Origin of the sequence: Solitalea lacus (assembly GCF_022014595.1) — a bacterium.
GTDB lineage: Bacteria > Bacteroidota > Bacteroidia > Sphingobacteriales > Sphingobacteriaceae > Solitalea > Solitalea lacus.
The window spans coordinates 2537543-2652885 of the sequence record NZ_CP091740.1 but is presented as its reverse complement, the minus strand read 5'-3'; the positions used below and the strand labels follow the sequence as shown (position 1 = coordinate 2652885).

Annotated in this window: 113 protein-coding genes and 5 tRNA genes (1 of these 118 cut by a window edge); 56 read left to right on the top strand and 62 right to left on the bottom strand. The window is 36.7% G+C overall.

Annotated elements, in window-relative coordinates:
* Positions 1-27: 27 nt before the first annotated feature.
* The 6 genes from L2B55_RS11335 to L2B55_RS11310 all read left to right on the top strand — a co-directional run bounded on the left by L2B55_RS11335 (position 28) and on the right by L2B55_RS11310 (position 1171).
* Positions 28-519: a regulatory protein RecX gene (locus tag L2B55_RS11335; RefSeq protein ID WP_237845607.1), complete on the top strand. Its 492-nt coding sequence runs from the start codon at positions 28-30 to the stop codon at positions 517-519.
* Positions 520-676: 157 nt separating this feature from the next.
* Positions 677-749, top strand: a tRNA-Gly gene (locus L2B55_RS11330).
* A 35-nt stretch (positions 750-784) separates the two neighbouring features.
* Positions 785-857: transfer RNA gene (locus L2B55_RS11325), tRNA-Gly, on the top strand.
* Between the two features lie 14 nt (positions 858-871).
* Positions 872-956, top strand: a tRNA-Leu gene (locus tag L2B55_RS11320).
* 41 nt (positions 957-997) lie between these two features.
* Positions 998-1070 (top strand) — tRNA-Gly (locus tag L2B55_RS11315).
* A 16-nt stretch (positions 1071-1086) separates the two neighbouring features.
* Positions 1087-1171: transfer RNA gene (locus tag L2B55_RS11310), tRNA-Leu, on the top strand.
* A 558-nt stretch (positions 1172-1729) separates the two neighbouring features.
* On the opposite strand, the gene L2B55_RS11305 is transcribed toward L2B55_RS11310, so the two are convergent.
* The 3 genes from L2B55_RS11305 to L2B55_RS18865 form a co-directional block, all read right to left on the bottom strand.
* Positions 1730-4711 carry a DEAD/DEAH box helicase gene (locus tag L2B55_RS11305; protein ID WP_237845606.1) on the bottom strand — a complete coding sequence of 994 codons (2982 nt, stop codon included), beginning with the start codon at positions 4709-4711 and terminating at the stop codon, positions 1730-1732.
* Positions 4712-4716: 5 nt separating this feature from the next.
* Positions 4717-5040 (bottom strand): HipA domain-containing protein, encoded by a 324-nt coding sequence (locus L2B55_RS18870; protein WP_255696577.1) that lies wholly within the window; start codon positions 5038-5040, stop codon positions 4717-4719.
* 121 nt (positions 5041-5161) lie between these two features.
* The gene (locus tag L2B55_RS18865) at positions 5162-5476 is read right to left on the bottom strand and encodes a HipA domain-containing protein (protein WP_255696415.1); all 315 of its coding nucleotides are present in this window, start codon (positions 5474-5476) and stop codon (positions 5162-5164) included.
* 145 nt (positions 5477-5621) lie between these two features.
* On the opposite strand from L2B55_RS18865, the gene L2B55_RS11295 reads away from it, so the two are divergent.
* The 10 genes from L2B55_RS11295 to L2B55_RS11250 all read left to right on the top strand — a co-directional run bounded on the left by L2B55_RS11295 (position 5622) and on the right by L2B55_RS11250 (position 13319).
* On the top strand, positions 5622-6953 hold the full coding sequence (locus L2B55_RS11295) for an AAA family ATPase (RefSeq protein WP_237845605.1): 1332 nt from the start codon (positions 5622-5624) through the stop codon (positions 6951-6953).
* Positions 6940-7272, top strand: coding sequence for a hypothetical protein (locus tag L2B55_RS11290; RefSeq protein ID WP_237850322.1), 333 nt, complete (start codon positions 6940-6942; stop codon positions 7270-7272). The genes L2B55_RS11295 and L2B55_RS11290 overlap by 14 nt, the downstream gene beginning before the upstream one ends.
* Positions 7194-7550, top strand: a complete 357-nt coding sequence (locus tag L2B55_RS11285; RefSeq protein WP_237850288.1) for an RloB domain-containing protein — start codon at positions 7194-7196, stop codon at positions 7548-7550. Before L2B55_RS11290 ends, L2B55_RS11285 begins: the two co-directional genes overlap by 79 nt.
* Before the next feature lie 94 nt (positions 7551-7644).
* On the top strand, positions 7645-8016 hold the full coding sequence (locus L2B55_RS11280; protein WP_237845604.1) for a hypothetical protein: 372 nt from the start codon (positions 7645-7647) through the stop codon (positions 8014-8016).
* Entirely contained in the window at positions 7961-8686 is a 726-nt protein-coding gene (locus L2B55_RS11275) for a hypothetical protein (protein ID WP_237845603.1), read from the top strand. Before L2B55_RS11280 ends, L2B55_RS11275 begins: the two co-directional genes overlap by 56 nt.
* A 473-nt stretch (positions 8687-9159) precedes the next feature.
* Entirely contained in the window at positions 9160-9786 is a 627-nt protein-coding gene (locus tag L2B55_RS11270; protein WP_237845600.1) for a reverse transcriptase domain-containing protein, read from the top strand.
* 58 nt (positions 9787-9844) lie between these two features.
* Positions 9845-10192 carry a ribbon-helix-helix protein, CopG family gene (locus tag L2B55_RS11265; RefSeq protein ID WP_237845599.1) on the top strand — a complete coding sequence of 116 codons (348 nt, stop codon included), beginning with the start codon at positions 9845-9847 and terminating at the stop codon, positions 10190-10192.
* 128 nt (positions 10193-10320) lie between these two features.
* Entirely contained in the window at positions 10321-11973 is a 1653-nt protein-coding gene (locus tag L2B55_RS11260) for a recombinase family protein (RefSeq protein WP_237845597.1), read from the top strand.
* Positions 11906-12640 (top strand): group II intron maturase-specific domain-containing protein, encoded by a 735-nt coding sequence (locus tag L2B55_RS11255; RefSeq protein WP_237845596.1) that lies wholly within the window; start codon positions 11906-11908, stop codon positions 12638-12640. Before L2B55_RS11260 ends, L2B55_RS11255 begins: the two co-directional genes overlap by 68 nt.
* Positions 12641-13049: 409 nt before the next feature.
* Positions 13050-13319: a hypothetical protein gene (locus L2B55_RS11250; protein ID WP_237845595.1), complete on the top strand. Its 270-nt coding sequence runs from the start codon at positions 13050-13052 to the stop codon at positions 13317-13319.
* On the opposite strand, the gene L2B55_RS11245 is transcribed toward L2B55_RS11250, so the two are convergent.
* Positions 13298-14557 carry an NRAMP family divalent metal transporter gene (locus L2B55_RS11245; RefSeq protein WP_237845594.1) on the bottom strand — a complete coding sequence of 420 codons (1260 nt, stop codon included), beginning with the start codon at positions 14555-14557 and terminating at the stop codon, positions 13298-13300. The two genes, L2B55_RS11250 and L2B55_RS11245, sit on opposite strands and share 22 nt — an antisense overlap.
* Positions 14558-14741: 184 nt before the next feature.
* Here L2B55_RS11245 and L2B55_RS11240 point away from each other — a divergent pair, with 184 nt between their 5' ends.
* Positions 14742-15488: an acyl-CoA desaturase gene (locus tag L2B55_RS11240; protein WP_237845592.1), complete on the top strand. Its 747-nt coding sequence runs from the start codon at positions 14742-14744 to the stop codon at positions 15486-15488.
* A 197-nt stretch (positions 15489-15685) separates the two neighbouring features.
* Here L2B55_RS11240 and L2B55_RS11235 read toward each other — a convergent pair whose 3' ends face one another.
* Entirely contained in the window at positions 15686-16588 is a 903-nt protein-coding gene (locus tag L2B55_RS11235) for a hypothetical protein (RefSeq protein ID WP_237845591.1), read from the bottom strand.
* Positions 16589-17632: 1044 nt separating this feature from the next.
* Between L2B55_RS11235 and L2B55_RS11230 the strand changes: the two genes are divergently transcribed.
* Genes L2B55_RS11230 through L2B55_RS11195 form a run of 8 tightly spaced genes read left to right on the top strand, consistent with a single transcriptional unit; the run spans position 17633 to position 23466 of the window.
* Entirely contained in the window at positions 17633-18334 is a 702-nt protein-coding gene (locus L2B55_RS11230; protein ID WP_237845590.1) for a YceI family protein, read from the top strand.
* Positions 18335-18345: 11 nt separating this feature from the next.
* Entirely contained in the window at positions 18346-18729 is a 384-nt protein-coding gene (locus tag L2B55_RS11225; RefSeq protein WP_237845589.1) for a hypothetical protein, read from the top strand.
* A 20-nt stretch (positions 18730-18749) separates the two neighbouring features.
* Entirely contained in the window at positions 18750-19676 is a 927-nt protein-coding gene (locus L2B55_RS11220; RefSeq protein WP_237845588.1) for a DUF5777 family beta-barrel protein, read from the top strand.
* A gap of 14 nt (positions 19677-19690) precedes the next feature.
* The gene (locus L2B55_RS11215) at positions 19691-19909 is read left to right on the top strand and encodes a hypothetical protein (RefSeq protein ID WP_237845587.1); all 219 of its coding nucleotides are present in this window, start codon (positions 19691-19693) and stop codon (positions 19907-19909) included.
* Between the two features lie 12 nt (positions 19910-19921).
* Positions 19922-20848 carry a 4Fe-4S dicluster domain-containing protein gene (locus L2B55_RS11210; protein WP_237845586.1) on the top strand — a complete coding sequence of 309 codons (927 nt, stop codon included), beginning with the start codon at positions 19922-19924 and terminating at the stop codon, positions 20846-20848.
* On the top strand, positions 20845-22146 hold the full coding sequence (gene nrfD / locus L2B55_RS11205) for an NrfD/PsrC family molybdoenzyme membrane anchor subunit (protein ID WP_237845584.1): 1302 nt from the start codon (positions 20845-20847) through the stop codon (positions 22144-22146). Before L2B55_RS11210 ends, nrfD begins: the two co-directional genes overlap by 4 nt.
* Entirely contained in the window at positions 22143-23036 is an 894-nt protein-coding gene (locus L2B55_RS11200; RefSeq protein ID WP_237845582.1) for a hypothetical protein, read from the top strand. Before nrfD ends, L2B55_RS11200 begins: the two co-directional genes overlap by 4 nt.
* Positions 23037-23070: 34 nt before the next feature.
* Complete coding sequence (locus L2B55_RS11195; RefSeq protein WP_237845580.1) at positions 23071-23466, top strand: c-type cytochrome; 396 nt, start codon at positions 23071-23073, stop codon at positions 23464-23466.
* Between the two features lie 98 nt (positions 23467-23564).
* Here the strand turns inward: L2B55_RS11195 and L2B55_RS11190 are convergent, their stop codons facing one another.
* From L2B55_RS11190 to L2B55_RS11180, 3 genes are all read right to left on the bottom strand, one after another.
* Positions 23565-24050: a VOC family protein gene (locus L2B55_RS11190; protein ID WP_237845578.1), complete on the bottom strand. Its 486-nt coding sequence runs from the start codon at positions 24048-24050 to the stop codon at positions 23565-23567.
* 96 nt (positions 24051-24146) lie between these two features.
* Positions 24147-24851 (bottom strand): CPBP family intramembrane glutamic endopeptidase, encoded by a 705-nt coding sequence (locus L2B55_RS11185; RefSeq protein WP_237845576.1) that lies wholly within the window; start codon positions 24849-24851, stop codon positions 24147-24149.
* Between the two features lie 27 nt (positions 24852-24878).
* Positions 24879-25340, bottom strand: a complete 462-nt coding sequence (locus L2B55_RS11180) for a NanQ anomerase/TabA/YiaL family protein (RefSeq protein WP_237845574.1) — start codon at positions 25338-25340, stop codon at positions 24879-24881.
* A 98-nt stretch (positions 25341-25438) separates the two neighbouring features.
* On the opposite strand from L2B55_RS11180, the gene L2B55_RS11175 reads away from it, so the two are divergent.
* Positions 25439-25933, top strand: coding sequence for a heme-binding domain-containing protein (locus L2B55_RS11175; RefSeq protein WP_237845573.1), 495 nt, complete (start codon positions 25439-25441; stop codon positions 25931-25933).
* 55 nt (positions 25934-25988) lie between these two features.
* Here L2B55_RS11175 and L2B55_RS11170 read toward each other — a convergent pair whose 3' ends face one another.
* From L2B55_RS11170 to L2B55_RS11150, 5 genes are all read right to left on the bottom strand, one after another.
* Positions 25989-26597, bottom strand: a complete 609-nt coding sequence (locus L2B55_RS11170) for a hypothetical protein (protein ID WP_237845570.1) — start codon at positions 26595-26597, stop codon at positions 25989-25991.
* A gap of 129 nt (positions 26598-26726) precedes the next feature.
* Positions 26727-27992 carry an adenosylmethionine--8-amino-7-oxononanoate transaminase gene (bioA, locus tag L2B55_RS11165; protein WP_237845568.1) on the bottom strand — a complete coding sequence of 422 codons (1266 nt, stop codon included), beginning with the start codon at positions 27990-27992 and terminating at the stop codon, positions 26727-26729.
* A 46-nt stretch (positions 27993-28038) separates the two neighbouring features.
* Positions 28039-29457 (bottom strand): D-alanyl-D-alanine carboxypeptidase/D-alanyl-D-alanine endopeptidase, encoded by a 1419-nt coding sequence (gene dacB, locus L2B55_RS11160; RefSeq protein WP_237845567.1) that lies wholly within the window; start codon positions 29455-29457, stop codon positions 28039-28041.
* A 9-nt stretch (positions 29458-29466) separates the two neighbouring features.
* On the bottom strand, positions 29467-29925 hold the full coding sequence (locus L2B55_RS11155) for an NUDIX domain-containing protein (RefSeq protein ID WP_237845563.1): 459 nt from the start codon (positions 29923-29925) through the stop codon (positions 29467-29469).
* Positions 29926-29991: 66 nt separating this feature from the next.
* Positions 29992-30966 (bottom strand): cation diffusion facilitator family transporter, encoded by a 975-nt coding sequence (locus L2B55_RS11150; protein ID WP_237845562.1) that lies wholly within the window; start codon positions 30964-30966, stop codon positions 29992-29994.
* 225 nt (positions 30967-31191) lie between these two features.
* Between L2B55_RS11150 and L2B55_RS11145 the strand changes: the two genes are divergently transcribed.
* Positions 31192-32388: a pyridoxal phosphate-dependent aminotransferase gene (locus L2B55_RS11145; protein WP_237845560.1), complete on the top strand. Its 1197-nt coding sequence runs from the start codon at positions 31192-31194 to the stop codon at positions 32386-32388.
* 111 nt (positions 32389-32499) lie between these two features.
* Complete coding sequence (locus L2B55_RS11140; RefSeq protein ID WP_237845558.1) at positions 32500-33480, top strand: bifunctional heptose 7-phosphate kinase/heptose 1-phosphate adenyltransferase; 981 nt, start codon at positions 32500-32502, stop codon at positions 33478-33480.
* A 75-nt stretch (positions 33481-33555) separates the two neighbouring features.
* Here the strand turns inward: L2B55_RS11140 and L2B55_RS11135 are convergent, their stop codons facing one another.
* Complete coding sequence (locus tag L2B55_RS11135) at positions 33556-34806, bottom strand: ABC transporter permease (RefSeq protein ID WP_237845556.1); 1251 nt, start codon at positions 34804-34806, stop codon at positions 33556-33558.
* 166 nt (positions 34807-34972) lie between these two features.
* On the opposite strand from L2B55_RS11135, the gene queA reads away from it, so the two are divergent.
* The 4 genes from queA (at position 34973) to L2B55_RS11115 (ending at position 38341) form a co-directional block, all read left to right on the top strand.
* Positions 34973-36022 (top strand): tRNA preQ1(34) S-adenosylmethionine ribosyltransferase-isomerase QueA, encoded by a 1050-nt coding sequence (queA, locus tag L2B55_RS11130; RefSeq protein WP_237845554.1) that lies wholly within the window; start codon positions 34973-34975, stop codon positions 36020-36022.
* Positions 36023-36114: 92 nt separating this feature from the next.
* On the top strand, positions 36115-36783 hold the full coding sequence (locus L2B55_RS11125; RefSeq protein WP_237845553.1) for a 2-C-methyl-D-erythritol 4-phosphate cytidylyltransferase: 669 nt from the start codon (positions 36115-36117) through the stop codon (positions 36781-36783).
* 80 nt (positions 36784-36863) lie between these two features.
* The gene (locus L2B55_RS11120; protein WP_237845551.1) at positions 36864-37640 is read left to right on the top strand and encodes a sensor histidine kinase; all 777 of its coding nucleotides are present in this window, start codon (positions 36864-36866) and stop codon (positions 37638-37640) included.
* A gap of 32 nt (positions 37641-37672) precedes the next feature.
* Positions 37673-38341: a response regulator transcription factor gene (locus L2B55_RS11115; RefSeq protein WP_237845550.1), complete on the top strand. Its 669-nt coding sequence runs from the start codon at positions 37673-37675 to the stop codon at positions 38339-38341.
* A gap of 8 nt (positions 38342-38349) precedes the next feature.
* Here L2B55_RS11115 and miaA read toward each other — a convergent pair whose 3' ends face one another.
* The 14 genes from miaA to L2B55_RS11045 form a co-directional block, all read right to left on the bottom strand.
* A complete protein-coding gene (miaA, locus tag L2B55_RS11110; protein WP_237845549.1) occupies positions 38350-39264 on the bottom strand; it encodes a tRNA (adenosine(37)-N6)-dimethylallyltransferase MiaA in 915 nt (304 codons plus the stop codon).
* The gene (locus tag L2B55_RS11105; protein ID WP_237845548.1) at positions 39261-40103 is read right to left on the bottom strand and encodes a hypothetical protein; all 843 of its coding nucleotides are present in this window, start codon (positions 40101-40103) and stop codon (positions 39261-39263) included. Before L2B55_RS11105 ends, miaA begins: the two co-directional genes overlap by 4 nt.
* 47 nt (positions 40104-40150) lie before the next feature.
* The gene (locus L2B55_RS11100) at positions 40151-40663 is read right to left on the bottom strand and encodes a DinB family protein (protein WP_237845547.1); all 513 of its coding nucleotides are present in this window, start codon (positions 40661-40663) and stop codon (positions 40151-40153) included.
* Positions 40664-40727: 64 nt separating this feature from the next.
* Complete coding sequence (locus L2B55_RS11095) at positions 40728-41345, bottom strand: HPP family protein (protein ID WP_237845545.1); 618 nt, start codon at positions 41343-41345, stop codon at positions 40728-40730.
* Between the two features lie 96 nt (positions 41346-41441).
* On the bottom strand, positions 41442-41798 hold the full coding sequence (locus tag L2B55_RS11090; RefSeq protein WP_237845544.1) for an iron chaperone: 357 nt from the start codon (positions 41796-41798) through the stop codon (positions 41442-41444).
* 89 nt (positions 41799-41887) lie between these two features.
* Positions 41888-42265 (bottom strand): hypothetical protein, encoded by a 378-nt coding sequence (locus L2B55_RS11085; protein ID WP_237845543.1) that lies wholly within the window; start codon positions 42263-42265, stop codon positions 41888-41890.
* A 143-nt stretch (positions 42266-42408) separates the two neighbouring features.
* Entirely contained in the window at positions 42409-42636 is a 228-nt protein-coding gene (locus L2B55_RS11080; protein ID WP_237850287.1) for a GNAT family N-acetyltransferase, read from the bottom strand.
* A 326-nt stretch (positions 42637-42962) separates the two neighbouring features.
* Complete coding sequence (locus tag L2B55_RS11075) at positions 42963-44120, bottom strand: BamA/TamA family outer membrane protein (RefSeq protein WP_237845542.1); 1158 nt, start codon at positions 44118-44120, stop codon at positions 42963-42965.
* Positions 44121-44146: 26 nt separating this feature from the next.
* On the bottom strand, positions 44147-45202 hold the full coding sequence (locus L2B55_RS11070) for a hypothetical protein (RefSeq protein ID WP_237845538.1): 1056 nt from the start codon (positions 45200-45202) through the stop codon (positions 44147-44149).
* A gap of 305 nt (positions 45203-45507) precedes the next feature.
* On the bottom strand, positions 45508-46284 hold the full coding sequence (locus L2B55_RS11065; RefSeq protein ID WP_237845536.1) for a DUF3050 domain-containing protein: 777 nt from the start codon (positions 46282-46284) through the stop codon (positions 45508-45510).
* Between the two features lie 9 nt (positions 46285-46293).
* On the bottom strand, positions 46294-47055 hold the full coding sequence (locus L2B55_RS11060) for a menaquinone biosynthetic enzyme MqnA/MqnD family protein (protein WP_237845533.1): 762 nt from the start codon (positions 47053-47055) through the stop codon (positions 46294-46296).
* A 10-nt stretch (positions 47056-47065) separates the two neighbouring features.
* The gene (locus L2B55_RS11055) at positions 47066-47755 is read right to left on the bottom strand and encodes a histidine phosphatase family protein (RefSeq protein WP_237845532.1); all 690 of its coding nucleotides are present in this window, start codon (positions 47753-47755) and stop codon (positions 47066-47068) included.
* 101 nt (positions 47756-47856) lie between these two features.
* On the bottom strand, positions 47857-49065 hold the full coding sequence (gene mqnE, locus L2B55_RS11050) for an aminofutalosine synthase MqnE (RefSeq protein ID WP_237845531.1): 1209 nt from the start codon (positions 49063-49065) through the stop codon (positions 47857-47859).
* 141 nt (positions 49066-49206) lie between these two features.
* On the bottom strand, positions 49207-50022 hold the full coding sequence (locus tag L2B55_RS11045; RefSeq protein WP_237845530.1) for a CHAD domain-containing protein: 816 nt from the start codon (positions 50020-50022) through the stop codon (positions 49207-49209).
* Positions 50023-50091: 69 nt separating this feature from the next.
* Between L2B55_RS11045 and L2B55_RS11040 the strand changes: the two genes are divergently transcribed.
* Positions 50092-51207 (top strand): trans-sulfuration enzyme family protein, encoded by a 1116-nt coding sequence (locus L2B55_RS11040; protein WP_237845528.1) that lies wholly within the window; start codon positions 50092-50094, stop codon positions 51205-51207.
* 67 nt (positions 51208-51274) lie between these two features.
* On the opposite strand, the gene can is transcribed toward L2B55_RS11040, so the two are convergent.
* The 4 genes from can to L2B55_RS11020 all read right to left on the bottom strand — a co-directional run bounded on the left by can (position 51275) and on the right by L2B55_RS11020 (position 54600).
* The gene (gene can / locus L2B55_RS11035; RefSeq protein WP_237845526.1) at positions 51275-51910 is read right to left on the bottom strand and encodes a carbonate dehydratase; all 636 of its coding nucleotides are present in this window, start codon (positions 51908-51910) and stop codon (positions 51275-51277) included.
* A gap of 76 nt (positions 51911-51986) precedes the next feature.
* Positions 51987-53369, bottom strand: coding sequence for a dihydrolipoamide acetyltransferase family protein (locus L2B55_RS11030; RefSeq protein WP_237845524.1), 1383 nt, complete (start codon positions 53367-53369; stop codon positions 51987-51989).
* A 137-nt stretch (positions 53370-53506) separates the two neighbouring features.
* A complete protein-coding gene (locus tag L2B55_RS11025) occupies positions 53507-54001 on the bottom strand; it encodes a YdeI/OmpD-associated family protein (RefSeq protein ID WP_237845523.1) in 495 nt (164 codons plus the stop codon).
* Positions 54002-54030: 29 nt separating this feature from the next.
* Positions 54031-54600: a C40 family peptidase gene (locus tag L2B55_RS11020; RefSeq protein ID WP_237845521.1), complete on the bottom strand. Its 570-nt coding sequence runs from the start codon at positions 54598-54600 to the stop codon at positions 54031-54033.
* 27 nt (positions 54601-54627) lie between these two features.
* Here L2B55_RS11020 and L2B55_RS11015 point away from each other — a divergent pair, with 27 nt between their 5' ends.
* The 6 genes from L2B55_RS11015 to L2B55_RS10990 all read left to right on the top strand — a co-directional run bounded on the left by L2B55_RS11015 (position 54628) and on the right by L2B55_RS10990 (position 62433).
* Complete coding sequence (locus L2B55_RS11015) at positions 54628-55662, top strand: TolB family protein (protein WP_237845519.1); 1035 nt, start codon at positions 54628-54630, stop codon at positions 55660-55662.
* A gap of 122 nt (positions 55663-55784) precedes the next feature.
* Positions 55785-57329: a M20/M25/M40 family metallo-hydrolase gene (locus tag L2B55_RS11010; protein ID WP_237845517.1), complete on the top strand. Its 1545-nt coding sequence runs from the start codon at positions 55785-55787 to the stop codon at positions 57327-57329.
* 250 nt (positions 57330-57579) lie between these two features.
* Positions 57580-58659: an IS110 family RNA-guided transposase gene (locus tag L2B55_RS11005; protein WP_237845150.1), complete on the top strand. Its 1080-nt coding sequence runs from the start codon at positions 57580-57582 to the stop codon at positions 58657-58659.
* Between the two features lie 723 nt (positions 58660-59382).
* Entirely contained in the window at positions 59383-60789 is a 1407-nt protein-coding gene (ltrA, locus tag L2B55_RS11000; RefSeq protein WP_237845515.1) for a group II intron reverse transcriptase/maturase, read from the top strand.
* Between the two features lie 275 nt (positions 60790-61064).
* Entirely contained in the window at positions 61065-61628 is a 564-nt protein-coding gene (locus L2B55_RS10995) for a DUF3575 domain-containing protein (protein ID WP_237845513.1), read from the top strand.
* 181 nt (positions 61629-61809) lie between these two features.
* Positions 61810-62433, top strand: a complete 624-nt coding sequence (locus L2B55_RS10990) for an outer membrane beta-barrel protein (protein ID WP_237845512.1) — start codon at positions 61810-61812, stop codon at positions 62431-62433.
* A 104-nt stretch (positions 62434-62537) separates the two neighbouring features.
* Here L2B55_RS10990 and mutS read toward each other — a convergent pair whose 3' ends face one another.
* Positions 62538-65159: a DNA mismatch repair protein MutS gene (mutS, locus tag L2B55_RS10985; protein ID WP_237845511.1), complete on the bottom strand. Its 2622-nt coding sequence runs from the start codon at positions 65157-65159 to the stop codon at positions 62538-62540.
* A gap of 255 nt (positions 65160-65414) precedes the next feature.
* Between mutS and L2B55_RS10980 the strand changes: the two genes are divergently transcribed.
* Both L2B55_RS10980 and L2B55_RS10975 read left to right on the top strand, forming a co-directional pair.
* Entirely contained in the window at positions 65415-66308 is an 894-nt protein-coding gene (locus L2B55_RS10980; RefSeq protein ID WP_237845509.1) for a hypothetical protein, read from the top strand.
* Positions 66309-66405: 97 nt separating this feature from the next.
* Positions 66406-67266: a hypothetical protein gene (locus tag L2B55_RS10975; RefSeq protein ID WP_237845508.1), complete on the top strand. Its 861-nt coding sequence runs from the start codon at positions 66406-66408 to the stop codon at positions 67264-67266.
* Positions 67267-67308: 42 nt separating this feature from the next.
* On the opposite strand, the gene map is transcribed toward L2B55_RS10975, so the two are convergent.
* Positions 67309-68073, bottom strand: coding sequence for a type I methionyl aminopeptidase (map, locus tag L2B55_RS10970; RefSeq protein ID WP_237845507.1), 765 nt, complete (start codon positions 68071-68073; stop codon positions 67309-67311).
* A gap of 94 nt (positions 68074-68167) precedes the next feature.
* Here map and L2B55_RS10965 point away from each other — a divergent pair, with 94 nt between their 5' ends.
* On the top strand, positions 68168-70096 hold the full coding sequence (locus tag L2B55_RS10965; protein ID WP_237845505.1) for an AAA domain-containing protein: 1929 nt from the start codon (positions 68168-68170) through the stop codon (positions 70094-70096).
* A gap of 54 nt (positions 70097-70150) precedes the next feature.
* Here L2B55_RS10965 and L2B55_RS10960 read toward each other — a convergent pair whose 3' ends face one another.
* From L2B55_RS10960 to L2B55_RS10905, 12 genes are all read right to left on the bottom strand, one after another.
* On the bottom strand, positions 70151-71023 hold the full coding sequence (locus tag L2B55_RS10960) for a C1 family peptidase (protein WP_237845504.1): 873 nt from the start codon (positions 71021-71023) through the stop codon (positions 70151-70153).
* Between the two features lie 557 nt (positions 71024-71580).
* Complete coding sequence (locus L2B55_RS10955; RefSeq protein ID WP_237845502.1) at positions 71581-72453, bottom strand: C1 family peptidase; 873 nt, start codon at positions 72451-72453, stop codon at positions 71581-71583.
* Positions 72454-72839: 386 nt separating this feature from the next.
* Positions 72840-73790: a D-2-hydroxyacid dehydrogenase gene (locus tag L2B55_RS10950; protein ID WP_237845500.1), complete on the bottom strand. Its 951-nt coding sequence runs from the start codon at positions 73788-73790 to the stop codon at positions 72840-72842.
* Positions 73791-73819: 29 nt separating this feature from the next.
* Positions 73820-74887 (bottom strand): 3-phosphoserine/phosphohydroxythreonine transaminase, encoded by a 1068-nt coding sequence (gene serC, locus L2B55_RS10945; protein WP_237845499.1) that lies wholly within the window; start codon positions 74885-74887, stop codon positions 73820-73822.
* A 410-nt stretch (positions 74888-75297) separates the two neighbouring features.
* Positions 75298-75969 (bottom strand): ribulose-phosphate 3-epimerase, encoded by a 672-nt coding sequence (gene rpe / locus L2B55_RS10940; protein WP_237845498.1) that lies wholly within the window; start codon positions 75967-75969, stop codon positions 75298-75300.
* Between the two features lie 161 nt (positions 75970-76130).
* Positions 76131-76523: a class I SAM-dependent methyltransferase gene (locus L2B55_RS10935; protein WP_237845496.1), complete on the bottom strand. Its 393-nt coding sequence runs from the start codon at positions 76521-76523 to the stop codon at positions 76131-76133.
* Positions 76510-76836 (bottom strand): hypothetical protein, encoded by a 327-nt coding sequence (locus tag L2B55_RS10930; RefSeq protein WP_237845495.1) that lies wholly within the window; start codon positions 76834-76836, stop codon positions 76510-76512. Before L2B55_RS10930 ends, L2B55_RS10935 begins: the two co-directional genes overlap by 14 nt.
* Before the next feature lie 36 nt (positions 76837-76872).
* On the bottom strand, positions 76873-77322 hold the full coding sequence (locus L2B55_RS10925) for a DUF1569 domain-containing protein (protein WP_237845493.1): 450 nt from the start codon (positions 77320-77322) through the stop codon (positions 76873-76875).
* 192 nt (positions 77323-77514) lie between these two features.
* Positions 77515-78306, bottom strand: a complete 792-nt coding sequence (locus tag L2B55_RS10920) for an inositol monophosphatase family protein (RefSeq protein ID WP_237845491.1) — start codon at positions 78304-78306, stop codon at positions 77515-77517.
* A gap of 1 nt (position 78307) precedes the next feature.
* On the bottom strand, positions 78308-78778 hold the full coding sequence (locus tag L2B55_RS10915; protein WP_237845490.1) for a GtrA family protein: 471 nt from the start codon (positions 78776-78778) through the stop codon (positions 78308-78310).
* Between the two features lie 75 nt (positions 78779-78853).
* Positions 78854-80188 (bottom strand): tRNA (N(6)-L-threonylcarbamoyladenosine(37)-C(2))-methylthiotransferase MtaB, encoded by a 1335-nt coding sequence (gene mtaB / locus L2B55_RS10910; protein WP_237845489.1) that lies wholly within the window; start codon positions 80186-80188, stop codon positions 78854-78856.
* Positions 80189-80286: 98 nt separating this feature from the next.
* Complete coding sequence (locus L2B55_RS10905; RefSeq protein WP_237845487.1) at positions 80287-80850, bottom strand: UbiX family flavin prenyltransferase; 564 nt, start codon at positions 80848-80850, stop codon at positions 80287-80289.
* Positions 80851-81108: 258 nt separating this feature from the next.
* Between L2B55_RS10905 and L2B55_RS10900 the strand changes: the two genes are divergently transcribed.
* The gene (locus L2B55_RS10900) at positions 81109-81651 is read left to right on the top strand and encodes a thioredoxin family protein (RefSeq protein ID WP_237845486.1); all 543 of its coding nucleotides are present in this window, start codon (positions 81109-81111) and stop codon (positions 81649-81651) included.
* Positions 81652-81665: 14 nt separating this feature from the next.
* Here the strand turns inward: L2B55_RS10900 and L2B55_RS10895 are convergent, their stop codons facing one another.
* From L2B55_RS10895 to L2B55_RS10875, 5 genes are all read right to left on the bottom strand, one after another.
* Complete coding sequence (locus L2B55_RS10895; RefSeq protein ID WP_237845485.1) at positions 81666-82433, bottom strand: hypothetical protein; 768 nt, start codon at positions 82431-82433, stop codon at positions 81666-81668.
* Positions 82434-82548: 115 nt separating this feature from the next.
* Positions 82549-83409 carry an SdiA-regulated domain-containing protein gene (locus L2B55_RS10890; protein WP_237845479.1) on the bottom strand — a complete coding sequence of 287 codons (861 nt, stop codon included), beginning with the start codon at positions 83407-83409 and terminating at the stop codon, positions 82549-82551.
* Between the two features lie 10 nt (positions 83410-83419).
* Positions 83420-84634 carry a Pycsar system effector family protein gene (locus L2B55_RS10885; protein WP_237845474.1) on the bottom strand — a complete coding sequence of 405 codons (1215 nt, stop codon included), beginning with the start codon at positions 84632-84634 and terminating at the stop codon, positions 83420-83422.
* Between the two features lie 27 nt (positions 84635-84661).
* Positions 84662-88297: a BamA/TamA family outer membrane protein gene (locus tag L2B55_RS10880; protein WP_237845471.1), complete on the bottom strand. Its 3636-nt coding sequence runs from the start codon at positions 88295-88297 to the stop codon at positions 84662-84664.
* A gap of 21 nt (positions 88298-88318) precedes the next feature.
* Positions 88319-88849 (bottom strand): YceI family protein, encoded by a 531-nt coding sequence (locus L2B55_RS10875; protein WP_237845467.1) that lies wholly within the window; start codon positions 88847-88849, stop codon positions 88319-88321.
* 189 nt (positions 88850-89038) lie between these two features.
* Here L2B55_RS10875 and L2B55_RS10870 point away from each other — a divergent pair, with 189 nt between their 5' ends.
* Complete coding sequence (locus L2B55_RS10870; RefSeq protein WP_237845466.1) at positions 89039-89347, top strand: hypothetical protein; 309 nt, start codon at positions 89039-89041, stop codon at positions 89345-89347.
* Positions 89348-89398: 51 nt separating this feature from the next.
* Here L2B55_RS10870 and L2B55_RS10865 read toward each other — a convergent pair whose 3' ends face one another.
* The 3 genes from L2B55_RS10865 to L2B55_RS10855 form a co-directional block, all read right to left on the bottom strand.
* Positions 89399-90316 carry a Ppx/GppA phosphatase family protein gene (locus tag L2B55_RS10865; protein WP_237845465.1) on the bottom strand — a complete coding sequence of 306 codons (918 nt, stop codon included), beginning with the start codon at positions 90314-90316 and terminating at the stop codon, positions 89399-89401.
* Positions 90317-90328: 12 nt separating this feature from the next.
* Entirely contained in the window at positions 90329-92434 is a 2106-nt protein-coding gene (gene ppk1 / locus L2B55_RS10860; RefSeq protein WP_338092181.1) for a polyphosphate kinase 1, read from the bottom strand.
* Between the two features lie 208 nt (positions 92435-92642).
* Positions 92643-93149, bottom strand: coding sequence for a hypothetical protein (locus L2B55_RS10855; protein WP_237845461.1), 507 nt, complete (start codon positions 93147-93149; stop codon positions 92643-92645).
* A gap of 98 nt (positions 93150-93247) precedes the next feature.
* Here L2B55_RS10855 and L2B55_RS10850 point away from each other — a divergent pair, with 98 nt between their 5' ends.
* Together L2B55_RS10850 and L2B55_RS10845 are read left to right on the top strand one after the other, a co-directional pair.
* The gene (locus L2B55_RS10850) at positions 93248-93739 is read left to right on the top strand and encodes a YajQ family cyclic di-GMP-binding protein (RefSeq protein ID WP_237845460.1); all 492 of its coding nucleotides are present in this window, start codon (positions 93248-93250) and stop codon (positions 93737-93739) included.
* Between the two features lie 215 nt (positions 93740-93954).
* Positions 93955-94347, top strand: coding sequence for a VOC family protein (locus L2B55_RS10845; RefSeq protein ID WP_237845459.1), 393 nt, complete (start codon positions 93955-93957; stop codon positions 94345-94347).
* Between the two features lie 116 nt (positions 94348-94463).
* On the opposite strand, the gene L2B55_RS10840 is transcribed toward L2B55_RS10845, so the two are convergent.
* The 4 genes from L2B55_RS10840 to L2B55_RS10825 form a co-directional block, all read right to left on the bottom strand.
* A complete protein-coding gene (locus L2B55_RS10840; protein WP_237845458.1) occupies positions 94464-95114 on the bottom strand; it encodes an outer membrane beta-barrel protein in 651 nt (216 codons plus the stop codon).
* 160 nt (positions 95115-95274) lie between these two features.
* Positions 95275-97413 carry a S46 family peptidase gene (locus L2B55_RS10835; protein ID WP_237845456.1) on the bottom strand — a complete coding sequence of 713 codons (2139 nt, stop codon included), beginning with the start codon at positions 97411-97413 and terminating at the stop codon, positions 95275-95277.
* A 167-nt stretch (positions 97414-97580) separates the two neighbouring features.
* Positions 97581-98027 (bottom strand): DoxX family protein, encoded by a 447-nt coding sequence (locus tag L2B55_RS10830; protein ID WP_237845454.1) that lies wholly within the window; start codon positions 98025-98027, stop codon positions 97581-97583.
* 150 nt (positions 98028-98177) lie between these two features.
* Positions 98178-101483: a TonB-dependent receptor gene (locus L2B55_RS10825; protein ID WP_237845453.1), complete on the bottom strand. Its 3306-nt coding sequence runs from the start codon at positions 101481-101483 to the stop codon at positions 98178-98180.
* A 297-nt stretch (positions 101484-101780) separates the two neighbouring features.
* Here L2B55_RS10825 and lpdA point away from each other — a divergent pair, with 297 nt between their 5' ends.
* From lpdA to L2B55_RS10790, 7 genes are all read left to right on the top strand, one after another.
* The gene (gene lpdA, locus L2B55_RS10820) at positions 101781-103169 is read left to right on the top strand and encodes a dihydrolipoyl dehydrogenase (RefSeq protein WP_237845452.1); all 1389 of its coding nucleotides are present in this window, start codon (positions 101781-101783) and stop codon (positions 103167-103169) included.
* Positions 103170-103277: 108 nt separating this feature from the next.
* Positions 103278-103790, top strand: coding sequence for a hypothetical protein (locus L2B55_RS10815; protein ID WP_237845451.1), 513 nt, complete (start codon positions 103278-103280; stop codon positions 103788-103790).
* Positions 103791-103904: 114 nt separating this feature from the next.
* The gene (locus L2B55_RS10810) at positions 103905-104744 is read left to right on the top strand and encodes an MBL fold metallo-hydrolase (RefSeq protein ID WP_237845450.1); all 840 of its coding nucleotides are present in this window, start codon (positions 103905-103907) and stop codon (positions 104742-104744) included.
* Positions 104745-104753: 9 nt separating this feature from the next.
* Positions 104754-105128 carry a co-chaperone GroES gene (locus L2B55_RS10805; RefSeq protein WP_237845448.1) on the top strand — a complete coding sequence of 125 codons (375 nt, stop codon included), beginning with the start codon at positions 104754-104756 and terminating at the stop codon, positions 105126-105128.
* A gap of 286 nt (positions 105129-105414) precedes the next feature.
* Entirely contained in the window at positions 105415-106278 is an 864-nt protein-coding gene (locus L2B55_RS10800; RefSeq protein WP_237845445.1) for a sigma-70 family RNA polymerase sigma factor, read from the top strand.
* 92 nt (positions 106279-106370) lie between these two features.
* Complete coding sequence (locus L2B55_RS10795; RefSeq protein WP_237845443.1) at positions 106371-107816, top strand: glyceraldehyde-3-phosphate dehydrogenase; 1446 nt, start codon at positions 106371-106373, stop codon at positions 107814-107816.
* A gap of 379 nt (positions 107817-108195) precedes the next feature.
* Complete coding sequence (locus tag L2B55_RS10790; protein ID WP_237845442.1) at positions 108196-108840, top strand: ATP-binding cassette domain-containing protein; 645 nt, start codon at positions 108196-108198, stop codon at positions 108838-108840.
* Between the two features lie 16 nt (positions 108841-108856).
* On the opposite strand, the gene L2B55_RS10785 is transcribed toward L2B55_RS10790, so the two are convergent.
* The 4 genes from L2B55_RS10785 to L2B55_RS10770 form a co-directional block, all read right to left on the bottom strand.
* Positions 108857-109780, bottom strand: a complete 924-nt coding sequence (locus L2B55_RS10785) for a ribonuclease Z (protein WP_237845441.1) — start codon at positions 109778-109780, stop codon at positions 108857-108859.
* 13 nt (positions 109781-109793) lie between these two features.
* Positions 109794-110180: an STAS domain-containing protein gene (locus L2B55_RS10780; RefSeq protein WP_237845440.1), complete on the bottom strand. Its 387-nt coding sequence runs from the start codon at positions 110178-110180 to the stop codon at positions 109794-109796.
* 78 nt (positions 110181-110258) lie between these two features.
* A complete protein-coding gene (locus L2B55_RS10775; protein WP_237845437.1) occupies positions 110259-111209 on the bottom strand; it encodes a phosphoribosylaminoimidazolesuccinocarboxamide synthase in 951 nt (316 codons plus the stop codon).
* A gap of 88 nt (positions 111210-111297) precedes the next feature.
* On the bottom strand, positions 111298-112266 hold the full coding sequence (locus L2B55_RS10770; protein WP_237845436.1) for a PhoH family protein: 969 nt from the start codon (positions 112264-112266) through the stop codon (positions 111298-111300).
* A gap of 170 nt (positions 112267-112436) precedes the next feature.
* Between L2B55_RS10770 and L2B55_RS10765 the strand changes: the two genes are divergently transcribed.
* The 3 genes from L2B55_RS10765 to L2B55_RS10755 form a co-directional block, all read left to right on the top strand.
* Positions 112437-113213, top strand: coding sequence for an SAM hydrolase/SAM-dependent halogenase family protein (locus tag L2B55_RS10765; RefSeq protein WP_237845434.1), 777 nt, complete (start codon positions 112437-112439; stop codon positions 113211-113213).
* Between the two features lie 14 nt (positions 113214-113227).
* Positions 113228-113524, top strand: a complete 297-nt coding sequence (locus L2B55_RS10760; RefSeq protein WP_237845433.1) for a putative quinol monooxygenase — start codon at positions 113228-113230, stop codon at positions 113522-113524.
* Between the two features lie 277 nt (positions 113525-113801).
* Positions 113802-115343: the 5' portion of an ABC transporter ATP-binding protein gene (locus L2B55_RS10755; RefSeq protein WP_237845432.1), read on the top strand. The gene runs 282 nt beyond the window's last position; the window shows 1542 of its 1824 coding nt (coding positions 1-1542); the start codon lies at positions 113802-113804; the stop codon falls past the right edge of the window.

The following is a 115343-nucleotide window of genomic DNA, read 5'->3' as shown; positions in this document are numbered from 1 at the left end:
ATCGAGCATAAATCATAATTTCGCCATATGTTATACGATGAACAATCACCTAAAAAACGAATCACCGATAGTAAGCTAGCCTTAGAAAAAGCTGCAAAGTTTTGTGCCTATCAAGAACGCAGCCAGCAAGAGGTACGTAATAAATTATATGAATGGTGTGTACCTACTAATGCTGTTGAAGAAATTATCACCGATTTAATTTTGAATAATTTTATTAACGAAGAGCGTTTTTCCCAAGCTTATGCCCTTGGGAAATTCCGAATGAAACAATGGGGTAAAAATAAAATCAGGCAGGGGCTAAAGTTGAAGGGTGTTTCTGATAATTTAATTAAAAAGGCTTTATTGGTTATTGATGGTAACGACTATGAGCAAACGTTAGTTTTGGAATATGAAAAAAGAAGCCAGGTTGAAAAAGAAAAGGATTCTTTTAAGCGAAACTTTAAAATTGCGCAATACCTGATTTCGCGTGGATTTGAATCGGACTTAGTGTGGAACCTCATCAAAGAGCAATCAAATTAATGCAAAGTGAAAAAAAATATGAGATTTTCATCCCCTGATTTTAAAATATTTAGCTACTGGAAGGTCGAAAAATAAATAAAAATTGCGTTTTCGGTATTGACAGAACTTATTTAATCTCTATATTTGCAGTCCCAAACAAATAAGGGGATACACAAAAGCGAAAGTAGCTCAGTTGGTAGAGCACAACCTTGCCAAGGTTGGGGTCGCGAGTTCGAATCTCGTCTTTCGCTCTAAAGAAAATTGTTCTTTAAAGTTGAAAATTAATGCGAAAGTAGCTCAGTTGGTAGAGCACAACCTTGCCAAGGTTGGGGTCGCGAGTTCGAATCTCGTCTTTCGCTCTCTTTAACAGGTTGCCTTGGTGGTGGAACTGGTAGACACGCAGGACTTAAAATCCTGTGGCCGTTAAGGCCGTGCGGGTTCGATTCCCGCCTGAGGTACAAAACAACAGACGTTGTATTAATATTGTTCTTTACAAAAAGCGAAAGTAGCTCAGTTGGTAGAGCACAACCTTGCCAAGGTTGGGGTCGCGAGTTCGAATCTCGTCTTTCGCTCTCTTTTAACACCGCTGCCCTGGTGGTGGAACTGGTAGACACGCAGGACTTAAAATCCTGTGGCCGTTAAGGCCGTGCGGGTTCGATTCCCGCCTGGGGTACTAGCCTCGACATTCTTGTCGGGGCTTTTTAGTTTATAACAATTTACTAAAGTTCTCTCCTTCCCTAGGGTTATATCAGGGATCAGATCAAGTTACAAAAGTTGTGCAATAAAAGTTCATTTTTGTGTATCCTAAAAAATCCAATGCACGAGTCCTATAAAGCTCTGCTCCCACTGATTCTTCTTGAATCCATTGGAAATATTTTGAATTAATCTACTTGGAGAAAAAGGCTAATCATATCTATTTAAAGGAAGTAAACGAGGCCCCTGAAGAGTATTCCGGAAATAAAGCGCCATTACCCGGATCCTAAACTACTTTAAGCACCAACGCTTCTGCCGAATCGTTCAATGCCAAAATCAAAGCCTTCCGAAGTCAATTCAGGGGGGAGATTATTGGCAGTCGTTAGTCTCGCTTTCACTAAGACTTAAGAAAACGATTGTTAAACACTTAAGACAACAAGGCCGTCTTGAGCGTAGTCGAAAGACATCAAAAAGAGGTTTGAACTCTTCAATAACTTAGATATCAATAGTCTAGAACTGTTTTTTGTACTTCAGAATTTTAAAATAAATGCTCCTCCAATGCATCTCTCCATTCGATGAATCCCTTTCTTAAATCAGAATACTCGTGAAATATTCGATTGAAATTTTCAGGATTTGTCTGCAGAAAAGCCTGTCGACCCTGAGTTCGGATTGTGTTTAACTGAATGTCTATTTTTGATAAGCCCTGTTTTAAGTCATCCAAGTTTAAGGGTAAATGCCAGATGTAAGTTGCTTCGTCTGTATCCAATGTTTCCAGAACAAGGTGATACTGTTTATCTCCTTCTAATAAAAAGACAAATGCAAATGGACTTAACACGAACCGAATCTTCAAAACAACTCCTTTGTGGCGCTCGGCCAAGTAATGAAGCTGTTTTTGATGTCTATAATTGCCTTTGGACAATATATCGGTCAGTAATTCTTCGTTAGAATCGTATAAGTTATTTCCATTATCACCAGAGGCTGGTGGTTGATTTAACCCATCATGCACTGCAGAAATCTTTTTGCCAAAAAATGTTTTTTCCACAAATTTAAAGCGTACACCCTCTACAGCTTCCCGGTTAATTTTTTCAAGATCAGTCGACTGTGCCGTCATTGCCGAAACCACTTTGTTTTTATCCAACACAACCACGACGCTAATATCGACTGTTTTTGATTTCAGAAACTTCTCAAAAAAGGGTTTCAGTACTTCAAACTCCGGACGAATATTTAAGTTTTCTATATCAAAAATTAATTCTTCCGAATGCTCATGGATTTGGCATCGGAACTGGAAGCTTCCGTACAGAAAATCCAACTCTTCTATTTTAACTTTGATATTTTTCTCGATGATCTTTTCAACTTCAGAAACACTTTTTGCCTCTAAAGTATCTTCAACAGGTATGTCAAACAATGTCACCTGTTTTTCAAATTTTCGATAATATACGTTCCTTTTCAGGAACATACGATTTAGGTAATCAATCTTGATATCGCGGTAATCATATATGGTTGGACTGATTTCCGACCGCTGTACTCTGCCAATATATTGTATCAATTTACCCTCAAAGGAAAATGGGTAGGCCAGAAAAAGACATGAAGCATTTTGCAAATCAGAACCTTCACCAAAAAACTGCCCTGTAGTAATTAGTACCTGATAATTTCCCGAATTTAACACCTCTAATTTGACCCTTCTACTGGTTTCAATATCCTCTCCAGTAAGAGTAATCGTTTCAAATGATTGTTTAAGGTATTGATATAAAGTATCAATGTGCTCCTTTCTTTCAGTGAGAATAACAACTTTTCTACTTTGATTCAGTTCCTTAACAACGTCTTGCAAAATCAGCTTGTTTCTTCCAGAATCATGCACCAATATTTTTGACAAGGTTTCAAAACGGTCTGTTTTTCCATTAAATGGAACCTCCAACTGGGTATTTCGGATAATTATTTCAGGATGTCGAACTGTGTCTAATTCATTGAACCTCACTTCTGAAATAATATCTCCAAGGTGGATAAATATTAATTTGCCATCATTGTACTTTCTGAAAGGAGTTGCGGTAAGTCCATAAAGGTAATATGAGTAGAGTTTACTAATTGTATTTAGAAAGGTCTCGGCAGGTATGTGATGACATTCATCCACTATGATAAGACCAAAAGCGTCTTTAAGTGTATTAAAATCAGTTTTTACGAGGCTTTGTATTGTGGCCACTGTAATGTGTTTACCAATTTTAGTTTTACCCTGCCCAATCCTACCAATAGCTTTCTGAGGAATCTTCAGAAACGCCTCAATTCTTTCTATCCATTGATCCGCAAGTTGCTTACGATGAACAATGATTAGCGCAGGTTGACATTTTTCAGCAACAACTTTTAAGGCAATAACTGTTTTACCTGAACCGGGAGGGGCAACAATTACGCCTATATCTTTTTTGTTAATCGTAGTGAGGCATTCCTGTTGGTAGTTTCGAAGTGTCGCTTGAAAGCTAAAAGGAACAGGGGTGTGTAATTTTCTTTCATCAATAAATTTATGTGGAATGCCATTGTCTCGACAAAATCGAATCAGTTTGCCAATAAATCCTTTGGGTAGAATAATTTTATTTCCTTCTTCACTTATAAACCTGAAATACCGGTTTGTTCCAAAGGTGATTCTTCCACTATTCTTTTTAATAATGTACTCAGTATTCAAGAAATTAAGTTCTTCTTTCAAGAAGCTGCTTAATGTTTGATTTATGGCATTCTTGTTAAGTTGTACAGTATTGTTTAGGGTTATGATTAATTCACTATTATCAATAGGTGCATACTGTTTACTGTTTATAAGATTAGAATAGATCTTTTCAAGATGATCTATTGATACGCGTTGAATATTCTGCAAAAATTGCCACTGATCAGCGTAAGGTGTCTGCGTACCCGGGTCAATAAAACAACTATTTTCCTTTTGTCCAGAAGTTAAATGCAATGGCAATGCAATCAAATTGCCTAAGCCTTTTCCGGAAAGGTAGTCCTGATTGGGAAACAGCCGATCGAAACTTGTGTTTTTATCAAACACAGAGACTATGCCTGATGAGGTTAATAGCGTCATCATTACCATCCGGCTTTTATATGCTGGAAACGGTTTATCAAAAAATACCCAGACATGACCTCCATTGCCAGACCGGGAACGCTCAAGATAGGCAGGAATAGAAACTTCTTCACAAGCTTCAATAAACTTCTTACTTGATATTATCCAATTGCTTTCATCAAAATCAGCAACAATAAACCAGGATGTATTATCTGTAAGTAACGGATACAGTCCGATGAATTGTTCTCCATTAAGATGCTTCACGATCTGCTCATTGGTGAACGGTAAAAAAGATTTGTCAGGATAATTCTGAAGCGTACCTCCTTTTGCTTTATGCATACGGAAGCGATATGGATCGAAAGAGTAAGCAGGCATATAACCACTTTTGTTCCCTTTCTCCCAACGAATAGCAAAAACATCTTCTCTTCCTTTAAAAAGAGACTTGAAAAGCTCCAGCTTATTTTGAGTGTTTTCCATTATGTTCAAGTTGATATTTCACTAAACGTCGGAGCCATTAATGCTTGTTCACTTCGTGATATGCCTATTTCCGTTGCCAGTTTCTTCCAATCTGCTACTATTGAGTGCACTTCATCAATAATGTTGTTCATTTCATTTTGGCCTAACCTAAAATATTCCTCGACACTTTTAGCTAATTGAATATCCAATGCATTGCTGTCCATATCGATATTCAATGCCAATCCGTCCTTATTCGTGGATGGGTTAATGTCAAAAGCAGGGGCTAATCGCCAACCATCATTATTAAGAATAAAACCATGGTTCCGCAAATGGTCATCCGTATTGGAAATGAGAATATTGAAAACAATTCTTCTACAAAGTTGATGCAGGTCTTCATCAACATGACTGCCTTAGAACTGAATAAACTTCACAATATCTAAATACGATGGAATATCATCGCGGATAAGCTCTTCATTCTTTCCGGTCATGGTCATGGCTGAAGCGTTCATACAATTCTCTATCAAAACGCTTGGTAAAAAACGTTTGATGCCGGCCTGCAATATGCTCTAATCTCGATTCAGCCATGGTAATACCTGCATTAACAGCCAGTCGATAGGCTAAATATTCCCAAGACGCTTTATCTATTGTATCATTCTTTGAAGGAAATTTGGCAATCCACGGCTGTCCATCTTCATCAAGAATATTAGCTTTGGGCCTTGCACCACCAAGGAAGATTCCTTCCTGGAAGTACAGACCGTTTTGAATTGCGTTTACTGAATTTGCCATACAATATATATCACCTTGAAGACAAATATATAAAAAAAACTATAGATTTGTAACGAAAAAATCGTTATAATTGCATTCAATAATACCAGTTGCCAATTAAAAAGCAAACCAAAAACGTGAAATACGTTTTATAAAAAACTACGATATGTTAATCAGATTTATAGTCGAAAATTTTCTGTCGTTCAAAGAGGAAACAGAATTTAACATGTTGACCGGAGACGTCAGGCGTCATCCTAATCATGTTTACCGTTTTGCAAACGTAGACCTAGTAAAAAGCGCCGTCATCTATGGTGCAAATGGTGCGGGAAAATCAAATTTGATACTGGCCATCAATTTTCTGTCCGAAATAGTGAGAGAAGGATCGATCGATACATTTGATAACTTCGCATTTAAGCTATCTGAGGACATCAAGCCATCCACTCTTGAACTGGAATTTTTGATAGACGGAACCGGCTATTCCTACGGAATGACCTTTCATAATAACATTATACAGGAAGAATGGCTCTATCTACTGAATTTTGGTAAAAAAGACGACGAACTTGTATTCGAAAGAGCAGTTGACGATCAAAAAAGAACAAAGCTGACCGTCGCACCCAAATATCTTAAGACTCAAAAAGACCGCTTACTGATGCAACTCTATGAGGAGGATCTTCTGGAACCTGAGGTACCTTTTATATCTCTGGTCAAGGATAAAAAGTTCAAGGAAATAAATAATGCATACAAATGGATAGAAAAAGGACTGGTTGTTATTTTACCCGGCATGCAGTATGCTGGACTGACCTACAGTTTCATCAATGATGATGATTTTAAGTTATTTACAAATAAGTTGATATGTAAATTCGACACAGGAATAAAAGAGCTTGACATCCAAAACCTTGATTTTGATACATATTTCGGGGAAGATAATAAAGCCGAAAAGGAGCGTGTATTGAAATTGATCAGATCTGGTCAAATAGAGCGTGTTGGAGACAACAAGAACGCGATAGCCATAATCGAGGAAGGAAAGCCTGTCATTAAAAAAGTCGTTTCCTACCACATGGCCCCTTCTGGAAGAAAAGTCGTATTCGAACTTTTCGACGAATCTGATGGGACCTTGAGATTGATCGATTTTATACCCGTATTATATATGCTTGAGAAATTTCCTGTAACCGTCATGATCGATGAGATGGACCAAAGCATACATCCCTCGCTTCTGAAGGAATTTATCGGACAGATACAGGAAAACAATAACAAGGTTGGACAATTAATCATTACTACACATGAGTCCAACCTTCTGGACCTTGACCTATTTAGACAAGACGAAATCTGGTTTGCAGAAAAGAACAAAGAGGGTGCTACACATTTATATCCTCTCAGTGAATACAATGTGCGGCCAGACCTGGATATTAGGAAAGGATATTTATCAGGAAGATTTGGTGCAATACCGTTTTTAGGAGATCTTAAGAAGTTAAGATTTAAGGATTATGGCGAGGAATAAGAACAGAGAATACAAAAAGGGCAAACATCATCGGGATTTTCGAAAATTTGTCATTGTCGCTGAGGGGCAACGTGAAGATGAATATTTTAATTTTTTTGGAGAACTGAACAGACGTGTTGTTGTGGAAATCGTTCCACGGGAAGAAGGAAAATCGGCCGCCAAACATTTGCTTGAACGCTTGGAAAATACGACGATGAATACGGAGTTGAACCTGAGGATTTCGTCTGGTTTGTTTTGGACGTGGACCGTTGGCCACGCAAAGAAATTGACGACCTGCATCAACATTGCGAGCACGAAGCAAATTGGTCACTGTCTATAAGCAATCCTTGTTTCGAGGTATGGTTGCACTATCATGTATTAAAGACGATCCCTGCGAACCTGGATTCTGCCAAGAAATTAAAAGCGAACTTGGCAAATTTGGTAATTGGAGGTTACAACAGGGATAAGTTCGCAAATCTTCTTGATACTGCAACAGAGAATACCTCAAATATGGATATGCATAAAGATCATTACTTCCCTGAAAAGTTTGTCAGCAAAGTATATCAACTGGGTGACACACTGCTTTCTTTCCTCGGTAATAATTGGAAAGCGCAGTAGTGAATCAGATGGCCAAAGAAAAATTACTATCAATTAAATGCCTTTTACTATCCTATATCTATCCCTAGACCCTAAAATCTAATACTTTTGAACCGTGCGTTGGATAACCGCTACTCATTTGTCACTTTTAGCAGAGGAAAGACGTTGCGAAGAATTACTTCCTCGGATTATTCAAAAACTTATTATTTCCTCAAGCAAGGAATTCCCTATCCTCGATCTACCCATCGGAGATAGTATTTTTAAGCCAGGATGGGACGGTTATTGTAAAGTTTCTGAAGCTAGCTTATTGTTACCTAAAAATGAATCTTTCTGGGAATTTGGAAGAAATAAAGATTACATAAGCAAATTCAAGAGCGATTTCGAAAATCGAAACAGCACAACAACGAGCCAAATAAAAAAAGATTCCACGTTTGTATTTGTTACTCCAAGACGTTGGAGCAAGACCAACAAAGTTAAAATTCATTGAAACTTTAACGAGTAAAAATGAATGGAAAGAAATCTTAATCTACGATGCAGATAATTTAGAATTATGGTTAGACCAGTGCCCTGCAGTTGCTTTATGGCTCGCTCGTGAATTGAAAATCCACACAGATGATATAAGTAGTGCTAGGGAGTACTGGGACAATTATACGCATTTAAAAGATAAGTTATTCACCCCTGAATTTATAATTGAAGGTCGAATAGATCAACAAAATAAAATACTAAAATTCCTGACCGGAGACTCTGGAATTCTGGAAGTACAGGCATCTTCCAGACAGGAAGCAGTTGCTTTCTTGATTGCTTGTATGTCTATCAACAGTTCTTTGATTCAAGAGACTTACTTCAATAAAACTGTAATTGTAGAAAACAAGAAAGCTCTCAAACTATTGTTGCAGCAGCATTCTGACCTGTTCATTATTTATATAAATGAACTATCTGAATCACACTCCATTACTGCAAATGGTAACCATATTATCTCTGTGATTAACTTTGCCTTTACTGCTTCTTATTCAGGAGTTACGCTTCCATTCCCGAGAATGGCAGATTTTTTAGTGCGTCAGGCATGTTTAATAGCTCTAGGGTGCAAGTCCCGAACACGCTTTGTAGTGGGAAGTGTTAGCCGACGGCAAGGGTGTCCTTCGCGAGAAGGAATCTGAAGGAAGCCCAAGGCAAACTCTCGAGCCTACGAACAGAAACTGTATAAGAGGCAGTCATGGCAGGATAAGATTGCTAAAGAAATCAAAGTCCCACACTACACAGATGCCATGAATGTATATGCAGAGGCTACATGAGAGGAAAGCGATTAGACTTACCCTGAGAGATCTGATAACAATCTGGCAGCGGGAGAAGCGCAACCTAAAGCGGAAACAGCTTGCAGGGATGCAAGCACTGGTGTTATCAGAAGTCAGCAGAAGCCATAGTATTCCAAGTAATGTTGGGAAAAGGGCTGAATGTTAAAATTGGCAAGGAAACAGCTAAATCATTTGAAGCGAAAAAAAAAAAAGCCGAAACACGTAAGAGAACTGTCTGCATGAGGAAAGGTCGGAAACCGAAAGTAGACTGCAGAAGGAGCTTAGCAGAAAATGAAAGAAACTGACGGAATTGCCCGAATGCGCTATCGGTTAAAGTAATGCTAGAGAGAATATTCGACAGAAGAAACCTTGAAAGAGCCCTTGTTGCCGTAGAACGCAACCAAGGGGCAGCGGGTATTGACCATCTGCAGAGCGATGAACTTCGCCCCTATGTAAATGCCCACTATCAAGCCCTACTGAAAAGTATACTCCAAGGCACTTATGAGCCACAACCCGTGCGGAAAGTAGAAATACGCAAACCACAGGGCGGCAAAAGGATGCTAGGAATTCCTTGTGTAGTGGACAGGATGCTGCAACAAGCGGTCTCCCAATGGCTAATTCCGCAATACGAACAGGAATTTAACGAAAACAGCTTTGGTTTCAGGCCTGGTAAGAATGCCCATAAGGCAGTAATGACTGCCCAAAAGTACCTTAACACAGGCCGGGAATGGATAATAGAGCTGGATTTGGAGAAATTCTTCGACAAGGTAAACCACCAGCAACTACTGGGTTTACTAAGTAAGAAGATTGCGGACAAACGGACCCTAAAACTAGTCAGCCTTTACCTGAAAAGCGGCATAATGGAAGGCGGAGTGCTAAGCCCTCGCAGCGAAGGTACCCCTCAAGGTAGCCCGTTAGCTTTACGTACACACTCACAAACATTGACTTTGTTAAGCGACTTGTGATTAAAAGAGGAAGATTTTAGTTTTGGATATTTCATAAAAAGTATTATTTTTATGATAAATGAAAAGATCACCGAATTCGGAATTGGCGGAAAGAATCAATCAGGCGCATGCCTTATTGGAGCAGCGGAAGCCGTATACAAATATTGTAGAGCAGTTGATGGAAACCTATGGTGTGTCCCAAATACAGGCCTATCGTTATGTTCAGCAAGCCAAAGCGCACAAGGAGAAGTTAACCATTCCGGAGCGTTCAGTGGTCTTTACAGTAAAACTTCCGCCCAGTCTGATCGGTCGGGTAAGGGAATTTGCAGTCTCTCAGGGGACTTCAATCAGCAAAATAGTCAGGGCGGCATTGGAAGAGTTTTTAGCAAAAAAACAACACTATGGCCAAAAAGGAGAGGATCGCTAAGATATCGTTCTCCTATGACCGCTTGTGGGAGCAAAAACTCACACAGGTCTACCATCTTCTCGTCCCAGGCCAGTCGGAAATCATTTCCTCAGCAAATTCTATTAATCAACCCATAGAAGATCAGGTATATGAAAACTGCAGCCATTTATACGCGAGTATCCTCCGATCAGCAGAAGGAGAATAAAACCATCGACAGCCAGGTAGATGCTTTATTAGAATTTGCCAAAGAAAACGGTTATGTGGTCCCAGAAGAATATATCTTTAAAGATGAGGGTTACAGTGGAGCGATTTTGGTTCGTCCTGGATTGGAAAAAGTGAGAGATCTAAGTGCCGAAGGACAAATACAAGCTGTTTTGGTCTATAGTCCCGATCGTTTGAGCCGGAATTATGCGTATCAGGTGGTTTTAATCGACGAATTTCATTCCTGTGGTATAGAAGTGATGTTTGTTAATTCGCCCAAAGCCGAAACGCCGGAAGAGGCCTTGTTGCTACAGTTTCAGGGGATGATTGCAGAATACGAACGGGCAATGATCAAGGAACGCTCCAGGAGAGGGAAACGGTTTAAAGCTAAATCAGGGAATGTAAGTGTCATGTCTGGTGCCCCTTATGGGTATAAATACATAAAAAAAACAGATGCAGCAGCTGCCTACTACGAAATTAATGAGCAGGAAGCTTCTGTAGTAAGGGAGATATATCGTTTATACACCGATGACTTTTGTAGCATAGGTGCAGTGGCAAGAGCCTTAACTGCCAAGCAGGTTCCTACTAAGAAAGGGGCAACCATATGGGAACGCTCAACCGTTTGGGGCATACTAAGAAACCCGGCCTATTGTGGCAAAGCTTGTTTTGGTAAAACAGAAGCTAGCCCAAGGCAAAAAGTCATAAAGCCATTGAGAGCAAAAGGTGGTTACAGTTCAAAAAATAAATGCACTAAAGAAAAGCCCAGAGAAGAATGGATTGAGTTATCCGTTCCCGCTATTGTGTCACAGGCGACCTTTGATATTGCACAGGAACGATTAAAAAGCAATAAACTTCATGCGCAAAGAAACACAGTTGTCTTATCTCTGGTTCAGGGAATGATGGTTTGTAGCGAATGTGGTTATGCGTTGTATAGGACCGCAACTACAACTTCGGCAAAAAACAAGATCTATTATTATCGTTGCTTTGGCTCAGATGATTATCGGTTCGAAGGTGGCAGAAAGTGTACGTGTAAGCCGATCAGACAGGATTATCTGGACAGGATTGTATGGGAACAGATCGTAGCCTTATTACAAGACCCCACCCTAATTCAACGAGAAGTAGAGAAACGGGTAGCGGAAACTAAAAATACAAGTCCGTTACTTCATCAAAAAGCATCGTTTGAAAAGCAACGGGGAAAGGCAGTTCAAGCAATGGATAAATTACTGGATGCTTACCAGGAAGGCCTAATCCCAATCGCTCAGTTAAGAAAAAGGATGCCAGAGCTTCAGAAAAGGGTTAACACTATAGAGAAAGACCTGGAACAGTTGAAAGCGCATGAGCTGGCTTTAGATCAACGATTGCAGTTGCTGGACGTTGCGAGCTTTACCAACCAAATTGATCAAAACCTGCACCAATTGGATATAAAGGAGAAAAAGAAGATACTCAGACTGCTTGTGAAGGAAATAATTGTAGGGGATGATTTGATAGATATTAAACATTCAATTCCATTAAAAGAGGCTGAAAATGAAAATAATGAAAAAAGTTACCAATTGTGTACGAAGAGTGAGAAGCCCATTGCTTTCCAACATCATTTTAAATGAGCTGGACAAGGAGTTGGTAAAGCGGGGACATAAATTTGTGCGTTATGCCGATGATTGCAGTATCTATGTACAAAGTAAGAAAGCAGCCCAAAGAGTAGCTGCCGGAATCATAGAATACATAGAAAAGGAGCTACTACTAAAGGTAAACAGGGTAAAGACGAAAATCAGCCGACCCTCCAACAGCTACCTGCTTGGCTTCAGCTTTTATAAAACAAAGAAAGGCTGGCAGATTAGAATAGGAGAACAGCCCTTCCAAAGGGTGAAAGAAAAATGTAAAAGGATAACCCAATCAAGTAACCCCAGCCCAGAAGCAAACAAGCTTAAAAAGCTCGATGAAATCATCAGAGGCTGGGTAAACTACTTTAAAATCGCCAATGCGAGAAGTAAAATGGAGAAACTTGATGAATGGTTAAGAACCCGATTGCGAATCAACACCTGGAGGAGATGGAAACGGATACGAACCAAAGTCTCCAACCTAATAAAACTCGAAGTAGGAAAATCATTGGCCTATCAGTGGGGCAACACAAGTAAAGGTGCAGCCAGAGTTGCACACAGCCCCATTTTACTTAGAACGCTGAATATCAGCTACTGGAAAAAGAAAGGCTATTGGGGTTTTCAGCATTATTATTGTCAATGGCAAGCCGATGGGCAACCGTCGTTATTTTAACAAACCGCCGTATACGAGAACCGTACGTACGGTGGTGTGAGAGGACAGATAGGGAAATAATCCCTATCTTCCTACTCGATGAACAACTTAATAAAATAGGTTTCGCAAATCAGGACATCTACACCCTAGCCTCAAAATGCGGAAGAAGCCATTCCGTATTAAGAAGAATGCTTACGGATAAAGCTGGTCGAACAAGTTGGTCTATCCAACCAACAGTTATTGAATTACTTCCAATATTTTTTGTACAAAGATTTGATGATAAAAAGGTGACAAAGAAATAATTAATTGTTTGTACTCCGGTGGTTATGAGCAATATAAAATAATATTAAAGAAATGGTCATTACTGGAGGACCTCCGGTTACTGATCGATTAAAGTTGATATCTTGCGATTTCGATTTAGCATCCTCCCATGAACAAATTCAAATTTACCAGAAGGGAATTGTATGATTATATCTGGAAAAATCCCTTAACTTCATTAATTTCTATCTATAATATTTCATATTTAGAACTGAAACAACTGTTAAATAAGTATGAAATACCTGTACCTCCTAATGGATACTGTTCTAAATTAAAAGCTGGTCAAAATATTATCCCTACCCCTCTTTCTTCAAATTTTAAACTTGAAGATGTAAGAATGGTGGCTCACTATGCTCCAGATTATCCACTCAACTGTAGGTAAACTAAAATCGCAGCTGCTACAGTCATAATAATTAAGGCTGTGAAACCTAGTACGTTTGAGGTTCTTCCATTTACATTTTTTCCCATTATTTTTTTGTTGTTAGAAATATGAAGAATGATCGCAATTAAAACGGGGGCAGTTAATCCATAAAGAATAGCGGTATAAATTAAAGCCTTAATAGGCGAAATGCCAACGTAATTCAAGGATAGGCCAAATATCAGAGAAATAGCAATGATGACATAAAAGGCTTTTGCTTCATGAAATTTTTTGTCGAGCCCCTCTTTCCAACCAAAGGTTTCGGTAAATATGTATGAAAGGCAACCACTCAATACGGGTATGGCTATAAATCCTGTGCCGATGACCCCGATGGCAAAAAGAAGATAGGCCAAATTGCCGACTAAAGGTTTTAATGCCATAGCTGCTTGCTCCACGGTATCAATCTGATGAATACCCCCATTAAACAAAACGGTTCCAGTTGTAAGAATAATAAAATACATAACAAAGCCTGAGAATGTCATTCCAAAATCTACATCTTCTTTCATGTCATGGATTATCTTTTTGTTCACCATCAGATGTTTTTTTTTATGCTGCATTTCTTCTACTTCAACAGATGCTTGCCAAAAGAAAAGGTATGGGGAAATGGTGGTGCCAAGTATGCCAACAAGAATGGCAATAAATTCTTTGTTAAACTTGAGAGTTGGAATGAATGTCGCTTTAAAGATTTTCATCAAATCCTGTTCATACAAAAACGGAACAATAAAATAGACCAACATCACAATGCACAAGTATTTAAGAACAGAAGCGATTTTTAGATAGGGTAAATAAATGATTAGCCCTAAGAGTATAATGGTAAAAACAACGCTAAAATATGTAGCATCAATTGCTGGGAATAAAAGATTTCCTACAGCACCCATCCCGGCAATATCAGCACCTATATTCATTACAATTGCTGGAAAACTAAATAGCAGCATTAGATATAAAATCGGTCTAGGGTAATGTTTTTTTAGCGTTCCTGTTAAACCATGACCAGTCACTAAGCCAATACGTGCACACATTTGTTGAATAGCAGCCATAAGTGGAAAAGCAACAATAGAGGTCCATAATGTTGAAAGTCCGTAAGCAGCACCTGCTTGGGAGTAAGTTGCAATGCCAGACGGATCATCGTCACTCGCCCCTGTTACCAGGCCTGGCCCAAGCAGTTTCCAGAAACTAAGGAGTTTGTTTGAATGCTTTTTCATTTTTTTAGGTGAAAATGTAATCAAGATAAGCAGAAAAGAAGTGTTAGTATTATTTTCATGAAAAGTTATCAGCCTATGCTAACCCGAAATTTTATAATCAAATTAATGACATTAGTCATATTTTAAAAGATTAGGTTCCTCGATTTTTGCACCCATTAATATTTATAATCAATTGTTTTACAGTATGCCTATTCTGATTTTTTTTATTCTCCATTGGTATTTATCATTATTTGCTCAAACCTTCTTTTTGCATCGGTATGCGGCCCATCAAATGTTCACCATGAATAAATTTTGGGAAAAAGTGTTTTATGTGCTCACTGCTATTTTTCAAGGCTCATCCTACCTTAGTCCCAAAGCATATGGTATTATGCATCGCTTGCATCATGCCTATGCCGATACTGAAAAAGACCCACACTCACCCAAATATTCGGATAATCTGTTCGACATGATGTGGAAAACGAAAACCACTTATTGTGATATTCTTCACGATAAAGTTTCTATAGCTCCTAAGTTCATGAAAGGCGTTCCTGATTGGCCGGCAATGGATCGTTTTGCCGATCGCTGGCTCGTTAGAGTATTATGGGGTGTTTTATATACTCTGTTTTACATGCAGTATGCTACAGCCTGGTGGATGTATTTATTACTACCAATTCATTTTTTGATGGGACCTGTACATGGTGCTATTATAAATTGGTTTGCCCATAAGTTTGGTTATGTAAATTTCAAGGTAAATGATACAGCAAAGAACCTGCTTCCTTTAGACTTATTAATGCTGGGTGAAAGCTATCATAATAATCATCACAAGTTTGGCGGTAGGGCCAATTTTGGAGTAAGGTGGTTCGAGTTCGACCCAACTTATCCTTTAATATTGCTTTTTAATCTGGTCGGAATAGTGAAGCTGAAGAAAAATAATGATCTGAATTACATGTGATTTCTTAAGCAAGGGTCAAGTTTTAAGTACACTCCTATCGGTTAATAGACCGGTAATATTTGCTTTCAAATTCAGTTGGGCATCCGTTAATAGTTTGTAAACATTTAATGATTTTTTGACCTTCATCATTCAACGAAAGCAATTGGGAATATTAACTTGATTAAATTAAAGCCAGCTCTTGCGAAATAAAGTAATCATCAATTACCTCTATTATTAACATTTACATTATAGTTCACAATAGATATTGGGGTGCCCTGTATAATAACTGCTGATTTCCAGCTAGTTAAAAACTTGCAGTTGTCGATAGTATATTGATCTTCTCTGAGATCGCCATCAAATATTGTAAGGCCGCTAATTTTGCTAGGGATTTTATCCGATATAATTGAAGCAACGTAGATTGCACCAAAATATCCATCCGATCGTCCTCGATATTTCAAATAATCATCGGCCTTAGTATTCTCAAAAAATGTAAATGTATAATTCACACCGCCGGCAAGAAATCTAGGGCCACCAGCTGACAAATCAGGCAAATACTCCACAAGTGCAGAATTACCTGAGTACGTTACTTTAAACTCACCTGAAGTGTTACCAAAATAAAATTTATCTGGATTTAAGTCTTTGATCTTTATATGAATAAGCTGATCCAGATTATTATAAGTGAAAGTGATTACCTCCTTACTATCATAGGAATCTGTATAATAAATTTTTGTAGGCCGTTTTCGTTTTGAATGCGATTTATCATAATATATCGTTGCATTAAAAAAATCGCTTCCTGGATTATAAACATGATTTATTTTTTCCGAATGTTGAAAGTAATCAATGTGTATGCTTTCCCCATTATTATATACTATATCTGTTAATCTATTACCCAAGTAACTGAGCTTAAAAAAACCAGAATACGGTGGTGTTGGCGGCTCGGGCAAATACGAAGTCTCTAAAAAATCTATTTGAATAGGTTTAAGATATTTGCAATCCTTGCAATTTGCTTCAGTATTTAAAGAAGTAATCTCTTCATTAAGATTTAACTCCTCTTCTTGCTTTTCACAAGAACCAACCACAAATGCCACACATAGGGGCACTAATAAAATGGAGCGTTTCATGATTTTATATTATAGATATGATTTAAGTGAATAGCTATAAATAATTTAAAATGACAATCCAAGGAAGAAATGCAGTAAAAGTGATCGAGAAGTAATAATGATTTGGAAGATGATAATAACTTAAAGAGCGATCACAGAATGGAATTTACTATTTCTAAATATTAAGCAAATATAAAACAATGTTAATCAATTAGTTGAAGTTTTATTCTGAAATTTTGACCGATTGATTATTGCCTATTAACCAAGGGGTTTATATCCGTAAAAGAACCAGCTTTGTTCTTCAAAATTCTATTATATCGGAGTATCCGAAGGGTCGAATAATGATTTGTCCCAGAACCCGACTCGTTTTATTGCAGAATACAGGTTCTGAGATTCTGCAGGATTTAATGGTATTATTGCTGATCCAATGGAGATGGATTTTGCCTTAAATAGCTTGATCGAGACATTACCTGATTTGAAATTAGCCAATATTTACGGAACAAGCGGCCCTGATCTTACACTATTTGGCCAATTCACTGGCCTTAATAGGAGCTAATTTTGATGGCTGAATAAGTTCAAAAACTATGATCTAACTAATCAATTGTATATATAATCGTGTATATAAGTTGCATTAAATAAGTTAGTTAAGCTTTGTTTTTCTAGAAATATCCTTGACTAAGAAATTAATTATACTTAAATTAAATTATGCAGGGTAATAATGGTATGATTCCTATCCATTTATAGCGCCATTCATAACAGAGATTTCAAGGTCTGCTTAAAATTCTTCTGTTTTTATACTACTTCTTTCGGTTTCATCCCATTTACACTATACGCCCAATAGCCATACTTTTTTTGCTAGTTTTTTATTTCCGGTGGGCGTAATTAAGATAAAAGTTAGACTACATTCAAGCATTGATCACAGATCGAGAAAGCTTCCGTTACAAGATTCAATAAAGTAATTTTTATTTGGCTTTCTCCAATGAGAGTCGTCTAAGTCATCAACTTAAAGGTGTTAAAAGGTTTAGATATCAACTTAATAGTCTCATTATTTAAAATGCAACAGCTATGAAAAAAATTAAAATTACATTAATCGCATTGCTGGTTTTAACTGCGGGCTTTTTTGCCGTACACTGTCAACATGATGACTCAGAAACGATTCCTGTAAATGGACCTGATCAACCTGTTCGTGGTACAGAGATGATAGCCTGTACTAGTTGCAATACTGTACCTACGGCATCTAATGTCTGGTACCATGATAAATCGCACTCCAATGTGGAATGGGAAACGCAGTATAAAACATTAGGATCCCTACTTACAGGCAGGTTTGACTCATTCTTTATGGCCAGTTTTAACTTCGATGAGGCAAATCCTGTTAACATTTCATTTGAAGGCTATGTGTGGTTAAATTCTGTGAACACAAGCGAACCAAATAGAGATGATGGTTGTTTGCTGACATCTTTTGGAACAGCTAACGGACTGACTGAAGAGGCTCAAAATAAGGCAACCCTTAAATCGAAACCAGGCACTGGCAGATATAGTAGCACAGATAACGGATTTTTGATAGACGCTGACTTTACGTTTTTGGGTATAACAAAAACTGTTACAGTTAAAATGTTTTTTGCCCCAAAATATGATATCGGTACTGCATATGCGGCCGGTTTTAATTCAACATTTGATATAAAAAAGGCTGATTTTCTACCCAATGATACTAATATAGGCGATGTTGTTAGGATCAAAATCAATAGCCTGATGAGAAATAAAAAGTAAATATCAGACTTATGAAAAAGAAATTTATCTATGTGATAGTAGCACTTTTCTGTGCTTCTGGCGGTCTTCATGCATGTTATTATGACACGGTGGCCTCGTTTGAAGGGCTTCCTACAAACGTTAGTCTGAAAAACGATGTTCAGCCAATTTTTGATCGCGACTGCAACATGTCCGGTTGTCATGATAATAAACCAACTCATGCACCAAGTTTAGTCCGGGAAAAGGCTTACAATGATTTAATTTCCGGCGGTTATGTAAATACCACAGATCCTGCAAATAGCGTACTGTATCTATCCATCAATGGCGGAGGAATGCCTGCTGGACGTGCGCCGTTAAGTGATAATGATAAAAAAATTATTCTGGCATGGATAACAGAAGGAGCTAAAAACAATTAAAAGTTTTTAAATAAATCGATATGAAAAATTTAAATTCTACTATATATAGCAAGGCCTTCCGAGTGCTATTCACAACTGCTTTTATGCTCATAACACTACCATCATTCGCTCAGGATGATTCAGTTAAAGTAGAGGATAGTGGAAATAAACCAGTTCGTTCTACTTTTGAAAGCACTTGGATTATAGATAATCAGACCACATTTGTCCCTCAAAAAGGGACATTGGAGTTCATGATTAACCACCGGTTTGGAACAATTTACAATGGCGTCAGTGATCTCTACGGTATGTACGGAGCAGGCGCCAATATCCGGCTTGGCCTTAATTACTCACTGTGTGATAATATTGGTTTTGGTAAATTCAAAGGCAGTGTTGCCGTTGGACTTGGATCTACCAAAACTGGTATGGTGCAAGACATTAACCTGAAATATGGTTTTCTTAGTCAAACCCGGAATGGGAAAATACCTATAAGTATGGCGTATTATTTTGATATGGGTATTTCAACTGAGGATAAAACAGATGAACTGCCTAATGGTAATTCGTCTGACAGGCTTTCATTCTTTCATCAGATTATTATTTCCCGGAAATTTAATGATAAGTTTTCTGCTATGGTGGCTCCAAGTCTTTCGCACTTCAATGTGATTGATCCGAACATGCAAAATGATCATTTTGCTGTTGCCGTGGCAGGTAGATACAAAATTTCACCACAAACGTCCATACTCGTAAACTATGATCAACCCCTTACAGAACATACCGATAACAATCCCCAGTTTAATTTAAGTACAGGTATAGAGGTGGCTACGAGTGCACACCAGTTCCAAATTTTCATTTCGAACTTTCCTTTAATTGTACCACAATACAATAATGTGTTCAATCAACCTAACTCACAACACAAATGGTATCAGGATTTGTATATCGGGTTCAACATTACCAGGCTGTGGAGCTTTTAAAATAATGAATGCATATGAGTAATCTAAGCAGAAAAAAATTCTTGTTCTCGGGCTTAAGTCTCGCAGCTGTTATAGCCTTTTTTAAATGGGATAATCCACCCAAAAAAGAGAAAACTACAACCGCAAAGTTTTTAACGCAGGATGGCAAGTTAGTCGAAATTGACATAGATAAGTTACCCACTACCGGCAAAGTTGCAACAAAGGAAGATGTGCAAAATTGGGTTAAAAAATAAACAACGATACTTATGGTCGATTTATCCAAAATAGTTCCATTAAGCCCGATTCAGCGGAGAGATTTTATTAAGGGTGCGCTGCTGGCAGGTTTAGCAGGATGTACCCCTCATGATCCTTTTACCAATGAAGCTAAGAAGGAAAACGTACAGCCTTCTGGTGAAATGGTAAAGCTTCTTTCTACCACAGGGGAAATTATCGAAGTTGACAAAGCTTACTTAAAGCCCACCGAGGAAATACCATCCATTTCCAATATGGCAGAAAGAATGGGAATTGAGGGTAAGAAATTTGTGATGGTAATCGACTTATCAAGGTGCCGCAATCTTAAAAAATGTCAGGAGGCCTGTAACCATGCTCACTTTGTGAGTGACTTTCAAAACTGGATCAAAGTGTACCCAATGCAGGATGCTGAAACCACTGCACCTTTTTGGCAACCCACCACCTGTATGCATTGTGATGATCCGCCGTGTGTAAAAGTTTGTCCAGTGGATGCCACATTTAAACGTCAGGATGGAATAGTAGGCATTGATGCGGATCGGTGTATTGGCTGTCGTTTTTGCATGGCAGCTTGTCCATACTCTGTCCGTGTATTCAATTGGGATAAACCCATAATTCCTCAAGCAGTCAAAGATTTGCCATACTCTATAGAAACCAGTTGTCCTCCTAAAATTGGTACCGTATCTAAATGTGATTTCTGTCCGGATATGGCCAGAAAAGGAGAATTACCGCATTGTGTTACAGCTTGCCCCAACGGTGTTTTTTTCTTTGGCGATATATATGAAGACACTGTAACCAATGGATCGGAGACAGTTCGATTCAGTGAGTTAATTCGAGATCGTTCAGGCTATCGATTAATGGAAGAACTGGGTACAAAACCAAGCGTCTATTATTTGCCGCCGGTTGATCGATTGTTCCCATTTAAAAATGAACAAAACTCATGAGCTCAACTAAAATAACTTCGGATTTACTACCCCAAAAGTTTGGAAAAACTGGTAGGATCTGGACGGCCTTCCTGATACTGCTTTGTTTAAATGGATTATATTGTTACTATAAGCAAGTCACCTTGGGTTTAGGCATTACCGGCATGCGCGATTATGCATCCTGGGGAATTTACATTTCCAATTTTGTTTTTTTTGTGGCCATAAGTTTAGTGGGTTCCCTTATTACCGCTATTTTTCGGCTTACGGGTGTTGAATGGCGTACTCCTTTAACACGCATTTCAGAAATCATTGCCGTGTCGGCGATCTTATTTGCATCCATCATCATTATTGTGGATATGGGGCGCCCGGAAAGATTCACCCATCTCTTTCTATATGGTCGATTGCAGTCACCTATCATGTGGGATGTTATTGTGATCACCACCTATCTTACCATTAGTATATTGTTTCTATATTTTCCGCTGCTGCCGGATATTCCCATCTTAATTAAGAATAGCAAACCAGGAAGCAGAGTTCAAAAATTTTACAAATTCATTGGGTCTTTTTGGAAGGGTACAGCTGCACAATTTAAAATAAGCGAAAATGCCGTTAAAATAATTTCGGTCATGATCATTCCTGTTGCTCTGGCCATTCACACCGTTACTTCATGGTTGTTTGCCACCACCTTTCGCCCTGGATGGGACAGTACCAACTTTGGTGCATATTTCGTCTCTGGTGCATTTTTAGTGGGTGCAGGTGGCGTAGTGGTGGCCATGTATGTGTTTAGAAGAGCCTATAAACTGGAGGCCTACATCACTGACAAACATTTTAACAACATGAGTAAAGTCGTGGTGATGCTGGCTCTTTTGTATTTGTATTTCAATATCAATGAATACCTGGTTCCAGCCTTCAAAATGAAAAAGGCAGAGGAGCATCATCTGCACAGCTTGTTTACAGGACATTTCTCTGGTTTGTTTTGGTCTGCCATTATATTAGGTATGATAGTTCCGGTTGTGGTGCTGTTATTTCCAAAAGGAAGAAAACCATTTCCAGCATTTTTGATGGGTATTTTAGTAGTGATTGGCGCATGGTTTAAGCGATTTTTAATTGTTACACCAACCATGCTGAGCCCATTTCTTCCAATGTATGATGTTCCGGAATCTTACCACCATTATATCCCCACATGGGAAGAGTGGTCTATCACCATTGGTTCACTGGCCGGAACATTGCTCATTATTACCATTTTTACACGCTTGTTCCCCATTATTCCTATTCATGAAACGATTGAAGAAATGGAACATAGTAAACCTGAAAAAACATGAAGCAACTCAACCATTTAACCGGACTGATTGCAGTGGCATTATGCTTGATAACCTTTATGACGCATGCCCAAGGTAAAGCTAAAAGTACCATTCAGATTTATCTTGCCTATTCCCAAGTGAACAATGATCTACCTGTTATTAAGGCATCAGCAAAAATTAAAAAAGAGAAGTTTGTACCTTTAGAAGGAGTTTATATTAATCTCTTTTTTAATACAGAAACCTCAGCAGGGTTTATGGGAAGAGTAAAAACCAACCTCCTTGGAGACGGGTATTTAGCTTTGCCTATGCGATTTAAAGCCCAATGGGATACAGCGGCCAATTTTAAATTTATTGGTACGGTTACTCAGGACAAGCGTTTTGAGACTCAATCCTCTGAATTGGAAATAACAAAAGCAAAAATTGAACTGACCCTCGATGAGGTGGATAGTGTTCGTTCGATACATGCAAAAGTTTTAGCCATCCAACCTGATGGTAAATGGGTGCCGGTGCCTGAAACCGAAGTTAAATTGGTAGTAAGAAGATTACTAAGCGACTTGACGGCTACAGAAGAAGAGTCCTACACTACAGACTCCATTGGAGGAGAAGTATCAGCCGATTTTAACCTCAGTATACCAGGTGATTCTAAAGGCAATATTATTGTTGGAGCGAAAATTGATGATAATGAGTTGTATGGAACATTAATAGCGGTAAAAACTGTAAAATGGGGTACACCGTTTGTTCAGGATAATAGTTTTGCAAAAAGATCATTGTGGGCCACACGCGATAAAACGCCCCTTTGGTTGCTTATTTTTCCTAATCTCATTATTATATGTGTTTGGGGAATTATCTTTTATCTTATCTATCAGATTACGCGACTTATTAAGCTTGGAAAAGCAAAGGATACTGTTTAGTTGAAAATTGAAACTCTTAAAAAATCTAAATATTATGAAAGCAAATTTGATTGGAGTAATAATGGTTGGTAGCGTTCTTCTTTCATTTACGTATTATCAAACCAAACCTTGGGTCGTGCCTGAAAAGAATGCAAAGATGGCCAATCCGGTGAAAGCTGATGCCGCATCACTTAAGACTGGCAAAGAAATGTGGACTAAGCATTGTGCATCTTGTCATGGTAAAACCGGAGCAGGCGATGGAACCAAGGCGGCATCATTAAAAACGACTATGGAAGATATAACTTCAGCAGGTGTTCAAAAACAATCTGATGGGGAATTATTTTACAAAATTACAGCAGGTCGTGATGAAATGCCTTCCTTCAAAAAGAAAATTACTGATCCAGAGGATTTATGGTCAATCGTTAATTATATGCGAACCTTCAAAAAATAAATTATCAAAGCAATACTCCAATAATAAGGGGATATCTTTATTGGTATTCCCTTTTAATTGATGTAAAACCAGACAACTTTATCTTCAGTAGCGATAGTTTAAGCTTCCTGAAGCTTGGCTATATCCAGTTTTCTCATCTGCAACATAGCTTGAATAGCTTTTTGTGATTTTGCAGGATCTATAGAATGAAGCAGTTGAGGCAAAATAGTTGGTACGACCTGCCATGAAAGTCCATATTTGTCTTTCAACCATCCGCACCTACTCTCTTCTCCCCCATTGGCAGTTAATTTATTCCAATAATAATCAATTTCATCCTGTGAATCACAATTGATAACAAAGGATACTGCTTCAGTAAACTTAAACTGTGGTCCACCATTAAGGGCAACAAACTCCTGATCTTCCAAGGTGAATGAAACTGTTAGAACAGAACCAGGCTTGCCAAGACCACCCTCTCCCCAATGATTAACGGTTCCAACTGAAGAGTTTTTAAAAACTGAAACATAAAAGTTAACGGCTTCTTCTGCTTGATCATCAAACCATAAAAACGGTGTGATCTTTTTTGGGTGGTTGTTTTCGATTTTCATCTCAGTTGTTTTTATAACTACACAAACTTAATTATCTAAGCTTATTATTTATGGCGGTGGGAACGACAGATAAAGGGTTGATTGAGACAATCTTTTTCAAGCTGCTTTTTCAGCATTGATCGTGTCCTTTTCTTGCTTATTATTAAGATATATATAAGTGAGAAGTGGTAAAATACTTATTTGCAAGATAAAAAACACTAATGAACTTAGACCCGTCAGCTTATGGTTTTCATTAAATATAAGCATTTGATTACCTAATGGTCCTTGAGAAAGAATAACTATGTGTGCAAGGTTCCAACCTAAATGCAAACCAATAGGTAAATAAAGGGAATTAGTTTTAGTAAATGCATATGCAAACATCATCCCCCATATACTTGTCATAAAGAAGATAATTAACATTTGTTGCCAATTGCCCAATACTCCAAACGAAAACCAATGGTAAATACCAAATGCAATGGCTGACAAAAAACAAGCCCTTTTTATTCCAATCTTTTGAATTGCAATGTAAAGTAAGGCTCCCCTGAAAATTAATTCTTCAAACAAAACGGAACTAAGTGTCCACCAAAAGCTATTCAGGAAAACGAAGAAAGTAAAGTTTGGGTTAAGAACAACATTGCTTTTACTTAAAATAGCTAGTGTTCCAAAATGAAGGAAGCAAATAATTGCGCCGCAAACTAGGCCTAAACTAAAATTATTAAGCCTCTTGAGGGTTGGAATAATTCCTAAGGCGTTTAAGTTTCTTTTGTAAGCAAGCCAAAGTATAAACCATGAAAATAATAGTAAAACTAATATTCCAACCATTTCTGAAGCTTAAAGCGGTAGTTGAAATTAGAAATTATTTACAGCAACCTTCAATACCACTTTTTTAACATGGGTAGATTTTTCATTTTTGATGCAGGGCATATGTAAATCACTTGGGAAATAAATGGCAAACATACCGCTCTGCATTAACGTGAAATATTTAGGTTGATTTGCTGCTAGCAGAAAATCCTTTTCCTCATCATATTCTTTAAAAATCGGTTGGTTAGTCAGTATGTCGTGGCCAACTAATTCTTCTCCGCTAATCCAAAACTGAATATCTATGTATTTCCGATGTGCTTCCATTTTTTCGTTGGCGGCATCAATGGTTTCATATTCATTTACTATAGCAAATAACTTTTCGCCTTCAATTTCATATTTTCCGGTTTCAATGTTGCTGAAGTCGGTATTAACAAGGTAGTTGAATCCTTTAATAAATAAATCTCCTAATGGGTAGTATCTTTCAGCGTTAGATAATTTATCAATAATCATAGTTGGTGTTCTTAAGGTTCAAAGTAAATCATAATTAAATTGTTTCTTAGTTTTTAATTAAACATATTTGACAAAACCACATTCCGGTTATTTATTTTATGAGTCTTAGAAAAAAGATTTTATACGGTTTTTTGGCCGTTATTGTCATTATTCAGTTTATTCGACCTGCTAAAAATCAATCCGATGGTATATCTGCCAATGATATAAGTAAGCATTATTCAGTTCCGGTTGACGTTCAAGAAGCACTTAAAACGGCATGCATGGATTGTCATAGCAACAACACTGTTTATCCATGGTATGCCAATATTCAGCCGGTTGCATGGTGGTTGCAACATCATGTGGACGAGGGAAAGGATGAGCTTAATTTTTCAGAATTTGGGGCCTACTCTCCCAAAAAGGCAAATCATAAATTAAAGGAAGTAATTGAATCACAACAAGAGGGTTGGATGCCTATTGACTCCTACACCTTTCTACATAAGGATGCTGTGCTTACTCAGCAGCAAAAGGATGCGATTGTGAACTGGGCCAAAGTAATTCAACAACAGATTAAGTCGGCAAATCCAGGGGTTGATTTTACTGAAAAGAAAAAATAATTTGATAGGATGAGGAAAAATGAGAGACGAATGCAACTCATCTCTCATTTATGATTTATACAAGTTCTTTATCTAGTTCAATTAACCAATTTTGGTAAAGATTAGATTCAATAGAAATGGCCTTTTGTCCATGCATTTCCCAATTTGATGAAAATTGTTTTAACTGATTGATCATTTCTTCTAAATGTCCCTCCTCTTCTAAAATGATCGATTTTACATTTACTTTACTTCCTATACTGTCCAATACATCCTGATAAATCGGGTAAATTTCATCAGCTCTTACTTCAATCGCATAAGTTACCAGTAAATAGGCTGCAAATTTTAGTTCTTCACCGTTTAGTCCCAGTTCATTTTTCAGGTAACGACAAACTTCGATATCCAGAGAGTTTAAATAGGCGTAACTTGCTTTAGGAGCCAATAAATGTTCATTATTATAATCAGGGCAAAGGGTTGCATCAATTTTACCAATCTGTTTTTTCAGATAGTATGCATGGCGGGCTTCTTCTGCAGCATGTTTTAGAATAATAAGGTTAACATTTTTTTTATGCTCACACGCCGAAATTTTACGAGCTCCGGTATTTTCCATCATCGAAAGCGTATTAAGCCATTTTGCATGTATTTCAGGTTGTTGAGTAATTTTTGTAACTATATTTTCGAGTTGCATAATGGGTTAGATAAATTTGATAAAAACGTTAAGGCTAAAAAATCAATATGTAGTTTAAATGTCTTGAACCTTTAAGTATCTAATTAGGCGCTAAATTATTGCATTTTCATTGAACTTCTTGTCTTAATTCTAAATCTCCAATAATGCAGCTTCAATTTTGTTATACACAAAATCGAGTTCAGCAGCAGTAATACAATAGGGAGGTAATAGGTATAGCACATTGCCCATCGGTCTTAAAATAATTCCGTTTGAAAGGAAATATTCATACAACTTATCTCTTACTTCATTAAAATAGGAAGTGTTTCCATTGGTATTCCAGTCCATGGCTAATATGGTACCACATCGACGCACATCTTTTAGTTTCGGATGATGCTCAATTTTCTGCTTAAATTTTTCATGCTTAGTAGCAATAAGTTGAATTTGTTGCTGTGTTTCAGGTTTAAGTAATAAATCCATACTTGCAAGAGAAGCCGCACATGCTACGGGGTTTGCTGTAAAAGAATGACCATGAAACAATGTTTTAAGCTTGTCATCAGATAAAAAGCGTTCATAAATAGACTCGGCACAAGAAGTTATGCCCATTGGCATGGTGCCTCCTGTTAATCCTTTCGAGAAGCACATCATATCGGGTTGTTCGTTCAGATATTCACATGCAAATAGTTTTCCTGTTCGGCCAAAACCTGTCATCACTTCATCGGCAATGATTAATATCTCCTGTTTCTTGCAAAAACGGATCAGTTCGTTCAGTGGTTCCGGATGGTACATAATCATCCCTCCTGCTCCCTGCACCAAAGGTTCAAATATGAATGACGATAATTGGTTTTTTTGTTCTGAAATCTGTGATTTTAATCGGTCCAGATTTTCAAAGGTGGGCAAGTCAATATATTCAACTTCAAATAATAAACTTTCAAAAGGGTTGGTAAAAGCACTTCGGGCACTTACCGACATGGCTCCGAAGGTATCGCCGTGATAAGAGTTGTTAAAAGCCAAAACTTTTTTCTTTGTTACACCCGAATTGTACCAATATTGAAATGCCATTTTCAAGGCTACTTCAACTGCAGTTGAACCGTTATCCGAATAAAATATTTTAGTTTGATTGGATGGAATTATCTGGGTCAAACGTTCGGCTAGCTCCACAGCACAGGGGTGCGTAAATCCTGCAAAGATTACATGTTCAAGGGTATTTAATTGTTCTGAAACTTTTTGAGCAATATAAGGGTGGGCATGCCCATGAATATTGACCCACCACGAGGCCACTACGTCCATGTATCTGTTGCCATTTTCATCAATAAGATATAAACCTTCTCCCTTTACAATTGGAATAGGCGGCTTGGCGGTTTTCATTTGTGTATAGGGGTGCCAAATAACATTGAGATCGCGTTGAGATAAGGTCATAATAAAAGGGATTTATGGGCTTGAATTTTAGAGTAAAGAAAATTTTTTACTTCAACATATCGAGTATCTTCCACATTTTTTCTCGAATTTCGCGTGGATTACCGTTGAAATTATTAACAATAAACGCAAATAGATAGGTATTGCCGTCCTTAGCGTTTACATATCCGGCATAGGAACGTACTCCGTTTATATACCCATCCTTCATCTTTAATCCATTGCTTTCGGGCAAGGAATTGTAAAAAGAGTTGAACCATGGCTGTGAATATGCATAATATAGAACTTTTGCCATCGAATATGTTGTTACCCTGTTGGCAGGAGAAAGTCCGCTTCCATCAATAATGTTTAATGAGTTTTTATCCAAACCGTTTTGACTCCAAAATTCTTTTTCTATTTCAATGCCGGCTTCAGTTGTGGAGTTTTGTTGCTTTTCTAAAGCAAATGTTCGAATTAATTGCTCTCCATATAGGTTCACACTTTTTTTATTGAACCAATAAACAATCCTACTTAAATCAGGAGAGTGAATATCTAATAGCGTTCGGCTAATGGTTGGTACTGATTTTCCTTCTTTCTGCATTCGGCGAGCAGTGGTAATATCAATTGTTTGAATTAATACCTCTTTTTCCAAAGCGCCTTTTATTCTATACGCACATTCAAAAGCAGGATCAGGTACAGCGGCTGAAATGCTAAGGTTAGTTTCATCTAAGCCAATTTTACCTCTTAAATAACCTTCAGTAGCATAGGGAGCTAAGAATACATAAGCATCATCTCCATCACCTTTTGAGCCGGTTTTTAATTCATTATTCAAGGTGATATAACTCATTTCAGGCTTATAAGATAGTACTTGAACGGAAGAGCCTTTTTCTTTGCCTGCTTTCAATGTAATATCAAATTGGTTTTCCCGCCAGGTTAAAGCAGAAGTCCCAGTGCCATAGTAATTGCCTATATCCTGCCATATCCATCCAACTGGGATTGACTGTGATGAAAATATATTGTCATCGGCTATTAGTTTACCGTCTACTTTTTTTATGCCGATATATTTTACCGCATTGCAAATATTACTTAGCAGCAGATTTTCGTTGGTTTGGTCATAACGCCATGATCCTAATGTAGGGTCCCCGCTTCCTTTGATAATTAAGTCGCCATGTAATACTCCCTCATTATCAATATTACCAGTGTAGCCCAAAACAGTTTTATAATGATAGTTTTCACCAAGTAAGCTTAAGGCGGTAGCAGAGGTTATCGTTTTTAGTGTGGAAGCTGGTGCTAAACCTAAGTCAGGGTTATGGGTGTAAATGGTTGCTCCTGATTGGGCGTTCAAGACAGTTAGCCCAATTGAGGCATATTTAAGCTGAACATCATTGCTGAATACTGTAATAGCTGAGCTAAGCTTTTGCTTTAAGGTTTGTGCAGAAAGAACGTGCGAAAATAGACTGAATAGGAAAAATAAAGTGAATCTATTTAACATGAAATGGATTTAATTGGCAAAAGACTGAATTCGGGTGCGAAGCATGTTTGCTACATGTTTATCAATTGGGAAGGTTAAATCATCAGCCGTAATTTTATTAACTGGCAGCCACCTGAAGCATTGAGCTAATTCTACACGCTCTTTAAAATCGAATGGTTTGTCTACAAGATGAATATCAAGTGGAGAGATATTTTTTACGATATAGTAGATACTGATTAGCTGTCCGCCTCCAAACATTGATTCGAGAAAAAAGTCGGTAGTATAAAAATGATCAATCACTTCTATTTCACATCCACATTCTTCCCAAAATTCGCGTTTTAGGCCATCAATAGTGCCTTCTCCCAGTTCCAATCCTCCTCCCGGGAATTTAGAGAACTCCATTCCATATTCCAACTCATCACTTATTAATACTTCACTTTGTTCATTAATAAGAATGCCGTAAACGCGAACATTAAACTTAGTTATCATAAATACTAAATAAATGAAATTTCAGCAAAAACAGATACAAATGTCGGTATGTAACTAATTTTAAACTTAGGCAAAGTGCTTTTGGTTTTCCATTAACAGGTCAACGGTCCATTTTACTTCTTTTCTATATTGTTCCGATCTTACCGGGCAATTTTCAACACGGCAATAATGGCAACATTGAGGTAAGCAAGGATCGGCATGAATAAAGAATTCAACTCTGCCTTCCGAATCTTTAGCAATCATTTTATCAATGCAGGAAACCTCTTCATGTACCTTTTCCAAATCAAAATACTTAGGAAGGGTGACATGGCAATCAACATGGATATCGGCACCATATTGTTGTATTCTTAAATTATGAATATCAATCCATTCATTACGCCTATTTGTATTAAGCTGATCTACTACCCTGTCCAGAAGTTCAAAATCGGTTTCATCCATTAAACCGGCGATAAATTTTCTAACCAGTTTATAGCCACTATAAATGATGTAAGCTCCTATTATTAATGAAAGAATTCCATCAATATAGATAAAACCCGTTACATAAATTAAGCCAAGTCCAACTATAACTCCCAAACTACTGTATGCATCGGTTTGCAGATGTTTTCCATCAGCTTGTAACGTAATTGAGTTTACTCTTTTCCCATTTTTGACCAGTATATGTCCAAAAATGTAATTAATAAGACCGGTCACAGCAATTAACATTGCTCCCAGTTCCAGCTTCTTTACCTGAACAGGCTCTATTAAAACGAATACAGCTTTTACACAGATGATTACACCTGCAATGAAAATTAAAACACCTTCAAGTCCGGCTGCAAAAAATTCAATTTTACCATGACCATATGGATGGTTTTTATCCTTTGGTTTTGCGGCTAAGTAAATACTATAAAAAGCAAAACAGCTACCTATAATATTGACAATGCTTTCAGCTGCATCAGTTAAAATAACAGTTGATTTGGTAACATAAAAAGCACAAAACTTTGTTACCATTAAAGCAACCGAAATAAAAATGGCTGTAATAATTAAGGTTTTTGGAGTCTTCAAGATGAATAATTAAGGATTATCGGGTACTGCAAAATTATCAATTCAGAAAGATTTTAACCAATGATATATTTTGATTTTAGTGTATTTGCTGAGGTTAATTTGTTATATTTTCAATTAAAACGCTTAAATGTTATAAAATGGATAATTATTAATTGGAAAAAATCAAATTAAAACAACAATGAATTGTAAATTTGTCTATATTTGCAATCTAAGCACAATTTAACAATGAGTATTCAACTGGCAGACCGTATTAACCGATTAGAAGAATCGGCAACGTTATTGATGTCTAAAAAATCTCGTGAACTGGCTTCACAAGGTATTGATGTGATTAATTTAAGTTTAGGAGAACCTGATTTTACCACTCCTAAGCATATTTGTGATGCGGCTAAAAACGCCCTTGATCAAGGTTATACTTATTACACACCAGTTGCCGGATATTTAGATCTTCGTCAGGCTGTTGCGGCAAAACTGAAGCGCGAAAACGGTTTGGAGTATGCTGCTGATCAGATTGTGGTTTCTACCGGTGCTAAGCAATCATTGTCAAATGCTATTTTAGCTTTGGTTAATCCGGGTGAGGAAGTTATTATTCCTACTCCTTATTGGGTTTCTTATTCGGAAATGGTGAAATTGGCTGAAGGTAAAAGTGTTTTCATCCCAACAACGGTTGAAAGTAACTTTAAAATAACTGCAGCTCAATTAGAAGCTGCAATTACACCAAAATCTAAATTATTTATGTTCTCCTCTCCTTGTAACCCAACGGGTTCTGTTTACAGCAAGGAAGAATTGGCTGAATTAGTTAAGGTGTTCGAGAAATATCCAAATATTTATATTCTTTCAGACGAAATTTATGAACACATCAACTTTGGTGATGGTCATGCAAGTATTGCATCGTTTGAGAGCGTGAAAGACCGCGTTATTATCATCAACGGTTTTTCAAAAGGTTATGCAATGACCGGATGGCGTTTGGGCTATATGGCTGCTTCTAAAGCTATCGCTGCAGCTTGCGATAAATTGCAAGGGCAGGTTACTTCAGGTACTTGTTCAATTGCTCAACGTGCGGCCTTGGTAGCTTTAACTGCTGATATGTCACCAACTTACGAAATGCGCGAAGCATTCCGCAAACGTCGTGATTTAGTTTATAACTTATTGAAGGATATCAAAGGGGTTAAAGCTAATTTGCCTGATGGAGCGTTTTATTTCTTTCCAGACGTAAGTTCATTCTTCGGTAAATCGTATGAAGGCAAAGAAATTAAAAATGCCGACGAGTTAAGCTTGTTGTTATTAAGTGAGGCGCATGTTTCAACCGTTGGTGGTGATTCATTTGGCGATCCTAATTCAATTCGTTTTTCTTATGCAACTTCTGAGGAAAAATTGATTGAAGCAATGAGACGTATTTCAGCGTTTCTTGAAAAAGTGAAATAATACTGATTATATTCAATAATAACGCTATTCGTTTATTCGGATAGCGTTTCTTTTTTATAGAACACCTCGTTAAAAATACCTAATTTTAGCCCCTTCAAACTTAAGCCTTTGATGAAAGAGATTTTCAATAAGCTTGCAAAACAAACTGTATTAATTATCGGTGATGTTATGATTGACTCCTATTTATGGGGAAATGTTGATCGCATATCACCAGAGGCACCTGTTCCAATTCTATCAGTAACTAAGAGAGAAAACCGTTTAGGCGGAGCCGCTAATGTTGCACTCAACATTTTGGCAATGGGGGCCAAACCTATTATTTGTTCTGTTATTGGTAACGACGGACATGCTACCACTTTTGATAGTTTGTTGAACGACCAAAACATCTCTAATGCAGGAATAATAAAGAGTGATAACAGAGTAACTACTGTAAAAACAAGACTTATTGGTCACCATCAACAAATGCTAAGGGTTGATTCGGAGGTGATCAAAGACATTACCAAAACCGAGACAGAGCAATTGATTGGCAAGGTTGCCCAGATTATTGATATTGAAAAAGTAGATGCAATTATTTTTGAAGATTACGACAAAGGGGTAATAACGCATAAATTAATTGAAGAAATAGTTGAGCTTGCCCAAGAAAGAAATATCCCTACAATTGTTGATCCCAAGAAGAAAAACTTCCTTCATTATAAAAATGTAACACTTTTTAAGCCTAATCTAAAAGAACTGAGAGAAGGGTTAAAAGTGGATATTGATGCCAAGGATCATCATCAGCTAGTTGATGCAATTGAATTACTAAAGCATAAACTAAATGCGAGTATGGTAATGGTTACCTTATCTGAACAAGGGATTTATATTAACAGCGCTGAGGAAAAGATGCTGATCCCTGCTCATATCAGAGATATTTCTGATGTATCCGGAGCCGGAGATACCGTTGTTAGTGTTGCAGCATTAGGGTTAGCGGCAGGGCTAAAACCTTCTCAATTTACGGCATTAGCCAATTTGGCCGGAGGTTTGGTCTGTGAAAAGCTTGGCGTTGTGCCGGTTGATAAAATGCAGCTATTGGAAGAAGCGAAGAAGCATAAAATATAGCTTTTAAAGAGTTTATTTGAAGATTGAAAATTTGATTGCACAGTTAAATTTCAATCTTCAAATACGATACTAAAATTATTTTGAACGAATAGCTTCTACCGGATCTAATCTTGAAGCTGTAAAGGCTGGAATAAAACCTGCCAGGGTGCCTATAAAGACAGAAATTCCTAAACCTACAATGACATTGCCGATGTTAATGCTAAAGTCAAAACCAATAAGGCTTGTGGCTGCAAAGCTTAATATGAAAACAATGGCCATACCGATGAGACCTCCTACTAAGCAAAGTACAATTGCCTCAATCAAAAATTGAAGAAGGATAAAGAAATTTTTGGCTCCCAATGACTTTTGAATACCAATAATGTGAGTACGCTCCTTAACAGAAACGAACATGATGTTTGCAATGCCGAAACCTCCTACCAAAATTGAAAAGCCGCCAATAACCCAACCAGCAAAATTTAAAACGGCAAATAAACCGTCAATTTGATTAGCTAAAACGGTAATCTTATTAATGGCAAAGTCATCTTCTTCAAGAGGGCTTAGCCTTCTGATGGACCGCATCGCACTTTTCAGCTCAGCCTCAACTTCTTCGTTTGGAATACCAGGCTTACCTTTTAGCATTATACGCGGGTCATTTCGTTCGTCACGTGGGTTAATAATTGTTTTAGCGAAGTTTAAGGGCAGGTAAACACAGTTATCATCTTCGGTAAAGTTTAATATTGAAGTACCTTCTTTTTGAAGAACTCCTATAACCTGTGCCTTAGTAGCGCCAATTTTAACAGTTTTGCCTATTGGATTTTCTCCTTTGAATATACCGTTGGCTATTTCATGTCCTAAAATTGCAAGTGGGCGTCCACTCTGCACTTCATTTTGTGTAAAATATCTACCCTGCTCTATGTTCAACGTATACACTTTATCCATATCATAGGTTACACCTAACATATAAGCGCCTTCTGCAGTATTGCTTTTATATTTAATGGTTTTGCCTGAGGTAACAGTATAAAAGGCTGCAGCATCAACGGTTTCTACTTTAGGCATTAAAGCATTATAGTCTTTTTCATCCACCGGTTTTCTATTGATGAATTTCCACCAAGGGTAATCGTCCTGAAACAGCATTGGCCATTTTTCAATTACCATGGTATTGCTTCCAAGCTTATCAACGCTGGCTTTAACATTTCGTTTTAACGCATCAACAGCGGTTAAAATTGAAATGATAGTTAAAATACCAATAGTAATACCCAGCAATGAAAGAAAGGTACGAAGTTTGTTTGTCCTAAGCGCTTCAAACGCGAAGGCAAAGCTTTCCTTAATTAAACGCAGATAGATCATTTATCAAATCTAATTAATTATCAATGGTAAAGTTAGGTGCTAATGTAAAAATTTACTCATAAAGCATAAAAATAAACTCAAAAGCAATTGGTAATATTGAAGATTTTATGATTCAAAATGCCTATCTTTGCCACATTTTACAAAAATCTAATAATCCTCATATAACATGAAATTATCGCAATTCAGTTTTCATTTACCTGAATCATTAGTAGCTCACAAACCATCGGAAACAAGGGATGAAGCCCGTTTAATGGTATTACATAAAGATTCAGGAAAGATAGAGCACAAAATTTTCAAAGACGTATTGGATTATTTTGATGATAAAGATGTAATGATTTTGAATAACACCAAAGTATTTCCAGCCCGTATGTATGGTAATAAGGAAAAAACAGGTGCACAAATTGAGGTATTCTTGTTGCGCGAGTTAAACAAGGAAATGCGCCTTTGGGATGTTTTGGTTGATCCTGCCCGTAAAATCAGGGTTGGTAATAAGTTATACTTTGGCGATAATGACCTTTTGGTTGCCGAGGTTGTTGATAATACAACTTCTCGCGGTCGTACCATTCGCTTTTTATTTGATGGCACCGATGAAGAGTTTCGTGAAGCCATTGAGATTTTAGGAGAAACTCCTCTTCCTAAATACATTAAACGTAAAGCTACTGCTGAAGATAAAGAGCGTTACCAAACTGTATTTGCTAAGAATGAAGGTGCTGTGGCTGCTCCTACTGCTGGTTTGCATTTTAGTAAAGAGTTATTGAAACGATTGGAGTTAAAAGGAGTTGACTTTGCAGAGGTTACCTTACATGTTGGTTTAGGAACTTTCCGTCCTGTTGAGGTAGAAGATCTGACCAAACACAAAATGGATTCAGAGCACTTCATCATTGAGCAAAAAGATGCAGATATTGTAAATCGTGCAATTGAGCAGAAAAGAAGGATTTGTGCTGTTGGTACAACTTCTATGCGTGCAATTGAGTCGGCTGTTTCAGCAAGTAGAACGTTGAAGGCTGCTAACGAGTGGACAAGTAAATTTATCTTCCCTCCTTATGATTTCAGCATTGCCAACTCAATGATCACCAATTTCCATACACCTGAATCTACCTTATTGATGATGGTAGCTGCATTTGGTGGTTATGAAAACATAATGAATGCTTATGAAATTGCCGTTAAAGAGAAATATCATTTCTATAGCTACGGTGATGCTATGTTAATTATCTAATTTTAATAATTATCAATGTTGAATTATGAATGATGAATGCTTTGTTGTAGAATAAAGCCTTCATCATTCATAATTAAACTCATAATTATACATTGACCTATTACGCAATTATAGTGGCCGGTGGTACAGGTTCCAGAATGGGGGCCAGCGTACCTAAACAATTTCTTGAACTAAAAGGATTGCCTATTCTGATGCATAGTATCAGGGCTTTTTATCAATGGCCTCTGGTACCCAAAATTATATTGGTAATGCACCCAGAATATCACGAACACTGGAAAAAACTTTGCGAAGAACATAAATTTACAACTCCACACACCTTAATTGCCGGAGGTAAAACTCGCTTTGAATCGGTAAAAAATGGATTGTCGTTGGTGAAATCTCCAGGAGTTGTAGCTGTGCATGATGCGGTAAGGCCTTTGGTGAGCCATCAGTTCATTGTTGATCTATTTCAATCAGCGCAAAAGAATGGTAATGCAGTGCCTGCGGTTAAATGTAGAGACTCTATCCGTAAGGTCGAGAACAATATTTCGGTAGCGATTAATCGCGAACATTATTATTTGGTGCAAACACCTCAATGTTTTTCTGCGGAACTTATACTACAGGCCTATGAGCAGGAGTACAAAGAAGAGTTTACGGATGATGCCAGTGTAGTCGAAGCCTTAGGTACAACCATTCTACTTACTGAAGGTGATTACAAGAATATAAAAATCACCTATCCTGAAGATTTGCTATTTGCAGAGGCTATAATAGGTAGATTGTAATATTTTTGTGAATCTGTTGTGCGGGACAGATATTTAATAATTTTAGCTTTGTTAACTAATTCAGGTGTTGAAGCGCTTGTATGGACGCAAAAGAAAAAGAACTCTATCTAGCAATTATAGTTGCAATTGTATTATTCAGTATTATCATTATCTACTTTGTTACTTCATTAATTTTATATCAGCGTCGTTTTATTGCATTACAAAAAGAGCGTATCAATGCTGAAATCAATACTCTTGAGAATGAGCGTCGTAGAGTTGCTTCTGAATTGCATGATGGTATCGGTCCGCTGATTTCTTCTGTAAAGTTGTACATCAATAGTTTAGATGTTGGAGAAGATGATACAGAGATTGTGCATAAGGCCGGGACTTACATTGACGACATTATGCAGAACATTAGGCAAATTTCAAACAACTTGATGCCTAATACCTTAGTTCGAAAAGGGCTGGATGCAGCAATTAAAGAATTTGTTGATAAGGCAGATAATCAAAATGGAATCAAAATCAGTTATTCTTGCGAAATTCCTGAGTTAAGCATTAATAAAGATATGGAGATTAATGTTTTCCGAATTGTGCAAGAAATCATTAATAACACCATTAAGCATTCCGGAGCATCAAAATTGATTATTAAGCTTACTCAGCAAGAAAAAATGCTGCTGTTGCAAACAAGTGATAATGGTAAAGGTTTTGACTTTGAGTCGATGAAAAATAAAGACGTAAGCAAGGAAGGTGGATTGGGTTTGAAGAATCTTGAGAGCCGCGTTGACGTCTTGGGCGGCCAATTATTCCATCAAAGTTCACCCAACAAAGGAGTGGCATTTATTTTTGAAATTCCCATAAATCATTCCACAAATAATTAATTTTGTACATCTATTGAAACAACCTTTGCCTGATGAACTCTACTGAAATTAACATAATTATCGCCGACGATCATGAGATTTTTCGTGACGGTTTAAGTTTGGTTATAAAAAAGGAAAAGGATTTTAACCTTTTGGATCAAGCTGTAAACGGAGTTGATCTAATCAACAAAATCAGTTATCATCGACCACATGTGGTAATTACCGATATTAAAATGCCAACTATGGATGGTATTGAGGCGACTAAAATTATTGTAGATAAGTTTCCTGATGTGAAGGTAATTGCTTTATCAATGTTTGATGAGGATAATTTGATAGCTGATATGTTTGAGGCAGGTGCTAAGGGTTATTTGCTAAAAAACGCCCATAAAAACGAAATTATTGATGCTATAAAAACTGTTTATGATGATGGTAACTATTTTTGCGAAGCGGCTTCAATGAAGTTGGTGAAGATGATTGCTAAAAGTAAACAAGATGCCAAAACTCCTCAAATTGATTTTAACGAACGAGAAAAGGACATCATTAAATTTATCTGTAAACAGCTAACGGCTCAAGAAATTTCTGAGCAGGTTTATTTAAGCAAGCGTACAGTTGAGGGCTACCGTTTGCGTATAATGGAAAAAATGAACGTGAAGAATACAGCAGGTGTGGTAGTTTACGCCTTAAGACATCAACTGATTACCGAAGAAGAGATATTGGAATAAGTTTATACTTACAGGTGACTTAAAAGAACTTTCAATTGTTCATCAATAGGTAATTCTCCGTTTATCCAATTGATAGTAAAGCCATCACGCTCCATTTTTCTGAAATAAGTCATTTGTCTTTTAGCAAACTGACAAATTGCATTTTCCAAGCGATTGGACAGTTCATCATACGATAATTCACCGAGCAAGTACAGCGTAATGAATTTATATTCCAAACCATAGTAAATTATATCTTCTACTGAAATACCTTTGTTCAATAAATCCTTTACTTCTTCAATCATTCCGCTATTCAAACGTTGTTCCAAACGGGTAGAAATCCTTTGTCTGCGAACATCTCTTGAAACATCAATGCCAAACAAAATCGTATTGATTTTGGCATTTGGTTCATTTTTATGTTCATTACTTTGCAAATAGGTTCCAATTTCTATTGCCCTGATTAATCGTTTAGAAGTTGAAATGTCGGCCAACGCTGAATAAGCTGAGGGAGTTTGCTGGTGAATGGCAAGTAATTCTTCCTTTGATTTTGAAATTAAACGGGCTCTCAATGCTTCGTTTACCGGTATGGATGTATATTGGAAATCTTTTAAAATGGATTCAATATATAATCCCGTTCCACCACAAAGTACAGAGAGCTTACCTACTGAGTGAAGTTGCTGATAAACCGTTGAGAAATCACGCTGAAACTCTGATATATTATAGCGCTCTCCCGCATCTTTAATATCGATCAGGTAATATGGAATAGGCTGGCCGTTATAGGTATATTCATTTAAATCCTTGCCCGTTCCGATATTCATATCCTTATAAACCTGGCGTGAATCGCCACTGATAACTGCACTTTTAAGTTCATGAGCTAAACGTACTGCCAATCGGGTTTTCCCAGAAGCGGTGGGTCCCAAAATCACGACTAAATCAGGTTTGTTCATTTTTGAAGTGTTAAGCGATATTTATAGTTCCCTGCATTTTGAATTTGCACATAACCCAATCGATTTAAAAATGCTTGTTCGGTTTCATCGCTGTTTTTTTGCCTTAATAATTCAACAGGCAATTTATGGGTATAATAACGTATCCACTCTCCCTCTTTGAGCCAAAATTGCTGCGCAGGAGTTATTCCCTCACAAATAAACCCTAATTTTTCATAACCCATCCCCTGCGACCATTCACGGTCGGCATAGGTCATTATGTCTCCTGGATTAATCTCTTCGATAAACTGCTTTAACAATTTACTTAAGCCTCCAACCACCGTATTTCCTCTTAAATTGGCAAATCGGATGAGTTCGTAAGATCGATAATTTTCCCCTCTGGTTTTCATTAACCTTCCAGAACTGAAAGAAGCAACGGCTACAAGTTCATCTTTATAAAATAACCCGTACTTGAATTTGGCAGTGGTTATAACATTAAGATGGTTATTCGCTAAAAAAGAGTTAAGCAAATTTTTGTCAATGCGCTTTACTTTGGTAGCCCGACCGTGTATGCGTTTAGTGATTCCTAATATTGACTGAATCCTTGATTGAATCAACTCTTTCTGCGTAATCCATTGATCTTCCCAAATGACAATTACGCGTTGATTCTTATCAGACTCTTCAGGCAGTAAATCAGGTATTGATACACTCTGATCACTATTAGTCAGCTGCACATAGATCAGAGCTAAGTGTTTTGATGGTATGAAGTAAACCGGCAACGAGTTTAAGAAATGAGTTTCCATCATTAACTGGTGAAATGAAACAATTTCTTCAATCCATTGCTTGAAATCTGCTGAACTCAATGTAATGCTTAATTATTGCTCAAAAATAACAAATGAGGTTTTATAAGTTACAAATACCGTTCATTTAGCACATTCACATGATGATGAATATGTCCAATCATAATGAAGCCTAATGCTCTTGCACTAATGTTATGTGTTACTCCATTACCCAAAAACTTACTTTGTTCATCGCTAATGTTTTTGAATAGAAATTCAGAGTTTTTACGAACAGTCAAAAATTCGTCAATTAAACTTTCCATGGTTCTATGTGTAACATCAACATTGGCAGCATAAAGATCTTCATCCATGCTATGCAAGGGAGTCGAATTATCTCCACGGGCGCATACTAAGGCGCGATAAGCAAATACTCGTTCCGTATCAATGATATGCATTAACACTTCTTTAACGCTCCATTTATTTGGAGCATACCTATAATTATGCTTTTCAGATGGCACTTCCTTAAAATATTGTGCTGTTAGCAGAGTGTTTTGATGAAATAGTGTTTCAAAATCACCTTCACCCACTAAGTCAATGTAATGCTGGAAATACGGATTGTACTCTGTTTGTTCAGGGAGTTTCATTTGTAGTATTTTTAATAAGAAATCGTTCTAAAAGAACGTTATTGCAGGAACTGAAATAAAGTTACTAAGATAATCCTTTAGTAGAGATTCTTTTCTTTATAATTAAAATACGCTTGATTGAGGCTGTAAATCGTTTGTTGGTTGGATATTTTCGGTGAGAGGTTAAATTGTTAAATATTAAGGCCATCCCCAGTAAAATTAATGCGCCCATCAATACCGGAAATACCACATAAAAATATCCTAATGCTTTTATTTTCTCCGAACCTGTTACAGCAATTAACGCAGTTGCTCCTCCGGGTGGATGCATGGTTTTAGTTATTTGCATCATAACTATGGAAAGCGAAACTGCTAAGGGGGCATTTAACCAAACAATATCAGGAAACAGCTTATAAACTGTAACTCCTATAAATGCCGAAATAAAATGACCGCCTATTAAGTTTTTTGGTTGGGCTAAAGGGCTTTGAATTGCACCATAAACCAGTACACTCGAGGCGCCGAATGATCCTATTAAGAAAATGTTTTCGTTGGGAGGTAAGATATGGCTTTGAAGAAAAGCAATGATCCCTATACCGGCAAATGCTCCTATAAACGACCAAAAGTGCTCTTTATAATCAACAAGAGTTTCTTTGTAAATAATGTATTTTGATACTCGGAGGCTTCTTTTAATCCTTTTTTTAATCATCTAGTATTGTTTGGTTTGCGCCACAAAGGTAGGCTTTTAGGAATTTTAAGTGTGAAAGAAATCTGTTACTGAAAGATAAGTTCCCAAGATTGCTCCTTAATCCTCCTGATTTTTTGCAACCCGATACTTTACTATTTCAATTATCAATTCAATTGGTAGCGGTTGATTTAAGGAGAATTGAACCGTTCCTTTTCCTCCTTTGTAGGATTTAAGGGTATCCTTAAATGCAACGTGTTCTCGCGGGGCCGGATACATTCCAATATGTTTTTTATATCCGGCAAAGTGGATTAAATTACGACCATTTAATTTAAACGTAGGTATACCATAACTAATGGCTTCCTCCGCATCGGGTACCGTTTTCTTTATTAATTCCCTAATTTGCGATAAAATAAGTTGTATGTTTTCAGGACACTGAGAGATGTATTCATCAATAGTATTAACCACTATAGCCATACTTGGAATCAAGAATTAAAGTTTGTTGCTGAGAACATTTATACTAATGAAAATAATTAAGGTTTTATGGTTGCGTGCAAGGTAATGTATTAGTTGTTCATTAAAACCGGAGAGATAAACAATAACGTACCTATGACAAACAATAAGGTTAATACATGTACTTTATAATGGTTGGATCGTAAAAATATGAACTGTTGTATGGTGCGAATAAACCAAAATAATGAACTGCCCATCAGAAAAAGGTGTCCTAAACTGGTGGTCAGCAATTCAGAAGGATAAATGAAACAAATTGCTGCGGTAAATAAAAAATAGTAAGTGATTTGCACATTGAGTATTTGCATTATCGCTTTATTTATGTACCCCGTTTTCTTTAATTTACTGTTCCAGTTGAATATTTTCCAAAAGCCGATATGAAATAAGGCAAAACCGATATTGAAAATTCCGCATAGCAGTATTATTGTTTTCATTTTAATGTTGTTAAAGATATGTCAGGTCGCTATTTTATTTCAATTCTTGTATTACATTAATATAGAAATACTAGCCATAACTTAACAAATAATATTTTTAATTATTTGAATATCAGTTTGGCATAGAACTTTTCTGAGTAAAGTTATTCATATTGCATATCATATAAGTCAAAACCTTTAGCCCAATAATTCTTTACAACTGTTTGAAGAACAAATCCGTTTTTCTGATAAAATTTGTACGCTAGTTGAGATGTCCTGACTTTTATTCTTTCTATATCCTTAATTGACTTAAGAAGCTCAATTCTATAGTTAAGCAACTTTTGTCCGACTCCTCTCCCTTGAAAATCAGGGTCAATAATGTCCCAGCTTATTTTGCCTGTTCTATTATCATTATCAAAATTGATGCCTCCAGCACCTATTATCTTTTCACCGATTCAACCACAAAATATTTTTCAATTTTATATTCAAGATATTCGTTCAGGTCTTCAATTTCACTTTCTGCAAAATACTTAGGAACATTTAGTTTTACTATTTCAATAAGCCGAGCCTTATCAGTAGGTCAGAATTCTCTTATGATTATGTCATTGGCCATACCTTTATTTGCGGACTATGTCTTCCTGTCATTGAATAAGCAGAAGATATTGCTGGTAGTTTGGGTTAATTGAACGGTCTATAAAGATAAATAAAACGTGTATTTTTAAAATGCTTCCTGGAAGTTGAAATAGAAACCGCTTGATCCTTTACCAAAGCCATAATCCAGACGAAGGTTCATGCGAGGTTGCACTTCAAACCTGAAGCCTATTCCTCCATTGGGGAGCCAATGCTTAAAGTCTGTAGGATCTTCCCCAATTGAACCTGTTGCTAACCAACCAACAGCTCCATACTTTGAAGGTTTAGCATCCTTTTTATAAAAGGTATGTCTGTATTCTCCAATTCCAAATAACATCGACTTATTACGGTATTGTCCCCATAAATAACCTCGCAGGTCAAATGGTGTACCTAGTTGAGACATTTCTCCATAAGGAACGTTTCCAACGGCAAAGCGTCCGCGTAACTGAAACGCCAGGGTATGGCCGGGTTTAGTTATTGAAAAGTATTTTCTAGTATCAAATGAATACACCTGGTAATTATTTTGACCTCCTAAAAATCCCCCGTAAAGAGTAATTTGTGCTTCAAGAAAAATTCCTTTCCAGGCATTAACAGTAATGTCCCGGGTGTCATGTTGAAATAGTATGCCAAATCCACTGTTGTATGGTGTTTCATTGTATTGCTGATAAACCGGATCGGCTGCAACTCCTGGACTGGGATCCTTTCCTTTTGTATAATTTAAGTCTAAAGCTGCACCTGCAAAAAAAGTTTTCTTAAACTGCCATAAGAAACGTGGATAGAATTGGAGCCAAACACGATTATACTTGGTGGTTGAGTCACTTTTTGGGGTATATCTCCCATTTTCATAACCAATTCCAAAGTAATTGTCATCCATGTTTTTAAACCATACATCGGTGTATAACCTATATTTATCGTGTTTTAAAAAGACAGAGGCACGTGTAGAAAAAAAATAAGAGCCTGTTGAACCCCATCCAATATTGAATGGAGCTGATGACCGTTGAAGAGTTGTATCGGCCTTATCCATTCTCCATGATGTTAATACACCTCCTGCTATGGTAAAACCCAGTTCAGGAGTATAGGCTGGACCCGCTAATGGAGTAATCATGAACTTGCCTTCTTTTTCTTTTTGTTTTTTGGCAAGTTGACGCTGTTGTTTTTTGGTTAGGGTGTCAATCGGTTGGGCTGATACAGTGGTAATTGTTAGAGCAAATAGGAAGAACACCAAAGAGAGCATGCGATTGTTCATACAGGTCTAAATGTTAGAGCTTTAGTTTACTTTTTCTTTTCACCCGACATAATGTTTTTGCCTTTAATACCAAAACGGTAACCTACAGAAAGCATATACTGTTGTTTTTTGTAGGCTCCACCGAACTCTCCTCTAATTTGCCATCGCGGATTGATTTGCCATTGTCCTCCAATTGAAAAGTGCCAAGGTGTGTATAAACCTTTGCTGAAATGATAGCGAACATATCCGGTTTCAAGAGTATTCGATGCTGTTTCCAACCCATCCTTTAACCGGGTATATACATTCTCATAAAGTTCCTTTAAAGGAGGCGTGAGGTTATTATACCAATCATCAAGTTGTGATTGTAAATCGTTGATTTTATCGCCATCTAATCCTAATTCTTTGAAAGAAATTTGGCCATTGGTTTCATTAAAAATTTTCTGATTTTGAGCTGTTACCCAAATGGCAATATTCTGTTTGGGGTGTTCATTAAAGTTAAAGGTACGCCCTACCCTTATACCTACTACCCGTGTTTTAACGGGACGATCCAGAAGATCCAAGTCTGTCCATGCAAAGTTTATATCGCCAGTTACCCAAAGTTTTCCTATTCCTCCGGCTAGCATGAGCCCAAAACCATAATATTGACCTGGGTTACTGGTAACAGTTCTAAAAGAAACAGGTTCAGCCAGCTGGACAATGGTTTCTCCGTTTAAGGTTCCTCCAAGCGCATATACATTAAAAAAAGGAAATAGGTAAGTGTCAAAACGAAAGTTAGTTATGTATCCTTCACCGGTAACATAATCAAATACAACAATTGAATCGAGATTAATTAACTCTGTACTATTAAAGCCCACTTCTAGGCCGTTAATTTTTATATCTTGTTTAGTATAAATAGTGTTAAGCATTAAACCGTTCGGCAAGGGAAACTTAAACCCTTTCGATGCTGCTTTTTGACCAAGTGCAGGAAAAATGTATGGGTATTTGATGTTTTTTAGGCTATCAGCAACTCGTGCACTGTCTTTTTTTGTTGGTACGGTGGTATACTGTGCCCTTAGGGAAATGCCAATTAACAAGAGAATAACTAGAGAGAGCGTACGTTTCATTGCATTTATAATGTAGTTAGTTAATCAGTTATAAGGCTTTTGGCTGAATTAATACGATAAATAGGTTTCAGGTGCAAAATCGTATCTTAAACAGTATTTTGGGCAGATGTTTTAAAGTAATGCTTAAGTTTAATATGAATAAAGATAGAGTACTAGTCATAAGCATGTTTATTAGTATGTATTAATTTACTAATATTTTATTAGATAATTTATTGAGAAGATGAATTAAGGTCCTGTTTATATAGAAAAGGCCCATAATCTTATGAATTATGAGCCTTTTTATCAACTAAGGATCTGTTATAATATTATCCCACCCTTTTGATTTCCGCCAAAACGCCGTCCCATAATTTTATTCGAGTTTTAAGCGCTTGAACCACGGCACTTTCGGCTTCAATCCATTTATCGTCATCTTCTCCACAAAGATCATTTGTCATTTGCAGAGCCAGTTCACCATGGTGGCCACCGTCAACCTCAATATGCCTTTCAATGTAATATTTGAAAATGCTGATTTCCCCAGGATGTTGCTGGTCAAGTTCTCTTAAAATAGAAAGGAACATATCTGGAATTAAATCTTCCCTTCCATACGTAAATACAGCTGCCTGGGTATGCAATTTACCTTGTGCAATTGTATCAAAAGTAAAGTTGACAAATTGTTGCACTGATTCTGGTAACTCTGCCGTCCGTAGTGCATTCTCTATAGAGTAAATCCCTGTAACACATTGCAAAAAGAACTTAAGTTTGGCTTTTTCAGCCCCAGCCTGTTTCATGGCATCTAAATACAGTTCAAAATGACTAATCCGTTTGCCGTCTTGGTCTACATCACTTTCTTCTCCTGTTACAATTTCATTGATTAGATAACGGGTTGCAGCTGAGCCAACTGGTTTCCATGGTGCTTCAGTGCAGGTAAGGTGATGCTGTAAGTTTTTTAGTAATGACATGAAATCCCATACAGCATATACATGGTGTTGCATGAATATGCGGAGATGTTCAATGCTTTTGATGTTCTCATATAATGGGTGCTTAATCAACTGTTGACGTAATGGTTCAATAGTTGTTCGTATTTGTTGTATCTCCTGTACCATAATTGTGATTTAAACTGAAGGAAGGGCAGCTAAACTTTGGTTAATTTCTTTCAAATACTCAAGGTATAAATTTAATGCCTGATGCTTTTTATCATCAAACACGTAGTCAATTTTATGCAGCAGATAATCGTCTAAATCAAAGTCGCTGCGTTTGTCCATTGTTTTTAGCAGTTCTTCTCTATGGGTAATTCCATAACCTAGGGCCCTGTTTAACTCTTGTTTAAGTTCTGGACTTATAGGTTTATTGGCGGCCCAAACTGCAAAAGCAAATGGTAAACTGGTAAAGTTTTTCCATTCTTCGGCAAGGTCATATACGTAATTAAACTCATGTTTGCGGCCAAAAGTACGATCGCCAATGAGCACCTGAGCGTCAGCTGTTCCTTCATGCAGAATAATCGGATCCAATTTCCAATATTTTTTTAGAAGAATACGAGCAAGGTTGTTTGATGTTCTTGACTGTGCATCTAAACGAATCGTTTTTATTTCATTAACAGGTAAATCACTGAAGATAAATACCGAGTTAACGGCTCCATTTGCTCCGATGCAATAATCGCCGATAATTTCGTAATACGGTAAGCGAAGTAATGCCGCAACCGGTATTAAGCCCACGTCCGCCCTATCATCAATTAACTTTTGCGCACAATCTGCCGGAATATCTAGTGAAAGCTCAATCTTGTCTAGTATGTTTGAGTGTTCTAATCCGTATAAAAAAGGTTTGGTATTGGTATATGATACTGCCGAAACTCTTAATTTTTCTATTTGTTTCTCCATGGGCTTATACTCACTTTTCTATTTGCTCCAAATGGGCAAGGGAATTAAAAGTTAATAAATTAAATTGCTGTCCGGTGTATCCAAGTGTATACAATGAGGTGTTTTGATGAATAAATCTATCCATATTGCGGAACTCAATATTCAATAAACCACAAAGGAGAATACGCATTGCTCGGCCATGCATGCAAATTAAAATATTCCTTTCATCTTCTTTCCCCATTACGTATTCCATTGCCTGCATCTGACGTTCACTTACATCCAAGGGGCTTTCACCTCCTATAAAACGTTTATCGTATTTACCTTCAAGCCATGCGTTGGTAACAGTCGTAAAGCCATCAATTACTTCTGACTTATATGGTTTTCCTTCATTTTCGCCCCAATCCAATTCATCAAACCCGGGATGCTGTTCCCATGCAAGTCCTGTAGAAATAAAAGGGCGCATGGTTTGGTGGGTACGTTTTAATGTTGAAGTATAAACCTTATCAAATGCAATGTGTTTATAGTTTTTGAAGAATTTCTGAGCCTGTTCATGGCCCAGATCATTCAAATCAGTATTTACACCACGGCCCTGTACTACTCCACTACGGTTATAGTCGGTTTCACCGTGACGTACAATGTAAAGTACCTTCTTATAATCTTGAAGCTGAAATTCTTCATTATCACCGGAAAATGCCGGATGGTTTGTAAGTAATTCCTGCATAATGTTCTTTTAATAGCTAATAGGTCTAATTGCTATTAAACCTTTCTTGTTTTGGTTTAAAAGTATTCAACCTAATCTTTTAACAATTTACGCAAACTGTTTTAGTTGCGCACTTCATTCAATACCGGAAGTGAAATAAATTCAACCTCCTTCTCTTCAGCCGAGAAATCGTACTCATTATAATCTGTTATGATGTTATACAATGTATCACGCTCTATCGGATGACGGTTGACATGTTTAATCAAATCAACCAACTCTTTGGTGCTCATTGCCGGGTGTTGTTCTTCCGAACCGGCCATTGAATAGATTTTTGTAGTATCATCAATGGTTCCATCAATATCATTTACCCCAAATGCCAATGAAAGTTGTGTGGTTACACGGCCAATCATTGCCCAGTAAGATTTGATATGATCAAAATTATCTAAATAAATACGGCTAATTGCATAGTTTTTCAAGTCATCAACGACTGATGTTTCAGGAACATCCGACATTTGATTGTCCTTGTTTCTGAATTTTAATGGAATGAACGTTTGAAAACCGCCGGTTCTATCTTGAAGCTTTCGCAATTCATCCATGTGGTGAATTCGATGCCAATAGCTTTCGATATGCCCGTATAACATAGTTGCATTAGAACGCATACCTAATTTGTGCCATTCTTCATGTATTTGCAGCCACTGCTCTCCTGTACATTTATCTGCAGCAATTTGATCACGAATTTCATGATGAAATATTTCAGCACCTCCACCAGGCATGGATTCCAGACCTGCTTCCTTCATCAATTTCATGCCCTCTGCATAACTTAATTTGGCCTTTTTAAAGATATAGTGATATTCAACAGGTGTCAGGGCCTTCACATGTAATTCGGAACGGTGGGCTTTTATGGCTTTAAATAATTCCATATAGAATTTCAAATCATATTGAGGTAATACTCCGCCTACAATATGAACTTCGGTAACAGGTTTTCCATCATATTTTTTCACAATGTTCAACATGTCATCCATGGTTAACTCCCAACCTTCTGCCCTTTGCTTAATTAAGCGCGAATAAGAACAAAACTTACAGTCGTATACACAAAGATTAGTAGGTTCAATATGAAAATTGCGGTTGAAATACGTGTAGTTGCCGTGTTTCTTCTCCCTTATATGATTTGCAAGCGTTCCTAAATAACCTAAATCACCTTTTTCATAAAGCAATACACCTTCATCAAATGTAATGCGCGCACTTTCTTTTACCTTTTGGGCAATGTTTTTTAGATCTGGGGCAAGGTGCGGATCTGCTAATAGTATGTCGAGTTGTGTTTCAGCGCTCATGTATTAAATTTTAACAAAATAGAAAACCTCTACCTGTGTTACGAAAGTTTGGTTCTGAAAGGATTGCAAATATACATTTACAGCAAATAGTAAACAATGTTGACTATTTGAAAATAAACATAAATAAGCTTCAAACTGTTTTCAAAAATGCGAATTATTCATTAACAAAGTGAGTTTTTTAAGACAATTGATTCGTAATTTTTCTATGAAGTCATTCAAGGAATGTATTCGAGTGAGTAGTATTGGTGAAATATTCCGATGCTTACTTTCTTCTTCAATATGTTCATTTACATAATGATATAATAATTCAAAGTCGTGAAGGTTCCCTAATTCTTCTTGCAGATTATCTATTTGCGTGATTAGGTTAGACCTGTTTGAAACTACATTTAAAATCTTATATAGCATTAATATATGTTTCAGTTGTGCCCGAATATGATGAAGCTGTCCCTTATTCGGTCCTTGTAGAACTTGTTCTTCTACAGATGCCAATCTTAGACGCGTAAAAGTTTTATAATTGCCTAGTCGTTCCAGAGGGCTCTTTACGTCTAAATGAAAGGATAAATAATCCAGGGTACTAGCTGCCTTTTCATGCTCAAAATTTTCGGCCTTATTCAAATAGCTTACCGTTAGTTTTTCTTTTCGATTATGAAGTTTGTCCTGTAAGCAATTGATGAGTTTTTCATCTTCAGTAAAATAATGAATCAGGCGTTTTTCAAGTTGAAAGTTGTCTCTTAATCTTCCGGAATGCCTAAAGAGGCGTTTAAAGGGTAGAAATAAAGCTTTTGAATTTTGGTGTTCATTATTATTGTTTGCAAACAAAATACATAGTGCCTTTATTTTTTTCAGATTTAGCCGAAGTGTATGCAGATGGTCGTTAGAACATTCCTTTTGAGTTTCATCAATAGCTTGATAAAGTTGCGATGAAATAGTAGCTGATATGATTTTTTCTGTTCCCACAATACATTTCTTTCTTAAATTTAGGCTTTTTAGTAACCATCTCAGCTATCAATTACAAATTGCTTATTTATGAAACTTGAAACATTGGCCATACATGCCGGCAACGAACCTGATAGTGCAACCGGTGCCATTACCCCTCCTATTCACTTATCGACTACTTTTCTGAGAGACGAAGATTTAGGCTATTCAAAAGGTTTTATGTATACCAGGCATAATAATCCAAATAGAAAGCAATTGGAATCTTGTTTGGCCGCATTAGAAGGTGGTGAAGCAGCCTTAGCCTTTGGTTCTGGTTCGGCTGCGGCATTTGCAGTTTTTCAGGCATTGCAACCCGGAGATCACATCATTGCTCCAGATGATATGTATCATGGTTTACGCAATCAATTGAAACAAATTTTTATTGACCTTAAAATGTGGATCACTTTTATAGATTTTAATGAAGTGGAAAATCATATACGTCCTAACACAAGGTTAATTTGGATGGAAACTCCATCTAATCCGCTAATGAAAATTACAGATATAGAACGGGTTGTACACTTGGCTAAGCAGAATAATATAATAACCGCAGTTGATAATACCTTTGCAACTCCATGTATTCAACGCCCTTTAGAAATGGGGGTTGACGTGGTCATGCATGCTACAACCAAGTATATCAACGGTCATAGTGATGTATTAGGTGGAGCAGTTATTTCCAAGAATAATAATGAGTTTTTTCAGCGAATTCGTCATATTCAAATACTTGGAGGTGGGGTACCTTCTCCATTTGATTGTTATTTAACACTAAGGGGTATCAGAACATTACCATATCGTATGAGGGGGCATTCAGAGAATGCGCTTGCATTGGCGAAATTTCTTGAGCAACACTCCAGGGTTGAACAAGTTTTTTATCCCGGATTACTATCACATCCTGATCATCAATTGGCTGCCAAGCAAATGAAAAATGGTTTTGGTGGAATGCTTTCTTTTTGTGTGAAAGGTGGTATGGAAAAAGCTGTTAAAGTATGTAATAATACCCGTTTGTTCTTACAGGCAACAAGCCTGGGTGGGGTTGAAAGCCTTATTGAACATCGCGCCTCACAAGAAGGATCAGAAACTAAAACACCTCAAAATTTACTAAGAGTTTCAGTCGGTTTGGAGCATATTGACGATTTAATTGCTGATATAGATAGAGCCTTAACGATCTAAATGGAAGGATTATTTATGTTTAATTAAAGCATGAAGAAGCTTTTAGCTTCTTCATGCTTTATGATACCTATTTAATTTTATACTGATAAAGGGTGCTAATCTGGCTGATATCGGAAACTGTAACATCCAAATCATGCAAAATACCATCGGCAACATCGAATACCCAACCATGAACCGATAATTTTTGTCCGCTTTCCCAGGCTTTTTGAACAATGCTGGTATTACATACGTTTAGTACCTGCTCTTTAATGTTGATTTCACATAACAATCTAAAACGTTCTTCTTCATCTGTAATAACATTCAACTGGTCTTCATGCATACGATATACATCTTTAATATTTCTTAACCAGTTATCAATCAACCCAAAATTTGAATTGCCCATAGCAGCTTTAACACCACCACATCCGTAATGACCAACTACCAAAATATGTTCTACCTTAAGCACTTTTACCGCATATTGAATTACAGAAAGGCAGTTTATATCGGTATGAACAACCATATTGGCAATATTACGGTGCACAAATACCTCTCCTGGAGCCAATCCCGTAATTTCATTTGCAGGTACCCTACTGTCTGCACAGCCAATCCATAAAAACTTAGGATCTTGTTGTTTAGCCAGATTTATAAAGTAGTTTTCATCAATACTTAACCAGTGGTCAACAAACTTTTTATTATTCTCAAATAGTTTTTCTATTTCGTTCATGATATTTATAGTAGGTTAATTGGTTATATAACAATAAAAAACGTCCCGGTTTTACCGAGACGTTATATGAAGATTATTAAATATCTCTATTCGGGTCGAATGCCTCAAGATAATCAGCTACTTTTCGAACAAACATTCCTCCAAGTGAGCCATCTACCACACGGTGGTCATAAGATAATGATAGGAACATCATATGGCGAATGGCAATTACATCACCAAATTCAGTTTCAATTACAGCGGGTTTCTTTTTAATTGCCCCAACTGCCAAAATTGCTACCTGTGGTTGGTTGATAATAGGTGTACCCATTACATTACCAAAAGAACCTACATTGGTGAGTGTGAAGGTCCCGCCTTGAATTTCATCAGGCTGCAATTTATTATTACGAGCGCGGTTTGCTAAATCATTAACTGATTTTGTTAAACCAACCAAGTTCATTTGGTCTGCATTCTTAATTACAGGAACAATTAAGTTGCCACTTGGTAAGGCAGCAGCCATACCAATGTTAATGTTTTTACGAACGATGATTTTTGTTCCATCAACTGAAACATTAATCATTGGGAGGTCTTTAATTGCTTTGGCAACAGCTTCGATGAAAATTGGTGTAAAAGTGATTTTTTCACCTTCCCGTTTCTCAAAGGTTTTCTTCGCTTTATCTCTCCACTGAACAATATTGGTTACATCAGCTTCAACAAATGAAGTAACATGCGGAGACACATGTTTACTCATTACCATATGCTCGGCAATAAGTTTTCGCATGCGATCCATCTCGATGATTTCATCAGTTCCACCAACAGAAACTGCAGGGGCCTTAATTTCAATTGTTGAGGCAACAGGAGCTGCTTTAGGTGAAGCCGGAGTTTCCTTAGCAGGTTCAGTTTTTTGAACAGGAGCTGAAGGCTGACCTACTGGAGTTACTTTAACTGCTCCTGATGCTCTTTGCTGAACATAAGCTAAAATATCTTGTTTTGTAACCCTTCCTTCTGATCCGGTACCTTGAATAGCATCTAGTTCGGCTGCTGAAACACCCTCGCTTTCTGCAATGGTACGTACTAATGGAGAATAGAAACGAATTCCGTTAGATTTTATAGGAGCTGCCGTTTCTTCAGTACGTCCTAAAGTGGCATTTACAAGGTTTAAGTCTGGCAAGTCATCACCTTTAGTTTGTTCAATTTGAACAGGAGGTTCAACTTGAGTTACAGAGTTAGTAGTTTCGGCAACATCTGTTTCAATAATAGCTATAGCTGCACCTACTTGAACAATATCATTCTCATTAAATAAATACTCCACTAAAGTTCCTGAAACAGGAGATGGCACTTCTGAATCAACCTTATCGGTGGCGATTTCAAGAACGTTTTCATCTGCCTCAATTTTTTCACCGATGTTTTTCACCCATTTGATAATGGTAGCTTCAGCTACACTTTCACCCATTTTGGGCATAATCAACTCGTAACGTGCCATAGAATGTAGAATCTCTTTTATTTAAAGGTTAATTTATTGATGGACAAATGTAGAAATTTTATTTTAAGCATCATGAAACGCCTTCCCTTAAATTCGCAATGGTTGCATTCATTGTTTCCCCAAAGGCTTTAAGAAACTTATTTCTTAATCTGATTTTTATTCATTTTAAAGCCTTGTGCAATATTGTTTACGGCTAATGCAATTCTTTGTACCTGAATATCTTCATTGTCGGAAGAAAATATCCATTGGGTGTATTGTTTCTGTTCTTCTAGAGTAAATTGCTGGAACTTGGCAAATGCCTCAGGTTCGTCTTCCAGGCAAGCTAAGAAAGAGTCAATAGTAGCGGTTTCATTTTCTGGATTGAATCTATATAAAATTAATTGAACCCAATCACCAGCTTCTTTTCTTATCTTTTTTCGTATTTCTGCTTTAACAGGAATAAATAGTTTACCGTTGCCAATTGGCATTAAATGGGTTTCAGCTAGTTCATAAGTATCAATGGAGCCCTTAACTTTTAAGTAGTTTAGCTTTTTTGATTCCTTACCCTTTAAATCAAGTGGTGCATAGGTCCATCCGGCTTTACCTGGAAATTTTTGCAATTGCACAGTTTGATCAATAATAAGTGATGTCATAGTTTAGTCAGAATGATTCTTAGAAAGTATTACTTCTTCAGCTCCCCTCCTACACTATAGGCTTTTTGATACCAGGATTGGTTAAAATCGCTGATCATTACTCCCTTACTGGTTGATGCATGTACAAAACGTCCGTTTTTTAAGTAAATACCTACATGCGAATTTTTTTTCCCGTCATAATTCATAAACACCAAATCTCCTTCACGTAATGCAGTATATGGCTTTTGATCCATAATTGAATAAATTTGACTGGTGGTGCGAGGAATACTTAATTCGTAAACGGTTTTATAGAGCAAACTTGTAAAGCCCGAGCAATCAATTCCTGCTTTGGTCATGCCTCCGATTTTATATGGAACCCCTATCCAGTCATCTATAAAACGTAATAAATTGACATTTTTGAGTTCTTTTTCGTTTATGCCTAATTCCTGAGCGTAATATCCGATTAGGTATTTGTCTTTTACTGACGAATAGTTCGTAGAGTTAAGCTGGGTAGTTGTGCTATTACCAATGTTGGGACCTGTAATTGTTTTGCGGGTGGAACATGCACTAAAAGAAAAAAGCGTGATTAATACGTATAGTTTAGTTTTTACGTTTTCCATTCAGATTCTAATTAATACTTTTGATTTATGAGCAAAATCAATGTCAAAATAACGCGATTCAGTTTAATTTCTTGCCTTTTAATTTCAACATTTCAACTTAAAGCACAAAAGGTTGAGCCCAGGGTGGCAATTGATGTACCAATTGAAGCTAACAAAACTTTGTATTATAGCAGCAACAAATCCGGTACGTATCAAATTTATAAGAAGAACTCTAAGGAGGAAAGTCGAATTACCAATGACGATGGTTTCAATTATTGGGGGATTAAAATTGCGCCCGATAAGCGAAAGTTCATTTGTTATCGTGCACCTAAGGGGTTGATTATAAAAGATAACAATGCTAAAAATTCAGAGCTTTGGCTCTTTAATATTGATGGAGGCAAGGGGCAAAAGCTTATTACCTTAAATGATTATAAATGGCGAGGTCATAATTCTGCAAGTTGGTCGGTTGATGGAAGCAAAATTTTAATGGCCGCCGAAATAAGTGATAAAAATGACCAGAACAGATATCGATGGCATTTAGTGCTTACCGATTCAATGGGGAAAAATCCAATTCAGATTAGTACGCGGTCAACTCAATTTGCGGATCCTTCATTTTCTCCAAACGGGAAATATATTACCTACTCTGCACAATCTTTGGGCACACCGTATAGTCTTTGTCCTTCGAAATACATGGAGATCTATGTTGCGCAAATGGATTCATCAACTTTTAAGTTAAAGAATGAACGAAAACTTACTTCGAATGAATATTGGGATGGAAAGCCCTCATTTACAAATGATAATGAACATATCGTTTACAGTGTGGCTCCTGGATGTTTGAGTGAGGTTGAATATGTTGATTTGCAATTGGTAAGTATAAGTGGTAAGATGTATGATTTAAAGACAGATAAATCGGTTAAACAAAATGCAACAGTTGCTCAAGATGGTTTAATTTATTTTCAATATCGACAAGGCCTAACCGGAAATTCTGGTATTGCCAGGATAAATAGCGACGGTGGTGGCTTTACCATACTTTATCAGGGAAGTAATTTTAGTATCATTAATCCTGAGGTTTTGGTTGATTAAAAGACTTTTTGATTCAGTTTGGAAAAGGTGTGAGCTATGGTTCATGCCTTTTCTTTTAGGATGAATTTTACGAAAGAAAGTTTTCTTTTTCTTTATATTTAAAAAATAAGATTCTATTAAATATGAAGAAAGTTTACAAATTATCCTTTTACTTGTTCGTTGCCAGTATATCATCGGCATTTGCTCAAGATGAAAAAATCGATTTTGATGTAATCGAAAAAATAAGAAATGAAGGCTTAAATAACTCCCAGGTAATGGATATAGCCTTTTATCTAACAGATGTTTCCGGCCCAAGGCTTTCCAATTCAAACGGTTTAAAAAATGCACAGAATTGGGCTATTGCTCAATTTAAGCAATGGGGATTGTTAAATCCGCATAAAGAAGCTTGGGGCGATTTTGGTCGAGGCTGGGAGATAGAGAAGAGCTATATTGCCATGACTAAGCCTTACTATCAACAGTTGTTGGGCACTCCTCGTGCTTGGACAAACGGTACTAATAAGTCAATTAAAGGAAGTGTTGAATTAGTTAAATTTAAATCGGATAGTGATTTTGTAAATTATGCCGGCAAGCTGAAAAACAAAATTGTCATTATGGATATTCCAAGCTCTATAAAGACTGGATTTGAAGCTGATGCTAAACGTTATACCGATGAGGATTTAGTTAAAATGGCTTCATATTCAGATGAAAATCCGGCTAAAAAAGATACTTTCTCCCCTAAGCAGATTCAGGAGTTCAGAGCTCGCGGCGCCATGATGGGTAAGTTCAGAGAGTTTTGTTTGACAGAAGGTGCTGCTTTGGTCATTAGTAATGGTCGTGGAAATAACGGTACCTATTTTACTAGCAATGGTGCACCCTACGCTGTTGATGCAAAACCTGTTGTTCCCGAAATGGAAATCACTGCCGAACACTACATGCGGATGATACGCCTGTTGAAAGCAAATATTCCGGTTGAGCTTGAAATTGATACTAAAACTAGGTTTGTAGATGAGGACGTTAAAGGATATAACGTGATTGCCGAAATACCCGGTACTGACCCTAAATTGAAAAATGAAGTGGTAATGTTAGGTGCACATATTGATTCATGGTTTGCTGCAACTGGCGCAACGGATAACGCTGCCGGTACAGCTGTTGTAATGGAAACGGTAAGGATTATTAAAGCGTTAAATCTAAAACCAAAACGTACAATACGAATTGCATTATGGTCATCAGAAGAACAAGGTTTGTTTGGCTCAAGAGGGTATGTAAAGCAACACTTTGGAGATAAAGCAACCATGGCATTATTACCTGAGCATGAAAAGCTTTCTGCTTATTATAACCTTGACAACGGAACCGGTAAAATTCGTGGTATTTATACCCAGGGTAATAAAGATGTTAAACCCATTTTTGAACAATGGTTTACACCATTTACTAACTTAGGGGCCAATACTGTTACTCTAAGTAATACCGGGGGAACTGATCATTTATCATTTGATGGTATCGGCCTTCCTGGTTTTCAGTTTATTCAAGATGAAATTGATTACGACACCAGAACCCATCATACCAATATGGATACTTATGACCGTTTACAGGCTGAAGATCTAAAACAAGCATCTGTTATTATGGCTTCATTTGTTTATAATACAGCAATAAGGGAAAACAAGATGCCAAGAAAAACGATTTCGAACTAAGATTAATTCATTATAGTTATAAGGCCCAGAGGAGCAACTCTTTTGGGCCTTTTGCATTGTGTGCCGTGCATATCTATAAACTAGGAGGTGCAAGTCCTCTATGGGGGTCGGTAGTTACCAACCATTAGCCAAGAGCAAGGGTGTCCGCTGCGAAGCGGAATCTGAAGGCCGTATGTTTGTAAAGGAATAAGTTCCAGGAAGTTATGTAAATTTAAGAAAGAACCCCTAAAATTTTATAACACTGGAACTTATGCAACCACAAGTTAATCAATTAGATTTTAGCGGTCAAAACATTTATGTTGGTTTTGACGTGCACTTAAAAAGCTGGCAGGTTACCGTTATGACTGAACTGCTCACCCATAAAACCTTTTCGCAGCCACCTAAACCCGAAGTATTACACCAGTATCTCCGGCAGAATTTCCCCGGCGGCACCTATCATTCCGCCTACGAAGCAGGCTTCTGCGGCTACTGGATCCATAACCGCTTGGAGGCTCTGGGCATTCACTCCATCGTGGTCAATCCTGCCGATATTCCCACCACCGATAAAGAAAAAGTGCAAAAAGAGGATTCCAGGGATAGCCGTAAAATCGCACACTCATTAAGAAGTGGCGCCTTAATCCCGATTTATGTTCCTTCCAGTAAAACCCTAGAGGACCGTTGTTTAGTTCGCACCCGGTCCATACTGACCAAGGACCTTGCCCGGTATAAAAACCGGGTAAAATCGTTCCTGTACTTTCATGGCATTGAACTACCTGCGCCCTTCACCAAAAAACAGTCCCACTGGTCGAAACCTTTTGTTGATTGGCTGGAAAGCATCGCTATGGCTGAGCAGAGTAGTAAAACGGCCCTGCAGGCCATGATTTTAGAAGCGAAACATTTGAGAGCCTCTGTATTGCAACTCACCCGGCATTTACTAGAGCTATCAAAAACAGGTACTTACCAGGAAGCCATCGCTTTACTGCGAAGTATCCCTGGCATCGGATTATTAACGGCCATGACCTTATTAACCGAGCTGGAGACGATTAACCGGTTTAAAAACACGGATCAACTCTGCAGTTTTATAGGACTCATCCCCTCGACGCATTCAAGTGGGGAAAAAGAACTAGCCGGTACTATCACCCGACGGGGGCATAGCGTGCTGCGCAGCGCCCTGATTGAAAGTGCATGGGTAGCCGCACGCCTGGATCCGGCACTGACTAAAAGTTTTCATGAGTATTGCCGGCGAATGGAACCGAATAAGGCCATCGTAAGAATAGCCCGGAAATTACTCAACAGAATCAGGTATGTATTAATAAACAAACAAGAATATGAGTGTGCAGTGGTTAAATAAAACTAAAACGCCATATAAAAACATCCTTTTAATCTGAGACTGATAACACGCTTCCTGCAGTGCTGGTCATTCTGTATCTGCTATCTGAAGGCTACAGCTCACTATCTATAAAAAATTAAACACGGCATTGCAGCCCGATTTACCGGTTCTGCTAATAGAAGGATGTTTTTATAGGCTTTTAGTTCATTGAAAAGACAGGTGTGTCTGAAGATTCAGGGCAAGAGAGTTTTCTTTAGCCATTTAGGACAATGAATACAGCAAAAAAGCCCCTGTCATTGTGGGGCTTCAAAGCTATATTCACCGTCATAAATCCTATTGCTGGTGAGTTGCTCTCCAGCAGCGCCCACTTCCTCTTCGGATTTATATCACAAAGGTAATCATTAAAAAAACTTCCAGATCTCTTGCTTTACAACATAGAAGGAAGCTTGAGGCAAATCCCTGAACCGAGGAACACGAACCCTATCAGGCATATCCAGCAGGATGAGGTTGCAATACAAATCGAAGTCCAATAACTACCCGGATACTGGAGTGTAAATAAGGCGGTTACATGGGGAGAAAGTGTATAGGTTTACCACGGGAGGTCTGGCAGACGTGCGGAAACAAGCAGTATGAAACACGGCTAACAATTGCTGTCAGAAATCAGCAGAGATCAAAGTACGCTGCTACGAGTTAGCAGGGGAAGGGTCGAATCTTAAGAGGTGAGCATCAAATGAAGGTTACTGTATGAATGGTAGAAAGCAGAAAACGGAGCAAGACACCTGGCAGAGCGGAAATAGGTCGGAAACCGAATCAGGCTCTGGAGGGCAGACATATCTATGGATGACTGAAAAAGGAAACACCAACACAACGCAAGGGCAACAAGCCCAACTTTTAGAGTATATACTCTCGCCATCCAACCTTAATGCGGCCTACAAACAAGTTAAGCGTAACAATGGAACAGGCGGGGTTGATGGGATGAATGTGGAAAAGCTTTTGCCCTACTTACAATCCCATCGAGAAGAACTGCTTGACTCACTACAAAATGGGCGGTATAAACCGCAAGCCGTTCGTAGGGTCGAGATATCCAAAGAGAACGGCAAAAAGCGAGCTTTAGGCATACCTACAGTAGTGGAAAGAGTCATTCAACAGGCAATCACCCAACAATTAACACCTATTTACGAACGACAATTCTCGCCCAACAGTTACGGCTTCCGTCCAAAACGCAGTGCTCATCAAGCCATAAAGCAGTGCCAAACCAACGCAAACGACGGTTATCGTTACGTTGTGGACATGGATCTGGAAAAATTCTTCGATACTGTTAACCAAAGCAAGCTGATAGAGATTTTATCCCGAACCATCCCTGATGGCAGGGTAGTATCATTGATACATAAATACCTAAAAGCAGGCGTAATGATACAGGGGGAATTTCAAGAGACATCGATGGGAGTTCCGCAAGGAGGAAACCTAAGTCCGCTGTTGAGCAATGTAATGCTCAACGAACTGGACAAGGAACTAAAGGAAAGAGGACATCGTTTTGTCAGATACGCTGACGACTGTATGGTATTCTGTAAAAGCCGCCGAGCTGCTGAAAGAGTGCTTGTCAGCCTTACAAACTATATCGAACAAAAGCTTTATCTGAAAGTAAATAGAGAGAAAACCACAGTTGCACACGTCAAGGATGTTAAGTTCTTGGGGTATGGATTTTATTTCAACAAAAATGGTTGCAAAATGCGCACCCATAAGAAAAGTGTTGAAAAGATGAAAGACAAAATCCGAGAACTGACCTCACGGAGCAACGGATGGGGCAATGAACGCCGAAAGGAAGCAATAAGACGGTACATCACAGGCTGGCTTAATTACTTTCAGCTGGCAGACATGAAAGGATTGTTGGAACGCATAGATGAATGGTATCGAAGAAGAATCAGGTCATTGATATGGAAACAATGGAAAAGTATCAAAACCCGAATTAGGAACCTGATAAAACTGGGTATCCCGAAAAACAAGGCAATGGAATACGGCAATACGAGGAAAAGCTACTGGCGTACAGCTAATAGCCAAATCCTTAGCAGAAGTATCACCAACGAACGTCTTAAGCAATCGGGCTATCTGTTCTTTGCTGACTACTATCAAAAATTGCGTTGTGTAAATTAAGAAACCGCCGTATACGAGAACCGTACGTACGGTGGTGTGAGAGGACAGATAGGGAAATAATCCCTATCTTCCTACTCGATTAATTTTAACTATAAAGGTCAAGTGGATGAATATTTGAAGACATGGTTTGATACTTACATGTTGATTATCAGGTAAATTGTTTGGTTATGCCGACAAATTAGTCAGTATTTTTAATTTATAGTTATTAAATATTCCTTTTATGAATTTTTGATTTATGTTTGCTGCGAACAAAAAACTATTTATCTATTTATTTTATGAAAAAAATCTACGCATTAGTGGCGGCCTTATTTATGGCTGGAGCAGCAATGGCACAAGATGGTCCTAAGAATGCAATTAAAGTTAACCCACTTTCAATTGGTGTATCAACAATTAACATTTCTTATGAAAGAGCTGCCGGAGAAAAGTCAAGTTTTCAATTAGGCGGTTACTACACTGGTTATTCAATTACAGATACCAAATGGAGTGGTTTTGGTATTACTCCTGAGTACAGAATCCACTTAGGACAAAGCGCAACTGCAATTCAAGGTTTCTATGTAGCTCCATTCCTGCGTTATCAAAACTTGAAAATAACAAGTCCTTCTTTTGACGAAATTGGTAACCAATCTGAGATTAAGTCAACATTGAATACTTTCGGTGGTGGTGCAGTAATTGGTCGTCAATGGGTTTGGGGTAAATTCGCTTTAGACATTTTTGGCGGTCCTGCATTTAACTCTGGAAGTGCTAAAACTGAGGGCAATGACGCTTTTGATATTCAGGGTGCTAACCGCTTTAAAGGCTTTACTTTACGCTTTGGCGTTTCGTTAGGATTAGGATTCTAAGAAAAAGTAACTTCACTTGAGGAGGCGGAAAGTATTATCGGCACTTTTCTTTACAATTATACCAACCAACAATTTAAAGCAAAGGTTATAAGCCTTTGCTTTTTAATTTTCACTCTTACTCATTTGTAATACTGGCATAAAATTTTCTGTATTTTTCTCATATTCTAATATTTACCTCCAAATGAACATCTTAACTGAAGTAAAACATCTTCTAATTGTATTAATCGGTCTATTACTATTTTCGCTCAATGTATTTGCCCAGAAGGACCTCAGGTATATAAGGCATGGCTGGTGGGCATCGGGAGGAGTTGGACCTGGTTTTTTAAAATCCTCTTTTACTAAGGATACAGCACAGCGATCAGGCAAATTTGGTATTAACTTAAAGGGCGGATATGCAGTAAGCCAATTTTTGCTGACAGGTGTTGAATTTAACGGTTGGAATCTTTCAAGCAGACCCTTTTTAAGTTTTGATGGAAATAGAAGTCCTTCAAATGCGGCTACCGATATGTTGATCAATACTGCATTTTTATTACAAACATATCCATTAAGGTGGCCTGTTTATTTAAAGGCAAGTTTAGGCTGGTGTTTTTATATACCGACATCTAAAACTAATCAAAAAGGCAATGGAATGGGGTATTCAATAGGTACAGGTTATGAATACATTGTTAATAATAATTTTGGCTTTGGAGTTTCTTTGAATTATGATTTCGGGAACCTAAAAGATAGAACTTTTTCAGAAGTACAAATCTTGCCCCAACGAAGGTATGATATTATTAATCTAGGATTGAATTTTATTATTTATTAGATAAAAGAGTATTAAGTTTTAGTAGTGGTGAAATAGAAAGAGCGTTAATGATAAACATGAACGCTCTTTATTTAAAAGGATGTTGGAATTCTTGCCACTCAGGGCTATTTTATCAGTTTCTGTATTTCGTTCAGTTTTAGTAAAGCTTCAACAGGTGTAAGCACATTTACATCAAGATCAGTTAATGAATCCCGGATTTTTATCAAAATCGGATCATCCAGAGAAAAAATATTCAGCTGCATATTGTCAGACTTTTTAAGTTTTTTCACTCCGTTTTTAATGCTTGCCGTTCCTTCGTCCGAACTGCGTTCCTCTTCCAATTTGCGTAAAACCTCTTCCGCCTTTTTAATTACTTTTGGAGGCATTCCAGCCATACGAGCCACATGAATACCAAAGCTGTGTTCGCTTCCTCCCGGAACTAATTTTCTTAAAAAGATGACCTTATTATCAATTTCTTTGATCGAAACGTTGAAGTTTTTGATCCTTTCAAATTGAGTCTCCATTTCATTAAGCTCATGATAGTGAGTGGCAAACAGGGTTTTGGCTCTTGATTTGGGATCGTTATGTATGTACTCTGCAATTGACCAGGCAATGGAAATTCCATCATAAGTACTGGTACCGCGTCCAATTTCATCTAGCAACACTAAACTTCTATTCGAAAGGTTGTTCAGAATGCTGGCTGTTTCATTCATTTCCACCATAAAGGTTGATTCACCAGACGATAGGTTGTCTGAAGCTCCTACCCTAGTGAATATTTTATCGGTGATGCCTAAACGGGCAGCTTTAGCCGGAACAAAACTGCCAATTTGAGCCATAAGGACAATCAACGCTGTTTGACGAAGCAATGCGGATTTACCGGCCATATTCGGTCCGGTAATCATAATGATTTGTTGCTGTTCGTCATCCAGCAAAACATCATTTGGAATATATTCCTCGCCTAATGGCAGGCTTTTTTCAATTACTGGGTGTCGGCCGGACTTAATGTCAATTACATTATCCTCAACCATTTGGGGCAGACAATAATTGTTTTTGGTAGCAGTTATGGCAAAACTTAGCAACACATCGAGCTGAGCAATCAATAAAGCGTTTACCTGTATCGGCCTTATGTATTCGGCCATGCTCAGTAATATATCACAGTATAGCTTATTTTCCAGAGCACTTATTTTTTCCTCAGCCCCTAAAATCTGATCTTCATATTCCTTAAGTTCAGGGGTAATGTATCTTTCGGCGTTAACCAGCGTTTGCTTGCGGATCCATTCGGCAGGTACTTTATCTTTATGGGCATTGGTTACCTCTAAATAATAACCAAATACGTTGTTGAAGGCAATTTTTAAAGAAGGAATACCTGTGTTTTCACTTTCCCGGCGCTGCATATCCAACAGGTAATCTTTTCCACTGAAAGCAATTTTGCGTAATTGATCAAGTTCTTCATGCACCCCTTGAGCAATTACTCCTCCTTTTTGCAGCAATGCAGGAGGTTCAGGATTCAATTCTTTTTCTATTTTCTCCCTGATCAGTTTGCAAGGATTTAATTGATCGGCAATTTTTTGAAGACTTTCTTGTTGTGCGTTTTCAGCTATGGATTTTACTTCTGCAATAGCCGTTAAAGCCCTGCCCAATTGCACCAGTTCCCGGGGATTGGCTTTTTGAAGGGCTACTTTAGATATCAAGCGCTCCAAATCTCCAATAGGCTTTAATTTTGATTGAAGTTCTGCACCAAGTTCGGGTTGGTTTACCAAATGTTCAACCACTTTCAATCGCTCCTCAATTAAAACCTTCTCTTTTAAAGGCATTACCATCCATTTGCGTAATAAACGGGCACCCATTGGAGTGCTGGTTTGATCTAGAACTGAAATTAACGGTGTTGCTCCTTCGTTTGGAGAGTAAACTAATTCCAAATTGCGGATAGTAAAACGATCTAACCAAACATAACGCTCTTCTTCAATCCGAGATATTTGAGCAATATGCTGTACATTACGATGTTCTGCCTCAAAAATATAATGCAAACAGGCTCCGGCTGCAACAATTCCATGATGCAGGTTTTCAATACCGAAACCTTTTAAAGAAACGGTTCCGAAGTGCTTTAAAAGTGTTTCATGAGCATAGTCAAAACCAAATACCCATTCATCCAATCCAAAAGTGTAAAATTTGTCTCCAAATAAATTGACAAATTCTCTGCCTTTGGGTTTAGCAAAAATAACTTCAGTTGGTCGGAAACTTTGGAGTAGTTTATCGATATAATCGGCATCACCCTGTGCGGTTAAGAACTCTCCCGTAGAAATATCCAATAAGGCAATACCCATGATATCCTTGTCAAAATGAACGGCCGCCAGGTAGTTATTGACTTTATTGTTCAGGATGGTATCATTGTATGCTACTCCTGGCGAAACCATTTCGGTAACACCCCGTTTTACAATAGTTTTAACGGTTTTAGGATCTTCCAGTTGGTCACAAATGGCCACACGTTGGCCGGCACGAACCAGTTTGGGTAAGTAAGTATCGAGCGAGTGATGTGGAAACCCTGCCAGTTCAATGTGTGAAGCAGCTCCATTAGCTCTTTTGGTAAGGGTTATGCCCAAAATTTCGGAAGCTTTTATTGCATCCTCTCCAAAGGTCTCATAAAAATCTCCAACACGAAACAACAAAATAGCACCAGGATATTTTCCTTTTATCTGGTTGTATTGTGCCATTAAAGGCGTTTCTTTTCCGTCTTTACTTTTTGCCAAGTTAATTGCAGTTTAAGAAGGCGAAAATAAGGAGGTTTATCTATTTAGACAATGTGTAGTTTTTAACAATTTGTTAGCTATCGCAACCTTAAATTCTACCATCTATTATTTTGATATTACTCTTAATATATTGTAATATTGAGTTCTACTAAATGAAAATTAACATAACAAATATCTAAGGTCTATTTGTTCTTATGGTTTTTTTAAAACCATACAACTAAACAGGGTTACCTATTTTAACATTGTATTTTATTTATGAAACATCTATCGAAACCAAGATTATCAATCTTCATTTTGGTATTATTTACACTTGCTTGTACCCATCAATATTCTGAACGGCAATTAGCTTTTAAAAAATTACTTAATAATAATTGGGTAGAAATAAAGCGCAGTAATATTATGGATGGCCTTTATAGCAGTATAGGAGAACGTTATACGCCTGATTGGAATTTAAAAATTGATTCCTTAGGTTTTGCAACTTGTAAGGTGGCCTCTCATGAAATTTTTAGTAAGATTAAAATTACCAATGATTCCATTTTGCAATGGAACCAATTCCAATACAGAATTATTAAAGTAAATCAGGATACATTAGTATTGCAGTATAATCCTTCATTGCGAAATACGATTAATAAATCACATCGTTTGTTATTTATAAGTAGTAACCTTTTCAATAAATCTCAACCTGAACAGTTGAGTAAGCTCAAACAGTTGACTAAGAATGATACCTTATTTTTAAGGCGGCTAAGCGATTCGTGCCGAAGAGTTCCTACGTTTCATTTTATTGGAGAAAAACTCCCCCATGCCACTTCTTTGTCGAGTGATATTAAAATAGATACGGCCTTGTTTTCTATGGGCTTTGATGGACCCAAAAATAATATTGAATTCTTTATTTACGATTGGGACTCAAATACTCGTTATTCGCATGCTTACTCAGGAAGATTTATTGTTCGGGAAAACGGCAAAATTGCAGCCTTTGATGTAGGCTTGATGACTATGTGGGATGATGAAATAATATTGCCCAGCACTTTTAACTATATTAAGCATGTAGTTGAAAGCAAAGTAAAGTTTGAACCGGCAACAACCTTGGGCGTAAAACATAATTCTTATGTATATTTTACCTATGTGCGCTTACCAAAGACCAATAGTTAATTTTCTCAGTATCAATTCCTGGTTTTAAAAACTCAGGAATATATCTTCTAATCTTTACAATTTTTAAGTCAGAAGTATTTGGCTTATTTTCGGCACCATGAAAAATTTGGGTATAACGCTGATTATCTTATTGTTCTTTGGAGCTTCTTGTTCTTCTAAATACGAAGAGAAAGAGGCTGACTTCAGAAAGAAATTAAATAATAATTGGGTTGAAATAAACCGAACCAATCTTGAAGGTGGTCTTTACAGCACTTATGGTGAGCGTTATAAAGCTGATTGGATGATGTTTGTAGATGATAAAGGCTTTGCGACGGTTAAAACACCAAAAGATTATTTTAAGAGCATTTTCGTTCGTCCTGATTCCATTATTAAATGGGATAAGTATAAGTATCGTATCGTAAAACTGAAAACGGATACATTAGTTCTTCAATATATTCCAAACAAAGGAGACTCGATCAATAAACCACATCATTTGTTTTTTGTAACTGAAAAAGTTTTCAAAAAGATTAGCAAAAATCAGTTAACAAAGTTGCAGGAATTGACAGCTAAGGATACCTTGTTTTTGAAAAAGTTAAGTGATTCATGTAAAAAATCACCAGAGTATTTCTTTACTGCAGATAAGTTTCCTTTGGCAAAGCCACTTTCAAATGAAGTGAGAATTGACACAGCAACTGCTTCAGATGGACGTATTGAGTTTAAGATTACTGAGATTAACGCAAACACTCAGCATGAGCATTTGTATTCCGGCAAATTTATCCTCCGTGAAAATGGTAAGATAGGTTCATTTGATGTGGGGCTTATGGCTTGGGGAGGAACAGAAGAAATTTTACCCAATACATTTAAATACATTAAACATTTTGTAGAAAACAAAATACGCTTTGAGCCCGGCACCACTTTGGGTGAAAAAATTAATACTTACGTGTATTTTACATTTAAGAGAGTTCCCCAAAAGGGATAACTAAAAAAATAAGAATGCCGGTTAAATATTAACTGGTATTTTTTATGAGAAAATACCGTTTTGTTCAGTCAGGAGTATCGGAGCATTATCAGAAATCAATATGGTATGTTCATGCTGGGCAACAAAACCACCCAAATTACCAACCATAGTCCAGCCATCTTCTAACTCGGTTGTAAAGGTTGACTGGGTTGAAATAAATGTTTCAATAGCTACAACTGAGTTCTTTCTAAAACGAGCAGTGTTGTTTTTGTCGCAATAATTGGCAATTTCACTAGGCTCTTCATGTAAACTCCTGCCAATACCATGTCCGGTAAGGTTTTTAATTACTTTAAATCCACGTTTTTTAGCTTCAGTTTCAATTAATAATCCAATATCAGAAATTCTAACGCCTCCCTTAATTTGACTGATGGCTTTCTGTAGAATTTCTTTGGACGCATTCACCAGTGGCTGATGAATGTGAATATCTTTACCTAACACAAAAGAACCTCCATTGTCTGACCAAAAACCATTAAGTTCAGCCGAAACATCAATATTGATCAAATCGCCTTCCTGCAGAATTGTTTTCTCAGAAGGAATGCCATGGGCTGCTTCATGATTAACGCAAATACAGGTGTGTCCAGGGAAATTATAACTTAATTTTGGTGCTGATTTGGCTCCGAATTTAGCTAACATTTCAGCTCCGAATTCATCCAGCTCTTTCGTGCTCATACCTGGTTTAGCCAAGGCTTGCATTTCCTTAAGTGTTAAGGCTACTGCTTGACTTGCACGCTTCATTCCCTCTAGCTCCTGGTCAGTTTTAATAATCATTTTAGGATATTTAAGTAAATATGATCCAAAACTACCCTATTTATGTTCACTTTCAAAGTAATTGAGCATCTTTGCGTTTTGTAAAAATAACAGGATGACCGCTGCTGAAGAGTTAAAGCACTTACGAAAAGTACTTAAAATAGAGAAGGAAGAAGATTTACAACAATACCGAAAGTTTGTTGTGGAATCTGAAATTAGTGAGCGTGTTAGAAACGGCAGTAGTTGGTATCCGGTTAAAATTACACAAACAGGTTACGGGCGGGGTGAGCAGGTATTTGTGGAGCTAGAACGCACCTCTGCAAAAGAAAAAGACCATCAATTACAATCAGGAAAACGTGCATCTTTATTTTGCAATGTAAATAATCAGGCAGCCAAACAGCGAATTGAAGGTGTTATAGGCACAGCCTTAAAGGATCGATTACGTATATATCTTAACGCTGACGAACTTCCCGAATGGATTAACGACGGGAAAATTGGTGTTGATCTGCTCTTTGATGAAACTTCATACAAAGAGATGGATGACACTTTGCGGTTAGTAGCTGATGCTCAAAATAACCGTTTGGCTGAATTAAGAGAACTATTACTGGGGCATGTGCCGGCCAGATTTTCTGGAGATCATCCAATCCCATCCTTTGGAAATCTTAATCAATCTCAGAATGAGTCCATCGGCAATATGCTAAATGCGGTGGATGTTGCTATTGTACACGGTCCTCCTGGTACCGGTAAAACCACAACCTTTATTGAGGCCATCAATTTAATTGCCAAGAACGAGAAACAAGTTCTGGTAACTGCACCCAGTAATACTGCTGTAGATTTGTTGTGTGAAAGGCTTTCAGAAAAAGGTTTGAATGTTGTTAGGATTGGCCATCCGGCGCGAGTTGGAGAGCATCTTGCGGATTTGGTGATCGATAATAAGATTACCCAGCATGAATATTTCGGAGATATTAAAAACTTGCGGAAAAAAGCTGAGGAATTCAGAAGCATGGCTTTTAAGTACAAACGGAATTTTGGAAAGGAAGAAAGCAAACAACGTCAGTTATTGTTTAATGAGGCTCGATCGTTAAAGCAAGAGGCCTTAAAGCTTGAAGATTACATTGTTAGTGATATTCTTTCGCAAGCCAATGTAATAGCATGTACACTTGTTGGTGCAAATAACCCCTTGTTGCGTGAGCGAACCTTCAAAACCGTTTTTATCGATGAAGCTGCTCAAGCCTTGGAGCCGGCTTGTTGGATTCCGCTTATGAAAGCCGAGCGAGTAATAATGGCCGGTGATCATCATCAGCTCCCTCCTACTGTTAAATCATATGAAGCAGGTAAACAAGGTTTAAATGTGACGTTGTTTGAAAAGGTGATTTCACGACAAAAAGTTGATACGCTTTTGAAGGTTCAATACAGGATGAATCAATCCATTATGGAGTTTTCAAACCAGCAGTTTTATAATGGTAAGCTCGCTGCCTGTGAATCGGTTGCAACCCGAACTCTTGGAATTAATGATGAAACTCCCTTCCTATTTATTGATACCGCAGGTTGCGGTTTTGATGAGAAAACAGAGAATGGACGGAGTGCATGTAATCCGGAAGAAGGGAATTTGCTGCTGAATTATTTAAACGACTTTTTACAGCAATTAAGCATCGTTGATGAGAGGGCTTGGGAGAACCTTAAACGAGTCGGTGTTATTTCTCCTTACAAAGCTCAGGTAGGTTATCTGGCAGAACAATCGATGAACTTTGATAACCTGACATTACTAAAAGACAAGATAAGTTTTAATACAGTTGATGGTTTCCAAGGGCAGGAATGTGACTTGATTGCCATTAGTTTGGTTAGAAGCAACGGCAAGAATGAAATTGGCTTTTTGGCCGATACTCGTCGGATGAATGTTGCCCTTACCCGGGCAAAAAAGAAACTGCTTGTAATTGGAGATAGTGCAACGTTGTCTTCACATTCATTTTATGCTGACTTTTTAACTTATGTACAAGCAAATAATGCTTATCAAAGTGCCTGGGAGTTAAATTATTTACAATAAAAGCTGCCCCCTTTAACAAGGACAGCCTTATATAAAATAAATTTTATTTCTTAATTAATTGTACGCTACATAAGCTTCATAAACAGGAGTTGCTGCTCCTGCACTTAACAAAGCATAATCAATCCAAAAGTAACCTCCTAGGCCCCAGCCTGTACCCCATGAATTTTGCACTTTAAAGGCCTGCTTAGCGTCATCATAACCCATTATTGCTACAGCATGTCCTCCGTATTGTCTGCCTGATTTCCTTTTCCAAACCCAACCGGTTTTACCCATGTCATAAAAACTGTCATCCACCATAAATCCAAGCAACACTGGAACTTTTGAGCTCACTAATGTTTTTACATCAGTAAGATTTCTCCAATTAACTGTTCCCCAGTTACTAATCTTATGTGTACTAGCTGCCTGTGCTTGTTGAGAAGTCGGCTGTAAATTGCAAACACCATCAGTATAAGGCATTTCATTAAGGCTGCATGCTCCTTGATTTTTTAAAATATTTAAATTATCAGAAAAATAAGTTCCCCAACCGCAATTACCTTGAACAATTTGATTGTAAACATAAGATGGGCTTCTGTAAGCCTGAGGGTAATTCATACCATCGAAATTATGCTCGAATGAACTTGCTGCAGCATAGGCAGTTGCCCATGATGTGCACGATGATTCACTCTTTTGATCACCCGGGGTCGGCATGTCAATAAAATAACTAGTAGGAACAGCTTCTGTTGCGTTTTCGCTTTCCACATATTGCTTTCTTATCGCATTTACATCTACTTTCGGAAAACTGTTATACTTTTCCTTAGTTTGAAATAGTAAACCTAACACATGATCAGTTTGGTTTACTTGTTGATTAACTGTGTCGCTCTCTTTGCGACAAGAAGCAACAGTAAGTAACGCTACTGCTACACTTAGTAAATAAATACTTCTTTTCATTTTAAAAGATTGGATTGATCTTACGCCTACTCTAAACAATTTTCGGCTTCCTTGATTGTTAAAAACAATGTCTTAAGGTTTGTTGTAAGGTTTTTGTTACTTGTTATTATTTAATGGAGGCAAAATCGTGAGGGTCAGATGTTTCGTTATATATAAATATATTTTGTATACATTATAAATTGAATTATTTATCAATATCCTATATATGTATGTTAGAATTTTATTGATCATACTAAAACGGGAACGTTAGGTGTTTGTTAACTGTAACCAATCTGTTACAATAGAGTGGTAGAAAGAAAAAATGAGGTATGAATGAAGGCTTAATAATGAGCTCAAAAAACAAGGATGTCTGCTGTAAAATCGGGAGACAGCATCGTTTATTGATACTTTTAAAAGGTACTATTTCTTGAAGAAAGAAATCAATATTCAAATTAGCTGCTCTGTTGCTATGCGTTCTTAAGTTTCACTGGTTGATGTACACCATTTTCTAAAGCAGCCATAAAAAAGCTGTCCCCAGGTAACAGAGGACAGCTTATCCAAATTAATTTTATTTTCTATTAATTGTACGCTGCATAACCCTCATAAATAGGATTTGTTGCTCCTGAAGTTAACAAAGAATAATCAATCCAAAAGTAACCGCCTAAGCCCCAGCCTGTACCCCATGAATTTTGTACTTTAACTGCATTTTTAGCATCGTCATAACCTACTATAGCTACAGCATGCCCCCCATATGCTCTGCCAGATTTCCTCTTCCAAACCCAACCGTTATTGCCCATGTTGTAAAAACTGTCATCCACAGTAAGACCAACTAGTACCGGAACATTTGAGCTCACTAGTGTTTTTACATCAGTAAGGTTTTTCCAGTTAACGGTTCCCCAGCTAGTAATCTTATGTGCACTAGCTGCCTGAGTTTGTTGAGCAGTAGGTAGAATGTTACATAAGCCATTTTGATAAGGCATTTCAGCAAGACTACATGCCCCTTGATTCTTTAGAACATTTAAATTGTCAGAAAAGTAAGTTCCTGCACTGCAATCAACTGATCCCTTAACTTGATTGTAAACATAAGCAGGGCTTCTTTGAGCATCAGGATAAGACATACCGTCGAAATTATGCTCGAATGAACTTAATGCAGCATAAGCAGTTGCCCAAGAGGTGCATGATGATTCACCACCTTGATCACCTGGAGTTGGCATGTCAATAAAATAACTAGTAGGAACAGCTTCTGTTGCGTTTAAACCTTCCACTTGTTGTTTTCTTATTGTATTTACGTCTACTTTCGGAAAACTGTTATACTTTTCCCTGGTTTGAGGTAGTAATCCTAATGCATGGTGAGTGTTGTCCGCTTGTTGATTAATTGAGTCGCTTTCTTTGCGACAAGAAGCTACAGTTAGTAATGCAACTGCGCTTAGAAAGTAAAAGCTTTTTTTCATTTTTAAATTGGTTGTCATATTATGTCTACTCTAAACAATTTTCGGCTTCCTTGATTGTTAACAATATTTCTGGTTTGATTGTAAAATTTATATTGCAAACGTTATATTAAATTATAATAACATGATTATTAGTTTCTTTTGATGCTTTAAATGTATTTTGTATACATTATATGTTGAAATTTTTATCAATATCTGTTATATCTATGTTAAGATTTTATTAATTGTAACACTTCGGTTACAATTAATTGTAGCTATTACGTTGTGGGAAAAAAGTGATAAGAGAAAAAGGAAAAATTAAGGAAGGCTTAACTAGGGGCACAAAAAAAAGACGGTCTCCTGAAATTAAATATCAGGAGACCGCCTCTATTGTGATACTTTAAAAAGGATTATTTTCTGAAGAAATCAATAATCAAATTCGCTAACTCAGCTCCTATGCGTTCTTGAGCTTCACCGGTTGATGCACCAATGTGTGGAGTTAATGAAATTTTAGGATGCTTTAACAATGCCTCTAAGGGTTTAGGTTCGTTTTCAAAAACATCTAAGCCTGCAAATGCCACTTTGCCACTTTCTAAAGCTGTTAATAATGCATTTTCGTCAATTACACCACCACGAGAAGCATTCACTACAAAAACACCGTCTTTCATTAATGCAAACTCGGCTGCTCCTAATTCAGGTTTTTCAACTGCCGGAGTATGAACTGAAATAAAGTCGCTGTTTTTTAATAGCTCTTCTTTACTTGCTTTTTTTACATGTAGTTTAACTTTTGAAGCACCCATGAACGTTAATTCAACTTCTGGATTAAAATCGTACAAATCGTAGGCTAAAACTTCCATACCTAAGCCTAAAGCAATCTTTGCTACTTCACGGCCAATACGACCAAAACCTAAAATGCCAATGGTTTTACCACGAAGCTCAATACCTTTTGTGTAAGCTTTTTTTAGGTCATTAAATTTATCGGTGCCTTCAATTGGCATTTTACGGTTAGCGTCATGTAAAAAACGAACTCCTGTAAATAAGTGCGCAAAAACCAATTCTGCAACTGATAAAGATGAAGATGCAGGCGTGTTCACAACAGCAAGACCCTTACCTTTAGCATACTCAACATCAATATTATCCATACCAACGCCTCCTCTTCCAATTAATTTCAAATTTGGAGTGGCATCAATTAAATCTTTACGAACTTTTGTTGCTGATCGAACTGTGATAGCATCATATTCATTTAAACGCGATGCTAACTGATCTTGAGGTATATTTTGTGTATCAACGGTATGGCCGGCACGTTCTAATAATGACTTTCCAACCGGATCAATTCCGTCATTTGCTAATATTTTTGCCATAAATTATTTATGAATAAGATGGGATGCTATTACTTTTTTAAATTCTCAAATTCTTGCATTACGTTAACCAAATGATCAACACTGCTTTGTGGTAATGCATTGTAAATAGATGCTCTGAAACCGCCAACACTACGATGACCTTTTAGTCCAACGATATCAGCTTTTTTTACAAAATCAAGGAATTCTTTCTCAAGCTCTTGATTCTCCATAATAAAACATACGTTCATGCGAGAACGATCTTCAGCAACACAGGTACCTTTGAACAATGAATTACGATCAATTTCAGCATATAAAGTAGCTGCTTTTTTATTATTGATTTTTTCCATTGCTGCCACTCCTCCTTGCGCCTTTACCCAGCGTAAGGTGAGCATCGATACGTAAATAGCAAATACCGGAGGGGTATTATACATTGAACCGTTCTCTATATGCAATTGATAATTTAACATAGAAGGAATTTTACGGTCAAGTTTACCAAGTAAATCCTTTTTGATAATGGCTAATGCAACGCCTGCGGGCCCCATGTTTTTTTGCGCACCAGCATAAATCAACCCGAATTTGTTGGCGTCAAAAACACGGCTGAAAATATCAGAAGACATATCGCTTACCAATGGAACAGGAGACTCCGGAAACTCATGTAACTGCGTGCCGTAAATTGTATTGTTTGAGGTTACGTGAAAATACTTTGCATCGGCAGGGATTGTATAATCCTTAGGAATAAAAGTGTAGTTTGCTTCTTTTGATGAGGCTATTACATTTACATTGCCGAAAAATTTAGCTTCTTTAATGGCTTTGCTTGCCCATGTTCCTGAATCAAGGTAGGCAGCCGTTTCACCTGCACCCAATAAATTAAAGGGAACCATAGCAAATTGCATACTCGCGCCCCCATGTAAGAAGGTGATGGCGTAATCATCGTTAAGGTTCAATAATTCTTTAACCAAACTACAAGCTTCGGAAACAACGGACTCAAAATCAGGGGTACGGTGGGAGATTTCCAAAATGGACAATCCACTGTTATTAAAATTTAACACTGCCTCTGCAGCTTGCTTTAGTACCTCCTGCGGTAAAATACCTGGACCGGCTCCGAAATTGTGTTTCATCTTTCTATATTAATTTATCTATAAACGTGATAGTTATTATTGTTGTTTTTCAACAATGTGGAGTAATTATTGACAAATTTATTATTTATAAACCAAAATTTTGTAAAAAAAATAATTTTTATTTGGATTAATATCTTTGTAGTAAAATTATAGGACTGTAAAAAATAATTTGACAGAACATTATAGCATGAATAAAGGTAATAGCAAGTTGATAGCAGAGATGTAATGGTGGTGAAGTTACTTTATTAAAATGAATTTTTATAATTTAAAACGCAATAATTGATAACTAATAATACAAAATTGATAATAAGTAATTGAGATTTAGATATTTTAGCGAGTGTAAAAAATAGGAAAGCCTGATGGTAATTTGATATCCCATCAGGCTTTACAAAAATAATATGAAGCTATATTTATGCTTGAAGTGCCTCGATATTGATTTTTTTAAGTTCAGCAATCTCAGCAATCGGATCTTCGGCAGAAAAAACAGCATTGCCTGCAACCAAAGCATCTGCACCAGCCTTTAGCAAAGCCGCCGCATTATGTTTGTTAACACCGCCATCAACCTCAATAATTACTTCAGCATTCTTGCGCTCGCATAAACTGCGTAAAGCTTTAATTTTATTGTAGGTGTTTTCAATAAACTTTTGACCGCCAAAACCTGGATTAACCGACATGATCAATACTAAGTCCACATCGTTAATAATGTCTTCCAACACGCTAACAGGTGTATGCGGGTTAAGAGCTACCCCGGCTTTCATACCTAATTCTTTAATTTTAGTAACCGTACGATGCAAGTGCGTGCAGGCTTCGTAATGTACTGTTAAAATTTTGGCTCCTACTTTTTTGAAATCTTCTAAGTAGCGATCTGGGTCAACAATCATTAAGTGAACATCCAACGGTTTTTTAGCGTGATGGTTTACAGCTGCTACAACTGGAAATCCAAAAGAAATGTTCGGAACAAAAACTCCGTCCATCACGTCCACATGAAACCAGTCAGCGCTGCTTTCGTTAATCATCTCTACATCATCCTGCAGGTTGGCAAAATCAGCCGATAAAATTGAAGGGGCAATAATTTGTTTCATTCTTTTTGCTTTTTGTAACGGAAACTTAATTAGTTGATTGGTAACGTGTTTCCATTCGTGGGCAAAAATACTCAATGTAATCTTAATAAAGTATTGATTTGGATTTTTTATGTTTTATAATAAACTTGTTAACGGGCTCTTTCCTTCACCTCCATAAACAATTATCTGTTTGTTTTCGGTTTAATAAAGGTCAATTTATACATCAACCCTTTGCAAATGATTTCTGATTTTATAGACAACATTTCTTGAGGAACCAAGTCTGTTGGAATAGTTGCTTTGCCGGAGTCATTAAATTTCCCTTTCAATACAGGGTTTTTCTGATAGTTTTCTCTAACTAACTTATCTGTTTCGTTAACTATTAAAAGTTTTGTCCCTGGTTTTGCAACCCTAGTCATTTCCAAAATGGCTCTTTGTTTGTCATTAAAGTAATAGATGCCACCACAATGAAAAACTACATCAAAATATTCATCTTCAAATGGTAAAGCTTCTCCTTCGCAATGAACTAATGTTGATTTAATCCCCCATTTTCTTAAATGCTTTTTAGCTTGCCGCAACATTCCCATTGAAATGTCTACGACAAAATATTCTGCATGTTAATTTAAAAAATCGAAAATTGTCACCTGTACCCGTTGAAATTTCCAATACCTTGTCGGTGTTCTTAATGCCTAATTCATTCAAAAAAGGCTCTCTGAATTTTTGTTCTCCGCCAAACTTAAGCCAGAAGAAAAATCGTTGAGACCAATTATATGACCATGCAATTTTATTGTAGAGTTTATTGTATTTAAGATTATCTCCGGATAGCAGCTGTTCGTCTATAAAGGAATAGATCCCGTCCTTAAGTGTATATTCTTGTTCTTTTAGAAACATTGCTATATTGCTTTTTTGATTGAAGTAATAATGGATTTAAACTCCGAATTGTCTTAAATGATGATCGAGATGTTTCCATTGGAAAACCGCCCATTCTTCAGGAGTAAATTTGCCAAAAAATGGATGTGGATGAGTAGTGCATTGGGAAGGCCCTCCCTCAAAAAACTTTTTGATTGATACTATTGCTTTCGATTTTTCCGCCTTAAATGTAAGATTGTCAGGAAAGATATAGCTTTTGTCGGTTGGGGAGTTTTTAGCAAACGGTTTTTCTCCAAGAGCCACAGACTTCAGAAAAGAGCCTATGATTTTGCCAATAAAAGGTTGTTTTACAAAATTCAGACCCATAGCTGTTTCTATTGACATATTACAATGGGCTAACATTTGAGCAACATTCATTTTACCCCATTGTCTGTTGGATTTTGGTGTCAGTTTTTCAATTCGATCCAAAATTTGGGTAACGTCTGATTGATTAAATAGGTTGTTCATTTAGTAAATGGTTTACTTAAGGTAGGCTTGATCAAAAAATATAAAAAACGATTCGAAAATAACTTTTATTTAGCATTTAAAAAATGTACTTAAAAATTAAAAAAGCTGTCTCTTAGTTTTTTCAAACATAAGTGACAGCTTTTTAAAATTTGTCAGATTTATTTACTTAAGCGATGTCTTTAGTGTTAACTATTAAAAATGGTTTTGGGCTATTTTTAATATTTCATTGCCAGTATAACCATTTCCAGCTATAATTTCTCTGGAATTTATATATTCATTTCCACCGGAAAAGTTAGTAATAGTTCCTCCTGCCTGCTTAACTAAGTAAGCTCCAGCTGCCACATCGTAAGCGTTTAGGTTATATTCAAAGTATCCGTCAAAACGGCCGCAGGCGACATAGGCTAAGTCTACAGCTGCAGAACCTATTCTACGCAGACCGTGAGTTAGTTGCATAAGTTCTTTAAAGGTTTGCAGGTATTGTTCCGCTTTTTCAAAGTCGTAGTACGGAAAACCAGTTGCTAATAGTGAGTCGCCAAGTGTTTTATTAGCGGAAACTGTGATTACTTTTCCATTTAAGTAAGCCTTCTCTCCTTTCCAAGAATAAAATAATTCATCCAGATTAACTTCATATACCACTCCTAAAACAGGTTGGTCGTTTTCATGCAATGCAATGCTTATTGAGTAGTTCGGAATACCGTGGATGAAGTTTGTGGTGCCATCTAATGGGTCTACTATCCAGTTGTAAACTTCTCCATGCTTGTTAATGGTTTCCTCTTCGGTCACAAAGCCAGCCTCTGGTAAAATAGTCTGCAAAGCTTCCACCAGCATTTCTTCCGATTTTTTGTCAACGTAAGAAACCAGGTTGTTTAAACCTTTATATTCAATTTTATCAACATTGAACTTTTTACGCTCATTTCGGATAAATGCACCAGTTTCTAATGTAATTTCTTTTACGGCTAAGAAGATGTTTTCTAAATCAATCATATTATGCTGTTTTAACCTTGAAGGCGAAGTATTTGCCTAATAAAAAACTCATTACAGCAACTATCATAGCTGCTAAAGCTCTTGAAGGTGTTGGATACCAGTTTAAAAACTCAACAAAAAATTTCAGTAAAAAGTAGTTGGCTCCGAAATTGACGGACGCAACAATCAAATACCTGAATAACTGAATGCGTGTTTGCAGATTTGAATTACTGAAAACAAAATATTTGCTGATAAAAAAATTAGTGATAAAGCCGGCAGAAAATGATATACATAAAGCGGCTGTATGCCCACTTACAATTGAACCTAAAAATTCAACAGGCTGTTTGTAAAGGATAAAGTTGAAAACAATAAAATAAACTACAATATCAACTGCGGTTGATGTTCCTCCTGAAATTAGAAAGCGGAAGACATTGTTTTCAAGTAACTTTTTGGAGAGCGACAAAGCTTGTTTTCTGCGTTGTCCGTTTGCCATTAATTTATATTGGTTTTAGGTTGGTTAGTTTTGCTAGTAAGATTTGATTGAAAAAAGCAATATTTGACTATACTATTAATGAGTCAATATTTCTTCTGCTTCTTTTATGTCAACATCACCCTCATTATTGATAGAAATTAACTGAACTTCTTTTAGTTCGTTTACTAAAACAGGGTCGTATTTAACAGAAACCTTGATGTAATTACGCGTAAAGCCGTGCATTTTGCCCTCCTTGCAATCCGCTTCGAATAGAACCTGGAAGTTTTTATTGAGGTGTTGTTTGTAAAAATATCGGCGTTTTTTCTCAGAGAGAATATGTAGCATTTTACTTCGATCAGCTCGTTCTGAGCCTCCTACTACATCGTCAAATTCAGCTGCTGGTGTGTTTTCACGTTCTGAATATGTGAAGACATGTAGGTATGAAATATCAAGTTCGTTTAAGAAGTTGTATGTATCCAGAAAGTCTTCTTTTGTTTCGCCAGGAAAACCAACAATTACATCAACACCGATACAACAGTCGGGCATTAAGGATTTGATTTTAGCTACTCGTTCAGTATATAGTTCACGTTTGTAGCGGCGTCGCATCAACCCTAAAATTTTATTATTACCTGATTGTAATGGGATATGGAAATGCGGAACAAACTTACCCGACTGAGCAACAAACTCAATTATTTCATTGGTTAGCAAATTAGGCTCTATTGAAGAAATACGAATTCTCTCAATTCCTTCAACTTTATCTAATGCTTGAACTAGCTCCAAAAATGTGTTCTCATGTTTTTTGTTGCCATGTTCTCCTTTTCCATAATCACCAATGTTTACGCCGGTTAAAACAATTTCTTTAACACCAGAGGCAGCAATAGAAGCGGCTGATTGTACAATATTAGTAACTGTATCGCTCCGGCTGGCCCCTCGGGCCAGTGGAATGGTACAAAATGAACAAGTATAATCGCAACCATCCTGCACTTTCAGGAAAGCACGGGTACGGTCGCCAATTGAATAAGATGAAATAAAAGTGTTTGCTTCAGCAATGGGTTGATTATGAATCTCAGCCTTTGGCTTTTTGGTAAGGTCATTGATGAAATCCATTAATCTGAATTTTTCAGCGGCCCCCAATACCAAATCCACACCTGGAATTTCAGCTATTTCAGCTGGTTTTAACTGTGCATAACAGCCAATAATAACAATATATGCTTTAGGAGAATACTTTAAAGCTTCTTTTACTACCTTTTTGCATTTCTTGTCGGCGTTTTCTGTTACAGAACAAGTATTAATCACATATACATCGGCACCCTCATGAAATTCAACCTGCTTGTAACCGTTTTCGGTAAACAAACGGCCAATTGTTGAAGTTTCAGAGAAATTCAATTTGCATCCTAAGGTATAAAAACTAACTTTTTTAGGGGTATTCATAAGGCCGCAAAGGTACGAATTTTTAAATTTGATAAATTGTAAATTTTACAATTTGAAAATGAGATGTTTATGGTGTAATTATTTGAAAATAAATTGTTTTATTGATTACCCCACCTGTATGAATCACTTTCAAGGCCAGCAAGATCAATTACTCTGTTAATTACAGTTAAGGCAATTTCTTCATGAGTTTGTGGTCTGCTGTAAAATGATGGGCTAGCCGGACAAATAATTCCTCCCGCTTCTGTAACCGTTTTCATATTGTTGATATGGATGAGGTTCAAAGGGGTGTCACGAGTAACCAGAATCAATTTTCTGCGTTCTTTTAGAATCACATCCGCTGCTCTGGTAATTAAATCATCTGAAACACCGGTTGCAATGCGTGCTAGGGTACCCATTGAACATGGAGTAATAATCATCGTGTTAAAACGAGCTGAACCGGAAGCAAAGGGAGCCATGAAATCCTTTTTATTATAAAATCTGAAATCATAAGCTTCATAAGACTTATTGCCAAGCTCAAACTCCCAAACTTGCTTAGCGTTATCAGACATGACAATCCCAACATCTTCAATTTGCTTACTAAGTAGAGATAGTTTGTCCAATAAAACTTTTGCATATATTGAGCCACTGGCACCGGTTATTGCTATGATAATTTTATGTTTCATAAATTGCTTTTCCAAATTTCTAATTTCGTTTTTATGAGAATTAAATGTTTGAAATCAATCATAATAGTTAGCAAAAAAAATCTATTTATAAACTAATTATGTTGTCGAATATACAATGCTATAATGTAGACATAAAAAAAGGGCCGATTAATCTCTTAATCGACCCCACATCTACCTATGAAAAACATGCCCTGGGTGGGCACTACAAAAGTAGAAAGATTTCTTATATTATTAAAATATTTTCAAAAAAAAGTTAAAATGATATTAGTTATGTATAAAAAAATGCACTTTGTGATACCTGTATTGATCTTTTTGGTCATGTCTAAACTTTGTTACAGTCAGCAAAAAAATGAGGTTAAATGGTTAAATATCCAAGAATTGGAAGCGTTACAAAAGAAAAATCCACGTAAAGTTTTAATTGATATTTATACAGATTGGTGTGGGTGGTGTAAAACAATGGATAAAAAAACTTATCAAAACGAAGCAGTGATCAATATTATCAACAAAAACTATTATGCTGTAAAGCTGGATGCTGAAACCAAGGATAAATTGATGTTTAAAGGAAAGGAATATGTTTATCGGAGGGATTATAGATCTAATGAATTAGCAGTTTACCTGTTGAATGGTCAAATGTCGTATCCGCATACAGTATTTCTGGACGAAAGCTTGGAGATGCTAACCAGTGTTCCAGGTTTTGTAAATGCTGATGAATTTATTCCAATTCTTAACTATTTCGGTGGTGATTTTTACAAGAAAATGAAATGGGGGGAGTATCAAAGCAGAACTAAGAAAATGAAATAGGGAACAATACAGGGTTAAAGTTTAACCGATATCCGCAATGCTTTCAGTCCACTTATGCCTTGTAAATTTTCAAGTTCAAGTTCTTCAATATCATCTTCATGTAAATTTTCTTGTTGAAGATATTGAATGAACTGGATGTATTCATCTGCATCTTTTTGATTAAAGTAGATAATGGCAATCTTGCCCACTTGGGTAAGGTGCTCATCAGTGTTTTTGATAGTAGCTTTATCAATTCTTTTCTTGATTACCTGGTAGCGGATGTTGTATGCACCTTTAACATCAAATCTTCGCTCATCATATCTGAATGAAATGTCGATGGTATTGGGATGAGTAAATATGAGCTGAGTGGTTTGCAGTTGAATTGGTAATAATGGCAATAAACTGTGAGTAAGCTTTGCAACTGCAGCCATTGACTTTAATTGCCATAAACGAAGATTCTTAACATACAGCAAATCAAAAGGTTTGTCTGGCGCTAGTAATTGGCCAATATAAATGTCATAATCTACCCCATCGGTTCTGAATTTTTCAAAATAGCAAGTGTAAATTTGTTGTAATTCATTACTAAATAGGTCTAAATATTGATTTATAGCAATATTTATGGTTTGCATTGATTGTTCTAAAAATTTACGGTGTTTGTGTGCCGGATCATTGTAATCAGAATTGAAAAAGTAAGTATCGATTGAATCACTTGCCAATGGGTGAGTAAATTTTAAGCGCTGCAGCAATGGAGTGGCAACGTTGCTTATGAAATCTTCTAATTGCAGGGCCTCCTCTCCTTCCATCTGTTCACATAGGTTGGTTACGGAGTAGATGGAAGTAGATTTTTTACTGCACTGAGTATTGTTGCCTTCATCTGGTTTATGAGGATATTTGCATTTACCCTTAAGTTACTAAAAATTAGGGGCGATATTCGAATCGAAGTATATTTCCTTCATTAAGTTCGTCTCCTTCGTTTGAGATATAAAGTGTTCCCTTGCTGTCAAAGGTAATTCCTTCGGGTTGATTAAAGATTGATGAATTAAGTTGATAGACCTGGGTGATATTCCAATTTACATCAGCTAAAATCAATAATTTGTTGGCAGAAGTAAGTATGTACCATTCCCCAGTAATAGGATGTTTAGAAAGTGCAGTGGGTTTAATACGTTCTTTAGCCTTAACAGTTAATTGTTTATCGGTTGGTGGTTTTATTTCGAAGTTTCCTGATTTATACAGCGAATCGGGGGTTTTCTCATAGGTTAAAATTTCGCCTGTTAAAAGTTTCTGTTTTTTATTTCCAGGTGATTTTTTCACCAAAACATATAACTGATTGCTGGCATTATTAGCAAATAAACCTTCGTATTCAGCTTTCGGGATTAGCTTTTTATATACTTTAACATGTTCAATATCTTCCTTCCAAGCTTGTTTGAGGGGGAACGAAAAAAGTTGACCGTTACTTTTCAATATAAAAACGGTTTCATTCAATATGGCTACATCTTCATAATCGCCATTAACTCCAAACCGGGAGTGCTTCTGCTTCTTTATTTTCCAGTTCAGTTTAAAAAGTTTACCTTCCTCATCTTGAATAGCATAAATCGTATCGGGATTATTGTTATTGAATGTAATTCCTGATACTTCAAGCATGCTTTGTGGCAGATTAAACTTTTCAGGCTTATTTAAATCATATCCTTTTGGAGAATTATATTGTTTTGCATCTATATTGCATGCAGTGGCCAATAACACCCAAAAAAAGCAGCAAACAATTGCCAATATTTTTTTCATATGGAGGATTTTACATTTTAGTAAACGAAGCAATAATAAAAGCCAGAACAGAGGTTGTAATTCCAAACATAAATACATTATAGGCCTGGCGAAGCAAGCGGTATTTTCTCCCCAGAACCACCCCTTGAAAATATAAATCGCGAATAAGACTGCCATACAGAAATTCCCGACTGTCCATCATTTCAAGCATACCTTTGGTATAATCTTCTAAACTCATTCTATAAAAATTGCCAAAAAACAACAAGTTAACCTTTTTCTTATCGATATCTTCCTGTGTAAAAACACCTGATGGTATTGATGGACGGGTTGCTAAAATCGAGAAAACCAAGGTGATCACGCAAATAACCAGCAAAAGAAATGTAGGGAAGACTAAGTAGGGATTGTCCTCCAGTTTTCGCAGCAGCAAACTCAATACAACCGATAGGATTATTGCAGTTGTAGAAATCATAATATGGGCTTTATTATCAGCCATATCACTTAAACGTTGGTGATTATTGGAACTGATTCTAAACATGGTTTCAATGCCTCGGGATGGGCGGTTGTCTTTTTTTTCTTTATCCTGATTAAGAATCGGATTAAGATTTAACGCATTTATATCCTTGGACAGATCAGGGCTTTCTTCCTTTTCGGCTTCACTAATTTTCAGCTTTAAATCAGCAAGGTTTTGAGCCTTTTTGGCATTTAGGTTGGTTTGGCAATATTCTGTTTGAAAATGATGCTCCTGCATGAATGTCACGGTCTTTTTTCGCCATTTATTTTTTCCAATTTTCTTCCCGCTTTTTAATTCATATTCTTGGCGCATTAATTTGTTGCCCTCATTAAAGTCGTCTGTTCCAAGGTGAAATAAATCAGCATCACAAACTATTTGCTCAAGTAAATTTTTAGGTGATTGTGGTAGTTTAGTTGCTAATATACAGCTTGTCACAACCTCATTTATGCTGGCTTCAATACCATATTTTGTTAAAAAAACAGTAGCTTCATCAGCTCCTTTCTCTTCATGGTTGTTACAACCAGTTAAATACCCAATATCATGAAACCATGCTGAGGCAGTTACTATAAATTTGTCTTTATCATTAAGCCGGTAGTATTCTGCCATTAACAATACATTTTTAGCCACTTTTTCAACATGGCCAAAATTGTGATACGGCAGTTTTTGAGATATATTTTCTGTAAAAGATTGCTTTATATGATCTTCAATTTGCCTGGTAAGTTCAGTGTAGTTCATTTTTTAGATCATTTAAATAAAAGTTTATTAAAACCTCATACCAATTGTTAAGTATGGATAAAAACCTTCTGTCGATTTACCCATAACAAATTTTAAAACGGCCAGTTGAGCAGGTGCAAAATATATACCGCCGCCAAAACCGTTATGCCATTTTTTTGAGTGCTCCCCTGTTTCCCAAACTCTGCCAAGATCATAAAAACCAATAACACCCAGCTGACCTGTGAGAATATATCCGGCAACATTGCTTACTTTAGCTCTTAATTCTAAATTGTTATAAAAGCAATGAGTTCCGGCAAAGCGGTACTGGAGGTATCCTAACAAATTTTCGTGTCCACCTAAAAATGCTGATTGGTAAAAAGTAGATTTTCCAGCTGTAACCACTCCTCCTATTCTGTTTGCCAATACCAATGATGATTTTGCGTTGATATTTTTGTAAACTGCAAGCTCGGGGATTATCTGCCCATAGGATTTTACTTCAGAACCGACTCCAAAATATCCCACTAATTTTAAGCTTAAGTAAGTTCCCCATTGCGGTAATATTTTGTTGTTTCGTTTATCTAGTAGATATCCGGCTGCAAATCCGATATGAGTTTTGTTTTGATCAATAGATGTGCTGTCGTAAGAACCAATTTGTGATGAATTGTTGATAAACCGGTCTTCATTATCCTGCGAATTATAATTGTAATATTGAACTGCCGGCCCAATTGTTAAGGAAGAAGCTGTATTAAAGCGCCAACGAAACCCCGTTTCAAGTACATAATAATTGAAGCGGGTACGGTAATAGGTTTTGTAACCTTCTGATTTATCTAATTCGGTTTCGTTTCCCCTGCCAAAAAAATTCATGGTATTGTTAGGGGCATTTATATAGGCTTTGACAGTAAAATCTGCATTATTGATTGTATGTATCCATTCCCCGCTGTAACGTATTCGATAGGCTTTGGTAGAAAAAGAATGGATAACACTTATTTGATGCATGCTAGCGTAAGGTTTTTTTCGGAAACTTTCCTGTCTAATAAATTTGTATCCTAATCCAAGTAATACACCATCATCAACATTATAGGTTCCCGCAATAATAAACATGGGAACATTGTATAAATTTACCATTTCAAATGCTGTATTTAGACTATCATTGGAAAGGTGTTTTTTTAGTTTTTTAGCATCATTTCCAGTAAATGTTGAGCCTTGTTCCTTGTCGTAAAGCCTTATGTTTTCCTTTGATTTTTGAATATCGTATTTTTTATCTCCCTGGCCTCCAATTAACCTGATGTTTATGTTAGAATTTAGATTGTTTACTATTAGGCTATCGTTTCCCTTTAGCGTATATATCCTTATTTCTTTAGTTAATTCAGGAGTAAATGTTTTTTGATAAATGGTATCTTCTAGTATTCCTTCTTTACTGATTTTTCTGATCAGTACTTCTAAGCCATCCTGAACATTATCCCTTACATTGATGTATTCGTTTTTATCGCTCCCTTGTATATCAACTATTTTATGTAGAAAACTGTAATAACGGTTCATTTCACTAACCAAATTTGACCTGCGCTTTTGCAATACACTGAATAATTGCTGATGCCTTAAGCTATAGGCTGATGCTGGCATTTGTTTTAGTGCGTAGTTGAGTAAACTGTCTGTTACTGTTGTTTCAAATTGGTGGGTCGTTTGACTCCAGTACTGCTGACTTAGGGCTGTTAGAAAACGACCATCGAGCAATCTTGCCTTCCAGAAAAACGTGTTTACATTTCTAACTTCATCATTAAACCCTTGTAGAAATGGAAATAGCCAGCGTTGAGATGCAATTTTGGGTATTACACCATTATTTAAATAAAATACCTGATCTCGATCCCTTGGTACAGGAATGTAATGTTTATTTTTTCCTGTCTTTTGATAGGCCCACCGCCATTGATCCAAGTGCCGATCCCAATCCCCAATAAGTAAGTCCAGTATTCGGGCGCGTAGGTAGGTTTCTTTATCAACTGAATTATCATTATCAGCATTTAGTGTTGCCAGCATTTTTTCTGAGTTATCCGATTTTCCCCAAGGTTCTCGTTCTTCTAACAGTGCTACTTTGTTGGCAAATAATTGATTATACTGTCCTAAATTTTTATCGGCAGAAACCACTCCTATTGTAGGATTAGAATGGGGTACTTCAACAGCCTGGGCAATTGGTGGAACAATTAATGCCGCAAATGGGTGTTGTGATGACATGTTATCTTTGACCCAGTCTTTTGCAAACGTTTCCCTTAAGTTTTCTGGTACAATTACTTCAGGGTATTTTTCTACACTCCTCAAGGCCCATTCTTTACCATTATTATCTTTCAATCGAATTGAGACGGTTTGAAATCCTCCTCCACGTTGAGTTGGAATTAACCCACCTTCTATTATTGACATTTTCAGTACTGGGAGTCGGGTAAGGGCAGCATATTCTTTTCGGTAGTTTTCCCCCAGCCAAAAACGATGAAATTTGCTAACGCTATCGTAGCGAGCGAATAACCGTAAATCAATACTGTCTTTAAAAATTGGTTGATAAATGTCTTTCGGTATTAACGGAATGGGTACATATTGCTTTCTAAATGTAAATTGAGGTTTAATTTGATCATCATCCTGCGTATAAACGGTGAAAACTATGTCCTTATTAATTAAAAAATCAGCCATAATAAAACCAGATGACGAACTTGAAAATAAAGAGCCTCCTCCTTTTTTTGCATAACTGTTTTTAGCACCTGATCCACTCACTAAATGTAAATTTTGCCTTTGAATAAACTGTACTCCGTGTTCGTGTCCGGAAAGTTGAACCATATTAGGATAGTCTGTAAATACATTCCCTACTCTGTTTCTTAAGTTTTCATAATTAGGATGCTTTAAATCTTCAGGGTTAGGAAGCAATGATCTAAGTAATGGATATAGCGAACCGATGACGGGAAGGGGAATATAAAGGCTTTTATTAAGGGCCGTAAAAGGAAATACATGATCCGTAAATGAGAAATAGCCTCCATGATTGCCATAACTGTAAAATGGATGGTGGGTAGCTAGAATTATATTTTTTGAGGAATGCTTATGCAGTAACTCCTGGAGCTTTGCTATGATTTCATCTTTAGTTTTGCATTCACAATCAGCATCCGGGTTTTCTTTATTGTATGGAAATAACCACCATTCACTGTCTAGGGCTAGTACAACAGTGTTTTCATTAATAAGTATTTCAACCGGACCCGGACAACCATTAGGAGGCAACATTTTAATCAGTGTGTCTTGTTGTTCTTCAAGAAATGCCCATTGACGTTTTACTTTGAGCAATCCTTCGGCTCCCATCCGGTCCCAATCATGATTACCAGGAATAAAGTAAACTGATGTTTGCTTTTGTTGGAACGGCAAGTATTGTGTCTTGAGTATTTCTTCGGTGTCTTCCTTTTTTTTGCTTCCAGGCAGCTCCATTCCTTTTGGGTATATGTTATCTCCCAAGTAGAATACAATTGTTTTTCCTCCAATTATTTTACTTACAGCGGCATTGATAACCGCTTTTTGTTGTGCATCAATTTTCCCTGCATCACCAATAAAAAGTATTCGATTTATTATCGAATCAACTTGTTGTGCCTTTGCCAGACCGATTGTGCCCAAAAATATTAGAAGAGTAAAAGCTCGCTTCATTTGCCAACTCCTGCTTATCATTAGGCAATTTTATTTATGGTTTTATTGCATTATTAGTTCAAATTCACCTATAAGTTTAACCTCGTCGCTAACCACAATACCGCCACTCTCGGTTACTGCATTCCAAACTAAACCGTATGCTTTGCGGCTAATAGTACTTGTTAAGCTAAATCCAGCTCTTGTTTTTCCATATTGGTCAACTATAATACCGCCAAATTCAACTGAAAATGTGATCGGCAAGGTTACATCTCTAATTGTAAGCTTGCCATCCAAGTTGCCATGGTCTTTACTTTTTTGATAGTTTGTTGTTGTAAAGCTGATCAGGGGAAACTTATCGGAGTTAAAAAAATCGGCTGATTTTAGATGCTCGTCCCTATCAACATTATGTGTATCGATAGATTTTACTTTTGCATTGAACTGAATAGTAGTTGCTTTGTTAAAGCTTTCATTTTCAGTTTCTACCATCAGGTCGAAATCCTGGAATCGACCCGTTAATGTTGCAATCATTAAATGTTTGACCTTAAACATTATTTGGCTATGCAGCGGATCAACTAACCATTTTAGAGTCTCCATAGATTAAAGTTTTTAAGTCCTAAGTTTATGCTTAAACAGTGCGATTTGTACAATTAGTAATTGGGACGAAGGGAAAGAGCGCATTCCTAAATAGCAGAGATGAACATTACTTTACTGTTTAAGTTCATTGATTTATTGAATTTAAAATAATTAAATTTAGAAATCAACCAATCTAATTATTAATGTTATATGATACTTGTAAGAAACATTTTTCAGCTAAAATTTGGCAAAGCCAGAGAGGCTAAAGAACTATGGAAAGAAGGAAAGATGTTAATTTCGTCTGTGAATAATAAGCCTTACAGGGTGTTATTTGATCTCACTGGCGATTCATACACCATGGTTTTAGAATTTACCTTTGAAAGTTTGGCCCATTTTGAAAATGCGGCAAGTAAAGACATGGGCTCAATTGAATGGAAAAACTGGTATGCTAAATTTGTTCCGTTATGCCGCAGTGGTAGACGAGAGATTTTTAGCATTCATGAGGAAAGCCAAGCCTAAATTTTAAAAGGCCAAAGCTTTGTGAAATTTCAAATCTTTGGCCTTTTGTTATTAGTTTAAGTTTTCTTTAAACTCAGTTATAGAAACCACTTTAGGGTAATTCTTTTCAATTAGTAAATGGACAATTCCATCAACCAAACCCACTTTTGGAACATACATTTGTTTAATACCTGCCCAACGCATCAGGGTAAGGAAAATTTCAGAAGCAGGAATAATTACATCGGCCCGGTCTTCTTTTAATCCCAAAACGTTAATCCGGTCTTTTAGCGAAAATGAGTTGAGATAATCATACATGGCTTTTAACTTGGTAAATGTTAGCGGTGTTCCTAATTTTTCCCCGGAAATTTTAAATATTTTATTGATATTACCCCCGGTACCAATTCCAAAAATGGTTTTATAGTTTTTAGTGTTTTCTTTGATCCAGTTTTTTAGTTCCCTCCAGGTTTCTTCAGTGTCCTGATTATCAAGCATACGAATTGTTCCTATATTGAATGAGTTTGAATCTATTAAGACTCCGTTTGAGAATACCGAAACTTCAGTACTCCCTCCTCCAACATCTATGTATAAATACGTACGTCGCGAGTCGAGGTATTTTTCAATATGGCTGGAATAAATAATATTTGCTTCTCGTTTTCCAGTAACAATATCAAGTTGTATGCCGGCTTCACTTGCTATTAGATCTACGACCTCCTGTCCATTCTCTGCCTCGCGCATAGCAGAGGTGGCACAAGCCATATAATCTTGAACTTTGTAAACTTCCATGAGGTTTTTAAAGGCCGACATGGATTTCATCAAATCTTTCACTTTACGATCAGAGATTCGTTTATCTAAAAACGCATCGTCACCTAAGCGGAGTGGAACCCTTACCAGGGTGTTTTTCTTAAAACTAATTTCCTCATTGATCTCTACAATATCGGCAATTAGTAGCCTTACGGCATTTGATCCTATGTCAATAGCAGCGTATCTCAAGAGTATAAAGGTTTAAAAGTTGACATTCAGTTGAGTTTTTTTTAAACGACTTTTTAAAAAGTTATATGTTTCAATCTGGGATCGTACATTTATACTTTCGTCGTTGTGTTTTTCCTTATAATTGTTTTCTTGTTCTTTATCAATAATTCGAGCTTTTGTATTGTCTCTTAGCTGTATATTGATAATTTCCTTCACAATAGATTTACTTTCCTTATCAATAATCGGAAATGCCACTTCAACCCGATTATCCAGATTGCGGTTCATCAAGTCGGCTGATGAAAGGTAAATTTGTTCCTTACCATTATTTGCAAAGATAAATACCCTAGCGTGTTCAAGGTACTTATCTACTATACTTATTACTTCAATATTTTCACTTACACCCTTTATTCCTGGTACTAAACAACAGATGCCTCTGATGATCAATTTTATTTTAACTCCTACCCTGCTTGCTTCATAAAGTTTGTAAATCATTCTTTCATCATTTAAGCTATTCATTTTTAGAATTATGTAGCTGTCGACGCCTTTTTTTGCGTTCGATATTTCACGATCAATTAAACGAGTGATTTTTTTTCGCATTTCCAATGGAGCAACCAAAAGAATTTTATAGGTTGAAAGCAATAGGCCTTTCTCTAAATCAGCAAAAAGATTGTCCATGTCTTTGGTAATCAATGGATCGGCAGTGAAGTAGCTGTGATCAGCATAGATATTAGCCGTTTTCTCATTAAAGTTACCGGTAGCTAAATTGCCATAATGGACGAGCTTATTGTTTTCTTTACGAGTTACTAGACATATTTTTGAATGCACTTTTAATTGAGAAATTCCATACAAAACTTTTATGCCCTCTTCTTCTAATTTTTGAGTCCAATATATATTGTTTTCTTCATCAAAACGAGCCTTTAACTCGAGTAACACCAATACATTTTTGCCATTTTTTGCTGCGTTTATTAGTGCATTTATAATTCTGGAGTTTTGTGCTAGACGGTACAGTGTAATTTTAATTGAAACAACTTTAGGGTCTATAGCCGATTCGCGCAAAAAATGGATCACATAATCAAAACTTTGGTACGGCAGGTTGATTAATAGGTTGCGTTTAGATATTACATTCAGTATACTTTCGCCAATGGCAATATCTGGAATTGGCAAAGCCGACATCTTAGAATATTCAAGTTCCTTACGTCCGACATTTGGAAAAGACATAAAGTCTTTGAAATTATGATAATGACCTCCTGGAATTAAGTTTGTTGGTTTCAGTCCGATTCGCCTGATCAGATAGGTTAACAATTCATCAGACATATCGGAATCATATGTAAAACGAACAGGGTTTCCTTTTTTTCTAAGTTTCAGATTTTTAGAAATGTTGTCAACTAAACTAAGGTTCAGATCATTGTCAAGATCCATTTCAGCATCACGCGTTAGCTTTATGCTATGGGCTTGAAAAGTATCGTATTTAAAGATTGAAAACAGGTCTTCAAGGCAATAACGAATTACATCATCCAACAGAATAATGTATTTAAGGTTATTGGTTTCGGGTAATATCAGGAACCGGGAATGAACATCAGTAGGGATTTCAATTAAAGCCCGTTTAGGTTTACTGCTTCCTTTTAATTTTGAGAGCTGAACAATAAGGTAAATTGATTCATCCTTCAATTCAGGGAACTCAGTTAACCCGTCAAGCATAATCGGTACTAGAGTTGAAAGCAGCTTTTCCTTGAAATAATTGCGCACAAACTGTCCTCTTGAAACGTTAAGTTGGGCATCGTTGATGATAAATATTTTCTCCTCGGCCAGTTCAGGGATAATTACGTTGTTGTAAATATGATCAAACCTAACTTGTTGCTTTTTTACAATTTCCTGAATTTCGGCCAAAATTTTTATTGGTTGGAACCCCATATTGAAACGGGCCGCATTTTTTAGTTTGGAGAGTCGTGTAACGGTTGCAACCCTAACTCTAAAAAATTCATCAAGGTTGGAGGAGAAAATGGCTAGAAAACGAATTCGATCAATTAACGGCACAGTTGGATCACAGGCTTCCTGCAGTACACGGTCATTAAAGGCCAGCCAGCTTACTTCCCTGTTTACCAAAGGCATTTTTTTTCTGATCATAACTTCAGTTTTCACCAAATCTATTTAGAATTAATAATTGTCATTTTCTGTTGAAAATCGATAGCATGAATCGATAGTTCGTTGAAAATATATTTCACTTAATAATTTACACTTGTTCTTTAAAAAATAAAAATAGTTCCATTCATATAAACGGAACTATTTTTATTGATTAAATTATTGTTAAATAATTATTAAGGTGAATAACTTGTTTATTTTCATACTATTAAGAGTGTCCTAGTTCCTCATCAGCATCTGTTCCCAGTTTTTTAGCTTTTGAGTTTGCTTTAATAACTCTTTGTTTTTTAGGAGCACTTACATTTTTAGAAATACTTTTTTTGACAGGTGCTTTTATTTTTTTTGCCGGAGGAAGCGCCACACTTGTTATTTTAGGTTTTTCGATACCTGTTTTTGGTTCCGAAGAATCAGTCTTTGGGGTTACTCTTTTTATACGTTCAACAACCTTTGTGGCCTTGGTCTTTGAAAGTTTAACTGGAACGCTTGTTTTAACCGGTTTCTTAGTTGTAGGCGTTGTTAACTCGCTTTTTTCTATCTCAGAATTAGCTTTTAATACTCTTTTAGCTAATTTCTTACTTGCTTCTTGAATGGTTTTAAGCACTTTTTTAGATTCACCATGCTCAATGTCTTTCAAGGCTTCTTTGATTTTTAACGCTATATTTGTTTCCAATATCTTTTGAGAAGTTTTTTTAGCGTCTTTTTTTGAAGGAGTCATAGTTTTAAAATAGGGTGCTAATGTTCTACTTAAAGTTATTTACAATTACTTAGTTTTCAAAAAATCATATTAAATATTTTTAATAAAAGTTTAAGCATATGCCTTCATTTGACATTGTAAGTAAGGTTGATGGACAGACACTTGATAATGCCATCAACAATGCTAAAAAAGAGATTGCTAATCGCTACGATTTTCATGATTCAAAGACTGAAATTGAGCTGGATAAGAAAACGAATATTGTTAAAGTGCTCACAGAAAACGACATGAGAATGAAGGCAATTCAAGATGTGATTATTGGTCGAATGGTTAAACAGCATCTGGACGCCAATTGCCTTGACTTTGGTGAGGAAGAGTATGCTTCAGGAAATATGATTAGGAAAGACATTAAAGTCAAAGAAGGTATTGACAAGGAGCTAGCAAAGAAAATTGTGAAAAAGATAAAAGACAGTGGTTTAAAGGTACAGGCTTCAATTATGGATGAGCAGGTACGGGTTCAAGGTAAGAAAATCGACGACTTGCAAGCAGTTATTTCGCTGATGCGTGGTGAAAACTTTGAACAACCGTTGCAATACATCAATATGAGGGCATAAAGTTTTTGTACCCGGCTCAGTATTAAATTTATAATACTTGCGTTTAATGGTGAATTTCTAAAAATTAGTAGTTAGAAATTCACCATTCTTTTTTGCATTTTTTCTTGTCGTTTCTCTTGCAATTGTTGTAAATTAATTCCAAATCCAAGGTGCTAATCCGCCACCTTGAACTTCTCCAGATACGCTTAATCAATCAACTTTAAATATTATTTACAATGGAAAAATTAGGCAAAAACACCAATGCGCTCAATTGGTTTGAAATTCCGGTGGTAGATGTTGAAAGGGCAAAAAAATTTTATCAGACCATTTTAGATATTGAGATGGAAACTACTGATATGATGGGCTTAACTATGACTTTTTTCCCTTCTGATGGGATGAATGGAAAAGTTTCAGGAGCATTAGTTAAAGGGGAAATGTTCAAGCCTTCTGCTGATGGAGCGGTGGTATATCTAAATGCGAATCCTGAGATTCAAAAAGTAATTGATAAAGTTGAGGTTAATGGAGGCAAAATTATTGTTCCTAAGACGTTAATTAGTGACGAAATAGGTTATTTGGCCTTCATTATGGATACAGAAGGCAACCGCGTAGCTTTACATGCGGGTAAATAAATAATGCAGCAGGACTTTAAACCTAAATAAAAAGCATAGGAATATTACCTATGCTTTTTTTCATAAAACTCTGAAAGCACTATTCTTGCAATTAACACTTAATACTTTCTTCCATATTAAAACCTGTACCCAAAGTAAAAATTCATTACTGAATTTTGTGTTGAAAAATTAGGCAATGTTATAGGTAGGTCTTCTTCAGATTGAGCGGCTGATTCGTTAACAATATTTTTTAAGCCATAATAGTATTTGAGTCCTAAAACAAAACCATCAGCTATTGATTTGGCCGAAAACTCTATCCCTCCGTTCAAACCATAGTCAAATCTGTTAAAGTGATGAGTAATTGTCGATTGGTTTTCAGTGTTGCCACAACCGCAATTGGCTTTAATTAAGAAACCCATTTGAATACCGGCGAAAAAACTAGCCCAAGATATAGGTTTATAATTCATAGATGGAGTTAAATAGGCATAACTACTGATCAAATAGCCATCAGCAGTACCAAATTCATTATAGTGGTATCCTTGTCTTGAGAAAAATAAATCTGCTTGCATGCCAGTCTTTCCCCATTTTTGCCAAAGAGCAGAGCCTCCGAACGAATATCCTGAATAATTATCAATTGTATAGGAAGGTTGACTGTTAGTAATACGTGAAAGATTGTATCCCCCTACAAATCCTATTTTAATCGGAACATTTTGTTCATAACGATAATTCTGTGCTAGTATTAGCATTGGGGCTAAAACAAACAGGAGAGTAAATCTAAGTGTTTTCATACCTGAGTGGGTTTAATTTAAAGAATAATTCAGTTCGTTAGGTTTCAATGTTGACCTTATTAATTTAATGATTAATTGAATTATTTTCAATATGTTATAAACAAAAAAAGAGACCTCAAATTTGAGGCCTCTTTTCTGTTTATAAGTAAGTTGTAAGAAATTACTTTATCAGTTTCATTTCTTTAACAATGTGTGGAGCATTTCCTAGTTTATCTATGCACCATAATACATAACGAATGTCAGCGCAAATAGTACGTTTATATTTTTGGTCGAATACAATATCGCCTGACATAGCTTCCCAGTTACCGTCAAAGGCCAATCCAATCAACTCTCCATTACCATTTAATACAGGACTTCCTGAGTTTCCGCCGGTGATGTCATTATTACTGATAAAACCAACAATTAACTGTCCTTTTTCATTGGCATACTGACCATAGTCCTTTTTCTTATACAGTTCCAGGTAATTGGCAGGTAAATCAAACTCTCCATCTTTAGGAATGTACTTTTCAATTACCCCATCAATAGTCGTAACAAAGTCATATTTAACAGCGTCTTTAGGAGCATAAGCTTTAATATTACCATAAGTTAAGCGCATTGTTGAGTTCGCATCAGGGTACATCAGCTTACCTGAGTTCATTGCCATTATTCCCTTAACATATTGCTGACCAAGAGATGTGTTAGTTGCGTTAAATGCATCAACATTCTTCATGAATTTCTCACGATAGTTAGAAATAAATGCCATAACGTATTGATATGCAGGGTCATTTTGTAGTTTTCCTAATTCCGGAGTTGCCAAAAATGCCTCTGTTTTTTCTTTTGATGCAAACATGGTGGTTGCATAAAGATCATTGCTGTATTTTTTGAAAGCCTCCTCTGGATCTGCTGATCCATATTTAGCTAAAATTTCACTAATAATTGCAGGATGCTGAGACTTAGGGATGTCATTATAGAATGCCAATAAGGTTCCTGCTAAGATTTTCTTATCTGAAGGCAAGTTGAATGATTTGTAATATTCATCCGCTTGCTCCTTCATTGAAGTAGCAACATCTGGTTTACCGGCTTTTAATCCTGCTTCAACTGCCATAAATGATCGGGCAAATGAAATAGCTGATGCGCCGAAAATTCCTTGTGACAGGTAAACTGGATACAACGCGTAAGGCGTATAGGCTTCGTATGCTTTTCCATAATCAGCTAAAATTGAGGCATATTCTGGTTTGTTAGTTGCCCAAGATTGAAATTTAGCTTCTTCAGATTTTTTAAAATCGTAAACCTTTAAGTGTTTTAACTGCTCGGTCTGACCAATGAAGTATTTCCAGTAATTGGCAATATTTGCATACTCAGACGAAAGTAATAAGCGCACGCTATCACTTTTATCCATTTGTTCTTTCCAAGACTTTAAACGGATATCACGAAGTTTTACAATGGCAGGATTTACTTTTTCAATTGCCAGTTTAATACCATAAGAGTTTTCGTAGCGATTTGTACGACCAGGGTATCCAAAAACCATACTAAAGTCGCCATCTTTAACTCCTTTTAAAGAAACGGCTAAAGAGCGTTTAGGCTTGTATGGAGTATTATCTTTTGAGTAAGTAGCAGGTTTATTGTCTTTACCTGCATAAATACGAAACATTGAAAAATCACCTGTATGACGAGGCCACATCCAGTTATCCGTATCACCACCAAATTTTCCAACTGATTGAGGAGGGGTTCCTACCAAACGAATGTCGGTGAATTTCTCGGTAACAAAAACAAAATACTGGTTGCCTTTAAACATATCGCGTACAAACGCTTCATAGCCGGTTCCTGCAGTTGCTTTTGAGACTATTTCTTTACTAACTTCTGCATATTTGGCTGCTCTTTCTGCACCGCTAAGGCCTTTAGTAGCTGCATTTACCTCAGCTGTTACATCTTCCATTCTAACTAAAATAGATACAAACAGTCCTTCGGCCGGTTTTTCTTCGGAAAGATTTTTAGCCCAAAAACCATTATCTAAGATGTTATCTTGAGGAGTACTTTTTGATGCAATAACATCGTAGCCGCAGTGATGGTTAGTTAAGACTAAACCTTTTTCAGATACAATTTCACCGGTACAGAATCCACCAAACCAAACAATAGCATCTTTTAAACTTCCTTTATTGATATCATAGATATCCTGAGGTGTAAGTTTGAAACCTTGGCGTTTCATCTGATCGTAGTTTTTGTTGATCAGCATAGGCAACCACATGCCTTCATCAGCCTTAACTGCATTGGTAAATCCAAGTACAGCTAAAGCTATAAACAGAATTTTTTTGAATTTCATACAAAAGATTAATTTCTAAAGGCGAAAAATAGCGGTTTTTACGCTATTGCATCTTTTTTTTATTTAAAATGTTACAAATAATAAATTTTGAGCAAAAAGAAATCCTATTAAAAAAAAGCTGAAACCAGGGGCCGGATTCAGCTTTTGAAATTTCCTTTTAAAATCTTTTAATAACCATCAGGTAGTTTAATATGCTTTTTCATGTATTCATCAACAGATAACGGACCGGATCCTGAAATAAAGAAAAATATCAAGAGAGATAAAACTATGATAGAAAGCCATAATTCTGAATTTATTATATCAAAACCTGGAGCCATGTTGATAAAAAATACCGCACCAAGCAAAATTGGAATTTGCACTGCACAAGAAAAACGGGTGAGTAATCCAATTGCTATAAAAGGTCCAAATACCAAATGGGCAAAAGCAACGTAGTGAACTATAAATACAGGTATGTAACTAAATCTTAGACTCATTAAATCTTGTAGGGGTTTCATATCACTAACAAACGTGATTCCCTTGATAAAAATGAAAACACCTAATAAGAACCTGATGGCATCGAGCCATCGTGTGTGATGGGTGTCTCCCCAATGCTCAGCTTTTTGAACTAAATTCATGGTTTACCTCCGTTTTATATACATAATTTAATACTAATATTCTTAATTTCAAATAGTTGTTTTTCCGCCTTCATTTCTTTTTAAAATTGGAAAATAAAAAAGCGCTCCGTTGTCAATGGAACGCTCCTACAATCTAAAATTAAACTTTTGCTAATTGAACTTATATTTCAAACCAAACTGAATTCTCCATCTAGAAGCTTCAGAAGTTGATGGTTGGAACGTAGAAGTTAAAGGCGAACCTGATTTTGCATCTAAATAAGGAAATGCAAATGTAGCAGCACCGTTAGTTACTGATTTAACTGTTAAAAAGTTGGCTCTGCTTACAAATTGAGAAACGCCCCATTCAGGATTAATTAAGTTACCTAAATTGAACATATCAAAAGTAAATTGTAAGCTGTTGCGTTTACCCCCAATATTGGCAATTAGGTCTTGAGCAATACGTATATCTAAATAGCTTACTATTGGAGTTATTACTGCATTACGTTTGGCGTACTCTCCCCGGTGATTAACAAGGTACTTATCTTGTTTAATGTAGTTATCTAGTTGTGACCAAATTTGATCAGGTGTACGACTATCACTTGCGTCGTTAGGAGCCAAAATGATATCGTTTTTATCACGTGGAATAAAAATCAAATCATTCGTAGTTAAACCATCGTTGTTTAAATCTCCATTATAAACATACGAAGTGCGATCACCGTCCATTATGCTAAAGAACATTGAAATAGTAGTAGCAAAATGTTTGATGTACTCTTTGCGGTAAACCATCGATGCAATAAACCTGTTTTTAACCATATAGTTAGAATAAGACAACACATCAGCATTAGGATCACCTGAAACCTGACGGTCTCTCCACATAGATTGAGCAATTGAACCTCCATCATTCACAGATCTCGAATCAGAACGAGTATAAGCCATCATTGCAGAGAAGCCATTTGTAAAACTTTTCTGTAATTGACCGGTGATAGTCCAACTAAAACCTTTAGAAGTGTTATCCATTAAGATAGCATCAGAAATGTTAGGATTAGAAGGAGTAGCTCCACCAACACCACCATAAATTCTTGATGAAGTATAACGGATACGCTTATCTCCACCCTCTGGAGCTACCAATGCTGTTCCGTTGGCAGAATTTAAGTTGATATTTTGCATGTAAACAGCAGCAATGTCACTTGCATAAGTACCTTCTAAAGTAGCAATAACTCCATAAGGAAGTTTTTGATCAATAGCAAGGTTACTTCTCCATAATTGTGGGAAACGGAAATTATTTGCCGTTACCGCTAAGTTATAAGCCGAATTATTCGCAGCTGTTTGACTATTTGGGTTGCGATAAGCATTAACATTATCTGTAAACGGACGATTATTAGGATTGTTAGTGCTTTGAGAACCAAACTGGGCCCCATTGTTACTTGCTTGATTTGACAACCACACAATTGGTGGACGACCAGTAAAGATTCCAGTACCGCCACGTACCTGGGTTTCTCCGTTTCCGAAGGCATCCCAGTTAAAACCGAAGCGAGGTGACCATAAAACTCGGGCTTTAGGAAATTGACTTACATCTATTTTTTGTCCATCAGCAAAAGTTAATGAAGTCACATTAGCATTTGATTGCCCATCAACAACATTTATAATTGGAAGATCTGCACGTAAGCCCAATGTTACCTTTAAATTCTCGGTAGCAGAGAATTCATCCTGTGCATACAAACCATACATTTGAGTTTTTAAAACTGCAAACGGGAAAGATCCATTAGGTAAAACAGAGTATTGTATTTGATATTTTGAAGCGTTTGAAACTCCGTTATTAGCACTATTGTAGAAATCGGCCAATGTATTAAACTGGTAGCTACCATAATAGTTTGGAGCAAAACCATTTAAAGTTTTATAAGCTTCAAAGTTAAAGCCGGTAGTAACAACATGTTTACCTAAATACATATTGAAGTTATCCGTAAACTGGAAAATATTAGTATTTAGTTTGTTATAAGCCGTAAATGGCTCATAACCAAATGAAGTAAAGGTTTGACCTGAACCATTACCGATATCTACCAATGGAAATTCTTTATTTCCTAAACTCGTACGGAAATCGCGCATGCGGTTATAACCAACAGTTAATTCGTTCGAATATTTGTTGCTAATTGCAGTACGAACCTCCGCATTGATATTATCCATATTATTATTAATACCATAATACGCTGAACGGAAAGGAAGGCCTTCCACGCTGGCGACACGAGAACCACCAATTGCACCCGAAGGACTAGGGGCAATGTCTTTATATGAACGGAAGTAGAAATACTTTAAACTTACAGTTGTATTACTAGTTGCATTCCAATCGAATTTGAATGAAAGTTTATCACTTTTCTGGTCAAGTGGAAAATTACCATATGCCCCGGCGTCATACCCATATTTAGTTTTTAAGAAACTACTTAAAGCATCTAGATCAGCAGCCTGCGCTTTGGAAACAGAACCGGTAGCACTGGGGCCACCTGCAATCCATATAGTTGAAGGCTCATTTTTGCGTTCTAACTCACCACTTGCAAAGAAAAATAGTTTATTCTTTAGAATAGGGCCTCCTACAGTAAACCCATAACCTTTTAATGAAAAGTCGGAAAGAGGTACATTAAAACCGTTATAAGTTTTATCACCAGTTAATGACTCATTGCGAAAATAAGTATTTAATGAGCCCGAGAATTCATTTGTACCGCTTTTTGTTACAGCATTGATTGCAGCACCTGTAAAACCACTTTGCTTAACATCATAAGGAGCAACACTTACCGTAATTTCTTCAAATGCGTCAAGGTTAATTGGCTGAGAACTAGTTTGGCTACCAATTGTCCCCTGCAAACCGAACGCGTTGTTGAAAATAGCACCATCAACAGTAAAGTTATTGTACAAATTGCTTCTGCCGGCAAAACTGGTACCGCTACCTGCTGAAACCGAAGATCCACCAGCTAAAGGTGAAAGTTTGGTGAAATCACTAAAACTACGGCCTAAGGTAGGCATATTCTGTAACTGGTCTTTCGAAATAGTTTGTTTAGCTCCAGTACGCGACGAATTAATCACCTTGTCTTGTGATCCATTAACAACTACTTCCGCCAATTCAACATTCGATTCAGAAATTTTAAATTCAGCTTTAAAGCTTTGACCTAATGATAAAATGATGTTTTCTTGTTTTTCTTCTTTGTAACCCACCAATATTGTTGTAATTACATACGGACCTCCAACTCGAACGTTAGGTAGATTGTAACGACCATCGCCTCTGGTACTAGTTTGGTACTTTGATCCTGTTGGAGTATGTACCGCTGTTACGGTAACTCCAGACATAGGCCCTGCTTTATCGGTAACAATGCCATTTATTGAAGCAGTAGTAACCTGAGCCGATATGGTTGTTTGAAATGCACTAAGCATTACTAAAACCATAATAAATCCATTGAAAAAGCATGAAATTTTACGTAGACGAGTATTCATAAAGATTAATTAAGTGAGTAACAATTCTTTCTCGATCGCAAAATTATAATGCATGAATAACATCAATTAGGCATATGTGTTAAGTTTCCATTAAGTTAACACCTGTTTCTCTTTGCTGGATGCATTAGGTATCTCTCTGAGGATTATTTAAGTAAAATATTGAATCATTTGTTACATTTGCACAGCTAAAAACTGCTGTAGCTTTACTTTGGTTAATTGTTTACTGTAGCTCCTTCTTCTATTAGTTAAGGATTTAGCTTTTTAAACGACACTTTCATATAATTTTCTGAACGAACTATGAATTACGATGTAATTGTAATCGGTAGCGGACCGGGCGGTTATGTAACTGCTATTAGAGCTTCGCAATTGGGTTTAAAAACAGCTATTGTTGAAGCTGAAAACCTTGGCGGTATTTGTTTGAACTGGGGATGTATTCCTACTAAAGCCTTATTGAAGAGTGCCCAGGTTTTTGAATATATTGAACACGCAGCAGATTATGGTGTTAAAGTTAATGGTCATGAAGCTGACTTTGCTGCAATTATTAAGCGTAGCCGTGGTGTTGCTGATGGTATGAGCAAAGGTATTCAGTTCTTGATGAAAAAGAACAAAATCGATGTTCTTACCGGCTTTGGTAAAATTAAAAAAGGTGGTAAGGTAGAAGTTAAGTCTGCGGATGGAAGGATTGCAGAGTACACTGCAAAACATACCATCTTAGCTACAGGAGCTCGTTCACGCGAATTGCCTAATCTTCCACAGGACGGCAAAAAGATTATCGGTTACCGTCAAGCAATGACGCTTGAAAAACAACCCAAATCATTAGTGGTTGTAGGTTCGGGTGCTATTGGGGTTGAATTTGCATACTTCTATAACTCAATTGGAACAAAGGTTACTATTGTTGAGTTTATGCCAAATATTGTTCCTGTTGAAGATGTAGATATTTCTAAAAACTTAGAAAGAAGCTTTAAAAAGACTGGAATTAACATTATGACTAATGCATCGGTTGAGTCGGTTGATACAAGCGGTGAGTTATGTAAGGTATATATTAAAACAGCTGCAGGCATGCAAACCATTGAAGCCGAAGTTGTACTTTCTGCAGTAGGTATTACTCCTAATATTGAAAACATTGGCTTGGAAGAAGTTGGTGTGAAAACCGATAAAGGCCGTGTTCTTGTGGATGAGTTTTATCGTACTAATGTTCCGGGTGTGTATGCTATAGGTGATATCGTTCCAGGACAAGCCTTAGCTCACGTTGCATCAGCAGAAGGAATCATTTGTGTAGAGAAAATTGCAGGTCATCATCCAGAGTCGTTAAACTACAATAATATTCCTGGCTGTACTTATTGTACACCTGAAATTGCTTCAGTTGGATTAACTGAAAAAGCAGCTAAAGAAGCCGGATATGAAATTAAAGTAGGTAAATTCCCATTCTCAGCTTCAGGTAAAGCTAGCGCTGCAGGAGCTAAAGATGGTTTTGTTAAAGTTATTTTTGATGCTAAATATGGTGAGTTTTTAGGCTGCCATATGATTGGCGCAAACGTAACTGAAATGATTGCTGAAGCAGTTGTTGCACGTAAGTTAGAGACAACAGGCAATGAAATTTTGAAAGCGGTTCACCCTCACCCTACTATGAGCGAAGCAGTAATGGAGGCAACAGCTGATGCTTATGGTGAAGTAATTCACTTATAATCAATTATTTTAACTAATAATTCAATTTTTTTACAAAAGGAGATGGTAATTTGATGAATTATCCATCTCCTTTTTCTATTTTGGCGCAAACTTTTAGATCAAACTCAAATGCAATTAACAACAAAAACCTCCATTGTCTTCGCATTATTTTTTATCTTTTTGTTAGGAAACACTAAGGCAAATTCAAACAGTAGTTCTGCACACAGATTGACAACAATAGCAGTTGGTGTTGAAAATTTTGCAGGAAAATGGACTCTCGAAAAAATTGTTGATAAAGACAAGAAAGTAGTTACTACCTTTCCAATTAATAAATTGGACATTGAGTTTTCCTTAAGTGGAAAATGTAAAATGACTTTTAGCACCGCTCAGGGAAATGGTGATTATGCTGATTTGAATTGGTCTGCAAAAGATGTTTTTGGAGTTCAACATGTTTGGATATCTAAAGATATTTTAGGAGATGCGAAATTAGCAGGTATTACAGTTCCTCATCCTTTTTCTCAATTTACAGGCCCTTTATTTAGCCCTGCTACTTTAAATGGAGCAGTTGTGTATGATCATTTAGAGTGGTTGGTGACATATAACGGTCAGCAATACACAGTTTGTTTAAAAAAAGCAGCTTAAGCGCCCATATTTATCGTATTTGAAAGGAACGCCCAAGTTTGGGCGTTCTTTGTTTTAGTTTTATTGTTATCTATCAAGGATTAGTTATTGTTGTTCGTTTCTTAAATTCGTTGTATGAAATTACATACTATTGATACTGGCTACTTTAAGCTGGATGGTGGCGCCATGTTTGGTGTGGTACCCAAGACTATATGGCAACGCTCTAACCCTGCTGATGAAAATAACCTTTGTACTTGGGCAATGCGTTTGTTGCTTATTGAAGATGGTAATCGATTAATTTTAATAGATACAGGTATTGGTAATAAGCAGGATGATAAGTTTTTTGGACACTATTATTTGCATGGCAATGACTCTTTAGACTCCTCTTTAGGTAAGTTGGGGTTTCATCGCAATGATATAACAGATGTTTTCCTCACTCACCTCCATTTTGACCATTGTGGAGGAGCAATCGTTCGTGAGGAGCAAAAGCTAGTTCCTTCCTTCAAAAATGCCACTTTTTGGAGCAATCAGGAGCACTGGAGTTGGGCTATAGAGCCAAACGACAGAGAAAAAGCTTCGTTTCTAAAAGAAAACATTTTGCCGATTCAGGAAAGCGGTCAATTGAGCTTCGTTGAGCATAAAGAAGGCGTTCAATTTCAAGATAATATAGCTGTTCGTTTCGTGTACGGTCATACCGATGCAATGATGCTGCCTCAGATTAGGTATAAAAACAAAACTATTATCTATTGTGCAGATCTCTTGCCTTCAGTAGGGCACCTACCTGTTCCCTACGTTATGGCTTATGATACCAGACCGCTTGAAACATTAAAGGAGAAAAAAGTGTTTTTACAAGAGGCAGTGGATAACAATTACATCCTTTTCTTTGAGCATGATCCGGTTAATGAGTGCTGTACTTTAACAAGAACTGAAAAAGGTGTAAGAGTTGATGAGGTGTTTCAGTTAAGTGAAATTTAATTAATAAGAATGAAATTAACCCCAGATAATAAATTTAAGAAGCTAATTGTAGTTGGTGACCGGATTTTAATAAAACCAATAAAACCCAGTGACAGGACAGCTAGCGGTTTAGTACTACCTCCTGGTATTCAAGAAAAAGATAAGGTGCAAAGAGGTTACGTAATAAAATCTGGTCCTGGCTTTCCTCTTCCATTACCAAGTGATGAGGAGGATTATTGGAAAAATCCGGAAGAAAAGGTTAAATACATACCATTGCAAGCCAAGGAAGGAGATCTCGCCATTTTTTTGCAAAGCAATTCGATTGAAGTTATCTATGACGATGAGAAATTTTTCATTGTTCCTCAAAGTGCAATTTTAATGTTGGAGCGTGAAGAATCGTTTTAGCTCTTTGTTTATTATATTTTGAAATAATAGTAATTGCCAAGCATAATTTGGTTTTAAGTGACTTTTTCATGAAAAATTTGCTAAAATCAATTAGAATTCAGAAATTGCAGTTAATTGAAAAATCGCTCTCAGACAATATACTCCTTTTTATTTTGCTGTAAATAACTACCGTGTTAACTTTTTTTGATTTTTTTTAAAACATTTTCTGCGATTCATCGTATAAGATGTATACTGTTTATTGCGATTCTACGCCTAAATCAGCTTATTTTTCACTTAAGGACACATAATGAGACAACTAAAGATCACTCAATCTATCACTAATCGTGAAAGTCAATCTTTAGACAAGTATTTACATGAGATCGGGAAAGTTGATCTGATTACCGCTGAAGAAGAGGTAATACTTGCCCAAAAAATTCGCGAAGGCGATCAGGTAGCCTTGGAGAGGCTTACGAAAACTAACTTACGTTTCGTAGTATCTGTTGCCAAGCAGTACCAAAACCAAGGATTAACACTTGGAGATTTGATTAATGAAGGTAACCTTGGCCTTATCAAAGCAGCAAAACGTTTTGATGAAACAAAAGGTTTTAAATTTATTTCTTATGCCGTTTGGTGGATCCGTCAGTCCATTCTGCAGGCTATCGCAGAGCAATCTCGTATTGTCCGTTTGCCATTAAACCAGGTTGGTTCGCTTAGCAAAATCAGCAAAGCATATTCAAAATTGGAACAGGAATACGAACGCGAGCCATCTCCAGAAGAACTTGCTGACATATTAGAGACTACCGTTGATAAAATTTCGGATACACTTAGTAACTCGGGACGTCATGTTTCTATGGATGCACCATTTGTTCAAGGTGAAGAAAATACATTACTTGACGTTTTGGAGAATACTGATACTCCAAATACCGACAGTATGTTAATCAGTGAGTCTCTTTCAGAGGAAATTAAACGTGCTTTATCAACTTTAACAGAACGTGAACGTGAAATTATTGTACTTTTCTTTGGTTTAGGGTCAAATCATCCGCTTTCGTTAGAAGAGATTGGAGAGAAATTTAATTTGACAAGAGAGCGTGTACGCCAAATTAAAGATAAGGCTTTGCAACGTTTACGTCATACCTCTAGAAGTAAGATCCTTAAATCCTATTTAGGATAATATTTTTAAAAGATAATATTGCGAGCCCATGATTTAAATCATGGGCTTTTTTTTATTTTTGCCTCACCAATCAATCAATATTACTGTTCATTATGAAGCATAAGTATGAGTCAGAACTCAATGCCTGGATTCAAAAAGAAAAGAAGGCATTAGAGCTTATTAACACTGTTGGAAAATTATGGTACGATAAGTCCATCGAATTAGTGATTTTCCGAAAACCTATTATTGACATAGGATCAAGTGAAATTTTAAAGAATCATCTTTACGCACAAGAAATCACTAATAAGCCTATTACAATTGAGGACACATTGGGCTTAGCCAAGGAAATTGAAAAACTTGAGTTGGCTCCATCACGTATTGATTTAGGCCGCCTTGCCGAAGAGTGGTTAGAAGAAAAACAATGGTTTGATACCATAGGTGGTTTTGTAAAAGCTAAACTGGCTGCCCATATCGGTAAAAACAGGATCGAATTAAAACCGAAGGATGTGGTGCTATATGGTTTTGGTCGTATTGGTCGTATTGCTGCCCGTGAGTTAATTGTTCAGGCAGGTAAAGGTGAACAATTACGTTTAAGAGCCATTGTAACCCGCAGCAATAGTGATGAGGATATCATCAAACGTGCAGAATTGTTACGTACTGATTCTGTTCACGGACCGTTTTCCGGAACTATAGTTGAAGACTTGACTAACAAAGCTTTAATTATTAACGGACAAACCGTAAATATGATTGCAGCTAAGGATCCTTCTGAGATTGATTATACTCAGTATGATATTCATGATGCACTGATTATCGATAATACTGGTATTTCACGTGATCGTGATGGATTAGCTAAGCATTTAAAAGCCAAAGGAGTTGAAAAAGTATTATTAACAGCTCCTGGTAAAGGTGATTTACCTAATATTGTTTTCGGTGTAAATCAAAATGAGTTTAATGGTCAAGAAACCATTTTCTCTGCTGCTTCATGTACAACTAATGCCATTGTACCGGTGTTAAAAATCGTTAGTGAAAAGTTTGGTATTGAAAAAGGCCATATTGAAACTGTTCACTCATATACAAACGACCAGAATTTGTTGGATAACTATCACAAAAAATCTCGTCGTGGCCGCTCAGCTGCATTGAACCTGGTAATTACTGAAACAGGAGCTGATAAAGCTGTTGCCAAAGTATTACCTCATCTTGCTGGTAAATTAACCGGTAATGCTGTGCGTGTACCTACTCCTAACGTTTCTTTGGCAATTTTAAATCTGACTTTGGATAAAGCTGTTACCAAAGATTCAATTAACGATGTTTTAAAACATGAATCGTTTCATGGGGAATTGATTGAGCAAGTTGAATTCTCAATTTCCAATGAATCAGTTTCAAGCGATATGATTGGAAACTCACACGCTTCAATCGTAGATGGACCTGCTACTATTGTTTCTAAAGACGGCAAGTCAGTAGTTCTGTATGTTTGGTACGATAATGAATACGGTTATACCCGTCAGGTTATTCGTTTGGCAAAGCATATTTCAGGAGTAATCCGATTGAGATATTATTAAGAAAAGTAGATTTATTTCTCAGAAAGCCTTTCGTTAATTTGGAAGGCTTTTTTTATTTTAGTTGAATGACATTTACCAATCGAATTAAACTGATTCTTATCTTTTATAAAAGCATTGCAGTTTGGAACCTGGCAATTACAGTTTTTATAATATTTGGAGCCAAAAGTAGTCTTATTGAAGCAAGTTTCAGTACGGCTCTTATAGCCACAATTTGGTCAAAGCTTATTATATCGTTTGTTACATATGGTTTGTTGACCTTGACAAGAGATAACCTGTTTTACTTCTATTTCAATTTAGGAATCAGCAAAATTCAGTTATTTTCATTTTCATTTATTCTTGATTTGGCAATCTCCACCCTACTCATTAAGCTCTTTATTTAATGAATACATTACACATTGATAGTTTAACAATTCAGTTCGGGGATCGTAAGATTCTAAGTGGGGCTTATCTAAAATGCCAAACAGGCAGTATAACCGGATTATTAGGTCATAATGGTAGTGGTAAATCAAGTTTATTGAAGGTAATATTCGGGACATTATTGCCTGATTTTGTGTATATGAGCATAAATGGAAAACCGCAAAAGCAACTTTATAAACAGCCAAGTTTAATAAGTTACTTACCCCAATTCGATTTTTTACCATCAGATATGTCTGTTAGTCGAATCGTAAAATGGTTTAATTGTGAAGATAGAATATTTACGGTTGATGAAATGCAAAGAATACGCGATCGTAAAATTTATGAGTTATCGGGAGGGCAACGGCGTTTGGTTCAAACTTACGCTGTATTATTTTCTAATTCGAAATTTGCATTATTAGATGAGCCATTCACCCATATTTCTCCTGTGCAGGTAGAAGAATTATCCACGCAAATTAAAAAAATAAAAAATGAAAAGGGCATTATTATCACCGATCATTTATATGAACACGTAATTAATCTGAGTGATTCATTAATGATAATTCAGCATGAAAGAACATTTCCTATAAATTGTAAAGAAGATTTAATTGATAGAGGATATCTTAGATAATCGGTCTGATTAATTTTTACTGTTGACCAATCTCAAATGTAAATCCTTCTTTGGCTAAATGGCTGTTTGCAAAGTGAGCTTTGCTTTCTTCCAAGTGAGGTTGCAGATCACGATAACGTGCAGAAAAATGACCGATAATCAGCTTTTTAACCTGGGCCATGGTTGCAATTTCACCTGCTTGGCGTGCTGTAGTGTGATGAGTGTCGGTTGCCCGTTGAAGTAAGTCATGCAAAAACGTAGCCTCATGATACAATAAATCAACCCCCTTGATTTGTTCAAGAATAGAGATTGTCATTATTGTGTCGGAACAATAAGCATATGAGCGTGGTTTAGGAGGCTCAACAGTTAGTACTGCATTTGGTAAAACTTCTCCATCCGGCAAGATAAAATCGGCTCCTTCTTTTATGTGAGGTATAAGATCAGGTGGAATATTAAACTGCTTGACATATTCTTTAATAATCTTTCTTCCTCGCGGTAATTCTTTAAATAAGTAACCGGTGCATGGAATTCTATGATCAAGAATAATGGTTTCTACTTCAATTTCAGAATTTCTATAAATTACCTCTGGTCGTTCTGTTTGGGTAGGAATAAATTTTAATGGATAGCGTAAAACTGTTTGTGAGTATTTAAGCTGTATATCAATAATCTCCAGTAGCTCTGGTGGACCGGCAATGGTTAGTTCCGTTGCCCGCCCGTTTAAATGCATACTGGAGATTAATCCTACTAGACCAAGGTAATGGTCTCCATGAAGATGACTAATGAAAATGTGATCAATTTTATTGTAACCAAATCCATACCTCCCAAGTTGAAATTGAGCACCTTCGCCGCAATCAACCATAAAGTATTTTTGGTTATAATTTACGATTTGAGCAGTTGGAAAGCGGTGATGAGCCGGAGTAGCAGAGCTGCTGCCTAAAATTGTTACTTCAAACTTCGTCACACGCTACAAATTATTATTCTTCTTCCTCACCTTTTAAATCGCGCTCAATTTCCTCCATGAAAATGTAGTCAATGGCTTCGTCAATGGTTGGAATCACATTTAGCACATTCTCTAATTGGGAAATTTTGATTAGTTTTTCTACCGATGGACTAATTCCAGTCAAAACAAAGGTTCCTTGCTGTTCTGGACCTTTGCATAAGCGATGCCCCAATAAGATGGCGCTTAAGCCTGAAGAATCAGAATATTTAACTTCAGAAAGATCAAGTATGATGTTTCTAATGCCTTCTGCATTTAATAAAATCAATTCCGATTTAAGCATCGGTGTAATAATAGAATTAAGCTTGTCGTCGTTAAGCTTAAAAACTACATATTTTTCGTGTTTATCAACCGAAAATTTCATAGTGCGTAAGTTTGTAAAATTTAATTTGGTTCAATTGTGCTGACCAAATTAAACTTTATTTCTAAAATTAAGGCGAACTTATACGTTTTTTTGGATGAAATTGTTAACGTTTGTTTCCACCCTTGTTAAAATATCACTCGAATTATCCTTTATAAACTTCTCTCCTGTAATATTTTCATATAGCTCAATATACCTTTCTGAAATTGAATTAACAATTGAATCTGTCATTTCTGGAACTTGTTGTCCATCTTTTCCTTGAAACCCGTTTTCAATTAGCCATTGACGTACAAACTCTTTTGATAATTGGCGTTGAGGCTCATTTTTCGCCTGCAACTCCTCATAAGTATCTTTATAAAAATAACGTGAAGAGTCTGGAGTGTGAATTTCGTCAATTAAATAAATCTGCCCGTCTATCTTCCCAAATTCATACTTTGTATCAACTAAAATTAACCCTCTTTCAGCAGCTATCTCAGTTCCTCGTTTATACAATGCCAAGGTGTATTGCTCCAATTGTGAGTATTCATTTTCAGAAACAATTCCTTGGGCTATAATTTCCTCGCGTGAAATATCCATATCATGCCCTTCTTTCGCTTTTGTTGTTGGGGTGATAATGGGTTGTGGTAATTTGTCGTTTTCTTTTAATCCTTCAGGCAAGGTAACTCCACATAATATACGTTTGCCTGCTTTGTACTCACGCGCAGCATGACCAGCTAAATAACCTCTAACAACCATTTCTACAGGGTATGTTTCGCATACTAACCCAACGGTAACATTAGGGTCAGGTACAGAAACCACCCAATTAGGAACAATATCTTTTGTTGCATTTAAGAATTTAGCAGCTATTTGATTTAATACCTGACCTTTAAAAGGGATGGCTCGTGGCAATACCACATCAAATGCCGAAATTCTATCGGAAACTACCATAGCAAGGTACTTTCCATCGATATTATAAACATCGCGAACTTTACCGCGATAAAAAGATTGTTGTTTTGGAAAATTAAAATTGGTGTTATTAATTACGTTTGTCATCACTTTAGCTGTTGGTACAAGTTGAAAGATTCAGCCTCAACCTTACCCTGATTTTTAATCTGTTTACTTTAATTTAAAAAATGGAAGCTTATATATCACCGTAAGCTTCTAAAATTCGACGAACCAATTTATGTCGAACAACATCTGATCCATTCAGGTAAATCAAGTCTATTCCTTCAATTCCCTTTAAAACCTCAAGTGCCTTAAACAAACCCGATTGTTGTTTTTTCGGTAAGTCAATCTGGGTTATATCTCCTGTTACAATAAATTTTGCAGAGGGTCCCATACGAGTTAAAAACATTTTTAACTGCATATCACTTGCATTCTGTGCCTCGTCCAAAATTACAAAAGCATTGTCGAGCGTACGTCCACGCATAAACGCTAATGGCGCTATTTCAATTGTACGATTCTCTAAATATGTTTTTAGCTTTTCAGCCGGAATCATATCGTCCAGCGCATCGTAAAGTGGACGTAAATACGGATCGATTTTTTCTTTTAAGTCTCCAGGTAAAAAGCCAAGGTTCTCCCCTGCTTCTACCGCAGGACGTGTTAATATGATACGCTTAACTTCTTTGTTTTTTAATGCTCGTACCGCCAATGCAACAGCAGTGTAGGTTTTACCTGTTCCCGCCGGGCCAATAGCAAAAATGATATCATTTTTTTGCGCGCTGTCAACCATTTTACGTTGGTTTTCACTACGCGCACGCACCATAATACCGTTTGTACCAAATACAATAACCTCTTTGTTTCCAACTCCTTCGCCATTTATATGAACTTGCTGGTTAATATTAATGGTTGAGGTTGGTTGAATTCCTAAGATCACTTCAACATCTCGAGATGACAGTTGATTATATCTCTCAAGGTGATCAGTCAGATTATTAAATTTTTCGGTAAAATTCCCTAATTCCTTTTCATCACCTAAAGCCTTTACTACAGTTCCCCTGGCAACGATTTTAAGTTTTGGAAAATTCCGTTTTAAAATCTCAAAGTTTTCATTAGACGCTCCCCAGAAAACTACTGGGTCTACATGTTCAAGTTTTAAAATAGCTTCACTCAAAGTCGTACTTATTTTATGAAAGTAAATATCTTAATATAATAACAGCTATCCTCATCGCATTGTTGCATAAACATTAATGGTTGCGGTTTCAGATGCGGATTTTTCTGTTTAAAATTCCAATATTTGTGACCGGAAATTTTCAAACGGTAAAAATAACCAAATAATATCGAATGGCAATCATCACCTTAACAACTGACCTCGGGCATCGTGACTTTTATCAGGCAGCACTAAAGGGGGCAATCTTAAGTCAACTTCCAGAGGTTCGGATTGTAGATATTTCCCATCAAATTTCTTCCTACAATATACCGCAAGCAGCCTTTATTCTGAAAAATAGTTACAAATTTTTTCCAAAAGATTCTATCCACATAATAGGTATTGATCCTGATTATAATCAATCTCCTAACTATCTGATAGTTGAATATAATGGACATAGATTTATAGGTGCTGATAATGGTGTGTTTTCATTGTTGTTTGATGAGGCCCCTACTGAAATTTTTAAAATTAAGCTCTCTACAAATGCCGAATTAGGTCATTTCCCCCTGCTGGATGTATTTGTAAAGGCAGCTTGTCATTTGGCAAAAGGTGGTAAAGCCGCGGATATTGGAACCGAGATTAAGGATTATAATCATCGTACACTTATACAGCCTATTGTTGAAAGCAATATGATTAGGGGAAGTGTTTTGTACATTGATTCATTCCAAAATGTGATCACCAATATATCACGTGAGGTGTATGAAATGAATGTGGCAGCTCGCAACTTTGATATTATTTTTAGAAGAAATGAATCAATTAGTCGAATTAGTAAACATTATAACGATGTTCCTGAAGGGGAAAAATTAGCCTTGTTTAGCATTACTGGATATTTAGAAATTGCCATTAATAAAGGAAATGCTGCCGGGTTATTAGGCTTGCATTTAGGTGATATGGTACGGATAGAATTTCGATAGATTAATTAAAAAAGATGATAAAGAGAGTTGTGAAAATGACATTTGAACCTTCAAAAGTTGAAGAGTTTTTAGAAATTTTTGAAGAATCAAAACTATTGATCAGAGGATTTGAAGGTTGTAAACATCTTGAGTTACTAAATGATGTTAATGAATCGAATCGTTTTTTTACTTTAAGTTTTTGGGATTCAGAAGCTGATTTAGAAAGCTATCGGCAATCAGAATTGTTTAAAAGTACATGGGCTAAAACCAAGCCCTTATTTAATGAAAAGGCCGAAGCATGGTCTTTATCACAGCATTCTATTACATATTAATGAAAGTATATTTAGTCATAATCTCTATTTTTGAGGCTTTAATCGGTTTAGGGGGATTTACTTTGGTTGTTATGAACCTTATTAAGTGGAATACCGATAAAAGCACAAACTTTTATTTATATCGATCGGGTAAAATATTAATGATTGTTTGTGGGCTATTAGCCGTCATCACATTTATAAAGATGTTTATCATTAAAATGTAAAATTCGCTCATGAAAAATGCGCCTGTCGCATTTTTGTTAATTTTGCATGGTTAAAATCTGATAGAGTATTATAGATGGCGCGTCAGCGATTAAATAGTGGTAATCCTGCAGAAAAGGAACTCCCCAAAGCAAAAATTTCCAAAGAATCTTTAAAACACGCATTAACCTTATTGAAATACATAAGGCCCTATCGCTATAAATTCGGTATGGGTATGTTTTTCTTAGTATGCTCAACTTTTGCATTTCTTTACATTCCTATGGAAATGGGAAAATTGGTAGGTGTTGCAACGAGTTCACTTCAACACGGCGATCTTTCAAAAATTAAGGAAATAGCATTGGTGCTTTTCGGAACATTGGCTATAGCTGCTATGTTTTCATTTTTTCGCATTTTATGGTTTGTTGAGGTTTCGGAAAAAACAGTTGCAGCTATTAGAAAGGATGTTTATACTAATTTAATATGCCTACCGATGCATTTCTTTGCTCAAAGTCGAGTAGGCGAATTGAATAGCCGTATCTCATCTGATCTTTCACAAATCCAGGATAGTATTACTACTACATTAGCAGAGTTTTTAAGGCAGTTGATTATTCTGATTATTGGTATTGCAGCAGTAACAATTATATCGAAGGAACTCACCCTATTTATTCTCTGTGTGCTACCTGTTTTAATTCTCATTGCTATATTTTTTGGAAGGTTCATTCGTAAAATTGCTCGCAAGGCACAAGATAAATTAGCTGAATCAAATACAATTGTAGAAGAGACATTGCAAGGTATTTCAAATGTAAAAGCATTTACAAACGAAGCATATGAAGCCAACCGATATACTAGAAGTATAAATCAAGTTGTTGGTTTGGCAATGAAGGGAGCTAAGTTCAGGGGGACATTTGTAATTTTTATTACTCTTGGCCTTTTTGGAGCTATTATTTCAATTGCTGTTTATGGAGCTAGTTTAGTGCAAATGGGTAAAATCGAAATCAAGGATTTTATTTCATTTATCTTGTATGCTGGTTTTGTTGGCGGTGCAATGGGAGGCTTTGCCGAAATTCTTGCTCAAATTCAGAAAACGCTCGGAGCCACTGAACGCGTTGTAGAGTTGTTGAATGAATCTAGTGAGCCTGTTGATTTTAAGGATATAGATAAGAAAGAGCAAATAATTAAAGGGGATTTAGCCTTTGAGAATGTTTCTTTTCACTATCCTTCACGTCCGGAAGTTAAGGTGTTGAATGATGTCAGCTTTACAGCAAAGGCTGGAGAAAAAGTAGCGATTGTTGGGCCGAGTGGTGCCGGAAAATCGACTATTGTTTCTCAAATATTACGTTTTTATGAACCTCAACAAGGGCAACTAATTTTTGATGGTTTACCTGCTTCGGCTTATTCATTAACAGATATCCGTAGTCAGGTTGCAATAGTTCCTCAGGATGTACTTTTATTCGGTGGAAGTATTAAAGAGAATATTGCTTATGGAAAGATAGGCGCTACGGATGAGGAAATTATCCAATCGGCCAAAAGGGCCAATGCTCATGAGTTTATCATGACTTTTCCTGAAGGCTACGATACCATGGTGGGTGAACGAGGGGTAAAATTATCAGGAGGTCAACGTCAACGTATTGCTATCGCT

Excerpts from the sequence above, each read along its gene's own strand:
- dacB (WP_237845567.1), bottom strand. The coding sequence starts at position 29,457 with ATGTTAAATAGATTCACTTTATTTTTCCTATTCAGTCTATTTTCGCAC.
- L2B55_RS11295 (WP_237845605.1), top strand. The coding sequence starts at position 5,622 with ATGTTAATCAGATTTATAGTCGAAAATTTTCTGTCGTTCAAAGAGGAA.
- serC (WP_237845499.1), bottom strand. The coding sequence starts at position 74,887 with ATGAAACACAATTTCGGAGCCGGTCCAGGTATTTTACCGCAGGAGGTA.
- L2B55_RS11290 (WP_237850322.1), top strand. The coding sequence starts at position 6,940 with ATGGCGAGGAATAAGAACAGAGAATACAAAAAGGGCAAACATCATCGG.
- L2B55_RS11225 (WP_237845589.1), top strand. The coding sequence starts at position 18,346 with ATGAAAAAGAAATTTATCTATGTGATAGTAGCACTTTTCTGTGCTTCT.
- ltrA (WP_237845515.1), top strand. The coding sequence starts at position 59,383 with ATGAATGGTAGAAAGCAGAAAACGGAGCAAGACACCTGGCAGAGCGGA.
- L2B55_RS10920 (WP_237845491.1), bottom strand. The coding sequence starts at position 78,306 with ATGATTGATTTAGAAAACATCTTCTTAGCCGTAAAAGAAATTACATTA.
- L2B55_RS10855 (WP_237845461.1), bottom strand. The coding sequence starts at position 93,149 with ATGACTCCTTCAAAAAAAGACGCTAAAAAAACTTCTCAAAAGATATTG.
- L2B55_RS11075 (WP_237845542.1), bottom strand. The coding sequence starts at position 44,120 with ATGAACAATCGCATGCTCTCTTTGGTGTTCTTCCTATTTGCTCTAACA.
- queA (WP_237845554.1), top strand. The coding sequence starts at position 34,973 with ATGAAATTATCGCAATTCAGTTTTCATTTACCTGAATCATTAGTAGCT.
- L2B55_RS11085 (WP_237845543.1), bottom strand. The coding sequence starts at position 42,265 with ATGAAAACAATAATACTGCTATGCGGAATTTTCAATATCGGTTTTGCC.
- L2B55_RS11055 (WP_237845532.1), bottom strand. The coding sequence starts at position 47,755 with ATGCAGGAATTACTTACAAACCATCCGGCATTTTCCGGTGATAATGAA.
- L2B55_RS11090 (WP_237845544.1), bottom strand. The coding sequence starts at position 41,798 with ATGGCTATAGTGGTTAATACTATTGATGAATACATCTCTCAGTGTCCT.
- L2B55_RS11040 (WP_237845528.1), top strand. The coding sequence starts at position 50,092 with ATGAAACTTGAAACATTGGCCATACATGCCGGCAACGAACCTGATAGT.
- L2B55_RS11200 (WP_237845582.1), top strand. The coding sequence starts at position 22,143 with ATGAAGCAACTCAACCATTTAACCGGACTGATTGCAGTGGCATTATGC.
- L2B55_RS10900 (WP_237845486.1), top strand. The coding sequence starts at position 81,109 with ATGATATTAGTTATGTATAAAAAAATGCACTTTGTGATACCTGTATTG.
- L2B55_RS11305 (WP_237845606.1), bottom strand. The coding sequence starts at position 4,711 with ATGGAAAACACTCAAAATAAGCTGGAGCTTTTCAAGTCTCTTTTTAAA.
- L2B55_RS10965 (WP_237845505.1), top strand. The coding sequence starts at position 68,168 with ATGACCGCTGCTGAAGAGTTAAAGCACTTACGAAAAGTACTTAAAATA.
- L2B55_RS10815 (WP_237845451.1), top strand. The coding sequence starts at position 103,278 with ATGCAATTAACAACAAAAACCTCCATTGTCTTCGCATTATTTTTTATC.
- L2B55_RS10780 (WP_237845440.1), bottom strand. The coding sequence starts at position 110,180 with ATGAAATTTTCGGTTGATAAACACGAAAAATATGTAGTTTTTAAGCTT.
- L2B55_RS10885 (WP_237845474.1), bottom strand. The coding sequence starts at position 84,634 with ATGAACTACACTGAACTTACCAGGCAAATTGAAGATCATATAAAGCAA.
- L2B55_RS10980 (WP_237845509.1), top strand. The coding sequence starts at position 65,415 with ATGAAACATCTATCGAAACCAAGATTATCAATCTTCATTTTGGTATTA.
- bioA (WP_237845568.1), bottom strand. The coding sequence starts at position 27,992 with ATGACCTTATCTCAACGCGATCTCAATGTTATTTGGCACCCCTATACA.
- L2B55_RS10875 (WP_237845467.1), bottom strand. The coding sequence starts at position 88,849 with ATGGAGACTCTAAAATGGTTAGTTGATCCGCTGCATAGCCAAATAATG.
- L2B55_RS18865 (WP_255696415.1), bottom strand. The coding sequence starts at position 5,476 with ATGGCAAATTCAGTAAACGCAATTCAAAACGGTCTGTACTTCCAGGAA.
- L2B55_RS10850 (WP_237845460.1), top strand. The coding sequence starts at position 93,248 with ATGCCTTCATTTGACATTGTAAGTAAGGTTGATGGACAGACACTTGAT.
- L2B55_RS10760 (WP_237845433.1), top strand. The coding sequence starts at position 113,228 with ATGATAAAGAGAGTTGTGAAAATGACATTTGAACCTTCAAAAGTTGAA.
- L2B55_RS10990 (WP_237845512.1), top strand. The coding sequence starts at position 61,810 with ATGAACATCTTAACTGAAGTAAAACATCTTCTAATTGTATTAATCGGT.
- L2B55_RS11005 (WP_237845150.1), top strand. The coding sequence starts at position 57,580 with ATGCAACCACAAGTTAATCAATTAGATTTTAGCGGTCAAAACATTTAT.
- L2B55_RS10775 (WP_237845437.1), bottom strand. The coding sequence starts at position 111,209 with ATGACAAACGTAATTAATAACACCAATTTTAATTTTCCAAAACAACAA.
- L2B55_RS10830 (WP_237845454.1), bottom strand. The coding sequence starts at position 98,027 with ATGAATTTAGTTCAAAAAGCTGAGCATTGGGGAGACACCCATCACACA.
- L2B55_RS10890 (WP_237845479.1), bottom strand. The coding sequence starts at position 83,409 with ATGAAAAAAATATTGGCAATTGTTTGCTGCTTTTTTTGGGTGTTATTG.
- L2B55_RS11240 (WP_237845592.1), top strand. The coding sequence starts at position 14,742 with ATGCCTATTCTGATTTTTTTTATTCTCCATTGGTATTTATCATTATTT.
- L2B55_RS11210 (WP_237845586.1), top strand. The coding sequence starts at position 19,922 with ATGGTCGATTTATCCAAAATAGTTCCATTAAGCCCGATTCAGCGGAGA.
- L2B55_RS11095 (WP_237845545.1), bottom strand. The coding sequence starts at position 41,345 with ATGATTAAAAAAAGGATTAAAAGAAGCCTCCGAGTATCAAAATACATT.
- L2B55_RS10845 (WP_237845459.1), top strand. The coding sequence starts at position 93,955 with ATGGAAAAATTAGGCAAAAACACCAATGCGCTCAATTGGTTTGAAATT.
- L2B55_RS11145 (WP_237845560.1), top strand. The coding sequence starts at position 31,192 with ATGAGTATTCAACTGGCAGACCGTATTAACCGATTAGAAGAATCGGCA.
- L2B55_RS11215 (WP_237845587.1), top strand. The coding sequence starts at position 19,691 with ATGAGTAATCTAAGCAGAAAAAAATTCTTGTTCTCGGGCTTAAGTCTC.
- mqnE (WP_237845531.1), bottom strand. The coding sequence starts at position 49,065 with ATGAGCGCTGAAACACAACTCGACATACTATTAGCAGATCCGCACCTT.
- L2B55_RS11025 (WP_237845523.1), bottom strand. The coding sequence starts at position 54,001 with ATGACATCACTTATTATTGATCAAACTGTGCAATTGCAAAAATTTCCA.
- L2B55_RS10765 (WP_237845434.1), top strand. The coding sequence starts at position 112,437 with ATGGCAATCATCACCTTAACAACTGACCTCGGGCATCGTGACTTTTAT.
- L2B55_RS10810 (WP_237845450.1), top strand. The coding sequence starts at position 103,905 with ATGAAATTACATACTATTGATACTGGCTACTTTAAGCTGGATGGTGGC.
- L2B55_RS10930 (WP_237845495.1), bottom strand. The coding sequence starts at position 76,836 with ATGTTTCTAAAAGAACAAGAATATACACTTAAGGACGGGATCTATTCC.
- L2B55_RS11175 (WP_237845573.1), top strand. The coding sequence starts at position 25,439 with ATGAGTCTTAGAAAAAAGATTTTATACGGTTTTTTGGCCGTTATTGTC.
- L2B55_RS11030 (WP_237845524.1), bottom strand. The coding sequence starts at position 53,369 with ATGGCACGTTACGAGTTGATTATGCCCAAAATGGGTGAAAGTGTAGCT.
- L2B55_RS10790 (WP_237845442.1), top strand. The coding sequence starts at position 108,196 with ATGAATACATTACACATTGATAGTTTAACAATTCAGTTCGGGGATCGT.
- L2B55_RS11230 (WP_237845590.1), top strand. The coding sequence starts at position 17,633 with ATGAAAAAAATTAAAATTACATTAATCGCATTGCTGGTTTTAACTGCG.
- L2B55_RS10995 (WP_237845513.1), top strand. The coding sequence starts at position 61,065 with ATGAAAAAAATCTACGCATTAGTGGCGGCCTTATTTATGGCTGGAGCA.
- L2B55_RS10955 (WP_237845502.1), bottom strand. The coding sequence starts at position 72,453 with ATGAAAAAAAGCTTTTACTTTCTAAGCGCAGTTGCATTACTAACTGTA.
- L2B55_RS11020 (WP_237845521.1), bottom strand. The coding sequence starts at position 54,600 with ATGGAAAACGTAAAAACTAAACTATACGTATTAATCACGCTTTTTTCT.
- L2B55_RS10870 (WP_237845466.1), top strand. The coding sequence starts at position 89,039 with ATGATACTTGTAAGAAACATTTTTCAGCTAAAATTTGGCAAAGCCAGA.
- L2B55_RS11335 (WP_237845607.1), top strand. The coding sequence starts at position 28 with ATGTTATACGATGAACAATCACCTAAAAAACGAATCACCGATAGTAAG.
- L2B55_RS10905 (WP_237845487.1), bottom strand. The coding sequence starts at position 80,850 with ATGAAACATAAAATTATCATAGCAATAACCGGTGCCAGTGGCTCAATA.
- L2B55_RS11185 (WP_237845576.1), bottom strand. The coding sequence starts at position 24,851 with ATGGTTGGAATATTAGTTTTACTATTATTTTCATGGTTTATACTTTGG.
- lpdA (WP_237845452.1), top strand. The coding sequence starts at position 101,781 with ATGAATTACGATGTAATTGTAATCGGTAGCGGACCGGGCGGTTATGTA.
- L2B55_RS11255 (WP_237845596.1), top strand. The coding sequence starts at position 11,906 with ATGAAAAAAGTTACCAATTGTGTACGAAGAGTGAGAAGCCCATTGCTT.
- L2B55_RS11270 (WP_237845600.1), top strand. The coding sequence starts at position 9,160 with ATGCTAGAGAGAATATTCGACAGAAGAAACCTTGAAAGAGCCCTTGTT.
- L2B55_RS10840 (WP_237845458.1), bottom strand. The coding sequence starts at position 95,114 with ATGAAAACACTTAGATTTACTCTCCTGTTTGTTTTAGCCCCAATGCTA.
- L2B55_RS11060 (WP_237845533.1), bottom strand. The coding sequence starts at position 47,055 with ATGGAGAAACAAATAGAAAAATTAAGAGTTTCGGCAGTATCATATACC.
- L2B55_RS11195 (WP_237845580.1), top strand. The coding sequence starts at position 23,071 with ATGAAAGCAAATTTGATTGGAGTAATAATGGTTGGTAGCGTTCTTCTT.
- L2B55_RS10805 (WP_237845448.1), top strand. The coding sequence starts at position 104,754 with ATGAAATTAACCCCAGATAATAAATTTAAGAAGCTAATTGTAGTTGGT.
- L2B55_RS11115 (WP_237845550.1), top strand. The coding sequence starts at position 37,673 with ATGAACTCTACTGAAATTAACATAATTATCGCCGACGATCATGAGATT.
- nrfD (WP_237845584.1), top strand. The coding sequence starts at position 20,845 with ATGAGCTCAACTAAAATAACTTCGGATTTACTACCCCAAAAGTTTGGA.
- L2B55_RS11120 (WP_237845551.1), top strand. The coding sequence starts at position 36,864 with ATGGACGCAAAAGAAAAAGAACTCTATCTAGCAATTATAGTTGCAATT.
- can (WP_237845526.1), bottom strand. The coding sequence starts at position 51,910 with ATGAACGAAATAGAAAAACTATTTGAGAATAATAAAAAGTTTGTTGAC.
- L2B55_RS11070 (WP_237845538.1), bottom strand. The coding sequence starts at position 45,202 with ATGAAACGTACGCTCTCTCTAGTTATTCTCTTGTTAATTGGCATTTCC.
- L2B55_RS11245 (WP_237845594.1), bottom strand. The coding sequence starts at position 14,557 with ATGAAAAAGCATTCAAACAAACTCCTTAGTTTCTGGAAACTGCTTGGG.
- L2B55_RS10800 (WP_237845445.1), top strand. The coding sequence starts at position 105,415 with ATGAGACAACTAAAGATCACTCAATCTATCACTAATCGTGAAAGTCAA.
- L2B55_RS11065 (WP_237845536.1), bottom strand. The coding sequence starts at position 46,284 with ATGGTACAGGAGATACAACAAATACGAACAACTATTGAACCATTACGT.
- L2B55_RS10915 (WP_237845490.1), bottom strand. The coding sequence starts at position 78,778 with ATGGCAAACGGACAACGCAGAAAACAAGCTTTGTCGCTCTCCAAAAAG.
- L2B55_RS10825 (WP_237845453.1), bottom strand. The coding sequence starts at position 101,483 with ATGAATACTCGTCTACGTAAAATTTCATGCTTTTTCAATGGATTTATT.
- L2B55_RS10975 (WP_237845508.1), top strand. The coding sequence starts at position 66,406 with ATGAAAAATTTGGGTATAACGCTGATTATCTTATTGTTCTTTGGAGCT.
- L2B55_RS11180 (WP_237845574.1), bottom strand. The coding sequence starts at position 25,340 with ATGATTATTGATAAATTATCTAACGCTGAAAGATACTACCCATTAGGA.
- L2B55_RS11190 (WP_237845578.1), bottom strand. The coding sequence starts at position 24,050 with ATGAAAATCGAAAACAACCACCCAAAAAAGATCACACCGTTTTTATGG.
- L2B55_RS10950 (WP_237845500.1), bottom strand. The coding sequence starts at position 73,790 with ATGGCAAAAATATTAGCAAATGACGGAATTGATCCGGTTGGAAAGTCA.
- L2B55_RS11250 (WP_237845595.1), top strand. The coding sequence starts at position 13,050 with ATGAACAAATTCAAATTTACCAGAAGGGAATTGTATGATTATATCTGG.
- rpe (WP_237845498.1), bottom strand. The coding sequence starts at position 75,969 with ATGAAACAAATTATTGCCCCTTCAATTTTATCGGCTGATTTTGCCAAC.
- L2B55_RS11260 (WP_237845597.1), top strand. The coding sequence starts at position 10,321 with ATGAAAACTGCAGCCATTTATACGCGAGTATCCTCCGATCAGCAGAAG.
- L2B55_RS11220 (WP_237845588.1), top strand. The coding sequence starts at position 18,750 with ATGAAAAATTTAAATTCTACTATATATAGCAAGGCCTTCCGAGTGCTA.
- L2B55_RS10835 (WP_237845456.1), bottom strand. The coding sequence starts at position 97,413 with ATGAAATTCAAAAAAATTCTGTTTATAGCTTTAGCTGTACTTGGATTT.
- L2B55_RS10795 (WP_237845443.1), top strand. The coding sequence starts at position 106,371 with ATGAAGCATAAGTATGAGTCAGAACTCAATGCCTGGATTCAAAAAGAA.
- L2B55_RS11135 (WP_237845556.1), bottom strand. The coding sequence starts at position 34,806 with ATGATCTATCTGCGTTTAATTAAGGAAAGCTTTGCCTTCGCGTTTGAA.
- map (WP_237845507.1), bottom strand. The coding sequence starts at position 68,073 with ATGATTATTAAAACTGACCAGGAGCTAGAGGGAATGAAGCGTGCAAGT.
- L2B55_RS11265 (WP_237845599.1), top strand. The coding sequence starts at position 9,845 with ATGAAAAGATCACCGAATTCGGAATTGGCGGAAAGAATCAATCAGGCG.
- miaA (WP_237845549.1), bottom strand. The coding sequence starts at position 39,264 with ATGAACAAACCTGATTTAGTCGTGATTTTGGGACCCACCGCTTCTGGG.
- L2B55_RS11170 (WP_237845570.1), bottom strand. The coding sequence starts at position 26,597 with ATGCAACTCGAAAATATAGTTACAAAAATTACTCAACAACCTGAAATA.
- L2B55_RS11140 (WP_237845558.1), top strand. The coding sequence starts at position 32,500 with ATGAAAGAGATTTTCAATAAGCTTGCAAAACAAACTGTATTAATTATC.
- mtaB (WP_237845489.1), bottom strand. The coding sequence starts at position 80,188 with ATGAATACCCCTAAAAAAGTTAGTTTTTATACCTTAGGATGCAAATTG.
- L2B55_RS10925 (WP_237845493.1), bottom strand. The coding sequence starts at position 77,322 with ATGAACAACCTATTTAATCAATCAGACGTTACCCAAATTTTGGATCGA.
- L2B55_RS10895 (WP_237845485.1), bottom strand. The coding sequence starts at position 82,433 with ATGGAAGGAGAGGAGGCCCTGCAATTAGAAGATTTCATAAGCAACGTT.
- L2B55_RS11235 (WP_237845591.1), bottom strand. The coding sequence starts at position 16,588 with ATGAAACGCTCCATTTTATTAGTGCCCCTATGTGTGGCATTTGTGGTT.
- L2B55_RS10880 (WP_237845471.1), bottom strand. The coding sequence starts at position 88,297 with ATGATAAGCAGGAGTTGGCAAATGAAGCGAGCTTTTACTCTTCTAATA.
- L2B55_RS11100 (WP_237845547.1), bottom strand. The coding sequence starts at position 40,663 with ATGAAACTCCCTGAACAAACAGAGTACAATCCGTATTTCCAGCATTAC.
- L2B55_RS11010 (WP_237845517.1), top strand. The coding sequence starts at position 55,785 with ATGAAGAAAGTTTACAAATTATCCTTTTACTTGTTCGTTGCCAGTATA.
- L2B55_RS11155 (WP_237845563.1), bottom strand. The coding sequence starts at position 29,925 with ATGATAACTAAGTTTAATGTTCGCGTTTACGGCATTCTTATTAATGAA.
- L2B55_RS11015 (WP_237845519.1), top strand. The coding sequence starts at position 54,628 with ATGAGCAAAATCAATGTCAAAATAACGCGATTCAGTTTAATTTCTTGC.
- L2B55_RS10960 (WP_237845504.1), bottom strand. The coding sequence starts at position 71,023 with ATGAAAAGAAGTATTTATTTACTAAGTGTAGCAGTAGCGTTACTTACT.